The 115,343-nt window shown below is 58.8% G+C and carries 77 protein-coding genes, 4 tRNA genes, 2 pseudogenes and 1 riboswitch (1 of these 84 running past the window's edge); of the genes and pseudogenes, 25 read left to right on the plus strand and 58 right to left on the minus strand.

All coding sequences use genetic code 11. The features are described 5' to 3' along the window. The 14 genes from AC3B5A_RS05875 to AC3B5A_RS05940 form a co-directional block, all read right to left on the minus strand. A partial coding sequence (locus AC3B5A_RS05875; protein WP_489799602.1) for an aspartate-semialdehyde dehydrogenase occupies positions 1-601 on the minus strand: 601 nt, incomplete at its 3' end. Between the two features lie 134 nt (positions 602-735). Beyond that, on the minus strand, positions 736-1,278 hold the full coding sequence (locus AC3B5A_RS05880; protein ID WP_489799843.1) for an ACT domain-containing protein: 543 nt from the start codon (positions 1,276-1,278) through the stop codon (positions 736-738). Positions 1,279-1,366: 88 nt separating this feature from the next. Then, positions 1,367-2,200 (minus strand): aspartate kinase, encoded by an 834-nt coding sequence (locus AC3B5A_RS05885; protein ID WP_489799604.1) that lies wholly within the window; start codon positions 2,198-2,200, stop codon positions 1,367-1,369. An 88-nt stretch (positions 2,201-2,288) separates the two neighbouring features. Next, positions 2,289-2,891, minus strand: coding sequence for a recombination mediator RecR (recR, locus tag AC3B5A_RS05890; RefSeq protein ID WP_489799606.1), 603 nt, complete (start codon positions 2,889-2,891; stop codon positions 2,289-2,291). A 101-nt stretch (positions 2,892-2,992) separates the two neighbouring features. Then, the gene (locus AC3B5A_RS05895; RefSeq protein WP_489799608.1) at positions 2,993-3,166 is read right to left on the minus strand and encodes a hypothetical protein; all 174 of its coding nucleotides are present in this window, start codon (positions 3,164-3,166) and stop codon (positions 2,993-2,995) included. Between the two features lie 28 nt (positions 3,167-3,194). Continuing rightward, positions 3,195-6,017, minus strand: a complete 2,823-nt coding sequence (gene dnaX, locus AC3B5A_RS05900) for a DNA polymerase III subunit gamma/tau (RefSeq protein WP_489799610.1) — start codon at positions 6,015-6,017, stop codon at positions 3,195-3,197. Positions 6,018-6,087: 70 nt separating this feature from the next. Further along, positions 6,088-6,489 carry an Rv3654c family TadE-like protein gene (locus AC3B5A_RS05905; protein ID WP_489799612.1) on the minus strand — a complete coding sequence of 134 codons (402 nt, stop codon included), beginning with the start codon at positions 6,487-6,489 and terminating at the stop codon, positions 6,088-6,090. 97 nt (positions 6,490-6,586) lie between these two features. Further along, positions 6,587-7,072, minus strand: a complete 486-nt coding sequence (locus AC3B5A_RS05910) for a DUF4244 domain-containing protein (RefSeq protein ID WP_489799614.1) — start codon at positions 7,070-7,072, stop codon at positions 6,587-6,589. A gap of 39 nt (positions 7,073-7,111) precedes the next feature. Further along, positions 7,112-7,333, minus strand: a complete 222-nt coding sequence (locus AC3B5A_RS05915; RefSeq protein WP_489799845.1) for a DUF4244 domain-containing protein — start codon at positions 7,331-7,333, stop codon at positions 7,112-7,114. Between the two features lie 291 nt (positions 7,334-7,624). After that, the gene (locus AC3B5A_RS05920; protein WP_489799616.1) at positions 7,625-8,179 is read right to left on the minus strand and encodes a type II secretion system F family protein; all 555 of its coding nucleotides are present in this window, start codon (positions 8,177-8,179) and stop codon (positions 7,625-7,627) included. A gap of 68 nt (positions 8,180-8,247) precedes the next feature. Continuing rightward, positions 8,248-8,931, minus strand: coding sequence for a type II secretion system F family protein (locus AC3B5A_RS05925; protein ID WP_489799618.1), 684 nt, complete (start codon positions 8,929-8,931; stop codon positions 8,248-8,250). Between the two features lie 64 nt (positions 8,932-8,995). Next, positions 8,996-9,994, minus strand: a complete 999-nt coding sequence (locus AC3B5A_RS05930) for a TadA family conjugal transfer-associated ATPase (protein ID WP_489799619.1) — start codon at positions 9,992-9,994, stop codon at positions 8,996-8,998. Then, positions 9,991-11,103 (minus strand): P-loop NTPase, encoded by a 1,113-nt coding sequence (locus AC3B5A_RS05935; RefSeq protein ID WP_489799621.1) that lies wholly within the window; start codon positions 11,101-11,103, stop codon positions 9,991-9,993. Before AC3B5A_RS05935 ends, AC3B5A_RS05930 begins: the two co-directional genes overlap by 4 nt. Positions 11,104-11,268: 165 nt before the next feature. Beyond that, entirely contained in the window at positions 11,269-13,497 is a 2,229-nt protein-coding gene (locus tag AC3B5A_RS05940) for a glycosyltransferase (protein WP_489799622.1), read from the minus strand. Between the two features lie 134 nt (positions 13,498-13,631). Here AC3B5A_RS05940 and AC3B5A_RS05945 point away from each other — a divergent pair, with 134 nt between their 5' ends. Next, entirely contained in the window at positions 13,632-15,926 is a 2,295-nt protein-coding gene (locus AC3B5A_RS05945) for a glycosyltransferase (protein WP_489799624.1), read from the plus strand. 344 nt (positions 15,927-16,270) lie between these two features. Here the strand turns inward: AC3B5A_RS05945 and AC3B5A_RS05950 are convergent, their stop codons facing one another. The 3 genes from AC3B5A_RS05950 to AC3B5A_RS05960 all read right to left on the minus strand — a co-directional run bounded on the left by AC3B5A_RS05950 (position 16,271) and on the right by AC3B5A_RS05960 (position 18,610). Then, positions 16,271-17,719 (minus strand): ATP-binding protein, encoded by a 1,449-nt coding sequence (locus AC3B5A_RS05950; RefSeq protein WP_489799626.1) that lies wholly within the window; start codon positions 17,717-17,719, stop codon positions 16,271-16,273. A gap of 686 nt (positions 17,720-18,405) precedes the next feature. After that, positions 18,406-18,478, minus strand: a tRNA-Ala gene (locus tag AC3B5A_RS05955). Positions 18,479-18,536: 58 nt separating this feature from the next. Next, positions 18,537-18,610 (minus strand) — tRNA-Ile (locus AC3B5A_RS05960). 397 nt (positions 18,611-19,007) lie between these two features. Between AC3B5A_RS05960 and AC3B5A_RS05965 the strand changes: the two genes are divergently transcribed. Next, positions 19,008-19,739 (plus strand): M48 family metallopeptidase, encoded by a 732-nt coding sequence (locus AC3B5A_RS05965; RefSeq protein ID WP_489799628.1) that lies wholly within the window; start codon positions 19,008-19,010, stop codon positions 19,737-19,739. A gap of 18 nt (positions 19,740-19,757) precedes the next feature. Here AC3B5A_RS05965 and AC3B5A_RS05970 read toward each other — a convergent pair whose 3' ends face one another. Together AC3B5A_RS05970 and AC3B5A_RS05975 are read right to left on the minus strand one after the other, a co-directional pair. Further along, complete coding sequence (locus AC3B5A_RS05970; RefSeq protein ID WP_489799630.1) at positions 19,758-28,787, minus strand: hypothetical protein; 9,030 nt, start codon at positions 28,785-28,787, stop codon at positions 19,758-19,760. A 762-nt stretch (positions 28,788-29,549) separates the two neighbouring features. Further along, the gene (locus AC3B5A_RS05975; protein WP_489760650.1) at positions 29,550-29,831 is read right to left on the minus strand and encodes a calponin homology domain-containing protein; all 282 of its coding nucleotides are present in this window, start codon (positions 29,829-29,831) and stop codon (positions 29,550-29,552) included. 569 nt (positions 29,832-30,400) lie between these two features. On the opposite strand from AC3B5A_RS05975, the gene AC3B5A_RS05980 reads away from it, so the two are divergent. Continuing rightward, positions 30,401-30,571 (plus strand): hypothetical protein, encoded by a 171-nt coding sequence (locus AC3B5A_RS05980; protein ID WP_489799632.1) that lies wholly within the window; start codon positions 30,401-30,403, stop codon positions 30,569-30,571. A gap of 225 nt (positions 30,572-30,796) precedes the next feature. Here AC3B5A_RS05980 and pknB read toward each other — a convergent pair whose 3' ends face one another. From pknB to AC3B5A_RS06015, 7 genes and pseudogenes are all read right to left on the minus strand, one after another. After that, on the minus strand, positions 30,797-32,932 hold the full coding sequence (pknB, locus tag AC3B5A_RS05985; RefSeq protein WP_489799634.1) for a Stk1 family PASTA domain-containing Ser/Thr kinase: 2,136 nt from the start codon (positions 32,930-32,932) through the stop codon (positions 30,797-30,799). Positions 32,933-33,381: 449 nt separating this feature from the next. Then, positions 33,382-34,275, minus strand: a pseudogene (locus AC3B5A_RS05990) (serine/threonine-protein kinase); the annotation flags it as partial. Continuing rightward, on the minus strand, positions 34,272-35,738 hold the full coding sequence (locus AC3B5A_RS05995; RefSeq protein ID WP_489799636.1) for a penicillin-binding transpeptidase domain-containing protein: 1,467 nt from the start codon (positions 35,736-35,738) through the stop codon (positions 34,272-34,274). The gene AC3B5A_RS05995 and the pseudogene AC3B5A_RS05990, both read right to left, overlap by 4 nt. Next, complete coding sequence (locus AC3B5A_RS06000) at positions 35,735-37,345, minus strand: FtsW/RodA/SpoVE family cell cycle protein (protein ID WP_489799638.1); 1,611 nt, start codon at positions 37,343-37,345, stop codon at positions 35,735-35,737. Before AC3B5A_RS06000 ends, AC3B5A_RS05995 begins: the two co-directional genes overlap by 4 nt. A 1,490-nt stretch (positions 37,346-38,835) precedes the next feature. Further along, positions 38,836-39,969: pseudogene (locus tag AC3B5A_RS06005) on the minus strand (PP2C family protein-serine/threonine phosphatase); the annotation flags it as partial. Positions 39,970-39,971: 2 nt separating this feature from the next. Beyond that, a complete protein-coding gene (locus AC3B5A_RS06010; protein ID WP_489799640.1) occupies positions 39,972-40,532 on the minus strand; it encodes an FHA domain-containing protein FhaB/FipA in 561 nt (186 codons plus the stop codon). A 21-nt stretch (positions 40,533-40,553) separates the two neighbouring features. Further along, entirely contained in the window at positions 40,554-41,255 is a 702-nt protein-coding gene (locus AC3B5A_RS06015; protein WP_489799642.1) for an FHA domain-containing protein, read from the minus strand. Positions 41,256-41,452: 197 nt separating this feature from the next. Between AC3B5A_RS06015 and AC3B5A_RS06020 the strand changes: the two genes are divergently transcribed. Together AC3B5A_RS06020 and AC3B5A_RS06025 are read left to right on the plus strand one after the other, a co-directional pair. Beyond that, a complete protein-coding gene (locus tag AC3B5A_RS06020; RefSeq protein WP_489799644.1) occupies positions 41,453-43,957 on the plus strand; it encodes a prolyl oligopeptidase family serine peptidase in 2,505 nt (834 codons plus the stop codon). Positions 43,958-44,104: 147 nt separating this feature from the next. Continuing rightward, positions 44,105-46,678 (plus strand): CAP domain-containing protein, encoded by a 2,574-nt coding sequence (locus tag AC3B5A_RS06025; protein WP_489799646.1) that lies wholly within the window; start codon positions 44,105-44,107, stop codon positions 46,676-46,678. Between the two features lie 91 nt (positions 46,679-46,769). On the opposite strand, the gene AC3B5A_RS06030 is transcribed toward AC3B5A_RS06025, so the two are convergent. From AC3B5A_RS06030 to AC3B5A_RS06040, 3 genes are all read right to left on the minus strand, one after another. Then, entirely contained in the window at positions 46,770-47,252 is a 483-nt protein-coding gene (locus tag AC3B5A_RS06030; protein ID WP_489799847.1) for a Dps family protein, read from the minus strand. A gap of 227 nt (positions 47,253-47,479) precedes the next feature. After that, positions 47,480-48,832 carry a hemolysin family protein gene (locus tag AC3B5A_RS06035; RefSeq protein WP_489760496.1) on the minus strand — a complete coding sequence of 451 codons (1,353 nt, stop codon included), beginning with the start codon at positions 48,830-48,832 and terminating at the stop codon, positions 47,480-47,482. 157 nt (positions 48,833-48,989) lie between these two features. Next, positions 48,990-49,706, minus strand: a complete 717-nt coding sequence (locus AC3B5A_RS06040) for a carbonic anhydrase (protein ID WP_489799648.1) — start codon at positions 49,704-49,706, stop codon at positions 48,990-48,992. 352 nt (positions 49,707-50,058) lie between these two features. Between AC3B5A_RS06040 and AC3B5A_RS06045 the strand changes: the two genes are divergently transcribed. The 6 genes from AC3B5A_RS06045 (at position 50,059) to AC3B5A_RS06070 (ending at position 56,661) form a co-directional block, all read left to right on the plus strand. Next, positions 50,059-50,622 (plus strand): redoxin domain-containing protein, encoded by a 564-nt coding sequence (locus tag AC3B5A_RS06045; protein WP_489760498.1) that lies wholly within the window; start codon positions 50,059-50,061, stop codon positions 50,620-50,622. A gap of 401 nt (positions 50,623-51,023) precedes the next feature. Continuing rightward, positions 51,024-52,940, plus strand: coding sequence for an FAD-dependent oxidoreductase (locus AC3B5A_RS06050; RefSeq protein WP_489799650.1), 1,917 nt, complete (start codon positions 51,024-51,026; stop codon positions 52,938-52,940). Between the two features lie 236 nt (positions 52,941-53,176). Continuing rightward, positions 53,177-53,238: riboswitch (guanidine-III (ykkC-III) riboswitch) on the plus strand. A 10-nt stretch (positions 53,239-53,248) separates the two neighbouring features. Beyond that, positions 53,249-53,566 carry a DMT family transporter gene (locus tag AC3B5A_RS06055; protein ID WP_489760500.1) on the plus strand — a complete coding sequence of 106 codons (318 nt, stop codon included), beginning with the start codon at positions 53,249-53,251 and terminating at the stop codon, positions 53,564-53,566. Positions 53,567-53,583: 17 nt separating this feature from the next. Further along, positions 53,584-54,162, plus strand: a complete 579-nt coding sequence (locus AC3B5A_RS06060) for a GNAT family N-acetyltransferase (RefSeq protein ID WP_489799652.1) — start codon at positions 53,584-53,586, stop codon at positions 54,160-54,162. 207 nt (positions 54,163-54,369) lie between these two features. Further along, positions 54,370-55,344 carry an alpha/beta hydrolase gene (locus AC3B5A_RS06065; protein WP_489799654.1) on the plus strand — a complete coding sequence of 325 codons (975 nt, stop codon included), beginning with the start codon at positions 54,370-54,372 and terminating at the stop codon, positions 55,342-55,344. A 147-nt stretch (positions 55,345-55,491) separates the two neighbouring features. Then, the gene (locus AC3B5A_RS06070) at positions 55,492-56,661 is read left to right on the plus strand and encodes an ATP-binding protein (protein WP_489799656.1); all 1,170 of its coding nucleotides are present in this window, start codon (positions 55,492-55,494) and stop codon (positions 56,659-56,661) included. Between the two features lie 335 nt (positions 56,662-56,996). On the opposite strand, the gene gdhA is transcribed toward AC3B5A_RS06070, so the two are convergent. The 3 genes from gdhA to AC3B5A_RS06085 all read right to left on the minus strand — a co-directional run bounded on the left by gdhA (position 56,997) and on the right by AC3B5A_RS06085 (position 60,573). Next, complete coding sequence (gene gdhA / locus AC3B5A_RS06075) at positions 56,997-58,343, minus strand: NADP-specific glutamate dehydrogenase (protein ID WP_489799657.1); 1,347 nt, start codon at positions 58,341-58,343, stop codon at positions 56,997-56,999. Positions 58,344-58,511: 168 nt separating this feature from the next. Then, on the minus strand, positions 58,512-59,663 hold the full coding sequence (locus AC3B5A_RS06080; RefSeq protein ID WP_489799659.1) for a virulence RhuM family protein: 1,152 nt from the start codon (positions 59,661-59,663) through the stop codon (positions 58,512-58,514). Positions 59,664-60,135: 472 nt separating this feature from the next. After that, on the minus strand, positions 60,136-60,573 hold the full coding sequence (locus AC3B5A_RS06085; RefSeq protein WP_489799849.1) for a very short patch repair endonuclease: 438 nt from the start codon (positions 60,571-60,573) through the stop codon (positions 60,136-60,138). Between the two features lie 310 nt (positions 60,574-60,883). Between AC3B5A_RS06085 and AC3B5A_RS06090 the strand changes: the two genes are divergently transcribed. Together AC3B5A_RS06090 and AC3B5A_RS06095 are read left to right on the plus strand one after the other, a co-directional pair. After that, a complete protein-coding gene (locus AC3B5A_RS06090; RefSeq protein WP_489799661.1) occupies positions 60,884-61,666 on the plus strand; it encodes a GrpB family protein in 783 nt (260 codons plus the stop codon). A 147-nt stretch (positions 61,667-61,813) separates the two neighbouring features. Then, entirely contained in the window at positions 61,814-62,644 is an 831-nt protein-coding gene (locus AC3B5A_RS06095; protein WP_489799663.1) for a SinI family restriction endonuclease, read from the plus strand. A gap of 23 nt (positions 62,645-62,667) precedes the next feature. On the opposite strand, the gene AC3B5A_RS06100 is transcribed toward AC3B5A_RS06095, so the two are convergent. The 8 genes from AC3B5A_RS06100 to AC3B5A_RS06135 form a co-directional block, all read right to left on the minus strand. Then, the gene (locus tag AC3B5A_RS06100; RefSeq protein ID WP_489799665.1) at positions 62,668-64,053 is read right to left on the minus strand and encodes a DNA cytosine methyltransferase; all 1,386 of its coding nucleotides are present in this window, start codon (positions 64,051-64,053) and stop codon (positions 62,668-62,670) included. A 730-nt stretch (positions 64,054-64,783) separates the two neighbouring features. Then, on the minus strand, positions 64,784-65,839 hold the full coding sequence (locus tag AC3B5A_RS06105) for a zinc-binding dehydrogenase (RefSeq protein ID WP_489799667.1): 1,056 nt from the start codon (positions 65,837-65,839) through the stop codon (positions 64,784-64,786). A gap of 255 nt (positions 65,840-66,094) precedes the next feature. Then, the gene (locus AC3B5A_RS06110) at positions 66,095-67,105 is read right to left on the minus strand and encodes an SIS domain-containing protein (protein ID WP_489799669.1); all 1,011 of its coding nucleotides are present in this window, start codon (positions 67,103-67,105) and stop codon (positions 66,095-66,097) included. A gap of 73 nt (positions 67,106-67,178) precedes the next feature. Beyond that, entirely contained in the window at positions 67,179-67,595 is a 417-nt protein-coding gene (locus AC3B5A_RS06115; protein WP_489799671.1) for a hypothetical protein, read from the minus strand. A gap of 75 nt (positions 67,596-67,670) precedes the next feature. Further along, on the minus strand, positions 67,671-68,564 hold the full coding sequence (locus AC3B5A_RS06120; protein WP_489799673.1) for a PfkB family carbohydrate kinase: 894 nt from the start codon (positions 68,562-68,564) through the stop codon (positions 67,671-67,673). A gap of 10 nt (positions 68,565-68,574) precedes the next feature. Continuing rightward, the gene (locus AC3B5A_RS06125) at positions 68,575-69,885 is read right to left on the minus strand and encodes an anaerobic C4-dicarboxylate transporter family protein (protein ID WP_489799675.1); all 1,311 of its coding nucleotides are present in this window, start codon (positions 69,883-69,885) and stop codon (positions 68,575-68,577) included. A gap of 357 nt (positions 69,886-70,242) precedes the next feature. Beyond that, positions 70,243-70,956, minus strand: a complete 714-nt coding sequence (locus AC3B5A_RS06130) for a GntR family transcriptional regulator (RefSeq protein ID WP_489799676.1) — start codon at positions 70,954-70,956, stop codon at positions 70,243-70,245. Between the two features lie 335 nt (positions 70,957-71,291). Then, on the minus strand, positions 71,292-74,120 hold the full coding sequence (locus tag AC3B5A_RS06135) for a phosphoenolpyruvate carboxylase (protein WP_489799851.1): 2,829 nt from the start codon (positions 74,118-74,120) through the stop codon (positions 71,292-71,294). A gap of 583 nt (positions 74,121-74,703) precedes the next feature. On the opposite strand from AC3B5A_RS06135, the gene AC3B5A_RS06140 reads away from it, so the two are divergent. Next, positions 74,704-76,575 (plus strand): threonine/serine exporter family protein, encoded by a 1,872-nt coding sequence (locus AC3B5A_RS06140; RefSeq protein ID WP_489799853.1) that lies wholly within the window; start codon positions 74,704-74,706, stop codon positions 76,573-76,575. Between the two features lie 485 nt (positions 76,576-77,060). On the opposite strand, the gene AC3B5A_RS06145 is transcribed toward AC3B5A_RS06140, so the two are convergent. Continuing rightward, positions 77,061-77,255, minus strand: a complete 195-nt coding sequence (locus AC3B5A_RS06145) for a hypothetical protein (protein ID WP_489799678.1) — start codon at positions 77,253-77,255, stop codon at positions 77,061-77,063. A gap of 267 nt (positions 77,256-77,522) precedes the next feature. On the opposite strand from AC3B5A_RS06145, the gene AC3B5A_RS06150 reads away from it, so the two are divergent. From AC3B5A_RS06150 to AC3B5A_RS06185, 8 genes are all read left to right on the plus strand, one after another. Then, positions 77,523-78,122: a DUF624 domain-containing protein gene (locus AC3B5A_RS06150; RefSeq protein ID WP_489799855.1), complete on the plus strand. Its 600-nt coding sequence runs from the start codon at positions 77,523-77,525 to the stop codon at positions 78,120-78,122. A gap of 11 nt (positions 78,123-78,133) precedes the next feature. After that, complete coding sequence (locus AC3B5A_RS06155) at positions 78,134-79,411, plus strand: LacI family DNA-binding transcriptional regulator (protein WP_489799680.1); 1,278 nt, start codon at positions 78,134-78,136, stop codon at positions 79,409-79,411. Between the two features lie 165 nt (positions 79,412-79,576). Further along, a complete protein-coding gene (locus tag AC3B5A_RS06160; RefSeq protein WP_489760513.1) occupies positions 79,577-80,980 on the plus strand; it encodes a GH32 C-terminal domain-containing protein in 1,404 nt (467 codons plus the stop codon). Positions 80,981-81,094: 114 nt separating this feature from the next. Next, on the plus strand, positions 81,095-82,414 hold the full coding sequence (locus tag AC3B5A_RS06165; protein ID WP_489760514.1) for an ABC transporter substrate-binding protein: 1,320 nt from the start codon (positions 81,095-81,097) through the stop codon (positions 82,412-82,414). A gap of 50 nt (positions 82,415-82,464) precedes the next feature. After that, positions 82,465-83,319, plus strand: a complete 855-nt coding sequence (locus tag AC3B5A_RS06170; protein WP_489760516.1) for a carbohydrate ABC transporter permease — start codon at positions 82,465-82,467, stop codon at positions 83,317-83,319. After that, positions 83,316-84,152: a carbohydrate ABC transporter permease gene (locus AC3B5A_RS06175; protein ID WP_489799682.1), complete on the plus strand. Its 837-nt coding sequence runs from the start codon at positions 83,316-83,318 to the stop codon at positions 84,150-84,152. The genes AC3B5A_RS06170 and AC3B5A_RS06175 overlap by 4 nt, the downstream gene beginning before the upstream one ends. A gap of 1,370 nt (positions 84,153-85,522) precedes the next feature. After that, positions 85,523-86,650, plus strand: coding sequence for an ABC transporter ATP-binding protein (locus tag AC3B5A_RS06180; RefSeq protein WP_489799684.1), 1,128 nt, complete (start codon positions 85,523-85,525; stop codon positions 86,648-86,650). 357 nt (positions 86,651-87,007) lie between these two features. Continuing rightward, a complete protein-coding gene (locus AC3B5A_RS06185) occupies positions 87,008-88,465 on the plus strand; it encodes a DUF4032 domain-containing protein (RefSeq protein WP_489799686.1) in 1,458 nt (485 codons plus the stop codon). A 168-nt stretch (positions 88,466-88,633) separates the two neighbouring features. On the opposite strand, the gene rlmB is transcribed toward AC3B5A_RS06185, so the two are convergent. Together rlmB and dcd are read right to left on the minus strand one after the other, a co-directional pair. Further along, a complete protein-coding gene (gene rlmB, locus AC3B5A_RS06190; protein WP_489760489.1) occupies positions 88,634-89,626 on the minus strand; it encodes a 23S rRNA (guanosine(2251)-2'-O)-methyltransferase RlmB in 993 nt (330 codons plus the stop codon). A gap of 267 nt (positions 89,627-89,893) precedes the next feature. Then, positions 89,894-90,475: a dCTP deaminase gene (gene dcd, locus AC3B5A_RS06195; protein WP_489799688.1), complete on the minus strand. Its 582-nt coding sequence runs from the start codon at positions 90,473-90,475 to the stop codon at positions 89,894-89,896. A 431-nt stretch (positions 90,476-90,906) separates the two neighbouring features. Here dcd and AC3B5A_RS06200 point away from each other — a divergent pair. Together AC3B5A_RS06200 and AC3B5A_RS06205 are read left to right on the plus strand one after the other, a co-directional pair. Continuing rightward, positions 90,907-90,980: transfer RNA gene (locus tag AC3B5A_RS06200), tRNA-Gly, on the plus strand. Between the two features lie 188 nt (positions 90,981-91,168). Further along, positions 91,169-91,804: a GNAT family N-acetyltransferase gene (locus AC3B5A_RS06205; RefSeq protein WP_489799690.1), complete on the plus strand. Its 636-nt coding sequence runs from the start codon at positions 91,169-91,171 to the stop codon at positions 91,802-91,804. Positions 91,805-92,063: 259 nt separating this feature from the next. Here the strand turns inward: AC3B5A_RS06205 and AC3B5A_RS06210 are convergent, their stop codons facing one another. The 7 genes from AC3B5A_RS06210 to AC3B5A_RS06240 all read right to left on the minus strand — a co-directional run bounded on the left by AC3B5A_RS06210 (position 92,064) and on the right by AC3B5A_RS06240 (position 103,544). Continuing rightward, positions 92,064-92,477 carry a sterol carrier family protein gene (locus tag AC3B5A_RS06210; protein ID WP_489799692.1) on the minus strand — a complete coding sequence of 138 codons (414 nt, stop codon included), beginning with the start codon at positions 92,475-92,477 and terminating at the stop codon, positions 92,064-92,066. 308 nt (positions 92,478-92,785) lie between these two features. Beyond that, complete coding sequence (locus tag AC3B5A_RS06215; RefSeq protein WP_489799694.1) at positions 92,786-92,992, minus strand: hypothetical protein; 207 nt, start codon at positions 92,990-92,992, stop codon at positions 92,786-92,788. 139 nt (positions 92,993-93,131) lie between these two features. Continuing rightward, the gene (locus tag AC3B5A_RS06220; protein ID WP_489799696.1) at positions 93,132-94,751 is read right to left on the minus strand and encodes a D-alanine--D-alanine ligase family protein; all 1,620 of its coding nucleotides are present in this window, start codon (positions 94,749-94,751) and stop codon (positions 93,132-93,134) included. 83 nt (positions 94,752-94,834) lie between these two features. Continuing rightward, positions 94,835-96,115, minus strand: a complete 1,281-nt coding sequence (locus AC3B5A_RS06225; protein WP_489799697.1) for an aminotransferase-like domain-containing protein — start codon at positions 96,113-96,115, stop codon at positions 94,835-94,837. A gap of 42 nt (positions 96,116-96,157) precedes the next feature. Continuing rightward, a complete protein-coding gene (locus AC3B5A_RS06230; RefSeq protein ID WP_489799699.1) occupies positions 96,158-100,534 on the minus strand; it encodes a lipid II flippase MurJ in 4,377 nt (1,458 codons plus the stop codon). Next, complete coding sequence (locus tag AC3B5A_RS06235) at positions 100,531-102,828, minus strand: DUF6049 family protein (RefSeq protein ID WP_489799700.1); 2,298 nt, start codon at positions 102,826-102,828, stop codon at positions 100,531-100,533. The genes AC3B5A_RS06230 and AC3B5A_RS06235 overlap by 4 nt, the downstream gene beginning before the upstream one ends. Continuing rightward, positions 102,825-103,544, minus strand: coding sequence for an NUDIX hydrolase (locus tag AC3B5A_RS06240; protein WP_489799702.1), 720 nt, complete (start codon positions 103,542-103,544; stop codon positions 102,825-102,827). Before AC3B5A_RS06240 ends, AC3B5A_RS06235 begins: the two co-directional genes overlap by 4 nt. Positions 103,545-103,652: 108 nt before the next feature. Between AC3B5A_RS06240 and AC3B5A_RS06245 the strand changes: the two genes are divergently transcribed. Next, positions 103,653-105,068, plus strand: a complete 1,416-nt coding sequence (locus AC3B5A_RS06245) for a CCA tRNA nucleotidyltransferase (protein ID WP_489799704.1) — start codon at positions 103,653-103,655, stop codon at positions 105,066-105,068. A gap of 119 nt (positions 105,069-105,187) precedes the next feature. Here AC3B5A_RS06245 and AC3B5A_RS06250 read toward each other — a convergent pair whose 3' ends face one another. The 8 genes from AC3B5A_RS06250 to AC3B5A_RS06285 form a co-directional block, all read right to left on the minus strand. Beyond that, on the minus strand, positions 105,188-105,877 hold the full coding sequence (locus AC3B5A_RS06250; RefSeq protein WP_489799706.1) for a LytR C-terminal domain-containing protein: 690 nt from the start codon (positions 105,875-105,877) through the stop codon (positions 105,188-105,190). Between the two features lie 93 nt (positions 105,878-105,970). Next, positions 105,971-107,023 (minus strand): 16S rRNA (adenine(1518)-N(6)/adenine(1519)-N(6))-dimethyltransferase RsmA, encoded by a 1,053-nt coding sequence (gene rsmA / locus AC3B5A_RS06255; RefSeq protein WP_489799708.1) that lies wholly within the window; start codon positions 107,021-107,023, stop codon positions 105,971-105,973. Between the two features lie 104 nt (positions 107,024-107,127). Next, positions 107,128-108,618, minus strand: a complete 1,491-nt coding sequence (locus AC3B5A_RS06260) for a resuscitation-promoting factor (RefSeq protein WP_489799710.1) — start codon at positions 108,616-108,618, stop codon at positions 107,128-107,130. A gap of 681 nt (positions 108,619-109,299) precedes the next feature. Beyond that, positions 109,300-109,373 (minus strand) — tRNA-Thr (locus tag AC3B5A_RS06265). Between the two features lie 314 nt (positions 109,374-109,687). After that, positions 109,688-110,674, minus strand: coding sequence for a DsbA family protein (locus tag AC3B5A_RS06270; protein ID WP_489799712.1), 987 nt, complete (start codon positions 110,672-110,674; stop codon positions 109,688-109,690). Between the two features lie 180 nt (positions 110,675-110,854). Next, positions 110,855-113,155: a serine/threonine-protein kinase gene (locus tag AC3B5A_RS06275; RefSeq protein WP_489799714.1), complete on the minus strand. Its 2,301-nt coding sequence runs from the start codon at positions 113,153-113,155 to the stop codon at positions 110,855-110,857. A gap of 74 nt (positions 113,156-113,229) precedes the next feature. Continuing rightward, positions 113,230-114,507 carry an ABC transporter ATP-binding protein gene (locus AC3B5A_RS06280; RefSeq protein WP_489799857.1) on the minus strand — a complete coding sequence of 426 codons (1,278 nt, stop codon included), beginning with the start codon at positions 114,505-114,507 and terminating at the stop codon, positions 113,230-113,232. Between the two features lie 74 nt (positions 114,508-114,581). Further along, a protein-coding gene (locus AC3B5A_RS06285) for an ABC transporter permease (RefSeq protein WP_489799859.1) crosses the window boundary here: on the minus strand, positions 114,582-115,343 show its 3' portion. 30 nt of this gene lie beyond the right edge of the window; the window shows 762 of its 792 coding nt (coding positions 31-792); the start codon falls outside the window, past its right edge; its stop codon occupies positions 114,582-114,584.

Consider the following 115,343-nt stretch of genomic DNA (forward strand, 5'->3'; position numbering starts at 1 on the left):
CGGGGAAGTTGATGGCAGAACCGTCGAACACCAGCTGATCGGCACCTTGGTCAATCGCGGTACGTGCCTCGTTCATCAGCTGCTCAACTCCGGAACGACCCGCGCCAGAAACAGCTTGATAGGAGCTGACGATAAGCCGCTTCAGGCCAAACTTGTCAGCGAGAGGCTTGAGCACAGGGATGCAAGCCATGGTGGTGCAGTTCGGGTTGGCGACGATGCGCTTGGGGATGGTATCGAGGTCTTCCGGATTCGCTTCCGCCACCACCAGCGGCACGTCGGGATCCATACGCCACTGCGAGGAGTTATCGACCACGAACGCTCCGGCCTGGGCGAACTTGGGCGCCCACACCTTCGAAGTACCGCCGCCAGCCGAGAAAATGGCGATGTCAATGCCGCTCAAGTCAGCGGTCGCCACGTCCTCCACCGTAATGTCGTGCCCCTGCCAGTTCAACACGCTACCTGCCGAATGGGCGGAGGCCAGGAATCGCAGGTTGCGTACGGGGAATGAACGCTCCGCCAGCACTCGGCGCATCACCATGCCCACTTGACCAGTGGCGCCCAATACCGCCACATCAACGCCATGTTCGTTTATCTGAGCCATAGTAGCCCTTTCTCGGGTTGGCTGACACCTGGGAATGTAGATCCTGCGTCAGCCGTTGTGTCTTCCTAGCAATCATCGGGGTGGCTCAGCAATGCACCGAGCCTGTTCAGTTATCCTGGCTCTTGACTCGTCGCTCAGCGCCCGGTACCGCCGTATACGGTGGCTTCCACCTGTTCGGCGTCCAGACCGTAGGCTGTATGCAACGCGCGCACCGCGTCGTCCAGTTGAACCAAAGGCACCAGTGCCGCGATACGAATCTCGGACGTGGAAATCATGAGCACATTGATGTTCTGCTCACTCAGCGCGGTAAAGAACTTGGCCGCAATGCCGGAATGGGTCTTCATGCCCACGCCCACTACGGCCACCTTACCGACCTCCGTATTAACGTCGCAAGACTGATAGCCGAGCTTCTCCTCGTTGCGTTCCAGGGCTTCCTTGGCCAAGGCGGTGGAAGCTTCCGGCAGAGTGAACGAGATATCGGCAGTGCCCGTGGACGCACCGGCCTGCACGATCATGTCCACGTTCACACCTGTGGTGGCGAGGCACTCAAAAACGCGCGCCACCATGCCGGGCTCATCGTGCACGCCGCGCACGGTGATGAGGGATTCACTGCGGTCATGGGCTACGCCGGAGATGACGGGAGCCTCCTGGCCGAGGTCGGGGAACAGGTCGCCCATGGACTCGCAGGCCGCACCGGAAGCTGCGTCAGTGCCGTTTGCACCGGTGCTGTTTGTGTCAGTGCTGTTTGCGTTGGTCTCGCTCATATTATTCGGCCTTTCCTTGTGTGCGTGCCACCTCATCGGCGGGCACAGCATGTTGACGATGCGGCGGCTGCTCGCCCACGTTCGGCAGACTCCTCGCATCCATACCTTCGGGCACCACCAACGTGCCGGGGCGACTCGAGAAGGAACTGCGCACATGCAGCGGCATGCCAAAACGCTGCGCATACTCCACACAACGCAACGCCAGCACCTTCGAACCACACGACGCCATTTCCAAAATCTCGTCGTAGCTGATAACGGGGATGTGGCGCGCTGTGGGAACAATGCGCGGGTCGGCGGTAAAGATACCGTCCACATCGGTGTAGATTTCGCACACTTGGGCACCCAATGCCACGGCGAGCGCCGCTGCGGAGGTGTCTGAACCACCTCGACCAAGCGTGGTGTAGTCGCCTTCGGTGTTGATGCCTTGGAAACCGGCCACAATGGCGACACTGCCCGAATGGAGGGCGCGGCTCACTCGTTCGGGGTTGACCGCTTTGATGTGTGCGGCTCCGAACTGCGCGTCGGTCATGAACCCGGCTTGAGATCCGGTAAACGAATAGGCGCGCTCGCCGGCAGACTGGATGGCTATGGCGAGCAAGCTCATGGAGATGCGCTCGCCTGCGGTCATCAGCATGTCCATCTCTCTTGCCGAGGGATTGGAGTCGATGCTGTGGGCTTGGTCAATGAGGTCGTCGGTAGTGTCTCCCATGGCGGAAACGACTACTGCCACATCATTGCCGGCGCGCCGGGTCTGCACGATGCGCTTGGCAACACGCTTGATGGACTCGACATCCGCTACGGACGATCCACCGTACTTCTGCACGATTAGAGCCACGACCCACCCCTTTCTCTCTTGTGGAACACCGCCATTATAGGGATGTCACACCGACCATCCGCCCTGTTCTTCACGATGTGGGACGCGCTCAGGCTTCTTGACGTCCGGCGAGCGCTCGTCCCAGGGTGATTTCGTCGGCATATTCGAGGTCGCTGCCTACGGGCAGACCGCTTGCCAGGCGTGTAACTTTCAAGTCCAGCGGGGACAGCAGCCGGCTGAGATAGGTGACGGTGGCTTCGCCTTCGATGTTGGGGTCTAGTGCCAGAATCACTTCTTTGACTTCGTCGGTTTTGAGCCGTTCGAGCAGGCCTGCGATGGCGAGGTCACTGGGGCCGATGTTCGCCATGGGGTTGATGGCACCGCCCAGTACGTGGTATACGCCGCGGTATTCACGGGTACGTTCGATGCTCATCACGTCTTTGGGCTCTTCCACAGTGCAGATCACCGAGTGGTCTCTTCTAGGGTCGGCACAGATGGGGCAAGGGCTGGTTTCGCATACGTTGCCGCAAATATCGCAGAACCTTACTTTTTCCTTGACTTCCCTGATGGCGTCTGCCAGGCCTTCAGCTTCCTCATTGCTGGCGGAAAGCAGGTAGAAGGCGATGCGTTGGGCGCCTTTGGGGCCGATGCCGGGAAGCTGTGCGAAAGCGTCGATGAGACGTTGGATGGCTCCGTCATATGCCATTGCCATGGTGTTCTCCTCTCCTTGCGGTGTGCGATGTTCGGCGGTGCAGCGTGTGCGACGTACGGTGTGTGCGACGTACGCGGTACGCCTGTGCTGCACGCGGTAGGTTAGCGGCACATGCCGTGCAAGTCATGCAGGTTGTACCAGTCATACCGGTCGTACATGCCGTGCAGGTCATACAGGTTGTACCAGTCATACCGGTCGTACATGCCGTGCAGGTCATACAGGTTGTACCAGTCATACCGGTCGTACAGGTTGTGCAGGTCATACAAATTGTACAAACTGTTTTGAGTTATGTAGGTATCGGCACTATTGGTCGTCGGGATGATGACTGATTGCCTTGACGTTCTTCGGGTTTTTGGGGTCCGTTGCCGCGAACTCCTCAACCTTTTTGACTTCGAACAACTGTTTCAAATCATCCACGCTCATGGCGTTTGCGGCACCAAGTGACTGGTCGTCGAGCGAATAATCATCATCTTCCGCCGCTACTTGGGGCGCTGAACGAATGTCGGTATCCTGTCGCTGCCTGAACCGATCGAAATCGGGTCGCGGCAAGTCCGGACGGTCTTGTGGAGATGGTCGATCTGTGTCAGCCGAACGTGTATCCGACGACTCGCTCGACGCACCGGCACTCGATGAGACTGTGCTCGATGAGGCTGTGGAAGATGCCTGGGAAGCCGAGCCGTCTGCTTCCGCATTACCGTCTTCGGGCACCGCCCATGGGTCCACCCCGTCACCGACATCCGGAACAGACACATGCTTGTGTTGTACGGCATTGTCGGCCTGCGGCGCGCTCTCACTTGGCAACTGGCTAGCGGGCGAAACCGAGGCATCGGAACCTGAAGCGGATTCAGTCCGATCGGTGCCGGCAGTCGCCATCGGGTGCTGCCACGGGTCGTAATCCGGGTCATCGAGCACAGTGTCGGGCCTCATGGAGGCTTGATCTGACACGTCTTGAGACAGCGATGAAGGTTCGCCTGCATTCACACCGGCAGCCCACGGATCAGTATCCTTATCGGCATTTACCGACAAAGGATCATCATGCTGTGAGTTGTCTTCCGGCGCAGCGGTCCGTGTTCGGTGAGCGGAATCGTCGGCGTCCGGTTGAGCGTCCTCACCGGCTTTCTTCCGGGTTTTGGGTTGCGAACCTTCATGTCCAGATGCCAGCGCGGCACCGGCGTCAGGCAGCCCCACCTTGGCAAGAGCTATCTTGCGCTTGACCTGTGCCAATTCTTCGGGCTTCATGCGTTTAGTGGACACCACTTGTTCACCATTCGCAGCCACCCCTGTGGGAGCGATCATCACACCCGGCCCGAACACCACACGTACCGTTTCAAGCACCACGTGAGAGGCTTTCTGACCGTTGTTGTCAGCATCGGAGGCGAGCGCCAGTGCGAACGCGTGCTGGCTCAATGCCGAGTCGAAAGTCATGGCCAGGCGGGAACGTCCAGCCTGATTGGTTTCCAGCACCACTTCGGGCACTTTGTCACGCGACACATACTCGCCCACACCTTCGGGCAGTGCTTTGAGCACCATATCCCATTTCTCGTCCGGCGAGGCTGACGTATCGACTTGTCCGACATGCTCGAGTACTGCTTTTTGCACTGCGGACAGTGTCGGCGTTTCGGTCTTGGTTGTCTCGTCAGATGCCGTCTCACCACTGGCATCATTGGGCACATTGCCAGCAACATTCTGCTTCGCGCCATTATCTGGCGTTGTGGCAGCATTATGCTCCTTTGCAGGGTCAGCTGTGGAAGCCGCAGGAGTGTTAGCCGAGTGCGTAGCGTCAGCTTGCCCTTGGGTTTGGGCTGGCTGTGAGCTGGGGACACCAGCTTGGTTCGGCTGCCTGTTGCGGGCTCCAGCGAAACCGCTTCGCACCGCCCCGCCAGCGTTACCGTTGCCGGACGAGCCGACGAAGTTCGACCTCCCATTGCCGGCAGATGCGCTTGCATTGGCAAAACCGCCTGCTACAGGTGCCGCACCAGCCGCAGCATTGCCACTGGCAGGTGCCGAGACCTCCGCAAAGCCGTTCTCCCGGCCGGCAAGCAAACGTGCAGCCAACAGTTCTAAGCGCATGCGTGGCGAGGTGGCACCCACCATGTCGGCAAGCGCCGAATCGATGATCTCCGCCATCGCCGAAAGCGACGACAATCCCAATGCCTTCGCCTGGCGATTCAAACCATCCAAGTCTTGTTCTGCATCGTCACCGAGCACAGATGCCGCACCGGCACCTCCCAGTGTCAGCACGAGCATGTCTCGCACTCGGGAAAGCAGGTCTTCAACGAATCGTCGCGGTTCAAACCCGCCGACCACAACATTCTGTATAACCCCGTACAGACTCTCGCCGTCCCCTTCAACCACGGCATCAATGGCTTCGCCAATAAGCTCATCCGGCGTGAAGCCAAGCAGCGCCACAGCGGCATCATAGGCAATACGGCCATCCTCGGCACCTACCATCAGCTGGTCGAGCACGGAAAGGGTGTCTCGCACCGAACCGCCACCGGCGCGCATCGCCAGTTTTAGCACACCTGGTTCGGGTTCAATATGCTCCTCGACACACACATGCTCCAAGAAGGGGCCCATCACCTCTTGCGGCACCAGCCTGAAGGGGTAGTGGTGGGTACGCGAACGGATGGTTCCTATCACCTTGTCCGGCTCGGTTGTGGCAAAGATGAACATGACATGTTCCGGCGGCTCTTCCACAATTTTGAGCAATGCGTTGAAGCCCTGCGAGGTGACCATGTGCGCCTCGTCGAGGATGAAAATCTTGTACCGGTCTCGCGCCGGCGCGAACGCCGCACGCTCACGCAGTTCACGGGCATCTTCTACACCGTTATGGCTCGCCGCGTCGATTTCCACCACATCGATTGACCCGGGTCCGCCTGTGGCGAGATCTTTGCAGCTGGCACACTCACCGCAGGGATGGGATGTGGGACCTTGCTCGCAGTTGATGCAGCGCGCCAAGATGCGAGCCGAACTGGTCTTGCCGCAACCCCTGGGGCCGGAGAACAGATAGGCGTGGGTCAGCCTGCCGTTATCCAATGCCTTCGAGAGGGGTATCGTAACCTGATCCTGACCGATGACTCCGTCAAAAGTGTCAGGACGATATCGCCGATAGAGTGCAAGTGCCATACCTACTAACCTACCTTTACCTCGCTATCTTCACCAACTCGCTCACCACCGCACGCGCACGGCGAAAGCGTTAAGAATCACAGTCCACAGGCCCTGCGCGAGAGGTGGCCGAAACACGTGCCACCACAGGCACACCGGTTTCCATGTACACGCAGACACGCACATCCCCCTCCCTCTCATCCACTGTGCACGAGACGAGCGTACCCGCGTTGGCGCTGACCTGCCGCTGCGCGATGCCGCACACATCATGGTGACCTGCTCGAAATGCTTGTGCCGCAGCGATCGCGCCTTGATCAGCGGCACTACGCGCCCGAGCCATGGAGAGCAGTATTCTGGCTCCAGCCGCTAAGGCGATGAGCAGCACTGCAGCCATCAGCACGAGCACTACACCGTTCACCGTGCCAGCCCCCTCGTCACGCTTGGTCAATGAAGACGTGAGGCGTTGGCATATATTGCTGTGATGAACTGCCATAACTTTGCCTTTCCCACATATATCTGCTGTATCTCGCGCTACGCATGCCTACGTTGACTCGGCTTGACCCGGCAATACCACAGCATTGGCTCAGTCATCACTGCTCTGCTCCGGAAGCTTTGCCTTGTACCACTGTGGGCAGCACATGCATGGGATCCGGTACCACCGGGCAACTGACGATTGCGGTCACTTGCCCGGCACTACGCTGCAATGAGACGTCCGCTTCTGTTCCAGCTGCGCGTTTGGCGGCATCACGCGCTTTGCCATCATCTTGGGCGATGATGGCGGTGCGCACTGCAGCAGCCGCAGCATCTTGACAGTTCAAAGAAACCGTGGATGCACGCGTCAGCATGAGCAGCAGCACCGCCATTACCACAACGGCGGGCAATATCACTGCATATTCAGCCGTAACGGCGCCTTCATCCGCCCGCCGGAATTGGGCAAGCAAGGTTGGGTGTTTGTGCAGCCATGATCGAACGTTCGCGGACGTGCCACACGCATTCATCGTGTTTGAGGCTTTAACCGCACGATTGATATACCGCCAAAGTCTTGTTCCCGACTTCCACATGCGCTGCGCTACCATTGCACGCCCCTTATCTTTCCATCCACGCCACGAACTGGCTCAAACCACGCCGAGCGCTTTCTTCACGATTTCCTCAAGCAGCCCTTTTACCATGCCAGATTTCAACAGTGCCACCAGCAACGCACCAAAACCTGTGGCCGCCACGAGCACTATCGCATATTCAGCAGTTGCAGCACCTTCGTCATGTTGTGAGATGGCGGTGCGCATCTTCATATCAAGCGTGCACATGTTGCGTTTTATACGTTCGCTCAGTGCCGCCATATGCCCTGTTGCCTGCTGTACCAGTGCGTTGCCGCCGGAAATTACCTCTATAGCTTGAGTAGTCATGATGGTCTCCTTCAGTGTTCAGTTCAGTATCGTTTCCTTTGATTCTTATGTATCGCCTGTTCTGTGACGATGATTCCAGTGTGCCTTGCCGCGCACGGTTTGCAGATCGTTTTGAAGTAATGTGGTCGAATGGTCGGGGTTATCCACATTTGAGGCGTGTTGCGCTATTACATTGCTCAGTTATGCACATAGTTATCCACGTTTCGCCGATGAGACGCTCTCTCCTCACACGGTGAACGACGCAATCGAGGGAATAACACCAATAAGTATGAATGCAGGAAGAAAGCACAATCCCGTAGGCATCAACAGTTTGACCGATAGTTCAGCAGCGGCCCGCTCGATGTGATGACGGCGGCTTGCATCCATCTGCTCCACAGCACTCTCCAAACGACCAATAGGAGACGCCCCATGCACCCACGCGTCTTCCAATGCGTCACGCAGCACTGCCACATCCTTACCGGCAGCAACAACCTCCGAGTCGCCTTGCCTTGCGGCAACCCATGCATCACGCCAATTCAACCCTTGCAACAACGCTGTGGAGACGCTGCGCAACGATGCGCCAAAGGCTCCACCTGCCAGCGTTCCGACCACAGCCAGCGAGCGCGGAATCGAAACTCCCGAACTCAACGCAACCGACATCATACGCAACACCACCGTGAGCGAAGGAGCAGACCGTTTTACCTGCGCTCTCACTAGGCGTACAGTTGTGAGCTTTGGCCTTGCCCGCCACAACGCCCACAAGAAACCGGCAGCCAAAGCCGCCCATACCGTACTGTTCATCGTTCCCTTCTTCCTCGCATGAGCAATATTGTGTACGCAATGTCTGCTCAACCACTGAATTATCAGCGTCACTCCATAGCGTCGGCAACGCCCGACATCAGCGAGCGCATCCACAGCAATCCACCCGCATAAGCCAATAAGCCGAACACCAGGCACACTCTTCCGGCGGCAGCACCAAGCAGGAACGGCACTGGATTGGTTCCCAGAAACTGGCCAAGCAGCAGCGTACCCACTGGTAGCGCAGTAAGCAGTTTTACCGTAGATTTGGGCACGGCGAAGGCATTGCTCACTTGATCATCAAACAATCTCATACGCCGATACGAGTCCGCTACCGCATCGAGACAATGCGAAGCTTCACATCCCAAGCTTTCGCTAAACAGGCAAGCCATATGGAGTTCTGCAGCCATCTGACTTACTTGCTGCTCCGTCTCACCTGGACCGGCACGGTCATGCAGCATGCCGCGCAGTCGGGAAACATTGGGCAGCACTGGCGTAGAGCTGATACGATGCTCTCCGTCAAATCCAGTGAACGCACTGGTAAGCGCCCCTCCGGAACGCACATGGCCACGAACCGCATCGATGACTGAAAGTATACCTGCCGAGTCCGTTGGCCGGCCGCGCTTCACACGCCACACACCTGTTCCCATCCTTGCACGACGCGCTCGCAACCTCATTGCCAGTGGCACTCCCCCGGCAAAGCGCAACACCACTGCGGCAAAACAGCACCATGCCGCCCAAGCCGCACTATTCATCGCCCACCCCTCTCCAGCCGAGTTCGCACATTCCAGCAAACTCCACTCATCCCCGCCCTGTACATCATCGGCTCCCCTCCTCGATTGCCCATCGGCGGGCAAATTGATCCCATTTTGAGCCGGCCGAAGCCCGACCGTCCCCATTCCACTGCGCCACGACTCGCCCATACAACCTGTCACCTTCGGCCTGCAGCACGCCAATCTGCGCGATACGCCGTTGCCCGAATACACGTTCCATATGCAATATCACGTCGAACGCATCGGCTGCCAGCACGGTGAGCGCCCGCCGATCCAAACCTGCCAGCAAACCCAATGCAAGCAAACGCGAGGGCACCCTGACCACACTGTCCGCGTGCACGGTAACCATGCCGCCATGATGCCCCGAGTTGAAGGCACGCAACAGATCCGCGATCTCTTCGCCTCGGCATTCCCCAAGCACCACACGGTCTGGCCTCATGCGCAGCGTGGCCTTGACCAGTTCCGACAATCCCACAGCTCCCTTCCCCTCCACGTTGGCCTCGCGCGACACCAGCGACACATAATTGCCGCGCCCCACATCTCCCAGCTCACGCACTTCCTCCACGCTCACCAAACGCTCGCTCGAATCGCACTGCCTCAACATCGCTTTGAGCAGAGTCGTTTTCCCTGTGCCGGTACCACCCGAGATGAGCACGGTGGCATGGCGGGCCACCAGTCCTTTAAGCACGGGAAACCATTGAGGCGGAAACATGCCTCGCAACCCCAGGTTGCTCAGTCTTGGCACGGTGCGGCTGGGAAAACGGATGGACAGAGTAGCGCCCTGCGGCACCAGTGGAGCGATAACAGCGTGCACCCTCACCCCACGCTCATCGGCAATCGGACAAGCATCATCGAGTCTGCGCCCCAGTTGAGCGCACAGCTGCGTGGCATATTCGCGCACCGTCTGCGGCGAACGGAAGGGGATCGGAGGCTGATACTCGCGCATTCCGTCGCCACTGTCCACCCACACGCGCCCATCACAGGTAACGGCGATGTCGGTGACCTCCTCACGCTGGGCCAGCTGCTCCAATGGACCAAACATCATGGTTCATCACCTGCCCTCAACTGTTCCTCCACACAGTCCGCCAGTTGCCGCATGGCAGTCTTGGCACCTTTGGGAACACTTTGCAGCCCCAGCCCCTCTAGCAAGTCTCCGGTACTTTTGACATCTGGCCTGACCGGACCGACTACCTCCCGTTCCAAAAATTCCGAGGCATCCAAGCAGGAGACCACACCCCGACCACGCAATGTGCCACGCGGTTCAACGCCCAGCACAGCCAGAGCCGGCAACCGCTCCCCGTCCGCATCCTTGGCATCGGGCCATGAACCCGAGCCAGACTCTCGCGCTGCCGAAAGGCCGAGCAGGATACGCGCCCGGTTAGCTCCCAGCACCGAAAGTTCCGTCACCACCACACGTGGCGAACGCGCCAGCTCTGGAATGTCCGCCTCCAGCAACCCCGTGCCAGCATCCACAATCACCACGTCCACAGTGCGCGACAAGGCCTGCAATACGGCTTGCACGTTCCACCATTCGGGCGCTTCACCCTCCCACGGGCTGAACGACAGCACTGCGATGCCTTCCCATTGCGGGAGCTGACGCACCAGCACTGAACCGGAAACCTGCCCCAGAGGAAGATCTATGCCACCGAAACGCAAGCCTTCGTCATTTTCCAGCCCAAGCAGCACGTCGAGACCGCCTTTGCGGAAATCGGCATCCACCAGTGCACATCGTCTGCCACGTCTGCTCATCTCCAACGCAAGCATGGCGCAAGAGGTGCTCAGACCAACCCCTCCACTGGCACTTTCCATCACCACCACGTTGCGCAGGCACCCAGTGTCACTCGATGCAAGAGGCTTGGCTCCCACACTTGGCCGACTTCTCTGGTAAGGTTTCGCGCGCGCTCGAGGCTGTATTTCCCCGCGCTGCGGCTGGAAACTCGGAGCCGCGCGCGCTAAAGGCTCCGACCCCAGATACTGCGTCCCTTCATCTTCATCAGAAAAGGAATGCTGCGACACCGCCGCAGGCAGGGGATGCGGCCCGGCCTGTGGGCGTGGCGGCAAAGCACCCGTCTCATCGGTCTGCTCGTGCACCTTCCGCGCGTAGGAACGGCGAGGCGTGTATGGCTGTTGCTGTGTGTGTTGTTCAATGTTCATGCCCTCTATTGAACGGCATATCGAGCAGTTGGAACAGCAAAAACAATGAATGTGGACGAATGGTCGGGGTTATCCACATTTGAGGCGTGTCGCGGGGCAACACCGACCCGCGAACAGCCTTAAACGTACGCAAACACCTGCAGTCCCGCCAGTATCACAGAGATTTTACCGCGCCGGCGCCTCCTGCAAATCCTGCGGCTCCTGCGATTCTTTCGGCTCCTGCGCGTCGAAAATCCGCTCCCACACCTGCACCCCGGCCATGTCCGCGGCACGATACTGCGCGGAAAGCGTCTCCCAACGTTCCATAAGCGCCTTTGCCAGACGCACGCCGTCCTTCATCTGCCTACGGAACAAATCACTGTCGCGCTTCACCCAAGCCACAGAATTGCCGTCGGGAGAGGTCACCACAGCCGAATCCACGCCGGTATATGACTGCCACACCGTACGCTCGGCCGGTATTGCCACGTCGGGACGCACAGCACGCACACCGCTGCGCTTGCTGGCCAAAGCCTCACCGAGCGCCGCCACACGAGACAGTCCTGCAGCAGCATGCCCGGCAACCTGCACCCCGTCACCGAGCTCTCGCGCAGGTTCAGGGAAATCAGCGGCATCCGCATGCAAATCAGTGTCGGCAAAACCCTGACGAGCCTGCCGCACCTCGTCCAACTTGCCCGGCATGGACGAGACGACATATTGAGGTCCGCGCAGCACATCCTGCAAGGCCATGTGCCGCAGTTTCACCCCAGAATAGATGAACTTCAACCCCAGTTCGGCATCGCCGTACACCATGTCGTACGCAAAGCGCGGGTTGGGCTTGGGAGAATGCAGCAGCGCGCAAATCCACCGGTTGCGCTGAGTGAAATACTCCTCCCACGTGCGCCCGGGGTCCTTGTCATGCCAAGCCTGATGCCAGACAGCCACCCCCGGCAGACTCACCGTGGGGAACCCGTGCTCGCGAGCGCGCAACGCATATTCCATGTCGTCGAACTTGATGAACACCGGCAGCGACAGCCCGATCTCGCGCATCACCTGCACGGGAATGAGGCACATCCACCACCCGTTGAAATCAGCGCCGGCACGGGCATGGAGCGAGGGAGTGTCGCGCAGCGGGAACGCAGCGAAATCATGGTTGTAGCTGCGGCCACGGCTCGGTTTCATCCAGTAGCGCGAAGGGTCGAGGCGCTCACCCTGCGTGTAGAGCACCGTACGGTTGTCAAGGTGGAACATGCCACCACCCACGATGGTCGGCTTGCGCGTGTAGTCCGCAAATTGCAGGGCGCGCAGTATGGATTCCGGCTCGCTGATGGCATCGTCGTCGAGCAGCAGCGTGTAGGCGCTGGAACCGGCCTTGAGCGTCTCGAACATACCGCGAGAGAAGCCTGCCGAACCACCCATGTTGCTCTGCCGGATGTAGGTGAGCTTGTTCCCCAGTTCACCAGCCAGCGGCTCGAAACCGGGCTGCGCTTCCACCAAGTCGGTGCCTTGGTCGACGCAATATATGGTGTCGAGTCGCTGCAACAGTTCAGGCTCGCTGCGCATGGCTTCAAGCTGGTTCATGCAGTAGGTCGGCCGGTTGAACGTAGTGATGGCGATAGACAGGGTGGAGGGCTTGGGTGCGGTGCGCTCCGCCTCGGGCACACTCCAGGCGGCATCGGCGACGGTGAGCACGGAACCGCGGCCGGCTTTGGCATCGAACCAGAAGTAGCCGCCGTCGATGAGGTTCGTCATCGGCAGTATGACTTCAATATCGCGGTACTCGCCGTCTAAGTCGTGTGCCTTGGACCTATCAGTGGCGCTTGGGGATCCCTGAGAAGACCGAGCGGCACTATTCGCGGCAGCCACAGCAGCAGCTTCAGTGTCGACTCTCTCCTCGCGACGGGCAGCACCGCTGGCATGCCTGCCAACTGCACCCCCCTCCAAACCGGAGCCGCAGACGAGTTTCTCCACCGGAGAGAACAGGCCTCGACCGGTCGATTTGAACAGTGTGATTTCCCCGTTGCCCTTGACCCGCGCCGAGAAGCGGACGCTGGTTACCTGAGTCCAGTGCTTCCAATAGGAGGCTGGGAATGCATTGAAATACGTGCACAGCGAGATGTGCGCTCCGGGGGCGAGCGTGAGCGATGTGCGTGAGTTAATGGTGACCTGCTCGTCAACAGGCCGTTGGCCGGTCTCGGCCGCCGACCCGGTGACCCCTTGCGCCACCAAGCGAGAGAAGTCGTCTTGGCCCATATTCGTAAAGTCGAGCCGCTGCATCTTCAACCGCGGGTCGATGGCCGTCTCGGACAGCTTCGGCCGAGTCCACTGCGCGGCATAGAGCGGCAGTGTGGCATCCTGATCGCGCACCGGGTAGACGACGCGGCTGGCAACGGTCCAAGCGTTACGAGAAATAGTCATAGTGTCAGTATATCCACAGGGCAGAGCGGAACGAAACATCGCAGGACAGAGCGAAGCCAAGACAGACAATCACACCGGCAGCCGCAGAGCTCGATCCCAGACGAGCGTACTGAAGCACCGGTATACTGATGTGCATGGCTGAAACGGCGAATACAGACGCAAATGCACCCCTGCGCGGCGAGGGGACGTGGAACACGGTGAGTCGAGTGGTGTTCCCGGGCGACGACGCCGACACCATCATGCCGCTCTATGCTCTGCGCTGGACGCGACCCACCTCCGGCGCCGAACTGTTCGACAGCGTTGAAGCGTTGCACAGTGCCGGTCTTGCCGGGATGAATCGAACCGAATTGGGTGAGCTGGCACGCAATCTGCCTGCGGGTAACGCCAGCAGTAACGACGACGCTACGCTGGGTGGGGCGCTCGCCGAACGCACACGCACCGCCGTCACGCTTGCCCCTGGCGCACATGTCTCGTTCTGCACGTATTTCAACGCTTTTCCCGCTTCGTACTGGCAGCGTTGGACGGACGCGCGCACGGTACGATTTACGGCTCAGGTTTTGGGTGAGGGCAGTGTGACGCTGTTCCGCTCCACCGCGCGCGGGTTGGCCGAGCAGGTGCAGCAGGTTCGCGTGGGCGGATCTGACCATGTTTCTGACAATAATCTTGAACTTCATCAAGCACCGCACCCCCCGCAAACCGCACGCATCAGCGTGGACATTCCGCTGAGCGGCATGCTGGACGGCGGCTACTTATGGTTCGACGCCGCCGCGCAATCCAGCCACCGTTTGGAAATACGAGACGCGGCGTGGCAGGTTCCAGCAGCACAACAGGCTCCCACAGCACACAACCACACCGCAACGGGCCGTGTCTCCATAGCCATCACCACATTCAATCGTCCCTCATACTGCCTGCGCCAGTTGCAAACCATCGCCGCCGAGCCGGCGTTGCGCGAGCGCCTCGACACCATCTACTGCGTCGACCAAGGCACCGATTTGGTGTCCGACCAGCCCGGATTCACCGATGTTGAGCACGAACTGGGCACCCAACTCACCTATCTGCAGCAGCGTAATATCGGCGGTTCTGGAGGGTTTGCACGCGGCATGCTTGAATCGGTCGAGGCCGGCAGCAGCGATTACACGATTCTGCTGGACGACGACGCGATTACCGAGCCCGAGTCGCTACTGCGCGCAGCCCGGTTTGAGGATTATGCAAGGCGCCCCGTGCTGGTGGGCGGCGGCATGTTCCATCTCGACAACCGCACCATGCTGCACGTGCAAGGCGAACGGTTCGACCGCTCCTCCGTACAGGCCGCCCCTCCTGCGGGCGCCGCATACAATCACGATTTCGCGCGCTCCGCACTGCGCGACTCTCCAAGCCTGCACCGCCGTTTTGACTGCGATTACAACGGATGGTGGATGTGCCTCATCCCCAATTCGGTGATTGCCGAGATCGGTTTGCCCATGCCGTTGTTCATCAAGTATGACGACGTGGAATATGGCCTGCGCGCCAAAGAGCACGGGTACCCCACAGTCGGACTGCCCGGCGTGGCCGTCTGGCATCAAGGCTGGCACGACAAGGACGTATCGCGCACGTGGGAGGAGTATTTCACGCAGCGTAACCGTTGGATTTGCGCGCTGATGCACTTCCCGGCGGCAGGCGCGCGCACCACGTTCCGGCTAGTGTACGAGGACGCTCATTTGGGCGTCAAGCTGCTGTACTCAGGCATGAAGCTGTACCATATGGCGCTGCGCGACGTGATGCGCGGGCCGGAGTACATTGTGCAGACGCTGCCCACCAAGCTCGCCGAGGTGCGCGAGGCCAGGCAAGGATTTGCGGATTCTACCGTGCATCGGGTCGATGAGATTGGTGCCGGCGGCAGTGCACAGGCCGGTGGCGCACAGACTGGTGCTGCACAGGTCGATTCCAGCAGCAACAGCGATATCACCTCCGCAATCACACAGAATGCCGTCAGCACACAGCACGTCGCCGGCACCGCCAGCAGCACAGCGCGCCACGGCAGCAACTCCAATTCTGCCGTCCCGGCGGCTGCCTCCAGGTTCGCAGCAAACCAGCCTCCCATGGCTCGCAGCACATTCCGGAAGAACGCCGCCAAAGCCGTGGTGCAGGCCGTGCTGGCCGGGGCAAAGCAGGATGGTAGGCGCGACCGCGAACCCCAAGTGGAGATGGCGGCAAAGGATGCAGTCTGGCCCTCGTTCTCGTCCGTCAGTTCTGCGCTGGTCACCACCAACGATGGCGACGGCGCGGTGTGGATGCGGCGCGACAGTGCACTGTACCGTCGCAATCTGCGCGAAGGTCTGCGCATGGCTCGCACTCTTACAAACCATTGGGATGAACTGGCACAACGCTACCGTTCCAGCAATATCTGGAGTTTCGAAACGTGGCACGGCATCTTCGGCGAAATACGGTAGCCGCTTGGGCGCGGCCGGCTAGGTGCACAGACGACAGGTGACCAGTCGCAACTAGGCGTCTGCTCAACTAAACGCACGGCCGGGTAGGTGACCAGTCGAGCGCACAGTCGCCCAGACCAACACGTGGTGTCATTGGTCGCAGAACAGCAAACTTCTTCCCATCAGCGTCTCATCTACTTCTCTTTTGCCTGTAAAAGCAAAAAAGAAGCAAATGGCAGGCAAAAGAGATTTCGTTGCAATTCCAACGATTCCCCACATAGCGAGACCCGAAATCACACTACCAAGCAAATGGCGTACAAAAGAACGTCGAAAGGAATCACAAACTCCTCAAACACGAACTTGCCTCACGCCCATATCGGCACATAACGCGCGTAACGACGCCCGGCATCAGGGTCAGCAAGCTTGATAACATTACGTTCCAAACACTCCTTAATAACACGCGAAACCTGAGATGACGCGCTTGCCGGCAACCCAAAACGTTTACGCAACGAACCATTAGTCATAGGCTGTCGCTGGACATACTGCACACACGCATGCCAATACGCCGCGTCCACTCTCTGCTGCGGCGTAAGATTTTTGAACTCGGTTTTCTGCAATAAAATAACACGCACATTGTCGCCCGGTTCTTCAACTTCGGGCGCTGGCATAAGCGCCTGTTCACAAGAAAGTACCACCTTGTCCCAGCCAGAACCAGCTTCCTCACACAGCCCTAAACGGCGAGCCAGCGCCGCCAACCGTTCATTACGCGAGTGTGGCGGATCATTAATCAGGCGCGAAAGATCCACAAGAGAACGCCCCGGGTTAGTAAATTCGATACGCCCTTCGAAAATATTGATGATGGGCCCAGTACCCGTGATGGAAAAATCCTGGTGAATGAGCATGTTGGCACATAGCTCACGGACAGCGAGCGGCGGAAAAGTGCATACCGTCCGGCGAACAGCACCTTCGATACGCTCCTCTTGCGGTAGCAGCGCCTCGATATAGCCCAGCATCTCATCCAACTGAGCATAGCCTCCAGTGAATGTCTTGCTGCGTGAGAGCGAGATTGGAGATGCACCCTCGTATTTGATGACACGTAGCGCCTTACGAGAAACCGTAGGAAAATCATCCAAGTCATTGGCAAACATAAGCGCACCCAGATTGGTGATAGCGTAGGTGCCGTCGTCGTTGGACACCACGATTTGCTCACGTTCGAAGTTATGTAACATCTGCGCGGTTGAAGCGTCGTCAGGAAGCCCAAAACCTCGCTTGTAACTCGTTACGTTCAGCCGCCGCATCACCGTCTCAGCACTCAACCCCACAGCCGCATATTGCAACTCAAAGACTTCTGCGCGCGTGCGGCGCCAGAGTTCTTCCTCACGTTTGGAGCCATGTTTGAGTTCCTGCGTGGATGTGCCAGTGCGGACATACGCCAGACCACGCCACAGCACAGGACGGTACTGCGCAGGCCAAATGCGCAGCACAACCACAGCAGCCCCGTCAATTTCGGTACGGTCGAAGGTGAAATTGGCGTTGTCAGAAAGATGCTGTCGCAGCCATAGTTCCAACTCCTGATTGCCGTAGAACGTGGCTTTCGGATCAAAGTTCGTACCAACGATGGCGTGTGAAGCATCGTCAATTCCCCAGATTTTGTAAGCATGCGCATGGGCCAGAAGCGCAGCAGAGTTGGCAAGGGCAGAGATGTCTCTGCCGATGCGATCGGGGTCGGTATTGCTGCGTTTGAACTCTAGGCATTCACTTTCAGTGCTGTTCGCAGCAAGGGCGCGCACTAAATTTTCGAGATTGTCCTGCATGAGTTCACCCCGTTTCTGTTGGTGGACACGCTTGTCTTGCACCGCTTGGTTCCGCTAGTCGCAATACACAAGCTCCACCCATCATACCTTCTTTTGATTATAAAAGCAAAAGAGAAGCAAATGGCAGGCAAAAGAGATTTCCGTTGCAATTCCAACGATTCTGCACATCTAGAAGACCAAAATCACGCTACCAAGCAAATGGCGTGCAAAAGAAACAAAGTAGAGCGCATGCGCCACATTTAGTTCCTATAGCCCTTTAGCCCTATAGCCCCAATTCAGATTAAATATATGGTGTGTCGTTTGTTGACTCCTCATTACAGTTCCGCTAGACTCATTACTAAATGCACGAGGGTTGATCTGCTTAAGAAATTGAGCATGATCCCCACGAGAGGAGCGCTTGCAGATTCTGTAAGCGCTCTTTTCATACCGCCGCGAGATGAGAAGGTTCAATGCAAGTCAAGGATAAAACTTGGGTTATGTAGCAAAACGTGGGCTTTATGAGGTGTCTTTACCCTTGCGTGAGTGGGTGTGAGGGAGTGAACTTAAGGGTTAAGTAGCAAAACCATTAATCACACCAGGCGCTTTTACTCCCACAAGATCAAACACCTGACATAAAGCCCACGTCTGCTTCATAAGACAAAAATAAACCCAAGAACCGCTATTTTCCGCTGTTCTTGGGTAATCTGTGGAGCTAGCCGGGTTCGAACCGGCGACCCTCTGCTTGCAAAGCAGATGCGCTACCAGCTGCGCCATAGCCCCGTTGTGCACTGTTCCAAGGCGTACTCACCAATGTCATGAGCTGAACTTGGAACTTGCGTGGGCCCGGAAGGACTTGAACCTTCGACCTCATCCTTATCAGGGATGCGCTCTAACCAGCTGAGCTACGGGCCCAATCGCACGAAAACGTACAAGAGAACAGTGTAGCAGCCAGCAGCGAAGAGTCAACCAGTGCGTGTTGTCGCGTGTCGCGGCCATATGACGGGCAGTACCGCGCCGCAGCAATACCCACGCATTGGCCCGATCAGCCGATGCTATTCCCGCGCACCCATCTCGGCAGCATGAAGAAAGCACACCCCCAGTCCCACATCCTGCGTATATCTGCATAGCTGCGACAGAACCCGCGCATTGACTTAGCAACGCATGGCACGTCACCAGACAGGATTGCAGTTGCCACGCACCAGAACAGCAGTACCAGCGCACGTTAGCGCACCACGGCACCTTGACGGGCGTTCCACCAACGCAATCGCATTTCACCATCCAAGTCACCAACGCGCGAGACAATACCGTTATGCACCGGAACTCAGCCCATGTTCAGCAAGCCGCCCGCACCACACGCACAACGCATGCCGCACGCACCGCGCGCGTGATATCGCGCTCAACGCTCATTGTGGATGGACTGAACGTACAGGTGACCCGCAAGACCATGAAAAGTATGGTACTGCGCGTACGCCCGCTGCCCAACAGCACAGAGCAAGCACCCATACCAGCGCAGCACAGCAGCGCAGAGCACAGCATCAACAACGAGATGCACTTTCAAATCGAGGTGAGCGCCCCGGCTCGAGCAAGCGACGAAGCCATCATCTCGTTCGTTCGCTCCCGCAAGCCGTGGATCGAACGACAGCTGGAGCGTTTGCGCGAGACGAGCGAACAGCCATCATCCAACGCTGCCTCGCCGAATTTTGAGTGGACCGACGAACGTCTGACGCAAGCGCGAGCAAATCTCACGGCACAACTACCCGACCTGCTGCGACGATGGGAACCGGTGGTAGGCCGCGCGCCCTCGCATATAACCTTGCGACTGATGCGTTCGCGTTGGGGATCTTGCACCCCTGCCACGGGCCGTATTCGGCTCAGCCTGCAGCTGGGGCTGATGGATCCGAAATTCCTGGAATATGTGCTGGTGCACGAGCTGACGCACCTATGGGAGCGCGGCCACGGAGAGGCATTCCAGCACCGCATGGACTCCTATCTACCGAACTGGCGCAAGCTGCGCGCCGAACTCAACCGCGAGGGGCGATAGGGGCTAACCCAGCCGCCCCTACGCGCCCAGCCGGCGCTTGTACCAGTTCAGACCCAACGCCATGCCACCGAACGCCAGCGCAATCGCCAGGCCGATCAGCGCGCCCTTGCCGCCGGACATGGGCAGCGCAGCCACACCGAGAAGAGGGTCGGCGTCGTAGGTGTAGGTGAAGGCGTACGCGGGCTGTGGTCGTTGGGCGGAGGTGCCGCCCAACGAAATGGAGTCCACGCTCACTTGTACCGTACCGGTCTGCGTGCTGGCAGGCACGTCCACCGTCCACACCTGTTTGCTCATATCCCACTCGATTTCGGCGGCTTGCTGAGTGCCGTCCGCCGTGGTGAACGTCGTCTTGTCCGAAACGTTGTAGAACCTGGGCGCACTGGCGATTGGCGTGGCGCTTGTGGTGTCCGCAGCAGACCCGAGACTGTCGTTGCCCAAGGCACCGGAGTCTCTGCTGCCCCACACCCACAGGTTGTCCTGCACGTCGCGCGCATACGAGGAGCTGCCGCCTTCGTCGATGTCCGCGACGGTCAACGGGGTGCCGTCCTCGAACTTGATTTCGTTGGGCCAAGAGACCGAAGCCGCCGCGCTGCTGCCCAAACCAAGCTGGCCCTGGCTGTTGTCGCCCCAGGCCCACACGTGGCCGGCTGAGTCGAGCGCCAGGGTGGAGCCGTAGCGGGAGCTGACTTTGGTGAAGGTACCGGCCTGTACGAACTTGGGCGCGTATTGGTCGACGTCGGTGCCGTCGCCAAGCCCTCCGGCCATGTTCGCATCGTAGGCCGCTCGGGTCGGGCTGTTGACCGTACCGGAGTTGCGGCCCCACGCCCACACGTTGCCGGAGGAGTCGATGGCGAAGGCGGAGTGATGCCCGGCGCTCACCTGCGTGAACTTCACACCGGTGGGAAGCGTGGCGTTCACCATCACCGGCACGTTGCTGGAGGCGGCGGAGCCAGCCCCCGTGCCCAGCTGGCCGTGGCCGTTGCTGCCCCAGGTGTAGACGTTGCCATCGTCGCCGAGCGCCATGGCAAAGTTGGCTCCGGCACTGACCTGCGTGAACTTCACCCCGGCGGGGAGCGTCACTGCCACCGGCTGGTTGCTGGAGACGGTGGTGCCGTTGCCGAGCGTGCCCGAACCGCCTTCTGGCGAGCCTGCTTGGTTGCTGTTGTTGCCCCACGCGTAGGTCAGGCCGTCGTCGCCGATGGCTAGGACGAACGTGTTGTTGCTGTCCGCGTCGGTCGACATGCTCACCTGCGTGAAGTGGGCGCCGCTGGCTGGCGCGGGCACAACGGTGGGCGTTTGGAGGTGGGTGCCGGTCTGCCCGGTGCCGAGCCATGCATCCGTCCCCACGCGCGAGTTCTCGCCCCACGTGTAGGTGTTGCCGTCCGAGCCTATGGCCACGGCGCTGGATCGCCCGGCGCTGATCTGCGTGAACTTCACCCCGTCCGGGTTGATCTTGCCGCTTGGCGAACCGGCGCCGGCCACCTTGTCGGTGCCTAGCTGTTGGTCGTTGTTGTTGCCCCACGAGTAGGTGTCACCGTTGGTGGCTTGGGCGAACGCGAAGTGGTCGTTGCCGGCGTTCACGCTCAGCACCTTGGAGCTCAACGGCATGGTGATATCCATGGTTTTGCCGCCGGCGAGCGGCCCATGGGTCGCGTTCACCGAGTAAGCACCGTAGTGCGCCTCGAGAGCGATGTTCTTGGTCACCGCAGTGGTGAACGTGTACGGTGTGGAAGCTCCACTTTCGTACCACCCGGTAAACGCTTGCTGCCCGGTGGGCGGCGCGGGGTCGGCCGGCCAGGTGGCCTTGTCGCCCTTGCTCACCGATTGGTTCGGCGGAGCTGCGCTAGTGCTGTCCTTCACGTCGAAGCTCACGGTATACACGGGGTTTACCGGATCGTACGTGTATTGGAACCGGTAGTCAGGCTGCGCGTTGTTGCCGCCCAAGACGATATCGCCTATGTTCACGCTCACTGGCCCCGCTGCAGCACCGGCCGGTACAATCGCTCTCCAGACCTGTTTCTCGGTGTCCCATATCTCGCCCTCGGAAAGGTGCTGGGCATCGCCAAAGCTCATGCTTCCCTGAGGCAGGGTGTAGAACGACGGTGAGATTATCTTCGGCGTATCGTAGAGGGCCGGATCACCCACGGCAGTGGAGAATGCGCGTCCGTATTCCTCGTATCCCCAGCCCCAAGCCTTGCCCTTTCCATCCACGGCGTACGAAGCGAACCGGGCTGCGCTGACCGAGGTTGCGGTCAAAGCGGACCCGTCTGCAAGCTTGACCTGCGTGGGCGTGGTGACCGAAGTTCCCACACTGTGGCCCAAGCCGAGCTGATTCTTGCTGTTGTAGCCCCACGACCAGATATGACCGGCCGAGTCAAGCGCCAACGTGGAACCGAAGCTCGAACTCACTTGGGTGATGGGACCGTTAATGTTCACCTTGACCGGGCTGCGCTGATCGGTGGCGGTGCCGTCGCCGAGCATGCCCGTTGCGTCGATGTCATCTCTGTGAGACTCATTGCCGTCTACGTCGTACTTGATGGTGCCTGAGTTGCGGCCCCACGCCCATAGGTTACCAGCCGAGTCAATGGCGAAGGCAGACTGGTAGCCAGCACTGACCTGCTTGAACGTCGTAGCGCCGGTATCGACCATCACCGGCACATTGCTGTAAGCCACGGTGGTGCCGTAGCCGAGCTGTCCGTTGCCGTTGCTGCCCCAGGTGTAGATATGGCCATCATCACCCAACGCCATAGCGAAATTGCCACCAGCGCTCACCTGCGTGAACTTCACCCCTGCAGGAATACTCACCTTCACTGCAGTAGCGCTGTTGGCGATTGTGCCGTTGCCCAGCGTGCCAACGCCGCCGGCCTCGTCGGCAGCCGCGGCCTGATTGTTGTTGTTTCCCCAAGCATAGGTATTGCCGTCCGAACCGATAGCCAAGACGAACTCGTTCGCCAAGGCCCACGGCTTAGCCGCGCTTATCTGTGTGAAGGTAACTCCGGCGGGCTTCACAACCTTAGTGGCCGTTTTGACGTACGTTTCATTACTGCCGACGTTGAGCAATGGTAGCGACCCTTGCCAGCTGTTGATGCCCCAAGCATAGGCGTTGCCGTCCGAACCGATAGCCACCGCACCTCTGCCCAATGTCGAGATTTGCGTGAACTTCACCCCATCGGGGTTGATTTTGCCCTGAGGGTACTCTCCACCAGCTGTATTGCCCGTGCCAAGGTCATAGTGGCCATTCGCGCCCCAACCGTAAGTGTCGCCATTGGCGGCTTGTCCGAAGGCGAACGAGTCGCGTCCGCCTTCCACCTTCATCAGCTTGCTGCTCAACGGCATGGTGATGCTCACGGTGTTGCCGCCGGTCACCGGGCCGCGCTTCGGAGACACCTCGTAGGAGCCGTACTTGGCCTGGAGTTTGACGTTGCCGGTCACCGGCTTGTCGAACATGTAGGGCGTGGAGCTGCTGGCCTCGTACCAGCCGGTAAACGCCTGCTGACCGGAGGGCGGAGTGGGGTCGTCGGCCGGCCACTGCGCCAGTTTGCCCTTGGTCACCGATTGGCTAGGCGGGGCTGCGCTGGTGCTGCCGGCCACGTCGAAACTCACGGTGTACACCGGGTCAACCGGGTCATAGGTGTAGGTGAACGTGTAATTGGGCTGGTAATGAATGGTGGCTATCGCAATATATTGCATCTCCACAGTCACCGGGCCGGGCCCTGCGGAAGCGGCGCTCGGCACACGCAGCGTCCACAACTGAGCATCCGCGTCCCACGCACTGCTTGAGGCCGTCCGCTGCTTGGTGCCGAAGTATATGGTATTGGCATCAATACGATAGAAAGGCTGGGAGCAGAGCACCGGCGTGGGCTGTGTGGCACCGCCCTTGTCTTTGGTGGACGTTGTGCCGAGCTGCTGGAACTCCCGGTCGCCCCAACCCCACAAATTGTTCTGCGAATCCAGCGCGTAGGAGAAGAAACCGCTTGACTCGACCCGGGTGGCGGTCAGTTCCCTGCCGTCAAGGAACTTGACCTGCGTGGGCGTGCCCACGGCCTGAGGGGAACTATAGGTCAGGCCCAGCTGGTTGCGGCCGTTGGCACCCCAAGCCCACACGTGGCCAGACTTGTCGAGCGCGAAGGTGGAACCGTACTTGGAACTCACCTGGGCAATGGGCACGTTCAGCTTCACCTTGACCGGCTTGCTCTGGTCAACGGTGGTGCCGTCGCCCAGAGCACCGGTCATATTCGCGTCTCCCGAATGCAGATAATTGTAGGCCACTGTGCCGGAGTTGCGGCCCCAAGCCCACACGGCACCAGTCGAGTCGATGGCAAAAGCGGAATTGTGCCCCGCCTCGATGTCATTGAACGTGACGCCGGGAGCGTCCACCATCACCGGCACGTTGCTGTACGCCGCGGTGCTGCCGTTGCCCAGCTGCCCGTTGGTGTTGGTGCCCCACGTGTAGACATGGCCGTCGTTGCCGAGCGCCATGGCGAAGTTGGCTCCGGCGGAGAGCTTCGTGAACTTCACTCCCGCCGGCTGCTGCACCTTCACTGCGGTGGCGCTGTTGGCGATCGTGCCGTCACCCAGCGTGCCCACGCCACCTTCGTCGCTGCTGGCGGCAGTGCCACCCTGATTGTTGTTATTGCCCCAGGCGTATGTCTGCCCGTCGTCTCCCAACGCCAGCACGAACACGTTCTGCCCCCAGCGCGGGTTGGCCATGCTCACCTGCGTGAACTTCACCCCAGCGGGCGCGACCACCTTGGTGGGGCTGGCCACGTTGTTGGCGGTGCTGCCAACATTGAGAATGGGCACGGTATTGGCCGTGGTTGGCTGATTGAACCCCCACGCGTAGGCGTTGCCGTCCGAGCCCAAGGCGATGGCCGCATATGATTCGCTGCTGATCTGCGTGAACTTCACCCCGTCAGGGTTGATTTTTCCTTGCAGACCGTTCGAGCTGTTTTTCCCGTCACCGTACTGGTATCCGTCACCACTGCCCCACACATACGTGTCGCCGTTCGTGGCCTGGGCGTAGGTGACGTTGTGCGTATTCGCACTCACGCTCGTAATCTTGGAGCTCAGCGGCATGGTGATGCTCATGGTGTTGCCGCCGGTCACCGGGCCGTGGGTCGGGTCGACCGTGTAGGTGCCGTAGTGGGCTTTGAGCTGGATGTTGCCGGTGACGGGCTTGTCGAACGAATAGAGCGTGTTGGAACCGTCCAAGTACCAGCCGGTGAATATCTGCTTGCCGGCGGGCGGAGCCGGGTCGGCGGGCCACTGCGCCTTGTCGCCCTTGAGCACGGTCTGGTCGGCGGGCGCTGCGCTGGAACTGCCGGCCACGTCGAAGCTCACCGTGAAGGAGAGCGGCGCTGCGATATAGGTGTAGTCGAACGTCACCGGGGTTTGGGTGGCGCCGTTGGCGATCTTCCAGTCGATGGTGACGGTGGTCACGCCAACCGCACCTGCCGGCGTGGTGACGTTCCAGTTGCCGCTGCCCCGGTCCCAGTCGAGCTTCGTGCCTGGTTTGGCCGAAGATCCCGTACCGAAGGAGATACCGGTTACGTTGATCAGAGGCGGGTAGACTGCACTGGGCATCATGGTATCGCCCTTGCCGGCTCCCACACCGCGCTGACTGTGGCTGTCAGCCCCCCAGGAATAGAGGAATTTCCCAGACGAACCCAACGAACTTGCCAGCGCGAACGCAGTGCCGTTGCTGACGGTAACGCTCGAAGGAGAGAACGGCACCATTTGGTTCGCGTTCCCACCGCTGGGAACTTGAACCGGCGTGGGTGTAAGTGTCTGGGTCGTGTTGCTCAGACCGAGCTGACCGGAAGCGTTGGCACCCGTGGCATAGACGGAGGATGCATGGAAGAGGGTGGACCCTTGGCTGCTGCTGATGAACGTGATGCGCTTACCCGACTGAACCGAAACCGGAGTCGGCTGATCCACGGCCGTCCCTGTGCCCAACGTGCCGTCTTGGCTGAAGCTGATGCCAGCGGACGAGACCGTGCCGGAGTTTGCTCCCCAGACATAAGCACCACTGTTGGGAGAGGGAGTAAAACCACTGTTGTAGCCTGCGAAAACGCTCGTGAACTTCAGATTTGCGGGCGTGCTCACTTTCACGGGTACGCTGCTGGAGACGGTGGTGCCGTTGCCCAGCTGGCCGCGTGTGTTCGTACCCCAGGCGTAGACGTTGCTGTCGTTGCCCAAGGCGAGCGCAAAGTTGCCGCCGGCGCTAAGCTGGGTGAGCCGCACGCCTTGCGGCAGCTGCACTTGCACCGGGGTGGCGCTGGAGACGGTGGTGCCGTTGCCCAGCGTGCCCACCCCGCCTTCTTCGCCTGGGGCTGCGGCCTGGTTGTTGTTATTGCCCCACGCATAGGTGTTGCCGTCGTCGCCCAGCGCCAAGGTGAATGAGTTGGCAGGGTTGAGGCTTTGCGATTGGGACACTTGGGTGAACTTCACACCCGCAGGCATCTTTACCGCAGTAGGCACGGTGAGTACGGAATCGGTGGTGCCTGTGCCTAGCCAAGGGGTCTTGCCAGCCGCCGCGTTCGCGCCCCACGCATAGGCCTTGCCGTCCGTGCCGAGTGCGGTGACGCTGCTGGTGCCGGCGCTGAGCTGGGTGAACTTCACACCCGCAGGGGTGGCCACCTTCACCGGTTTGTCTTGGTCGGCGGCGCTCACTGACGAGCCCGCACCCAGCTGCCCGGAGTCGTTGCGCCCCCAAGCGTACGTGTCTCCGTTGGCGGCCCGTGCCACGGTGAACCCGTTGCCGGCGGAGACTTCGAAGAACTTTGAGTCCAAGGGGGTCTTCACGGTTACGGTGGTGCCGCCATGCTCCGAGCCGTATGTTGGGCTGATGGAGAACGGCGCATAGCGGGCCGTCAACGTGGTGGTGGCGTTGATGGGCTGGTCGAAATCATAGGGAACGAAGGAGTTTGGAGCACTCGACCATCCCAGGAACACCTGATCGGCGCTGGGCGGGACGGGGTCGATCCCCGGCCGTATGGCGTGCTCGCCCTGCGCCACAGTCTCGTCTGCAGGTGCGCCGCTGCCTTTGCCAGCATCGAAGTGCACCTGGTAGGTGGGCGAAAGCGTGTATTTGAAAGATTCCTTGTAGCCAAAACTGGGCTGGCTGCGGCCGTCAACCTTGTACGAGAACGAGATCGGCTGCGTGTCGTAACCCAGAGAGATGTTGGTGACCTTGTACGGAGTGGTGTAGCCCACCCAACTATCGGTTCCAGCGTCGTAGGTGAAGCTGTTCACCACGGCACCAGCACTGGTGAGCACGCGGTTGCCTTGTATGGTGATGGGGACGAGCCTGTATTTACCTGGGCGGGAAATACCGTCGTGGATATCCTGCGTGCTGTTGTATTGCTTACCGTAATACAAGTCGCCGGCCTTGCTGACAGCCAGATTGCGGCCAATCGAGGCGAATGTGGTGCCTCCGGGAATGCTCACTTTGCTGGCCGTCAGCTTGATCGCAGGCGCGGTTTGCCCTGCCGGCGGTGTGGGAGCCTCTTCCAAAGCCTCATCGTAAGCACCCCACGTGTAGATGCCGCCTTGGTCGTCGAGCGCCCACAGGGACGCACCAACATAATACCCGTCACTGATCGAGATGTCGGTGATCACGGTGCCGGCGGGGATTGAGGGCCGCACCGACGTGGTCTCGCTAGAAACGGTGCTGCCATCTCCAAGGAATCTGCCGGAATTTGGCCCCCAGTTATATACCTGTCCGTTTGTGGTGAGGACCATGAACATTCTCACTGCGCTACCGTAGGCGAAGTACCTCGTGATGGCTTTCGCGACGGGGCCGGCGCCCGCCGGCATGGCAACCTTGGTCATGTTGAAATCGGGCACGGTTGAGGCAGGAAGCGAAGCGTCGTATACCCACGTATATACATTACCGTTCACATCCACCGCGATGGCAGAACCATCGTGCGCATCAAAACTCTTGAGCTTGGGGTCGCCGGGAGCCACCGAAATCTTGGTGGGCACGTTGGCATACCCGCCCACGTTGCCGTAGCCCAAAGCATTTTTCTGTCCCCACCCCCACAAGTTGCCGTCGGTATCGATGGCGAAGCTGGCATTGGCGGCCACGTCGATGGAGGCGATGGTCACTCCTGCCGGGAACGTGGGATTGACGGGTTTGAGGATGTAGCTGCCGTAGACGGGAATGTCAGCGGACGGTTTATTGCTCATGTCGGTGCCGTTGCCGAGCTCGCCGTGACTGTAGTCCCCCCACATCAACACCTTGCCAGTGGCGTCAAGCACCATACGCGTCGTGTTTTCTCCCGCTATGTCTTTCACCTTGGCATGGTTGGGAAGGTCAACGCACGAGGGCATACTGTTGTTGCCATTCGTGTACACACCATCTCCAGGCAATTTACCCCATGTGTACAGCGTGCCGTCCTCACTGACGGCCATCCCATCTGTCTTGCCTTTCTGCATTGCCCGAACTTTGGTGAACTTCGTGGACTTGGGAATGTGGACGGAGACGCGGGTGCCGCCCAAGTCCGGGCCGGTGGTGGGGTCGACGGTGAGCGCGCAGTCAGCGTTCATCTCTTGGGGCTGCACCCCCCCCCGGCCTTTTTGAGCGGTGTCGGTTTGCGCCTGTGCTTGCGAGATGAGCGTCTGGCTGCCAGGAATGGTCTGGGTGCTGGTCGGTGCCGCTCCCAAGGCTGGGTCGAGCGCGTCGGCCACGCCTTGCGAGGGGTTGATGTTCAGCACTACGGTGCACGCGGCGAGAGCGACGGCCGCCAGCACGGTGCGCAGCTGCACGGATTGTGGAATCTGGCTCAGCGTCAGTTGCGCTGCGGCCATGTCAGTCTTGTGGCGGGCGCCGGTGCCTGTGGTTGAGATGTGCTCTGAGTTGTGCCGTTTGCCATATGGCTCCGTAGAGAAGTTGGTACCGGCGCCAGCCACGGATGCCGCACTGGGAGCAGTGTTGGACGATGCCGTAGCCGAGTCGCCTGCAGGCGTAGCGTCACGCCGCGCGGTAGTGTGACGACCCATCCCGCGTCCGGTTAACGCGTTCCAGAAGTTCCGTATACCCTGCATACCGTTGTGTGTAGCCCGCATTGTAGTACTGCTCCTCCGCCTCGGGTCGCCGCGCTCGGCACTGTCCAAAATATATTCAGGTTATCAACGGGTGTTAGAACGGGAATATCCACGATTTTAGGCAAAAATGCGCCATTTGCACAGCATCGGAATCAAATGTGCGGAAGGTACAAAAACATGCCGAAGCCCAGTCAGATTGTGACCACAGTCACTAGTTTTATTTATACAAGAGTCTCATACATGCTGAATAAAAATATCCCATATTGTGACGAGAGTCACACTACAAAATATGCATATACCCGCCCTCCGGTATAGCGCACACCGACATTGCCACCTCACCACATATGCTGCACACACCCCACCGTCGCTTCCGCACCACTCACCCCTCACCGCACCCCACGCTCACCGTCGCTTCCGCAACACCACCGCCACAGCACAACACACCCATCGCACCTACCCCTCACCGCTTGCACCACACACGCCCACCAGTGTTTCCGCAACACCATCCGCCCCTGCACTACCCTTGCCGTTCACAGCAGACGCCCATCGCAATCGCCCCGCTTTCATCGCACCACCACCCCTCACCACACCACCCTTCATCGCCCTCTTCCACGGTGACGCGAATACCGGCATTGCCACAGATATCGACATTGACACAAATATCGACAGAAAACGGGCTATTTCTGTCGATATTTGCGCCAATGTCCAAAAATGCGTCAACTGAGCGCGGGAGCGGCCGCACCAGTCATCCGCGCAACCGAACTACTTCCCTGCGACCGCTTGAGCCAGCGCCTGCCGAGTCCAATCGCTCACACTCATGTGCTGTTTCCCAGCGCTATCTTTAATCAGCGTCCACAACGCATCGCTCACACGAATTGTATGAGGTTTGAGGTGCTCGGTTTGCACTTCCCACGCACGCCCGCTGAATGGCGTTATCGTTGCACCCGGGAAGCCCTCATCTGCTTCCTGCGACCAACGATCAATCATCTCTTCAGTAACAACTGCGCCATTGTCTGCAATGAATACGGTATCATTGTTCTTCATTTCAGTTCCTTCCTCGACGTATCTCAGTAGCAAATCCACGAGTCAAGTAATTCGCATGTATTACCAGTACCGACCCGTCAGCGCCTCGTACAAACACAAGTTCGACAGCACGTCCTTGCAAATCAAAACCGATAGTTGCCCACCGTTGCGGCTCACTCTCTCTATCTCTGCGGCGAATTGTCGCTCCCGATGAGCCAGTCTCGAATGCTGAGCGTATCTGCTCGGAAGTAAGGCCATGCTCGAAGGCATGCGCATGAATAATAATCCGCATACATAGAAGAATACCATAGCGCATACGTTACGCCAAATCAACATCTTCCTCATTGCCTATCCTCAGTTACACCAAATATTCACTGCCCGTAGCTGGCAAACATTCCAATTCATCCGCGCAAATATCAGGCCAAACCACCCATCGCAGAGCAACCCTTATCATCACTCCGAACCCGCTAAATCATTGGCTTTCGTAGCCCTATGTCAGTGATTATGGAAGTTCCTATGTCAGTGATTTGGAAAGTTCTATGTCATGATTATGGAGATCTCTAAGTCAGTGATTTGAAAACTACTATGTCATGATTATGGTAGTTCCTACATCAGTGATTTGGAAAACGCTAGCTCAACTCGGTGAGGAGCTGGGGATACCGGCAGAGCAGCGGGCGGTGGTGTACCGTGGCGAAGGCGGCATTGCCACGAATGCATTCCGCGTGCTGCAGGCCAAAGACTATCTGCATTTCTCAGCATAACCGGAGAGTTTCTGCGCGCGGCGCGAATGCCGGCAAGGTGATGCACGCGCCACTCTTGCCGCAAATGCCGACATTGACACAAATATCGACAGAAAACGGGCTATTTCTGTCGATATTTGCGCCAATGTCCAAAAATGCGTCAGCTGAGCGCGGGAACAGGCGCACCTGCAGCGTCCAACCGCCCACGCAGCTGCCGCCGGCGCCCGGCTTGGGACCGGCCCGGCCTTACTGCGCCGCTCCGGTGCCCGGCTTGGCGCCGTTGGTACCGGTCGAGCCGTTGGTGCCGCCCGTGCCGGAACCACCGGTGCCACCAGACCCTTGCCCGTTACCGGAACCGCTGCCATTGCTGCCGGATCCGTTCTGCCCGCCGGTCGTACCTGAGGACTGCGCCGGCCTAGTGGTGAGCGTGACCGTGCTGCCCTTGGCCGCGTTGCCGCCGCTGGGAGACATGCCCGTCACCACGTCGTTCTCGCTGGTGGCGTTCGACGCGCTGACTTGGAAGCCGAGCGAAGTGAGCGTGCGCTTGGCATCCCCCAGCTTCTGGTCGACCACATTCGGCACCGAGCTCATCTGCGAGGGATCCTGCCCCTTGGAGATGAAGATGGTGACGGTGGAATGCTGATCCACGTCCGCACCGGCCTGCGGATTGACGCGCGAGACCTGCCCGTCGGGCACGGTGGCCGAATATTCCTGCTGCACGCTGGCGTTGAGCCCCAGCTTCTGGATGGCTTGCGTGGCCTGGTCGGTGCCCTGCCCCACCACGTCCGGCACCTTCACCTTGCCGGAGGAGACATACAGTGTGAGGATGGATCCGCGCGACTGGCTGCTGCCGGCCTTGGGGTCGGTGCGCGTCACCATGCCCTGAGCCACATCGGCGCTGTCCTCCTCTTGTGCGGTAGACGTGACGCGGAAGCCTGCCTTGGTGAGCTTCTGCCGCGCCTCCTCCTGCGATTTGCCCTTCACATTGGGTACGGTGGTCGCCTCGGGGCCGGTGGAGAACCAGACCTTCACCTTCGAACCCTTCTCGGCCTTCTGCCCGCCGTCAGGCGTTTGGTGCGTGAACGTGCCCTTGGGCTCGCTCGAATCCGCGTCGTGCATCACTTCCATCTTCAGCCCGACGCTTTCCAGCTGTTCGCGGGCTCGATCCTCGGTGGTGGTGGAGCTGAACGTGGGCACGGTGACCATTTCGACTTTTTTGTTGTTCAGCGCGAAGAGCACGCCGACAGCGGCCAGTATGACCACCAACGCACCGATGATGGAACCGATGATGATCTTCTTTTTCTTCTTGCGCTTGGCATCGTTGGCCTGCTCAGTGCGCGATTTCACCGCCGTCTGCACGCCGGCTGCCTCGCCCTCGTAGCCCAACGGGCTGAACGGCTGGGTGGCGGTCGTCTCCACCGGGCTCAACGCCTCGGTGGCGGCCGTCTGCTCGGCCTGCTTGCGCGCCTTCATGTTCGACAGGTCAGTGAGCGGGTTGAAGGCCGCCGCCACCGGCACGCCGCCGTTCATGAAAGTGAGGATGTCGTCGCGGAATTCGGCTGCCGTGCTGTAGCGGTTCTGCCTGTCCTTGGCCATGGCCTTGGCCACGATCTGATCCCACATCACCGGCAGGCCGGGCACGATGCTGCTGGGCGTCTGCGCCACCTCGGAGACATGCTGGTAGGCGATGGAGACCGCCGAATCGCCCATGAACGGCGCCCGTCCGGTCAGCATTTCGTAGAGCACGCAACCGGCGGAATACAGGTCGGAACGCATGTCAACGGTTTCGCCGCGCGCCTGCTCCGGGGAGAGGTACTGCGCGGTGCCCACCACACCCTGCGACTGGGTCATGGTGGCGGCCGAATCGTCGAGCGCGCGGGCGATGCCGAAGTCCATCACCTTGACAATGCCCTGCTCGGAAATCATGATGTTGCCGGGCTTGATGTCTCGATGGATGATGCCCATGCGGTGCGAATAATCCAACGCACTGAGCACCCCGAGCATGACCTGTTCAGCATCTCGCTGACTCAACGGGCCGTTGGCCTTGATGATGTCGCGCAGGGTCTGCCCCTTGACATACTCCATCACCAGGTAGGGCACACGTTCGGTGATGCCGCCCTCGCCGACGATGGTCTCCTCGCCGGAATCGTAGATGTTGACGATGTTCGCGTTGTTCATCTGCGCCACGGAGTGCGCCTCACGGCGGAAGCGACGCAGGAAGATCTCATCGTTGGCCAGGTCGGAGCGCATGATCTTGACGGCCACGACGCGGCCGAGACGTGTGTCTTGGGCGATGCGGACTTCCGCCATTCCGCCCCTGCCGATAAGCTCTCCGAGTTCGTAGCGGCCGTTTTCCAACGACGTAGGCATACTCACGCTCATAGTTGCTCCTTCCAAAATTCGCTGGGTTCATGTGTTGTGCCGTCGGCCAGAGGGTGCTCGGCGTGCGGATGTTCGTCCACAGAGTCCTCCATCAGCGGATGCTCGGTACGCGGCGGCTGGCTCGGCGGCATAGGCTGCGGGTCCGGCGGGTCCGGGTCGGGCGGAACGCTCGGCGGTTGCGCGTGTTGGGCCGGTTGGCCGCGGTGCACGCTGAAATGCTGGGATTGTGCGGACACGCTACGCACCAGTTCGGTAGACATGACCCGTAGCTCGGTGCTGGCGGTGGGCACGTTCTGCACCGTGTGCGCCCCGGACGTCGGCACCACGGGCGCGACCGCGCTCAGCGGCAACGCAACACCGCCGGGGCGCTGCGCCGGAGGCGGGGTGAGGGATGCCGCAGTCTGCCCGTCCGAGCGATGACCAAACCGTTTCGGCTTGGCACCGGCCGCACTGGAGATGCGCCTGGGCAACCTGCCCGAACGCGGCACGATGAGCGTGTCTTCGGCTTCGGTGCGCTGGTCGAGCAGTCGCCGTTCGATGCGTGCCAAGGTATGCGAGACCACGAGTGCGTCCTTGGGCCTGTCGAGCGGATCCTTCTCCAGCATCGACATGACGAACTGTCGCAACTGCAGATCGACCGTCTCGGGCAGCGGAGGCACCTTGTCGTTGACGTGCGCCGCGGCGATCTCGACGGGAGTGGCGCCGGTGAACGGCCGGTGGCCGCACAGCCCCTCGTACGCCACCACGCCAAGCGAATAGATGTCGGACTGGGGCGTGGCCTGCTTGCCTTGCGCCTGCTCGGGGGAGATGTATTGCGCGGTGCCCACCACCATGCCGTCCTGGGTGATCTGCGCCTGGTTGGTGGAGGTGGATACGCCGAAATCGGTGATTTTCACCTCACCGTCATCCGAGACCATGATGTTGGCCGGCTTCACGTCGCGGTGAATCACACCGTGCGAATGTGCCACGAACAGGCCGCGGGAGGTCTGGATGAGAATGGGCAGCAGTTCGGTGGGGTCCATGGCTCCCTTGGCGCGGAACCAGTCGGCCAGCGAGTCACTCGGCACGTACTCCATCACAATGAAACCGATACCGTCATGCTCGTAATACTCAAACAGAGCAGCGATGTTGGGATGCGCCAAATCGGCGGAATTACGGGCTTCCATGCGCAGCCTGCGCAATTTGGCCACCGAGTCCTTGATATCGGCGCGCAACGCCTTGACCGCCACATCACGGTGGAGCTGGATGTCATAGCCTTGCCACACCTCACCCATGCCGCCCTGCGCGAGCCTGCGGTCGAGGCGGTATCTGCCGTGTACCAGCTGTCCTTCTACGAGTCTCATTGTTTCAGCGCCTCCTGCAGGAGGGACTTCATGACCGGGCCTGCAGCGGTGGCACCGAACGTGTCCACGTTGTGCACTACCACGGCCACGGCCACCTTCGGGTCGTCCGCCGGGGCGAAGCCCATCACCCAACCGTCGATGCTGGAATTGTTCTCGCCGATCTGCGCGGTGCCGGTTTTGGCGGCCACCTTGACACCGGGAATGCCCAAGCTCGGATCCTCCTTGTTGACCACGGACTGCATCATGGAATTCAGCTTTTGCGAAGCGTCACGGCTCATCACCACGTCCTTGGGCAGGGCATGGGTCTGCGAGATGACGGACAGGTCGCTCGAACGCACCCGATCGACCAGCGTGGGGCGCATCAGCACACCGTTGTTGGCGATGGCTGCGGCAATCATCGCATTCTGCAACGGGGTGATCTGCACGTCGCCCTGCCCGATGGAAGCCAACGCGAGCCGGTCAGGAGCGGGGCTCTGCGGGAACTTCGACGCCACGGCCTGCATGGGCAACCCGGTTGACGACGAGCCGTCCACGGCAATAGAGGAATCGAAACCGAACTTCTGAGCTTCCTTGGCCACGGCGTCCGCCCCCAGCGACAACCCCAGCTGTGCAAAGGCAGTGTTGGAGGAGTACGTAAGCGCATCTTCGAATGAAATCTGACCGTTCACGCCGTTGGCCCGCGACTCCACATTGGTGAGCTGCGTGGAAGTGTTCGGCAGAGTGAAGCTCGCACCGGCGGGAATCATGGTGTCTGGCTGGTATTTGCCAGTGGCCAGCGCCGCAGCCGCAACCACGGTCTTGAACGTGGATCCCGGCGGGTACAACTGCGAGGTGGCACGGTTGAGCATCGGGTTGGCAGGGTCGGAAGTGATCTGACTATAGGCGAGGTTGGCCTGTTTGCTGTCGTGGGTGGCGAGCTGGCCGGGGTCGTAGCTTGGGGTGCTGGCCATCGCCAGAATGCGACCGGTTTTCACCTCGATCGCCACTGCGGCACCATCCTTGCCGCTCAACCCGTCGTAGGCAGCCTTCTGCATCTGCGGGTCGATGGATGTCTCAATGGAGGCACCCTTGTTTTCGGTGCCGTTGAACAGGGTCTTGAACTGTTGCCAGAACAGTTGGTTCGATTCGCCAGTCAGCAGTTTGCCGCGAGAGGCCTCGATGCCGCGGTCGGCGGTCTGCTCGATGGAGAAGAAGCCGGTGATAGGGGCATACAGCTGGCCGGAGGTATAGGAACGCTGGTATTCGAACGGGTCGTTGACTGGGTCGGACTTGGCCATCACCGTGCCGTCCGAGGCCAGAATCGAGCCGCGCGGGGCTCCGAGCTCACGGTACAGGCCGCGCAGGTTACGAGGATCCTGATTGAGCTTGTTGGAACCGATGGCAGTGATCATGGTGCTGGAGAATCCTAAGACAACAAACAGCACGAGCACGGCGGTGAAGAGTTGGCGCAGGTATTTGTTCATTTCACGCCTCCTCTGGAGATAACCTCAGTCTCGTAGCCGGTAGCGGCCGCATTCGCGCCGGTTGTACCGCTCACGGGCGAGTCCGCCCCAGACGCGGCGGCGGAGACAACAGCCCTGTCGATGGCCTGCGTCGACATCTGCGAGGTCGGCGGAAGCGGAGCGGGAGCCGGATGTGCGGCAGGCGGGGACGCCGGACGGCCGGACTTCGGTTTGCTGTGTCCCTGACCGTTCTCCCGGCTTTTCTGCACATCCCGGTTGTGCAGCGCCACCATGGCCTCCACCTGCATGGTGTCAGACAATTCGCCTTCTGGCTCAGGCTTGTTGGCCGCGTTCGATATGACCATCAGCAGGGCCACCAGCACAAAGTTCGCCACCAGTGATGAACCGCCCGCAGCCATAAACGGCATGGTCAGACCGGTCATGGGGATCACCAAAGTGATACCCCCCACCACGGTGAACACCTGGAACGCCATGGTGAACGCCAGGCCGGAAGCCAGCAATTTGCCGAATCCGTCCTTGATTTTCATCGCCGTCACAAAGCCCGACGCCACAATGATCAAGTACAACACCAAAATGGCCAGCAAGCCCGCCAGTCCCAGCTCTTCGCCAAGGGAAGCGTAGATGAAGTCGGAGTTAGCCAACGGCGTGATGGCCGGATGCCCTTGGCCGATGCCGGTACCGGAAAGACCACCCGAAGCCATACCGAACAGGCCGGTGACCAGCTGATAGGAGCTACCGTAGGCGCGCGAATAGATCTTGGGATCGAAGGGGTGCAGCCACCCGTCGATGCGATAGCCCACATGCGCGAACATCTTGGAGGCGAACACGGCAGCCACAGCGAACGCCACACCGCCTATGATCAGCCAGCTGCCACGACCTGTAGAGATATACAGCATGGAGACGAACAGCGCGAAGAACATGAGCGACGTACCCAAATCACGCTGCACCACCAGCACACCGATAGCCACCACCCACACGATGATGATGGGGCCGAGATCCTTGATGCGCGGCATCTGCAAGCCGAGAATCTTGCGGCCACCGACCGCCAACCGGTCACGGTGGTCAAACAGATACGCGGCGAAGAAGAACGCGAGGAACAGTTTGGCGAACTCACCCGGCTGCAGCGTATGACTGCCGAAACCAATCCAGATGCGGGCACCGCCAATTTCCTTGCCCAGCCCTGGAATCATGGGGGACAGCAGCAACAACAGACCGACCACCATGCTCACATAGGAGAACCGGCGCAATATGCGATAATCGCGCAGCGCCACCACGAACACGCACGTAAGCGCCAAGGCGATACACACCCAAATAAGCTGCTGGTACGCCACACTGGTGTGGTTCGAAGCGTCAATACGCGCAATCATCATGGTGCCGATGGCGGTGAGCAGCACCACGCACGGCAGAATCTCCTGGCTGGCCCACGGCTGGAACTTGACCATCAACGCCCACAACAGCACGAACATGGCCGCCACCGCCACCAGCATGACGACGTATTTGCTCGGCACTGTGCCACTGGTGCGTTCGAACATCTGGAAGAAGACGATGGCACTGATGGCAAACGAGAGCAGCAGGAGGAACAGTTGGCGCAGACGCGTGGCGATCATCGGGCGGCGCTCCCGTCCGGCGTTGCCGCATTCGGGTCGTCGGGAGCCGGCTTGGACGTGTCGTCCTGCCCCTCGCTGGAACCATGCGCGGAACGTTCGGCAGACTCCTTGTCTTTGCTGGCTTTCAGCGCCTTGATCTCCTTTTTGATGAGCGCAACGTGCTCGTGCGCGCCGTCAAGAGAATCTACGGCTATGCCCTCGCCAATCTGATCATTCCAGGACTGCGGCAAATCCTTCACCTTGATGTCGGTGGTTTCCACCTCATGAGACAGCCCGGCACCGAACAAATTGGTATTCACACCCTGGTAAATCGCCACCTTGCCGTTCGCTTCACCCAGGAAGTACTTCGTTTGGCTCCAGTGGTAGGCTCCGGCGGCACCGAACAGCACCGCAACCAGCAGTACTGCGGCCGCAATGGCAGCATACATGCGCGCGCGACTCTTACGCTTGCGCACAATCTGCTTGGCGTGATGCTGCTTCCGGCGGATGGCCATGGCCACATCAGGATCGTTGGGATCGGCGGTAATACGACCGTCGCGCTTCTTCACCACCGGTATCTCGCTCGTGTCGAGATCCACCTTCTCGCCGATCTCTTCGCGCACGGCCGAGGGCTGCGCCACGTGGAGCTTGGGAGCTTCCTCAAGCTCGGGAGCCGTCGGTATGGGTGCCGTGGAAACGTCGGCAACATGCGCCGCATGGGCGCCCCTGCCTTTACCTTGACGAGCCGAACGGTTGCGGGTTGCATGATTGGGCGTGGAGTCGGAGGCGCGGGAAAGCCCTGCACCGGGGGCCGGAGGCTCGTTGCTGCCTGCGATGGCCTCCACGAAATCTGCGTGTGCAGGAGCCGGAGGCATCATATCGCCGTCGGCAGCAGTGATCTCATCGTCCAACGACGTGCGTTCGTCGGCCAGAGCCGGCACCGGTGTGGCAGCCTGCGCACTTGCAGCAGCAGGTTGGATGGCAGGCGGCATCGGCTCAAGGACGGCAGCATCATGCCCGGAAAACTCTGCGCCAGAAGCGCCGTCGCGGTTGAACTGTGCTGAATCAGGAACGTTCGGTTCAACCGGTACGGGTGCGGCAGCGGAATCGGATTCAGGCTCAATGGCGGCCGGGAGGGGGACTGCAGGCACCGGAACACCGGTCGCGCCGCCCGCAAAGCCATCGCCGGCGCCAGCGGATTCCTGCTGCCGGTGCCCTTCATTGCGATGCTGCACCTCAAAATCTTGCGTATGCGCCGCTGCCTGGTCGCTCTGTGCATGACTGTTCTGCGCGTGTACCGACTCAGATGCTCCCTCAGCCGCCGCCGGAATCTCACCCGAATCCGCAGCAGAAGAACGCCCTGCAGCATGGGCTCCATGGCTTGCGCCGGCATTGGCGGCATCCTCGTTGGAAGGCGATCCTGTGGGTTGCACGGTGATACGTGGCATGGTGGCCGTGATGGGATCTTCGATCTCCGGCAGGGCCGCGTGCTGCGCGTGCGTGCGGTGCGTCAGTTCAGCGGCTCGTTGGGCGGGAGAGCCCTTGCCTAAACGCAACGCTGGGGTACTGGCCACCGGAGCCTTGACGATGTCGGCAATGGCCTCAAGGTTCGAGCTGGCGGCACCACCGACCAACGGGGTTTGGCGCGGCGGCTCAACTGGTTCCCCGGCACCTGCCATGGCCGCCTCATCGACCGTGGAAAGCGCCGAAACCGGCAGGGCGTCACCAATCACGGCAGTGACGTTGTCGGTGCTGCCGGCCTTGAGCGACATGGCCACCAAACGCTGCGCGCACTCCTCGGGCGCCGCGATGGCATCCATCACCTCTTCGATGGTGGAATCCTCCAGCACGCCGCACAGGCCGTCTGAACACAGCAGCCAACGGTCGCCCGGCCGCGCTTCGAAAATACCAACGTCGGGGCGCGGATCGATGTCGAAATCACCCAGCACACGCATCACCACGTTGCGCTGCGGGTGATTGCGCGCCTCTGCCTCGGTGATGCGGCCGGTGTCGATGAGATGCTGCACGTAACTATGATCGTGCGTCATGCGGCGCAGTTTGCCGTCGCGCAGCATGTATGCGCGCGAATCGCCGATGTGGGCGCACACCCAATGCCCGGAGACCAGCGCCACCGCAGTGACCGTGGTGCCCATGCCGGCCAGGCTACGCTCGCGCTTTGCTTTGCCGACGATGGCGTCGTGCGCGGCCAATACCGAGGTATCCATCATCGAGGCGACGGCTTCGACGCTGCTGCCGGCATCGCTCTGCTCAATGTGAGCCAGGGAGCGGATAGCGATGGTGGAGGCGGTGTCTCCGCCTGCGTGGCCACCCATACCGTCGCAGACCGAAACCAGTCGGGAGCCAGCGAACGCGGAATCCTGATTGTTGCTGCGCACCGTGCCCACATCGGAGACGGCGGTGGAACGCAACGCCAGCGGTTCTTCGGCGTCAGCGGCGGGCTGCGCAGGTTCGGCGGGGGCAGGTTCGGGGTCGCTCTCGACCGCGTTCAGTTCGACGGTCGGCGGGTAATGCGCGTCGCCGGGCGCGCCTGCGGAAGTATGAATGTCGGCAATGTCAGCAATATCAGCATCGCCGTCGGCGTAGGCGTCAACGCCGGAATGTTGAGGAATCGAGGTGTCAGTCATAGTCACCTCAGCTCAAAGGTCGTGGCGCCGATGCGCACCGGAATGCCTGACTTCAGCACGACCGGAGCGGTGATGCGCCGCTGGTTGACCACCGTGCCGTTGGTGGAGCCCAAGTCCTCGATGGCCCACGCGCCGGTGACCGGATCCGAATAGACGCGTGCGTGCTGTGAGGAGGCGAACTCGTCGTCAAGCACCACGGTGTTGGAGGCCGAACGGCCAAGTGTGATGGTCGATCCGGTCAGCGGCACCGACGTGCCCGCCAACGGCCCGTCGATGACGGTGAGCAGCGTGGGCGTCTTGTTGGAGGTGCGGTTGGCGAATCGGGATCTGAAACCGCCAACCTCGCTGGAGGTACGCACGGACGCCACCGGTGAGTTGAGCGCGGCCGGGGCAGGAGCTGCGGCAGCCTTACGCGCACGGCGGTCGCTTCTGCGGTGCGCCAAAGACTTGCGGGGACTGAACGTCTCCACATCTTGGCGCAACGAGCGCATTGCGAGCCATACGAAAACCCACAGTAGGGCGAGAAACCCGTACTTGAGGATGGCGAATGTCAGTTCGGTCATACGTTTCGGCTTCTGCTCCAGCTACTCCGTGTCCTGCGAAGAGGCCCAATAGAGAATGCGGGTGCGGCCAATGGTGATGGTGTTACCGTCCAGCAGTGTGGCCGCCGGCACCTGGTGCCCCTCCACATACGTGCCGTTGGTGGAGCCCAAATCGCGAGCCACCACGCCGCCGGGGGTGATATCGATCTCCAAATGGTTGCGCGAGATGCCGGGATCGTCAATCACAATGTCACAGCCCGAACCGCGACCGAGCACCGTCTTGGGCTTGGTGAGCAGGTACTGGCTGCCGCTGATCTCCAGCATGGGGCTGTCCTCGGACTGGTCGTCCGTGGTGACGGGCACCGCGTTGCCCTGCACCGACTCCGAGGAGAGGTTGAAGTTACCGGCGCTCAGGCTCATGTCTTCTTCGAAAATCACCACGACCGGGCCAACGAACGCGTAATGTTGGCTCTTGGCGTACTGGGTGAGATTGTCGGCGAGTTCGTCCGCCAACGTCTCACTACCCCACTGCTCGATACGGTCGAAATCAGGGGTGCTGAGCTTGAAACGGTACTCGTTGGGCGCCACGGTGCGGTCGCGGCCCACAGGCATGGCCTCCGCATCAATCTCACGCTCGAGCGCGCTGGAGAGGTCAACTGGCTGTAGGTCTTTCGAACCAAACTTCGAAAAGACACCGTTGACTGCACCTTCGACACTCTTCTCAAAACGGTCGAGAACGCCCATAGTGACTCCTTTCTTCTTGACCCCATCTTACGCGATGCTACAAACCGAACAAAACGAGAGGCCGGCGCAATGCCGCTCAAGCACGGGAACGTGCCCTGCGCCACACACCCCGGAACGGCGCGGCGCACGGCACGAAACGCCCTCAAAGTTCAGTCGCCCACACTCAAGTTCACCGCATGCTCCGTATACTGAGCCTCATGAGCAACAAGACACAGCAGAACCAGCCTCGGACCGATGAGAGGGACGCCATCGCGCAGTTCCCCCGGCGCAACGCGCGTACCTCACGTTTCCGCGCCGGAGCCCCGCACGGCGCTCAGGTGGTCGGCAACGGGCAGCGCATGCTGTTCCTGCGCTCAGGCGGACCGGAGGATCTGGTCTCCTCGCTGTGGATGAATACCATCTCGCCGCTCACCGGGCAGTCACACGAGACCTTGCTTGCAGACCCGAAAAGCCTGCTTGACGGCAGCGGCGCCGAGAACATTCCCGACGAAGAGCGGGCTAGACGCGAGCGCGCACGCGAAGGAGGGCAGGGCATCGTCGCATATTCGGTGGATGCCGCAGGAACGCGCGCGGTGTTCACGCTGGGGTCACGGCTGTTCATGACCCAGCTGCCCGGAGGAGATACGGATGGGGACGCTACTGGGGATGCCGAAGCGACCACTGGCAACAGCATCGAAGCGACAGTAGCGTTGAGTGGGACTCCCAATGACAAGGAAGGCGACGTTGCAGTCGCGCCGGTCGAAGCCACGCGGGAACTGGCCGCGGCAACGCTGAGTGAGACGCAGTGGCAGCCTGTGCTCAACCCGCGCATCTCGCCGGATGGGGCGCACGTGCTCTACACCACCGGGTCACGGCTGGTAATGGTGGATATTGACGATGAGCACCACAGCGCCGCCACCGGTGAGACGGACAGTCCCGATCACCACGATCACCACGATCACCACGATCACCACGGTGAGCATAGCTACACAGCCTCCTACACCGAAGGCGACGCCGTGCACACGGTGTGGAGCCTGGGCGAAAGCGATTCCGGAGATGACGCCGACCCCACGCAGCGCATCGGACTGGCGGAATTCGTGGCCGGCGAGGAGATGGATCGGTACGACGGCTTCTGGTGGGCGCCGGACTCGCGCTCCGTACTATTCGAAATGTTCGACAGCAGCAACGAACCCATGTGGTACCTGAGCGACCCGGCCAACCCGCAACGCCCGGCCCAAGGCCGCCGTTATGCGCGCGCACTCACCACCAACGCCTCGGTGCGCATGGTGCTGGCCCACCTCGATTTCGACAGTGAGAACCGATATTGCGGCATGGACGTGCAGAACGTGATGTGGGACCGCGAGGCCTACGAATACGTGGCCGCCGTCAACTGGAGTGAGGGGCACGACCCGATCATGCTGGTGCAGAACCGCCGGCAGAACCACGACCAGGTGCTCAGCATCGACGCCTCGGGCATGACCGAAGTGCTGGAGGAGCACGAGAACCCGCAATGGCTCGACCTGGTCGCTGGTACGCCGGCACGCACCCCGTCCGGCCGCCTGGTATGCGCCATGAACGACATGGACACCGACACCAACCGGCTCACCTTGGACGGGCGCGCGTTCACACCGGTGGGATGGCAGGTGCGCGAGGTGCTGGATGTCAACGAGGAGAACGTGCTCGCGGTGGTGCAGCGGGACGCTCGCGACTATGCTGTGGTAACCATCAGCTACGACGGCACACTCACGGAAGTCACCCACACCCCCGGAGTGTGGCGCGCCAGTCGAGCGGGCAGCGGCATCGCAGTGTTCGGCAATGACATGGACAGCCCGCAGGCAACCCTGATACACACCAGCACTCTTCTCGGCAGTTCCTCACCCCTGCACAACGTTGCCGCCGCAAGTAAGAACGTCGCCGTCATCACCAATCACAGCGCAGATCCAGGCTTCACGCCAAACGTCAGCTTTGCCAGACTCGGCGCGCACCAGCTGCACACCGCCATCGTGCGGCCGAGCGCCGGGAGCCGATGGGCAGGCTCAGCCACACTGCCTGTGCTCATGAAACCCTACGGTGGCCCCGGATTCCAGCAAGTGACCTACTCCCAAGCCGCATACTTCGACGCGCAGTGGTGGGCTGACCAGGGCTTCCTCGTGGTCATCGCGGACGGACGCGGCACCACCGGGCGCGGACCGCTGTGGGACCGCGCCATCTTCGAAAACATGAAAGCCGTCACCCTCGCTGACCAGATCGAAGCAGTGCAGGCGCTGCCGCGAGTCGCACCCGAAGCCGACCTGGAGCATGTGGCGATGATCGGATGGTCGTACGGAGGATTCCTCTCGGCACTGGCCGTGCTCGAGGCTCCAGACGTTTTCCACGCGGCCTGTGCCGGGGCTCCTCCCACCGATTGGACGCTCTACGATACGCATTACACCGAGCGGTACTTGGGACTCAACCCAGCGGTATACGAACGCAACTCGATCGTGGCGGATGCTCCGGGGCTGCGCCGTCCGCTCATGCTCATCCACGGGTTTGCCGACGACAACGTGACCATCGCCCACTCGCTGCGGCTCTCGCAGGCGCTCATGGCCGCGGGAAAGCCGCACACCTTCCTGCCGCTGACCGGCATCACCCATATGACCAACGACGAGACGGTGGCGGAGAACCTGCTGACTCTGCAGCGCGATTTCCTCGTTGACGCCTTGGGGCTGGAGGGCCGGATGTAAGCTTTTGCCGGCTTGGGGTCGAGCGCGGTGCTTTCGTGGTAGGGTGTAGCTAGTAGGCATATAGTCACTTACCGAACGGTAAGGTAATGTGATGTCTGTCACACATCGTAAACTAGGCGAGCCCATTCCCTAGAGATTGAGAAGACTATGGCCATTACCACCAATGCGACCATCGCCGCCACTGTAGCAGCCGCGCTCACCGCCCCGGCCACCGCAGCAGTTGACGCCACCACGCTCGCTCACGCAGCAGACGAGATCCCCCAAGGCAGCATCACCCAAAACATGAAGCGCTCCAAGCTGGAGGAAGCCCAAGCAGCAGCAGACAAGGCCGCCAAAGAACTCGCCGACTCTCAGACCGCGCTTGACGGAGCCACCGCCAACAAAACCGCTGCGGGAAAGCGGTTTGATGAGGCCAGCAAGCAGCTCGCCACCGCCAAAGACAAGGTGACCACCGAACAAAGCAACGTAGCTGACGCACAAGATAAGGTAGCCAGCGCACAAGCCGACGTAGAAGACGCGCAAAACGAACAAGACAACGCCAATGCCGCACTGGCAGCCGTTCCGTCCAAAGAACAGGCGCAAAAGAACGTTGACGACGCCACTGACGCCAAGCAGGATGCCAACACCAAATTCGAAGCCGCCAAGAGCACCCGGAATGCGGCAAAAACCGCAGCTGACACCGCAGACAGCGACTTCGCCAACGCCAAGACCCAACGTGACGGCGCCAAAAACGACGTGGCCGCCGCCACCAAAAAAGTCAACGACCTCTCCGGCGTTCCCGACACCACTGAAGGCGCACGAACCGCACTGGCCAAGGCACAACAAGCCTCTGCCGCCGCCCGCAGCGACCTGACCGCCAAGCAGGCGGAAGCCGAGAACAAAAAGGCGGCCATCGCCACCGCGCAGGCAGCAGTTGATTCAGCCAAAGCCGCACAAGCCACAGCCGACCAAAACGCCGCCGATAAGAAGGCCTATGCAGACAGTGTGCCGGAGTTGCGCAACCAAGGTGCCAAAGCGTTCTTTGAAAGCCGCGGGTCCACCGCAGCCATGAAAGTGCTCGACATCGGTGAAGCCGACGGCATCATTACGTACGGGGATCCCAAGTCAGCGGTTTCCCTCGAAAACATGAAACGAGCGTTGCCGTTTATGAAGGAATGCAACGATCTGCGCATCAAGGATGGACTGCCCCCCCTACGGGTCAGCGACGACCTGATGGCAGTGGCAGAAGTGCAGACGCAGTGGGCATCCCGCACCCCCGGAGGCCAGCACAAACTGCAATGGAATACCGCGGAGAATCTGGGCTGGGGATACTCCCGCACAGATCCGTTCACGGCATGGTACGACACCGAAAAAGAGTACTTCGAGAACAATGACTGCAAGCCAAACGGGACAAAGGCGTGCGGGCATTATTACAACATCATCGATACGACATACTATTACACCGGCTTTGCCATATCTACAAGCCCCAACGGGGGAGGATCGATTACCCACGGGCAGGAATTCGCCCCAGATGCCGAAGTGATGGAGCGGCCGGGATACGTCCCGCCCGCAAACAACACAGGCACAGCCAGCACTAGGCAAGCTGGCTTCCCGAACACCAAAGAAGAGGACTACGACACCTATGTCGCGTCCTTCAACGCGTACGTAAACAAACTCGATTCAGCGGACGCCGTGGCACAGCAGGCACAAGCAGCGGCACAGAGCGCAGCCGATGCGGTCACTCAGGCCCAGACAGCCTATAACCAGGTAGTTGCCGCAGCCGATGCAGCCCAGACCGCGGTGACCGATGCGCAGGCCAAGGTGACGCAAACCAACAACGCCGAGGCCTCAGCACAGGCGGCGTACAACACTGCGCTGGCTTCAGCCACACAGCAGGCTCGCGAGTTGGCGGCGGCCAAGGACGCCCTGACCGAAAAGCAAGACGCGCTCACCCTCGCCGAGAAAAACGCGGCCAATACCCAAAGCGCTGCAGAGATAGCCCGGCAGACGCTCGCTAGTGCCGAAACTGCGCTTACCGCAGCGCAGAAGGCACTGGATACGGCGACGAAAAATCTCACCACCATGCAGAACATCGCCACGAATCTGCCTACGGTGCTCGCCGAGGCACAGAAGCGCGTGGAACAAGCCGGCGTCAGCCTAGGTACCATGCAGAAGCAGCTGGATGCCACACAGCAGGATCTGACTGCAGCCCAGGCAACTTTGACCAGCGCCGAGCAGAAGGTGACAGACGCCGAAAAGGCCGTAGCCGAAGCGCAGGCAGACGTTGACAACGCTGCCGCCGCGCTTACCGCAGCACAGGGTGCTTTCAACGCAGCAAAGAAAGCCAACGATACGGCGCAAATGCAGCTCGCCGTAGAGCAGGCAGCCGCAAATTCCGGGACCGAGTCCGGAGACGGTTCTGGTTCTGGGTCGAATTCTGGTTCCGGAGCCGGGTCGGGTTCTGGTTCAGATCCTTCACAAAAGCCCGGCGGCTCAAACGTAGAAACAGCGGCCAACAAGCCGAAACCTAGCGATTCCAAGCAAAATGATCCTGCTCAGAACAGCGCAGCAAACACTACTAAGCCGAGTGACCCAGCAGACCCGAAAGCGGCTCCCCAAGCCGCCGATCCGCAGCTAGCCGAGACCGGAACCGCACTGCCCGTAGCACTGTTGGCAGCGGCAGCACTTGCAGGTGCGGGTGCCGTGCTCATCAAAGCAGCTCAAGGCAAGAAGCGCTTCTAAAACTGCAAGGGGGCAGCGGCGACGCCAACGCGATAACCGCTGCCCCCTTGCAGCCCACAGATCAGCCACACAGGCCAACCCCTCGGACCAACTACTTGATGAGGTGGCTGTTCATGAACCAGTTGAAGTGCTCCAGCTCCTGCACGTGGTCCTGAATGATGTTCGAGCTGATGATGTCGAGCTCGTCCAGTTCCTTGATGGCCTCGCGCTCAGCCACAATGAACTCAGCATAATAGTCGATGAGCGCCTTGAGGTAGTCCTGGGTGTTCTGGCGCCCCTTGAGCTCAAACGGCGTCCAATCGCGCTGCGAGAGGATGAAATCGGGACCACCCTCGGCGCTGCCGCCCAAAGTAGCGATGCGTTCGGCGGTCTCGTCGGACATGTTGCGCACCGAATCCACCTCGGGGTCAATCATCTCGTGCACACCGATAAACTCAGGGCCGGCCACGTTCCAGTGAGCGTGCTTGAGTACCAGTGCGGACTCCTCCTCGTGCGCCAGGCACTTGAGCAGCACCTTGACGGTCTTGTCGGATGTGGCCTCGTCCAAGCCGGGATTCAAAAACTTATCTACCATGATGGTTCCTTTCGTGAAGTCATTCATATACCACTCCTTAGTCTAGTGTCTTGCCAAAGAGAATGAAAGACAGCACCATTCTTAGCCGTGAGCCCAATCACAATGTCCGCCCAACAAACCGACAGTTGTGTGCTATACACACGACAGTTACCACCGCCCCTGATGCCGTGTTCCCGCGCGCCCAGTGCAGATACCCCGCAGCCGCCGGCACTGCGGCGGCACCAAATCTACGCCGTTGCCCTACCCTCAGCAGACTCCTCACCAGCGTCAGCACCAGTTCCGTCATCGCCGCTTTTGCGTACTTCGAGCGTCTCGATGCGCCGACCGTCCACCTGCGTCACCGTCATGTCGTAGCCGTCGTCGGAATGCAGCACATCGCCCTGTTCACCCATCTTTCCGGTACGCGCCAAGAAGTACCCGGCCACCGTCTCGTACGGGCCGTCCTCCAGTTCAATGCCGGTCAGATCGGCAAAGTCCTCAATGGTCATGCCGCCCTCAATCGTGGCCACACCATTGACGAACACCGGCTCGCCCTGCGTGCGCTCCCCGCCCGGCTCATCGGGCAGATCGTACTCGTCGCGAATATCCCCCACCAATTCCTCGGTCATGTCTTCCAACGTCACAATGCCGTCGGTACCGCCATACTCGTCAATCACCACAGCAAGATGCACTCCGCTCTTGCGCAGCAGCTCCAGGCTCGGCAGCAACTTGGACGTGCCGGGTAGAGAGATGCCGGGGCGCACCACGTCAGCCACCGTGCGCGCCTTCGGGTCGCGAATATCGAGCAGGTCACGCACGTGCACAAAGCCGAGCACATCGTCGAAATCCTTGCCGGTGACCGGGTACCGCGAGTATGGCATTTCGCGCACATAAGCCGCCGCATCGGCAAGCGTTTGCGCCCCATCAAGGAAAATCACGTCGGCGCGGGGGCGCATCACTTCGGCCACAATAGTGCCGGATGCGTCGAACACATCGTCAAGAATCGTTCTCTCGTCAGGGCTGAGCCGAGAATTGGAATCCACCAACACGCGCAGCTCGTCGTCGCTCACCTCGCTGGCAGTCTCGTTCGGATCAAAGCCCAAGAGCCTCACCAAACCGTTCGTACACTTGGCGATGGCCCAGATAATAGGGCGGCACACTTTGGCAAACACGTCGATGGCCGGCACCACCGCGCGGGCGATCTGCTCGGTGCGCTGCATGGCGATGCGTTTGGGAACCATCTCGGAGATGACAATGGAGAAGAAGGAGATAACAAGCGTGAGCACAATGGTGGTCAGGGGGGCCGCCACACGAGCCGGCACACCCCAGCTTTCCACCACGGGCACCACAAACGGCGAGATCGACGATTCCCCGAACGAGGCGGACAGGAAGCCGGAAAGCGTCACACCGATTTGCACAGTGGACAGGAATGTGTTGGGGTCGCGGGCGATTTTCGCCACCCTGGCTCCTCGTGCGTCCTGCGCCTCCATCTGGTCGAGCTGGGAGCCACGCAAGCTCACCAAAGCCAGCTCGGTGCCGGAGAACACCGACCCAAGCACCAGAAAGACGAAAATCAGCAGTATGTTAAGCCAAAGCGACATGTCTCCAGTCTATCGGCGCATACGGATGGCGGAAGCAAAGAATCGACGGTATGCCAGTATGGAAACTTCCACGGACGTAAGCCGGGCTGCCGGAAGGTGTTCCGAGCAGCTGCCGCCAGCCATGCGGATTGCACACTATGGGAGCCTTGCCACGCTCCTAGAACGAGAGAACCTCAACCTTGCCTGACGTGAGCAGATACCGAGCCCCGACGATGGCGACACGCCCTGCTCCCAAAGCCTGTGCTATTACTACCGAACCGTCGACCAATTCCTCGATGGTACGCGCAATATGAACACGCTCGAAGTCATCCGTACTCTCTAGGTCGGCCTCGCGCGCCTGCTGCACAGAGGCCCCAACGGAACGCACTACGATGGACTGCGACTGGGCAATAAGCTCACTCAGCCGCTCGTAACGTTCCTCGACATCGCATTCCGGCCCCAACGGCACTTCCAGCTCGTCCAGAGATTCAACGGCTGAGGCCACGGCTCCGCAGTGTTCGTGGCCGAGCACCACGATGAGGCGCACGCCCAAGTGTTCCACAGCATACTCAAGTGAGGCTACGACTGCCGTGTCAAGCATCTGGCCGGCGGTACGCACGGTGAATATGTCGCCGAAGCCTTGATCGAAGATCAGCTCGGGAACTTCACGTGAATCAGAGCAGCAGAGCACCGCCGCTTGTGGATGCTGCCCCGCTGCCAAGGCCTCTCGCGTCTGCGCATCTTGGTGAGGGTGAGTGGACGCTCCGGACGCGAAGCGCGCGTTACCTTCCAGCAGGCGGTTCCAGACGGCGTTGGCAGCTGGCTCTTTGGCGGCTGATTCGCTGGCGGCTGATTCGTTGCCGTTACTGTGTTCTGCCACATCGATGCCAGTCATGCTGTCCCTCCGCTCTGAAGCTGCGACTCCACTATCTCTATGAGCACTATATCGCTTTGCGTTGTCTTGAAACCGAAAACCTGGGTGCGCAAACGACCTCATAAAAGCGCTTACTGCTATCAGCCGTTGCGGCGTTACCAGCGTTACGGCGTTACCATCATTACGGCGTTCCTGCCGCAAATTCGTTCCTGCTCTGCTAATTTGTTCACATCGTTAAAGTGTGAGCAGCGATACACCTTTCACCTCTAACTATTTATGACACTTCGCGATAGCATGGATGAGGGTCGCGCTACGGCTATGCAGCGGCACAAATACGAATCTGTGTATGTAAACGAAAGACAAGGAAAACGCTATGACAATGCTCCAGCACGAGGTGACGGACTTCACGGCCAACATCTACCAGAACAATGAGTTCAGCAAGCTCACCAAAGAAGACCTGCTCGGCCACTGGTCACTCATCTTCTTCTACCCCAACGATTTCAGCTTCGTGTGCCCCACCGAGCTCGAGGATCTCGCGGATCACTACGAGGAGTTCAAGGCAGCAGGCTGCGAGATCTACGGCGTCTCCCACGACACCGAGTTCGTGCACAAGGCGTGGCACGAGGCCAACGACAAGATTGCAAAGATTCAGTTCCCGATGGTGGCCGACCCCACCAACCGCCTCTCACGCGACCTCGACAGCTACGATGAGGAGAACGGCCAGGCCGAGCGCGGCGACTTCATCATCAGCCCCGAGGGCAAGGTCGTAGCCTACGAGGTCATCTCCTCCAACGTGGGCCGCAACGCAGAAGAAATCCTGCGCCGCGTGCAGGCCAGCCAGTTCGTGTACGAGCACGGCGATGAAGTCTGCCCCGCAAAGTGGACCCCGGGCGACGAAACCATCGAGCCGAGCCTGGACCTCGTCGGCCAGCTCTGATCTGCTCAATCTCATCTCACCACTCTGATCTGATTGCTTTGATTCGGACTGATCTCGTCTGATTACCTTGATCTCATCACTCTGGTCACTCTGGTTTCAGCGGCTTGTGATCGAAATGTACCCATTTTGTTGCCCAAGAGAGGGAATCGGGTACATTTCGATTACAAAAGTGCCATTTCCTGGCCGAAATGTACCCCAATCCGAGTCCGGAAGCACTGTTTAGGTACGTTTCGGCCATTACGGCTCGGAAACCGAGACTCAGGAACAGAACTAAGCCGGGGTTAAGGGTTGGATCAGCACGTTGAGCCAGTTAGTCGGCACGGTCGATGAACCGACACCTAGATTGGTCACTCTGCCGACACACGTGCGGCTAGGCAATCGCAAGAAGAAGTTAGGACAACATGAAGCAGCAAGACGATTTATATGATGTGGTGGTCATCGGCGGAGGGCCTGCGGGGCTTACTGCCGGGCTCTACCTGGCCCGCGCCCGATACCGCGTGCTCATTCTTGAGAAAGAGGACTTCGGCGGGCAGATCACCATCACTTCCGAAGTGGTGAACTACCCGGGCGTAGCCTCCACTGATGGCAAGGCGCTCACGGAGACCATGCGCCAGCAGGCTGAGGATTTCGGCGCCGAATTCAAGGCCGCCGAAGCTTCCGGGCTTGAGGTGGACGGCGACATCAAAACCGTGCACACCGACCGCGGCGACATCCGCGCTTTCGGAGTGCTCATCGCCACCGGTGCCAACCCGCGCAAGCTCGGATTCCAAGGCGAAGCGGAGTTTGCCGGCCGAGGCATCTCATACTGCGCCACCTGCGACGGCGAGTTCTTCAACGGTATGGAAGTGCTGGTGGTTGGCGGCGGTTTCTCCGCGGCCGAAGAGTCGGTGTTCCTCACCAAATACGCGTCGAAAGTGACGATTCTGGTGCGCGGCGACGACTTTACCTGCGACGCTTCGGTGAGCGAAGAAGCCAAACGCAATCCCAAGATCGAGATTCACTACAATACCGAGCTCAAGGCTGTTGCTGCCGGCCAGGGCGGACTGTCCGAGGCCACGATTGTGGACCGCAAAACCGGTACGGAATCGGTGTGGAAACCTGCGGAAGGCGGCCCGTTCGGCGTGTTCGTGTTCGCTGGGTATGTGCCGCAGACCGACATGCTCAAGGGCATCGTGGAACTGGATGAGCACGGATATGTGGTGACGTACGAATATTTGCAGACTTCGGTGCCGGGCGTGTATGCGGCCGGCGACTTGCGCGAGAAGAACCTGCGACAGGTGGTCACCGCTGTTTCCGATGGCGCTGTGGCCGCGGTGGAGCTGGAACGGTACGCCAAAGATATGAGTGAAAAGACCGGTTTGATGCCCCCTCGCCCAACCACGTCCGCGTATGAGCAGCGGGAAGCGGATAAAGCCGCCGCATCGGCCAGTGCCGCTGCAGGTGCGTCGGTTTCGGGCGCTGCCAGCGCATCTTCCGCGACCACCTCATCCACCTCCTCGGCTGCATCCGACCGGTCTTCTCAGACTGCTCGATCCGGCAAAGCGTCAGGATTCTTCAACGATGCCATCGTCAAGCAGCTGAATATGGTCTTCGGCAAGATGAGCGAACCGCTGGTGCTGCAGTTGGAACTTGACGGCACCCCGCTCTCGCGCGAGCTGGAAGGATTCATCGGTGAGCTGGTCGAGCTAAGCGGCGGAAAGCTGAGCAGCGTAGTCTCGGACGGCATTGCGGATAACGGCACTGAAACCACTGGCACCGCTGGCGACTCTCACGTTGCCGCGAACGCTCATGCTGCATCGCAGGACGCAACCGGCAAAGCCGTCTATGACCCAGCTGAGTCCATGCCCACAGCTCGCCCGTGCGTGCGCATGTGCAAGGTCGGCGCGAACGGCGAACCGGTACCCACCGGTCTGGCGTTCCACGGTGTGCCCAGCGGTCACGAGTTCAACTCGTTCGTGCTCGGCCTCTATAACGCCGCCGGCCCCGGCCAAGGTGTCGATACCGACAGCGCCGCGCGCATCAGTGCCATCAGCAGTGGCGACGCAGAACGTACGGAAATCATGGTCCTGGTCTCGCTGACCTGCACCATGTGCCCCACCACCGTGCTCTCCGCCCAGCGCATCGCTGCCGGCAATGAGAAGGTCACTGCCGAAGCATACGACATCTCGCACTACCCGGATTTGCAAAGCCAGTACAACGCCATGAGTGTGCCGTGCATCGTTGTCAACAAGACCGATGCCGCAGGCAACACCAGCCAGAAAGTGGAGTTCGGCAAGAAAACCGTGCCCCAGATGCTCGATCTCATCGAGCAGGCGTAGGCGATGGGCAAGCTCAGCTCTGCATCATTTCGTTCCGTGAGTACTTTGTGAGGAATTTTCGAGAATAGCATTTCAGGAATCGTTGGAAATCCGCCATTCTCTGTTTTGGTTGCTCTAGAGATTCTTCCAAAAGTGCCCACGGAACGAAAATCAGGCCAGATAGGGCTTGCTCAAATGAGGGGGTGTGCTTGCCGGACTTTTTATTCCCGGCAAGCACACCTCCTGCTATGCTCAACGGTAAGGCCCGAGCGGGTCTCCGGACGATGCCAAGTACCCGGTGCGCGACAAGACTTGCCAAGGGGAACGCTATGGTTTCGTGGGTTGTGTTGGTCATGTCGGGGATGTGCGAGGCAGTGTGGGCCACTGCGCTGGGGAAATCTGAAGGCCTCACCAAACTGCTGCCGAGTATCGTGTTCGTGGTGGGAATCCTGGCTAGTATGGGCGGTCTGGCGTATGCCATGCGCACGATTCCGACCAGCACAGCATACGCGGTTTGGACTGGCATCGGTGCCGCATTAACCACCGCTTACGCCATGATTACGCGCGCAGAACCGGTCTCACTGGCCCGCATCATCCTAATTGCCATCCTGGTGGCCTGCGTGGTCGGGCTGAACACGGTGCACTAACCCCGGAGGATATCAACATGAACACTACGGCCGCAAACAGCACAACCCACACACCGAACGGCACCACGTACCGTCTATGCACCACCGACGATACTGATCTGCTCTGCCGCATGGGCGCCAGCACCTTCCGTGACACTTTCGCCGTGTGCACAGCAGACGACGATATGGAACGCTATCTTGCCGAGGATTTCAACCACGACCGAATCGCATCAGAACTGCGACGCGCCGACTCGACCTTCTACTTGGCGAGCGTCGATGATCAGCCGGCCGGATATCTGAAAATCAATGTGGGAGAGGCGCAAACCGAGCCGATGGGCAGCGAGTTCCTGGAAGTGCAACGCTTGTACGTTCTCCCGGAATTCAAACGGCACGGCATGGGGTCCGAGTTCATTCGCATCGCGTTTCGTAACGCTGAAGAGCGAGGCCTGCACCAGGTCTGGCTGGGCGTGTGGGAAGGTAACAAGCCGGCGCAAGCGCTCTACTCCCGCATGGGTTTCAGCTTCTTTTCCAGTCATACGTTCCAGGTCGGTTCGGACCCACAGACCGACCTGATAATGAAAACCGACTTGAACACGAACCACGCTTGGCGGCAGTAAGGATCGACCCCTGCCACCAGCGAACCGAACCGCTTCTGCCAACACCGCTAGCCCGCCTATGAACACCCCCTACGTGTTCCAGTCAAGACACGTTCTGATCAATACGCATTCCAGCCAACGTGCATTCCGATTAATACGCATTCCGCGCAAAAGAGACAGCCGATACCCGCACGCACCGGACGCGATACTATAGCAGCGGAGGGGCCTATGGAGCATGTTCACGCACACCGGCGCAGACGCGGCGCCGCCCTAGTGAAGATTGCCGTCAGCATTGCAATCGGCCTAGTCATCGCTCTAATACTCGGCCCAGTAGTGTGGCCTGCCAGCGTGGGGCGCGACGGGCAGACCAGCACCGCGCAAACTCAGACGAACTCAGACGGCGCAGGCAGCAACGGCGGCGAACACCCCGGCGCCACTGATTCCAACGACCGGTCTACCAGCATTCCCACGCTCTACTTGCACGGCTACCACGGCGGGCATGTCAGCACCGACAGCATGATCGCCTACGCGCAAGAGCACGACGACGCCACGAAAGTGCTCACCGCCACCGTCTCCTCGGCAGGAGAGGTGAGCCTTGCCGGCGACTGGCGCAGCGATGCCAAACGACCGCTCATCCAAGTGCTGTTCGACGACAATACCAACACCGATTACGCCGCCACCAGCGAATGGGTGCACAACGTCGTTACCGCGCTGCAGCAGCAATACCACATTACGCAGTACAACACCGTGGCGCACTCGATGGGCAATCTCGTAGCAATGTACTACCAAGTGCAATATGGGCAAGACCCAAGCCTGCCGAAGTTGCGGCGGCAGGTCAATCTCGCCGGTAACTTCGACGGGATCATCGGAGCTGACGATGCGCCCAACATGAACCAGATTCGCGCCGACGGCTCCCCCAGCTACCAAAACCAGCATTTCCGCTACCTACTCACCCACCGAGCAGGCTACCCCAGCGGCGTGCACGTGCTCAACATGTACGGCAACCTGGACGACGGCACCAACTGTGACAACAATATTTCGGTGGCCTCGGCGCGCTCGCTCGGCTACATTCTGCGCGGCGAAACCGCAAGCTACCGCGAGGTCGAGGTGCACGGCGCGATGGCCCAACACAGCAAGCTGCACGAGAATCCCAAAGTCACCGCGCAAATCGACGATTTTCTGTGGGGCAGCACCGAAAAGTAACGAAACGCGCCGCGCAATTGGCAGCGTGATACCTTGGCGGCCTGCCTACTGATGAATTATCGGAGCACCTACTGATGAATTTGCAGGACTGCTACTGATGAATTATTATAGATTCTACTGATGAATTTTCATAGAAGGGAGACCGCAATGATTTCGCGTACCTTGGCAAGCCAATTCTCCGATATGCTTTCATGGTTTCCCGTCCTTTCGCTCACCGGCCCGAGGCAAAGCGGCAAGTCCACACTGCTACGCGCCGCGCTCCCTGACTTCGAATATTTCAATCTTGAAGATAGAGCGACGCGAACCAGCGCGCTCGAAGATCCAGTCGGTTTTTTGCGTTTGCGCAGCGACCACCTCATTATCGACGAAGCACAATACGCCCCCGAATTATTTTCCCAGATCCAAGTCGAGGCTGACGCGCGGGCGACAATGGGACAATACGTGATTTCCGGTTCGCAGAATTTCCTGATGCTCAAAAACGTCAAGCAGTCTTTGGCGGGGCGTGTGGGCATGTTACGCCTGCTGCCGCTTTCGTTCAACGAGGCGCAGGAAGCCAGGCCCGAGCTCACCGTTGACGATTTCATGTTCCGCGGCGGATACCCTCACCTGTACGACAGCAGCATGCCGGCGAACATTTTCTATCGCAACTACCTCGATACCTACGTTAGGCGCGACGTCACTGAATACCTAGATGTGCGCAACGGCGGCGAATTCACCCGCTTTGTCGGCTTGTGCGCCCAGAGTGCGGGGAACTTGCTGAATCTGAGCTCGCTGGCTCGTGACACAGGCATCACTTTTAATACCGCCAAGCAATGGCTCTCGATTCTCGAAAGCAGTTTCATTGTGTTCCTCCTGCAGCCCTACCATTCCAACGCGCGGGCACGCTTGACGAAGACACCGAAGCTGTACTTTTACGATACAGGCCTGCTGAACTTCCTACTCGGAATTTACTCAATCCAAGACTTACGTAGCAACCCTAAGCTCGGCGATATCTTCGAAAATCTTATTATCGCTGAAACTATGAAACGCTATAAAAATGCGAATGCGGACGACAAGCTGTATTTCTATCGCGACACCAAACAAGCGGAGATTGATTTGGTTGACATCTCCGATCGTCGTGCTCCGGAACTGATTGAAATCAAATCGGGTTTAACGCCAAGGCCGGATGCATTCAGACACCTAGCAAACGTTGGCACAGAGATGGACATTCCCCAAGATCGCAGAACCGTAGTGTACCGAGGAAGCGAAGAGTTCAGCACAAAGAACGGCCGTTTCTTGCCGGCCAGCGAGTATTTACGCAACGGGCTGGGGCGGTAGGTCCGTTCGCCGTGTATCGCGAATGGAAACCGCAGCAGAACGACACGAGTGCAAGGACATACACACCGAGCTGTGGCTAAGCCGTCTGACTGAGTTCTGCGAGTAAAGCGCTGGTCCAGTTGCACAACTGTGTCTTTGTTCTGACTCTGAGTCATGATAGCGATGGAAGTAGCGACGCCGCCGTGGTCAACATTGAGGAAGTAGTTGTAGGAATTCTGCAGTCGTTGACGACTCTTATCATCTTAGGATATACGCATGGCGAGCAAACAATCGTAGACGTTTACCATGCGGGCGGGCATAGCATGCCTCTGCCATGTCCGCCCGCACTGCCCGCGCTACAGCACACCTTGAGCCACCATCGCGTCGGCAACTTTGATAAAGCCGGCCGCGTTGGCACCGAGCATAAGATCTCCCTCGTTGCCATACTCCTTGGCCGCCTCGAGCGATTTGGACACGATACCTTCCATGATTTCCTTGAGACGCGCGTCGGTTTCCTCAAACGTCCACGAAAGTCGGTACGAATTCTGGCTCATCTCCAAGCCTGAAACCGCCACACCACCGGCATTCGCAGCCTTTGCGGGGCCGAACAGCACACCTGCCTTGCGGTAGACCGCAATGGCTTCCACCGTGGAGGGCATGTTCGCTCCCTCGCATACCGCCTGGCAGCCGCCAGCCACGAGCGCCTGCGCGGCCGCCTCATCAATCTCATTCTGCGTGGCACACGGCAAAGCGATGTCGCACGGAACGCTCCACACGCCGGCCGCGCCTTCGTGGTATTCGGCGCCCGGCACACGCTCGGCATACTCCTTGATCCGGCCACGATGCCCCAGTTTGATGTCCTTCACCACGTCGAGGTTGATGCCGGCCGGATCGTAGACATACCCGTTGGAATCAGAGGCCGTAACGACCTTCGCACCAAGCTCCTGCGCCTTTTCGGTCGCGAACACAGCCACATTGCCGGAACCGGAAACAACGACGGTCTTGCCTTGGAACGAGTCACCTTTCAGCACGCGCAACGCTTCGGCCGTGTAGTAGCACAGGCCGTAACCGGTGGCCTCGGTGCGCGCCAGCGAGCCGCCAAACTCCAAGCCCTTGCCGGTCAGCACGCCGGAATATTCGTCGCGGATCCGCTTGTACTGGCCGAACAGATATCCAATTTCACGGCCACCGACGTTGATGTCTCCCGCGGGAATATCGGTGAACTGGCCGATATGACGGCTCAACTCCGTCATGAACGCTTGACAGAAGCGCATCACCTCGCCGTCGGAACGGCCGCGCGGGTCAAAATCAGAGCCACCCTTGCCTCCGCCCATCGGCAAGCCGGTGAGCGAATTCTTCAGAATCTGCTCGAAGCCCAGGAACTTGACCACGGACTCGGTAACCGTGGGGTGGAAGCGAAGGCCGCCCTTATATGGACCGATGGCGGAGTTGAACTGGACTCGATAGCCGCGGTTGACCTGCACCCGGCCCTCATCATCCATCCAAGCCACACGGAACTTGACGAGTCGTTCAGGTTCAACCAAGCGCTCCAGAATACCGTTCCGCTCATACTCCGGGTGCGCTGCCACCACCGGCTCAAGGCTTTCGAAGACCTCACGCACGGCCTGCAGGAATTCAGGCTGGTCGCCATCGCGGCACTCAACCTGCGCGTAGACCTTATTTAGATATTCATGAGTGAACATGTATTCTCCTGTACGTTTTGGCAAGTATTGACAGAACACAACCTGTACACCCGATGTACTGCCACAACGGGCGACGAATTCAGTCTATACGAGGCGTGCGGGAGAGAACGGTGGCGTCCCTACAGTTGGACATTGTCCGTAACGAGCCAACCGTCATCATCACTGTTGCTACAGTTGCTCCACGCGTTCAGCGAATTTGTCGAAGTCAGAACGTTGAGTTTTCTCAAACTCAGCAAATTCCGCGAGCGCCTTACTGTCCGCTTGTTTCTTGCTTACTTTGCCGCGGCCGGGCAACGACGAACTGCCGGTAAGCGCGATGTACTGGTCGCACAGCACCGCACAATCAGACATCGTCGTAATCGTGTGGTTGCGCACCCGCAGCTCCGCAGCGTCAAGGAAGCCCGAAACCAGCTGGTTGAGGTGGCTGATTTCCTCTTGCGAAAGGTAGTTTTTGGCTACTGTTACGTCGCGCGAGTGCACGCGGCCTTCCGGCGAGCCCTTCCAACTAATCAACCCCATGTGCGGCTTACCTGCATCGGCGCGAGCGCGGATAATTTCGGCCGCCGTATGCCCGCTGACGGCGTAGTGGAAGCGGTTCTGTACGCTGGCGAAGAAGTCGCGCGCCGTGGGTGATTTCGGGTCATAGTCCACGCTGATATCTTGGAACAGGTCGGTGATTTTTTGGTAGAAGCGACGCTCGGATGCACGAATGTCGCGGATGCGATCGAGCAGCTCGTCGAAATAATCTTCGCCGAACGGCCGTCCGTTCTTCAGCATGGCGTCGTCGAGCACGAAACCTTTGATCACGAATTCCTTGAGCGTGGCCGTAGCCCACTGACGAAAGTGTGTGGCCTGCTTGCTGTTCACACGATAGCCGACGGCGATAATGGCATCGAGGTTGTAGAAGGAAATATCCCGCACAACCCTTCTGCCACCTTCGTTTTGAACTTGTTCAGAAATTGTACAAGTTGCGTCACGTTCAAGCTCACCCTCGTCATACACATTACGCAAATGCCGCGTAATTGTCTGCGGCGTCACCCCAAACAGCTCCGCCATCCCGCTTTGCGGCATCCAGAATGTCTCGTCTTGGTACCGTACCTGCACTGGCACATCCCGTCCGTCTTGCTTGTATAGCACAATCTCGGCCTGTGCTCCCTGCATGTCACTGTTGCCGCCCTCCGCGCCAGTGCTGCGCTTACTGTTATCAGCCACCTTAATCGCCTCCCATAATACTTTTGCACGTATCGATTCACCCGTCATACACATTCTAAAATGCTGCCTGCGCAAGCTTGGGCGGACATGTAAGTTTGCAGAATCCACTTCATTATGCTGCAACCGCAGACCGCAATCACATAGCGAAGCGATCCGATGGAACCGTTCGTGATATCTCCCGAAAGTGAATGAATTCAACCTCATATTTGAAACTCAAAACCGCATGCTTCCAAGGAAGAAACCTTCTGCCGCACAAAGCGCGCTCTCCACGAGCACGGCGACATGATGACGTGTCCAAGTATCCTACCGCCCTCACACAGGCATGATGAAACGACGCGCAAGTATTGCGGAGCACAAAGCACAGGCAGGAGAACGATGAAAAGTGCAATGACAGCGCAGGAAGCCAGCGAGCGCGGTGTGCAAACACTAACGAGCACAAGTGAACGTAAACGAACATCATCGAAACCCCGGAAAGCAACGAGAGGCGGCGCAGACGCCCCTGTCTCGTTGGAATACAGCAGCCACTCCCGTGCTGGACGCACATGGATACGCCCCGCTTGCTCCCCGTGACACCTATGCATCATCCACCTGCACCCCGCCCCACAATCTCCTCATACAAGCGCTCAAGGCGTTCTGCACGCTTAAGTTTGGTCAGTTCGCACTCCCATACGGTGATGACTCGCCAGCCGGCGGCTTCCAGTTCGGCGCGTTGGCGCACATCGCGCTCCCTGTTGCGCAAAAGCTTGACCGTCCAGAACTCAACGTTGGACTTGGGCATGGAGAACTTCTCACACCCCTCGTGCATATGCCAGAAGCAGCCATTGACGAACACCATCGCACGCCACTTGGGCAGCACCACGTCCGGGTGGCCCGGGTAGCGTTTGTCGTTCTTACGGAAGCGCAGCCCACGGGAGAAGAGGTAACTGCGCACCAGGACCTCAATGGAAGTGTCCTTGCCGCGGATACGCGACATGGTGTAGCTGCGCGTGCCGCGGGGGTATTTGGAGAAATCAGACACGGAGCCGCTAGTCGCCGCGGAGGCAGGAAGGGAAGTACCGGGAACAGCAGACGAGGCAGAAGACCGAACACCCGACTCGGCTAGGAAAGCGTTCGTACTCACTTCTGCATGCTCTCCCATTTCTGCCATGAACCTATTCCATGTCGAAGCCGCGACATTGCTTATTGCGCCGTATTACTAGCGCAGAGGAGATTTAAAGCAGCGATTTCGCCCGAGAATCCACCCCACTTGTGCTATGCGAATGATGCGCAACTCAGCCCAGCGGTAACGACCGAACCCGGCTAGGGACTCACCGAACTATGCTGAAACCATGACCGCAATCAGCCCGATATATGATTCACATATGTGCCGACAGGCCATAACGACGTTCGACGACACCGAAGCTCCTGACGACCGTTCGCCGTTCGTCAGCGGGCGCGAACGAGAGCTCACAGTGCGTATTGAGTCATATAATCCGCAGTGGCCAACTGTGTACCAGCAGCTAGAAAACGTCGTGCGCCAAGCATTGGGATGGAAGGCATTGTCCATCGAACACGTGGGATCCACGGCAGTACCACTGCTAGCAGCAAAACCTATCATTGACATTGATTTGACGGTTGCCAATGCCAATGACGAGAAAGCCTACCTGCAACCGTTGGAACGAGCGGGGTTCTCTCTGGAGATTCGTGAGCCTTGGTGGTATGAGCACCGCATGCTGAGTTCAGCTGCTCCAGATTGCCACCTGCATGTGTGGAGCGTCGGGTCTCCCGAGGCGGCGCGCCATCTTATATTCCGCAATTGGCTGCGCGGCAATGCGTCTGATAGGTTGCTCTATGAGCACGCCAAAACCGATGCGGCACAGGCCATGCGCGGCAATCTCGGACTGGTTTCGCAGTACAATGAACGCAAGCAGGCAACCATCCGAACCATATACGGCCGCGCATTTGCGGCGATGAGGTTGTCTGCCACGATCCCTCAATCGAGAATTCAGACGATACATGTTAACGGTTCGCAGCATTCGGAGACAACAGGCAACTACCTCTACAGGAACCAGCATGCAACCTCCTTGACAATTGTCAGACCAACAGACGCTGCCATTGAGCACGAACAGTGATCAACTCCAGAAGTTATGCGATCTCAGCCACCCAGTCAGATAATGGGAACATGCACGATTCTGTGCAGATCTTAATTCAGCTCAGTTCAACGCAGTTGTGATGCATCACACTATACTGTTATCATGCAAGCGAGGAGGAGAAATTCTATGCCAAGAAACGCCAAAAAGAATGAGGTATCAACAAAGCTAGAAGAGTCTCTTGCGTGGTGCAATTCAAATCACGATGACGCTCAAGAAAGATTTGACACGGTAGCAGACTCAGTAATTGAAGATACCGATCGAAACCGAGAGATGAAGGCCCTTTATCCAGTACTACTACAGCACAAGTTGAAAGGCTATCTTCCGAGCATTCCCATGCCAGAAAGCTCTCTTGCTTTAAGCTATGCAGAATTTCTCGATGAATTTTTCAGGAAGTGGTGCACAAAATATCGAACCGCTTGGCTCCAACTTCCCTCCGAGCGCATCGCTTCTCCAAAGGAAAGCGCTACCGACCAAGCTCTCATTAAGATGGTTGAAACTCGCGCAAAAGACGAAGCGAGTGCTATTGAGTGGGCTACCATACATAATCTGTTTATGAAAGCAGAAATTGTCGGAGGCAACCTACTAGAGGAGTACATATACAGAAAAGTCTGCGACTATGATTGGATTTGGTGTCGCGGAGAAGTACTCACTGCCGTCGACTTCTGCAGTATGTCGTCAGACGAACCGCAGTTTATACAAATAAAAAATAAATCGAACACTGAAAATTCATCAAGCGCAGGGTTCAGGATCGATCATCATGCAGATAAATGGTACAGGATGAATGCCAAACGCACAAACGGAGTAATTGTCACGCATTGGCCCAAGCTTATTGAAGTCATTCAGAAAGGCACAAGCAAACCAGTTCCTGCTGATTTGCTGACCGAAGAGGACTATTTAGAGTTTGTACGATCCGCAGCAGAGCGCAATCCTGCGCTCATAACCGAACAGGAGTTATAGCAGACTGTAAACAGCTACTACTGCTAGCAACCACTTGCTTGCGCATCTTCAACATGCCACGTCAACTCACTGGTGTTTTTATACCTCGAGTAAGGAAAACCTTCTAGCTCCGCTTGCGGTTCTTCCTGCATGTCTGCAACTATTGCTTTCCCTATTGCTTCACCCAAGCGAATTGGAACGGCATTCCCAATCTGTCTATACATGCTTGTGATGTTGCCCACAATCTTCCATTCCTCAGGAAAACCTTGGATTGCCTTATACTCTTCCACGCTCAGCGGTCGATCTTCGGTGGGATGGCATAAATCTGTCGCAGGCATAGTTGGCGACGTTACCAATGTCGGAGAAGGCTTACTCTTGCTTAAGCGTCGATAGAACCCCGTTTTCCCGCCTCCGAGCGCATACGCTTTCCCCATGGCCTCTGGCTGAACACTTTTAGGCAACGAAGTCCAATTTTGTCCTTCCTGAAGCATTTTAAAATATCGCAGTCTTTTCTCTGGGAATTGAACATAATGCTGACTATCAGCAGGAATATCAGATACCACGTCATTGAACGTGCGCCATGCCGGTAGCTTCCAACAGGGATCATAAGCATTTGTTGGCTGAAGCCAGTGTACCCTTTTGCCTTCTCGCTTTGCAATAATTACTACGCGCTCGCGAATTTGTGCCGCACCGTAATTTGCAGCATTGTAAAGGTTGAAACTCACCGTATATCCCATTCGCTCGATACGCTCAAGAACAACAGCCATAGCTCCACCTTTTACAGGTCGACCACCATCTTTTATTGGATACGCTGTAGACAATAATCCACGCACATTCTCAATAACCAGATAGCGCGGTCTTATTCTCGCTGCAAGATCGAGATACGCGAGAAAAACATTGCCTCTTGCATCATTGAAGGCCCGCCTTGCCCCCGCAGTACTAAATGACTGGCACGGCGGCCCGCCAAACATCACATCGACGGTAGCATTCGCAGGCAACCCCGCTGCCGAAAGTACCTGTTGTGCAGTTAGTAGAGACACATCTCCCAACAACCCAGCTTCAGGCCTATTCGCATTGATAGTCATTCGACATTCACGATTATTTTCGACATAAAGAAGACTCTTAATACCGCTCTTTTCCATCCCAAGATCCAGGCCTCCGGCACCCGAAAAGAACGAAAGTCCCGTAATCGCCGGAATCGAAGCTTCCGCTCTGCCATGGTCATTCGGAGCAACCGTAAGATTTGATGACTTTAAATACTCATCTAACGCGGTTCGCTGCACGATTTTACGATTTCCACAATTTTGATAAGGAAGAAGTCCTTTATTCAATAGCTGCGTAACAGCAGAACGCGAAGACCCTAAAAGTGTGGAAACTTCAGAAACCGTGAGCAGCGGAGATATGGCGTTCTTGGTATTAGCAGTTGTCATAGTTTCATCCTACACCATAGGGACTACAAAAAAATCATATATGATGCACAAGTAGTCCCTAGAGCAATGACACTTTGCCTATTACGTAATCACGTTTACACATGAATATCTCACAAATAAAATGTGCAAGCATAATCCGCCATTAGTTCCAGCAGCACACGCACGTCCAGCCCAGTAAACGAAAGAAATACCCCACGTCCGTTCAGCCGTTTGCACTACTACACCAAATAGCCGGGCATGTAATTTATCAGAATCACCCACACCTCTCTCATTGTCTTCAACAAGTTGCTATACAGACTGCATCCCTAACCGAAAACGTCCGTCTCGCCCCTCCCGCAACACAGCCATCAGAAATGTTCGATAAACCTGACACTTGACAAGTGTCAGGTTTATCGAACATTTCTATGCATGCAAGCAACGCAATCAGTCGAACAGGAAGCGGTTCACCGACCGCGACTCTCGTGCACCCACACCAGGCTCCCACACCGCAACAAGGCAAGCTTAGACAACACAAAGTTACACAAGCGATACCGCATTTCCAGCAAACCACATGCATCCACGCTCAGCACGATGGATCCAGCGAACAGTTAGACACCCGTTGAACCCATTGGAATTGCATATTGCACAGACTAGAACGATGAGATTGTTGCTCTTCGCAGCTTGTCCGAGTCAGCAGACTCAGACAAGTCAAATCGCCATGCTAAATCAGTCTACTCAACCACCACTCACCTCAGTCGAAGAACACGACCGGCTTGATAGTGTCCTTGTCATGCTCGCGAATCAGTCGCACGGCTTCCTCGATCTGGTCCATGCCATGCAGGACCGGAGTCACGATGAGCTCGGGCCGGTAGCGCTTCTGCTCGATCAAGCTCATGATGCGCTCGCCACGCACGCGACCTGCCTCAGCCTTGACGGTGCGCAGGGTCTTGTCGGTGCCACCGTAGCCGATGGTGGCCATAGGGATGCTGGTTTCGGTGTCGGCCATGAAGCCGCCAACGCTGACCACAGTGCCGCCGTAGCGCACCATTTCCAGCGCCTTGCCGATATTCGAGGCGTTACCGCCGGCAATCAGCACGCGGTCGACCGGACCACCGTTAAGATCAAGCACAGCCTTGACGATGTCCCCATCGTGATAGTCGATGAAGTCCGTGGCACCCATCTTGCGAGCGACCTCAACGGTCTTGGGGCGCGAGCCGATGCCGATAATGCGTGCCGCACCTCGTATCGCCGTCGCCGCAACACCGGTCAATCCCAGCGCTCCGATGCCGATGACCGCCACTGTGTCACCGAAGTCAACGTTCATCGCCTCAACGCCGGCAAACGCGGTCATTCCCATGTCGGAAACCGTGACGGCCTGCTCCCAGGTGACCGAATCCGGAATGTGGGAGAGCGTGGTGTCCGCATCCTTGACACCGGTCACCTCGGCGAAAACGCCGTGCTCGTTCGGGTCGTCGCTGTAGAAATAGCTGGTGTCATTGATCTTGGCATCACCCATCTGTGCTTCCAAGCTGCGATAATCGGCGCGGATGGCGGGCACCATGACCCTGTCTCCAGGCTTGAAATCCTTGACTTTCGGGCCGACTTTGTCAACGATGCCGACAGCTTCGTGGCCCACGGCACGATCCTTCAGGTTCGGGAACGCCATGGTTTCCATCATGTGCACGTCGGTGATGCAGGCGGCGACGGCAACCGTTTTAATGGTCGCACCATACTCGCCCGGCTCCGGCGGCACCAAGCCGTCGCGCCATTCCATCTTCCCTTTTCCAGCTAAAACATAGCCTTTCATAGATCCTCCCTGATCTTCACTGTTCCAATGCACGCCACTTGTGCATCAGAACACACAGACTATCACAATTCCCGTGTTCACGCGGGGAATGAGCACAACATCACATAGATGACTATTGGGCATGTGCTCCCCAAGAACCCATGCCCAATAGCATCATCGTGTCGGCATCACACAGGCATCACACCAGCGTCGCACTGGCAGCAAACCGCAGCACCGGCTCCAGCACCAACACCAACACCGGCACCAATCACACTATCAATATTGCACTTTCCACATGTAACGACGCGTCGTCAGCGGATGCTCCGTAGCATCGGCGAGCGCATGGTTGTAAATGGGGTACACATTGTTGAACAGCGAATGGTTGAAATAGTCCACTACAGACGCGTCGATGGTGGACAGGCCAAGTTCCTTGGCGTCGAGCACTTCAATACGCTTGCCGTACTGCTGAATGAACCCGAGCGCACGCTGATCCACGTCACGGGTTGACCCCTCAGACACTTGCACGACGAAGGGAACGTTCGCATCAGTCACTTCAAAGGGACCATGGAAGAACTCACCGGAGTGCAGCGCCGACGACTGTTTCCATTGCATTTCCATGAAAATGCAGATGCTTTCCATGTAGGCAGCACCGTACGAGGCACCGGATCCCATCGTGTAGATGAAGTCATCATCCTTGTATTCCTGGGCAAAATCGAGCGCGCGCTGTGCCACATGCTTACGTGCCTTGCGAATGATGCCGGTCATCTTGTCTGCGGATTGCATGAACTGTTCGTAATGCTCATACCCGCCAGTTTGGTTGAGTAATTCAACGGCAACGTAGAGAGCGCACATGGTTTTCTCGCCGGAATAGTCGATGTCTCCGGCAAGATGGTCGGGGCTGGCGTCGAACTCGTAGTGAACGATGTAGTCGCCGTATTGGATGATTTCCGATTCTTTCAACCAAGTCAGCAGGATGACCGTAGCGCCTCGCTCTTTGCCCAATGCCGCGGCGGCGATTGTTTCCGGGGTGTTGCCTTTATGGCAAGCCAGGACGATTACCGAGTTCTTGCCGAAATCTTTAGGCGTGCTGTGGATGAACTCGCCGCTGTTGAACCAGCCTGTCTTGATGGAGCCATTTTCTTGTTCGGTGAATATGCTCGCTGGGTACAAGGCTCCAAGGGAACCGCCGCAACCGACGAAGTACAGCTGTTGTACACCCCCGTTCTTTGCCTTTTTTTCAAGAATCTCCGCGACGAGACCTGTGATCTGTTCGGCTTGCTGTGACATACTGTTATATCCTTTCATGTAAGTCATATATCATTTTAGATACAAAGCAATACAAATGAGCATTGCCCATATTTCACGCGAAAATATTTCTCGCTTTACCTTGGATTTCAGCAATCTGGCGCTCTGTCAAATCCACATATTCGCTGTTTTCCGCAGTACAGCCCACATCCTGCACAATCATCATTTTCGTACTGCGTTCCAAGATGGTAAAGAACCAGCTGCCAACAGGAACGGTGTACAACGTACCCGGCTTGAGCTTCGTAACCCGCAACTCGAGTTCCTCATTACGCTCTTGCGCGGTAATCAGCGCGGCCTTACCCGAGATAAGAATGAACTGCTCATCGGTCTGATGATGCTGTTCCAAATGACGCAACCCGTCAATATCATTATCGGGCGTCCAATTCTTAATCGAAACAACCCACTTGTCGTTACGATATCCGCATTCAATGCCCATGCCATCGTAGCTATGTTCAACCGGTGACAATGCCATAGTAAACTCCTTAATTTTCAGCACATTCGGTTAGTTCAGTAAATTCAGCACGCTCAGCACATCCGGTGCCTCGCGTCAGGATTGCAGCTCAAGCACACGCCCCGAGATGGGTACTCCGTGCCCGAATGCTCCCTCAAGGCAGCACATGCGCGATGAGAACTGAGCACCCTGCCTCATGGCTCTTGCCAAGACAGTATGAGGGTTGCTCAAGTTACCCAGTGCGACACCGCGAGGGACCTGCTGCAGCAGTTTCGTAAAGAACGCGGCACTGTAGGCATCGCCGGCCCCCATTGCATCAACGACATCGTCGTTCAGGCAGGCTTCCTGATACATCAGATCACCCTGATACATCAGCCAGGAACCCTGCTCGCCAATCGTGCCCAACACAATGTCGGCGCCATAATCAGCGGCTTTGCTCATCTCACGAACCCGCTCAGCGTCACTGAGATGCGCACAGGAAAGCACCGCGATGGCAATGTGTGGGCAAACTTGCGCTAGGTATTCATCGGTCCAACGATTCGAAAAATCGAAAGCAATCGGCACACCGGTAGACTCAAGGCAATCAAGATCCCGCTCGATATAGGCGTTCAGATTTGAGCAAATCAGGTCGAACGTGCGAATATACGACAAATCAGCATCGGCGAAATCAAACCGATGATCTTTGGCAACACCGCCTTTATTCGACCCCAGGAACACCCGATCCGTCCCGTTAAGCGTGACGCAGGCGAACCCGTTCTCACCACAGAAGTGACGAGAGTGTGAATCATCAATATGGAACTCATCGAGGGCACACTGCACGCAGCGGGCCACATCGTCGTCGCCAAACTTGCCCAAGTAGGCGCTTTGCGCACCATTTTCACTGGCATAAACGCAGATGTTCACGCACTGCCCGCCCGGGTACATTTTGTGCCGAGACAAGTATTTGTCACACACATTGTCACCTATCGCGATAATTCTGGGATTTTCCATGTCGCTCCTCTCAGAAGACCAAGTAGCCCAAGCCCGCAGAGACCAGCACCGAGACGATGGTGCACACCAGCCCTGGGCGCATGTAGCTGTGATTGAGGATGAACTTGCCGATTTTCGTGGTACCGGCAGTATCGAAGGCGATGCCGGCAACAGACTGGCTGGCGTCGGGAATGAAGTAGTTCGACGAGCAGGCGACCCACCCAGCGACGATGATATACGCAGGAAGGTGCAGCGCAATGGCGATGGGCACCATGATGAGCGTGGTCGAGGCCTGACTCGTGGTGATCGCGCCCACGATGAAGACCGCTAGGATGTACACCCACGGATATTTGTTCGTCAGCGCAGACATGTTCGAGGAGATGAAGTCGGATTGTGCCGAGATGAAGGTGTTCACCAGCCAGCACAGACCGGCCGCCAGAATAATCGCAAACGTACCCGTTTTCAGCAACGGAGCATCGAGAATCTTATTGGAGTCGATGCCGCTGACCAGAACGATGATGGCGGCCACGACATACATCACCATCTGAATGACCGAAGTCATCTCCAGCGGCTTCTTGTCGAACACCGGTCGCAGTTGCGGGAAAACACCGAAAACGGTGATGACTACCATGCCGACCAGGAAGATGGCAACCGACAATTTTGCCTTCTTGCCGACAGCCTGCTCCTCGCGCACTTCCTGCTGCTTCTGCTCGATCAGCCCCTCACGCACGCGCCGCTGATATTCTGGATCATCTTCAAGTTCCTTGCCCTTGCGGTACACGGAAAGCCCGGCCGCCACAGAGCCCAGCAACGTTGCCGGGACGCATACCAACATGACCGTGCCCATATTGACGCTGGGGAACGTTGACATATAGCCGATGAGCGCGACTGTCGCAGCTGTGATAGGACTTGCGGTTATGGCTTGCTGCGAAGCGATGATACTGGCGGAAATCGGGCGTTCGGGGCGGATTTTATTACCGATGGAGATTTCGTCGATGACCGGCAACAACGAGTAGATGATATGGCCCGTTCCGGTGCAGAACGTGAAAACATAGGAGACGATCGGTGCCAGAAGCGTAACGCTGCGCGGGTGTTTGCGCAGAATCTTTTCGGCCAACCGCACCATGAAGTCCAAGCCTCCGGTGCTTTGCATGGCACAAGCCGCTGTGATGACGGCCAGCATGATAAGAATTACCGTCATAGGAGGGTCGGATGGCGCCTCGCGGAAGACGAAGGTGAAAATCACCATGCCGATTCCACCGGCCATTGCCAGGAACGTACCTCCTTTCCGGGTTCCCCAGATGATGATAATCATCAAGGTAATGAATTCAATCCAGAACATATTGAACTCCTTCGTCAGCAGTGCTGCGGCGCACTGAATCGTATTGCCGTACACATCAACGCGCACGGGAACCAACTACTTTGTCAGTTCTTATTGCATTAGATACAATATAATACAAATGAGGAGATGTCAAATACCTTTGTGCACACACCGCCCATTATCAACAGCACCGATGCACGTCATTCACGTGCCACGACACATACAAAACACTGGCTTCCGCCGGGCACGTCAGGCTTCTCTACAACCTGCATCTACGCCTAGAATTCTCCCAAAAACCGCGCACTCCACCCTCTTCGCCGCACTCCACACGACGATAAACGCCCCGCAATGAGAACCGCAACTATCCCGGCACATTACCTATACATACAATGTGAACCGTTCCGGATTACAAATCTGATGCGTCAAATGGCGGAATTCCCCATCACCAGACTCTGCAATACTGTCAATACACAGCAGCGGATGCTTCACCGGAACACCTAAATACTTGGATTCTTTATAGTTCGCACGCGCAATATCAATGGTCTTTGACGACGACGTCATCTGTATGCCATGCTTAGCCAAAATGCTATACAGCGACACATTATTGAGGTCCTCATCCATCAGAAAGAAGAAACTATCAGGGAAATACGCAGTTTCCACCATAACCGGCGAATCATCGGCATATCGCAACCGTTCCAATACCAAGACATGCTGACGCCCAGACCCTAAGGCAAGACGCTCCTTCTGCTCATCATTGGCTTCCACCAGATCGATACGCAACAGTTTGGCGCCAGGACGACACCCCTGTATATGACACATTTCGGAAAAACTCATCACACTTGACAACGAACGAGTAATTTTCCGCTCTGCAACGAACGTCCCCTTACCCGTACGCCGTTCAAGAATACCGCTATCCGCCAAAGGTTTGAGCGCTTTGCGGACCGTGACCCGGGACACCCCGAATCGTTCACACAACTGTTCTTCGGTAGGCAGCTTCATACCGGCTTTGTATTCTCCACTAGCAATAAGCCGTTCAATTGTATTTTCCAGTTGTTTGTATAGCGGTGTTGCAGAGTCTTCTTGTATCGCCATTATTCCCCTTGTTATGTGTCCTACCCATGATAATACAAAGTCGCTGCAACGTATTGACACATACCCCGACTCTGCCTCAAAAGGTACATACAAGACCTGGATACGGTACTGCACAATCGCAGAGAACTCAGCTATCTCACAAAATAGCCAGCAGGCCATTGCCTACATACGCAAGACTTCTTGCCCTTAAAATTCCACAACAGTTAGTCAGATGTATGAAAATATAACCAGTTGACACAATACTAAATAAAACGCGAACTCCTATAGAAGCAGATAAATGACCGCTTCTATAGGAGTTTCACTAGTTAGCAACATGCGAAAACCGTTCGCTCACCTCATCCAGTGTTCTGCAGGCCGGCGGCGACTCCGGAGACGGTGCAGAGGATTAGGTAGACGAAGCCGCTGCGCTGCTGGTCCTGGCTAAGCTCGGCGTTCGCCATCTTCGGAGCGGAGGCGGATTCTCCGCTCGTCCCGGGCTTACCAGCCGCGACCGCCACGCCAGACTTACCGGCGGCACCCTTGGCGCCCTGCGCCCCAGCCACTGCTCCGCCATCCTGTGCGGCCTGCACCGCGCGCAGGCTCTTGAGCGCGAGCACCTGCGTGACCGAGAGCACGTCCACATACGGCGAGCGGATGCGAATGGCTTGCCCGAGCACATGACGGTGCTGCAGCGGCCATTCGTCGCCGACGATGGCGAGCACCCACTTGCGGGTCAGCGCCATCTCGCCGAGCACCTTTTCGTTGAGGTCCGGCCGGTCGCCGAGCGCCAGATACATGCGTGCGATGCGGTCGTCGGTCTTTGCCAGCGACATCTCGATGTTGTCGATGAACGTGGAGAACACCGGCCAGTCGCGATACGCGGCCTGCAGCGTCTCCAAATCCCCAAAGCTCTCGCACGCCGTACCAAGCCCGTACCATGCGGCCAGGTTGATGCGCGCCTGCGCCCAGGAGAACACCCACGGAATGGTGCGCAAATCATCGAGCGACTTGGCACCCAGGCCGCGCTTTGCCGGACGCGACCCAATCGGCAGTAGGCCAATCTCGGTCAGTGGCGTAACAGTAGAGAACCACGGGGTGAAGTCCGACGTGCGCAGCAAGTCGAGGAACCGCTCATGGGCCGCCTTGTCCAACGCGCCAGCCATACCCCAGTATTTCTCAGTCATCTCGGTGTTGGTCTTCTCCATGCTCGGTGCGCTCTGCAGCAGCGTCGCCGCGGCCACGGACTCGACGTGACGCACCGCCAGCACCGGGTTGCCGTAGCGAGCAAAGATGCTTTCACCCTGTTCGGTAAGCTTGAACCGGCAGTTCACGGAGCCGGCCGGCTGCGCAAGCACCGCCCGGTTCGCCGGCCCGCCACCACGACCGACCGCACCACCACGCCCATGGAAGAGCGTCAGATCAATATCATGAGAGGCAGCCCATTCGGCGATGCGCCGCTGCGCGTCATGCAAAGCCAGCGTGGCCGTCGTCGGTCCGGCGTCCTTGGAGGAGTCGGAATAGCCGAGCATCACTTCCATCTTGCCTCCGGTGGCCTTCAGCCGCGCCTTCACCTCGGGAATCTTGATGATCTCTTCGAGCGTATCCACCGAATGTTCGAGGTCTTCAAGCTGTTCGAACAGCGGAATGACGTCGATGACAGGCACATCAGCGGGATCGGCGAACGCCATGCGATTCAGCTCGAACACGTCACGCACATTGCCGGCGGACTTGGTGAACGAGATGATATAACGCCGCGCGGCCTTGGCTCCGCTGCGTTTCTGGATGGCTCCCAGCGCTCGGAACGTGTCGAGCACCTCGTGGGTCATGGGCTGCAGCGCCCCGCGCTCACCGTTCAACCCGTGCTCGCGGATGTCCTCCAGTGCGCGGGAATGCACGACGGAATGCTGGCGGAACTCCATCTCCACGAGGTGGAACCCGAAGGTCTGCGCCTGCCATATCACCTGCTGTAGTAGTCCGTACGCCGCCCTCGCAGCACCGGCAGCCACCAGAGAGCGCTGCACCACCAGCAAATCCTCGATATAGTCGTCGCACGAAGCGTACATAAGGTCGGCATTGCGCGCGATGGTCTCGTGCAACCGGTCAGCGATAACCAGCATAACCGCGCGGTGCAACTCCTGGGTGGAGATGAGCATCGCCTTGTCGGTCAGGGTTTCACTCATTTCCTTCTGCCGGTTCCACAGGCCGATCAGCTCGGCGCTGGCAGGGGTGGTGTCGGCTTCCATGGTCAGGTTGGTGCCGGCGGTGCGGGTGGCACGTTCCAGCGCGGCGATGGCATGGTCGCTGAACTTGCGCGCCACGGCACGGCTGACTTTGGCCGTCACGTTCGGATTGCCGTCGCGGTCGGAACCGATCCATGAGCCGGGGTGGAAGAACGCCGGGCACTGCGGCGCCTCAAACCCGGCTTTGTCGCCCAACAGCCAGTCGTCGAAACGGCGGTAGACCTGCGGTATGGTGTCAAAAAGCGTATTGTCAAAGATGTCGAGAATGGTATCGGCCTCTTCCACCGGCGTCGGTTTCTTCAGCTCGATGGGCGAGGTGCGGAACAGGGCGTCGATTTCGTTGTACAACCGGCGATAGTTTTCACGCTTGTCAGCGCCGCCGAGCAGTTTCCCAGCACTCAGCAAGTCAGCGATACGACGGATTTTACCCTCCACCGCCTTGCGCCGCGCCTCGGTGGGGTGCGCGGTGAAGACGGGGTGAAACTCCAGCTTTCCCAGCAGTTCGCGCGCTTTGGCAGGCCCCATTTCTCCAATAAGCTGGTGGTAGGCACCGGTTAGCTCGTTCACCGGGTCGATGGCCGCGTCCTCGCTCACCGCCGCTTCACGCTCGTGCAGCACGGAGACGCGGTGGTTCTCCTCGCACAGATTGGCCAGGTGGAAGTAGGTGGTGAAGGCCCGGGCCAGCAGTTGCGCGTCATGCACGTTCAGCGCGTTGATGGTCTCGACGGCGAGCGCATGGTTCTTGTCCTGCTCTTTGACGGCCGCCGGGTCGGAGGCGTACTGCTTGGCGCTGGCCTTGTTGGCATAGTCGAGCACGGTGTCAAACAGGGAGCGCAGGTCGCCGTCGTACTCTCCCAGCACGTCGCGCAGAATCTTCAGGCACAATGCCATGTCGGCGTCCAACGAGGCCGGCAACTCCCGCTCTTCCGGAACCTTGATACCCACGCCCGAGGTGAGCGGCGACGCACTGTTCGGCTGGCCGGGCTGCGCCGGCTCTCGCCGTCCATCCTTCCTGCCCTGCCTATCATGATGCGTACTGGTTGATTCATGTGCTCGTGTCATCAGACACCTCCTTGGCCCAGCACCGGGTTGCTCGGTCAGCAGGCCTCTGCGGCTCCTCCGCAGTTGTGGTGCCTGCCGTTGCGAACCCAAAGCCCGGTCGGCTGGTTGGTTGCAGTGCCCACTTTATGCGACGAAACAGGAGTATGCGCGAAAATGTCCGAATTTATCCACAACGTGGTCATAGATATCGGCGATAGCGCGATGGCAGCCATATATGAAGCGCAAGCCGGACCAAACCTGGAATCCGATGCACGCCCAGCGCGTACAATATTTAGCGCACCACGCATCGTTCACATTATCGAACTAACAGCAGGGATGAATGCAGCACGGCAAAGCGAAGGCAAGGGCATTGTCAGAGAACGAAGAGAACAGCACAAACAATTTAGTCGACAGAGAACTCGACGACAATCTGAACGGGGGCGAGGCGGCGGTGAGCCGTTACCACACGCATTCCGTGCCGCTGGACATGGACGACATCGAGCGCGACTGGGACACCCCGGTGGCTGAAGCCAGCTTGGCAGCCAAAGCCAGCGTCATCCTGCGCGTGGGCACACTCGACCTGGGCTCGGGCACCGGCAGCTTCCGCGTGCGCGAGATGATGCACCGCATCGCCTATCCGCTGGGAGTGCACGTACGCGCCGACGTGGGTCTGACCGACGTCGAAGCCTCGTTCACCGACGGGCACGAGCGCCTCACCGAGGTAATCGACCTGCCTACTACCGGTGTCAACACGGAACGCATCTGGCTGTTGGAACATTACGCCGACTGGTTCAACGTGAACCTCGGCAAAACCGCCATCTATCATGTACGTCCGGCTATATCCGAGGAGCTCGTGGAGCGCTTGGGCACTCCGGAAGCCAAACGTTCCGCCATGCGCGCCGTGCAGCAGGCGCACCGTGCCCGCGAACGCGCCGAGAAGGTGCGGGCCAAAAGCGCTGTGCGTGCAAAACGACGCGGTTTCAAACCGCCGAAGGGCCAATACGCTGAACATTTTGACCACGTTGATGGTGCATATACCACCGAGTATGCCGGCACTTCAAACCATGCCGACCAGTTCGACCATGCCGATCATTCCAACCAAACTGCCGGAACTGGCGACCACGCCAACATCGGCGACACCACCGGCCGCATCGACGTCAGCACCGACACCGCAACGCGCCAATCATCTAACCATACTGTCGCCCATATTATCGATGTTTCACGTGAAACATCGAGTCCGCACAACGCCGCACCTCAAGCCGTCAAGCGATCTGCAGCGCAGCAGTCTGGGCCGCAGCAGGCCGGAGCGCAGCAATCCGCGCAAGAGCAACCGCAATCCCAAACCCAAACCGCTCGCACCAGCGGCACCAACGGCATCACCGTCCGACAGGCGCACGAACGGTTGAGCCTCATCGAACATCGCAAGCCACTGTATGCCCCGTGGTTCTCCGGCCTCGCCTCGGCCATCGCCTGTGCAGCCTTCGTATTCTTGCTCGGCGGTGGCCTATACGACATGATCGGCGCATTCGTGGGCGCCGGCATCGGCCAGTGGCTGCGCCGACGCATGTTCGCCCGCCACCTTAATCAGTTCTTTGTCACCTTCGCGGCAGTGGCGGCAGCAGCCTTGGCTTGCATCGGCACGCTGCGCTTCATCGGCCTGTTCGACCCGGCTGCCCTGCGCCACGACACCGCGTATATTGGCGCCATGTTGTTCGTCATCCCCGGTTTCCCGCTGATTACCGGCGGTCTCGATATTGCCAAAATCAACTTCCCATCGGGCTTGCAACGGCTGTTTTACGCGCTCTCCATCATCGTCATGGCCACATTGGCAGGCTGGATGGTGGCCACAGTGGTCCATCTCAACCCGCAGGGTTTCGAACCGATGAACCTGAACCCGTGGATCAACGGTTGCCTGCGGTTTGTGGCGGCGTTCTGCGGTGTATGGGGGTTTTCGGTACTGTTCAATTCACCGCAGCGCATGGCTCTCGTTGCTGCGACCATCGGCGCCGTCACCGACACATTGCGCCTGACCATCACTGATTTCGGGGTGCCGCCCGAAGCGGCCGCGTTCCTGAGCGCTCTGCTCGCCGGCCTGCTGGCTTCGGCCTGGCGTTCTGCGGTGCGTCACGGTTTCCTGCCACCGCACTTGGGCTACCCACGGATCTGCCTGACGGTTCCGGCAATCGTCATCATGGTGCCGGGCATGTACATGTACCGTGCCATGTTCTACCTCGGCCAGTTTGATACGCTTGACGCGCTGAATTGGGCGTTCCGCGCGTTCATGGTCATTCTGTGTCTGCCCATCGGCTTGGCCATGGCCCGCGTGCTTACCGATCGCACTTGGCGTTACGACCTGTGAGCAGCAGCTGCGACAAACAGCAGCAATGCGAAGGATTCGCCGCAGCACTGAGCCGCACAGCACGGCAGCACGCACAACACGTAGCAGCAGGCCGCGCACCGAATATCACGCAGCACAGCACCGCACACCACGCAGCGCGGCAGCAGGCAGCACGCCACACAACCGCACAGCACACAACACTCAGCAACGGAAATGCTGCATCAACCTCGCTCTGCGCAACAAAACCGTCACTGAATACGCGGGAACGACGGAAATGCTGCGTTACCCCGATCCTACGCGCCAGAACCGTCACTCACCCCGATTCAACGACGGTTCCGTTGCATACACCGCACCCAACGCAACAAAACCGACGCTAAGTACGTGGCAGCGACGGAAACGTTACGTCAGCTCAACGCCACGCAACAGAACCGACGCTCACCCCACCTCAACGACGGTTCCGTTGCATACCCCGTGCCCAACGCGTCAAAACCGACACTTACTTCGACTCAGCGACGGTTCTGTTGCGCTTGTTTACCGTCAGAACCGTACCACCGCCAGTCAAGCGTGATGCCAGTGCACGATTCGTTGACGATAAATGCGTCAACGGCACCTTGGTCGAACAGATGGACAACGACCGTGTAAAGCGATGCGCGCGCCACATCATAGTCGTCGACCGTGTAGGCACGATGGACTGCGTCCATGCAAAACGATGTTGCCTCAGCACCGCAACAATGCAAACACCAATTCGGCAGGCTGAACTTCGCCCACGCAGAGTATGCTAAACCGGCAAGTGATGGCGACGCACGGTAATGTTGGGCGGAGATGCTGTAGCGCTTAACCCCAACCGTCCCAACCGTCCCAACCGTCCCAACCGTCCCAACCGTCCCAACCGTCCCAACCGTCCCAACCGTCCCAACCGTCCCAACCACCACCGAACGCACGCCACCGACCAAAGGAGCAACAAGGCAATGAGCTGGATGTCACCCGATTCTAAATTCATGCAGGGCGTCGCGAACTTGACCGACGCCATATGGGTCAACATCCTGATGCTGCTCACCTCCATTCCCGTCGTCACCATAGGCGCCGCGCTGGCAGCCGGCCACGATGCCAACCGTCGCGCCTTGGCAGGTCAGGGGCATGTTACCGCGAATTATTTCCGCGCGTTCAAAGAGAATTTCGCCAAATCCACCGCACTGTGGGCGGTATACGGCATCGTTGGCGCCGCTCTGGTGTGCACATGGATATTGTTACAGATTACGCCGCTGCTCATCCCGAAAATCGCGTTCACCCTGCTGTGGATTGTCGGCTTTGAGTGGACATGGGCTCTGCAAGCCCGGTTCTCCAATTCCGTCTGGGGCACATTCAAAAACGGGCTGATTTTCGGGGTCTCCTATTTCGGCACCACATTGGCGCTGGTTGCCATCGATGCCGTGTTCGCAGCCTTGGCGCTGGCCTGCTGGTTCTACCTTCCGCAAGGCCTGTTCCTGCTGCTGGTTTTGGGCTACGGCACCCTCATCATGCTCCATATCCCGCTGCTGGAACGTACATTTGAGCAGTACACCAAGTAACATCACAACGTATGGGAAGAGTGACATTGCAGGACGTGGCCACGGCGGCCGGCGTCTCCACGGCGACGGCGTCGTGGGCCATCAACAACAACCGCAATGCGCGCATTCCGCAAGCCACCCGCGAGCGAGTACAGCAAGTGGCGCTGAAACTGGGCTACCATCCGAACGCTTTGGCGAAGGGTTTGGCGCGCGGCTCGTCGTCGTTGATCGGTTTTATCAGCGACGGGGTGGCAACGTCCCCGTTCGCAGGCCAGGTGATCCGCGGTGCGCAGGACGAGGCTTGGCGCAACGGCAAGATTCTGCTCATCGTTGACACTAGCGGCAAACGTTCCATTGAACGTTCCGCTTTCGATTTCATGATGGAACATCAGGTGGAAGGCATCATCTACTCGTCATGGGTTCACCAGGCCATCACGCCACCGGCCGAGCTGCACGCGGAACGCGACGTGCTGGTCAACTGTTTCGATGAGGGGCACCGCTTCCGTTCCGTGGTGCCCGACGAGCGCCAAGGCGGGTACAGCGCCACGCATCTGCTCATCGAACAAGGCCACCGCAACATTGCGTTTCTCAATGATCCCAAGCCTTCCCCAGCTTCGACAGGACGTTTGCTGGGGTACAAGCAGGCGCTGGAGGAGGCCGGTATTGCCTTCGACGAGTCTCTGGTCATCGCCGCAGCGTCGAATCAAGAAGGCGGATATGGTGCTGCCGACGCGCTGCTGAACGCCGGCGTTTCTGCCGCATTCTGCCATAACGACCGTCTCGCCATGGGCTTGTATGACGCGTTGCACGAACGCCAAGTCAGCGTTCCTGAAGACATTTCGCTTGTCGGATTCGACAACCAGCAGGTCATCGCCGCGCATTTGCACCCGAGCCTGACCACCATCGGCCTGCCACAGTACGAGCTGGGAGTGCTGGGCGTGCGTACGCTGCTTACCATGCACGGCGCCGACGCCGATGTCAACTCAGGTACCGGCTCTGACGACGAGGCCGCAGCAATCAGCAACAGCACCTCCGGCAACGCTGATTCGAACGTGCCTGGCACCGCTGGCACCGCCAGCACCAGCACCAGCACCAGCAAGAATTTAGATCTATCAATTCCAGCTGGCTCATCTTCAGCTGCCACGGGCAGTACCAATGTCAGTTCCGGCAACTCGGTGCCGTCCGCTGCTTCCCCTGCCGACTCATTCACCCTCCAAGACCACCGCTCAACCCCAGCATTCACCACACTCGGCAACGCGCAGCTTGTGGAATGCCCTGTGGTGGAGCGGGCCTCCGTGCGTCAGATTTGACAGCCGCGATAAGCGTGCTATTATCTGAAACTATCAACTGAGCTTAAGCGATTAACCTCAGTTGTGACAATGATTGTCCAGTACACAAGTCTGCCTGTCGGAGCCTTCCCGCACCGTCATGCACGACTTCGCCGCAGCCAATGCCGGTTGCGGAGAAAGGTATCAATGAAGCTGTATTATCAATTCCCCGGCACTTGGTTCGGCGACTGCATGCCCTTTGGCAAAGGGGACGATTTCTTCCTCTTCCATCAGCGCGACAACCGTAACCCCGTACCGTTCGGAGAGCCGTTCAGCTGGTCACTGGCCACCACGAAGGACTTCGTGCACTATGAGGATTACGGCACCGCCATCCCTCGCGGCGGCGACGACGAACAAGACCAGTTCATCTACGCCGGCTCCGTTTTCGAGGCCGAGGGGCAATATCACGCGTTCTACACCGGCTACAACCGCGATTACGAGGGGCAGGGCAAGCCCTCCCAGGTACTCATGCACGCCGTAAGCGACGACTTGTACCACTGGGAGAAAACCCAAGACGCACTTACCTTCACGCCCCAGCCCGGCTACGATCCGGACGACTGGCGCGACCCATGGGTAATCCGCGACGACGAACACGACCAATACCTGCTTATCCTCGGCGCCCGTCTGCAAGGCCCCAAGAGCCTGCAAACCGGCCGCACCGTCAAGTTCACCTCGAAGGACCTCACCAACTGGACGTTCGAAGGCGACTTCTGGGCACCAGGCCTGTTCACCATGCATGAGATGCCGGATCTGTTCAAGATGGGCGACTGGTGGTACCACATCGTCACCGAATACAGCGACGGCCACAAGATGGTGTACCGCATGGCAAAAAGCTTGGAAGGCCCGTGGATCGCACCTGACGATGACGCATTCGACGGCAGTGCCTACTACGCCGGCCGCACGTTTGAGCTCAACGGCAAGCGCGTGCTGTTCGGCTGGGTAGGCACCAAAGAGGGGAACGACGACGCCAAGAACTACGAGTGGGGCGGAGCGTTCGTGCCGCATGAGGTCTACCAGCGCGAAGACGGCACGCTGGGCTGCCGCCCGGTGGATACGTTGTGGGACGCGTTCAATGAACGTCAGCCGATTGCCGACGTGACCATCGAAAGCCCGCACGCCCGCCAGGAGCAAATCCTGTTCCAGAACACCGGCGACCTGTATGCCTTCGAAGCCGACGTAAAATTCAGCGCGGGCACACGCTCGTTCGGCCTGCGCCTGCGCAAGAACGAAGAGGACGGCCGTTCCTACCAGTTCAAGTTCCCCGTGGCCGAAAACCGTTACCTGTTCGAAGGCAGCCCCAACTGGCCTTGGTTCACCAATATGAACATCGGCACCGAACGACCGCTCGCCCTCGAAGCAGGACGCACTTACCATATGCGGCTGGTAGCGGACGATTCCATCGCCACCCTGTACGTCGACGGCGTGGCACTTAACGTGCGCATGTACCAGCACACGGGAGATGCGCTGGCCGCCTTCGTCACCGACGGCACAGTCGAACTTTCCAACATTTCCATCGCCCAAGGCCTAAAGGAGGACTCCAGCGACCAGTAACCGAGCGCTACTGGCATACCGTGGCCGGGCTCGACAGGGCAGTCGGCCTGGCCCACGAAAACCACAATGTTTCACGTGAAACAACATGATGAAGTTGCCAAAGGAGGCATACGAATGAACAAGACAATGAAGGCAGTCGCCCTGGTTTCGGCAGCGGCACTCAGCGTTTGCGGGCTAAGCGCCTGCGGCAGCTCGAGTTCAAGCTCAGACAGTGACGGACACGTCTACTTCCTGAGCGGGAAACCCGAACAGCAAGACGAATTCAAGCAGCTCGCCAAAAACTTTACCGACAAAACCGGTATTCCCGTAGACATCTCCGTGGCCTCGTCCGGTTCGGGAGAGCAGACCCTCAAGAGCGAGCTGGCAAAGTCCCAGGCACCCACCCTCTTCGAAGTCGACAACAATGACTTCGCCAACTGGACCGACTATTACGCCGACATGTCGAAGACCTCAATGTACAAGGACCTGCAAAAGCCCGAATACGCCCTGAAAGACGGCGATACCGTGGGAGCGGTGCCCTACTGCATGGAAAGGTACGGCATCGTCTACAACAAGGCACTACTCAGCAAGTACTTCGACGCCGACTGGTCCACGGTAAAGTCCATCGACCAGCTCACCAACTTCGATGCACTCAAGACCGTCGCCGACGAAATCCAGAAGCATAAGAGCGATCTCGGCGTCAAAGGCGCGTTCTCCTCGGCCGGCTTCGACTCCAGCTCATCCGGCCGCTACGGCGACCAGATGGCGCACATCCCGGTGTACTACGAGTACAAAGACCAGAACACCACCACCGAGCCCGCCACGGTGAGCGGCAAATACCTGCCCGAGATGAAGCAGCTCTTCGACCTGTACGTCAACGACTCCACCGTTCCCGCCTCCCGGCTCTCCGGCGCCACACAGGACGATTCGAACTCCGAATTCGCCCTCGGTGACGCAGTGTTCATCCAGAACGGATCTTGGGCCTACGCACAGCTCAAGGGCCAAAAGGTGGAAGACAAAGACATGGGCGTGCTGCCGATCTACATGGGCATCCCCGGCGAGGAAAACAACGGACTGACCGTCAGCTTCAAGTATCTTGCCATGAACAAGAAGTCGTCCGAAGCCGATCAGAAGGCGACCGAAAAGTTCCTCGACTACATCCTCAACGATGATTCCGCACGCAAGATCGTCACCAACGACATGGGCTTCGAAACCCCGTTCAAGTCGTACGCCGAAGCCGGTTTCAAGACCAAGAACCCCATTCACCGCGCCAACGACGCCTATGCCAAGGCAGGCAAGAACGACGTGGTCATCTACCCCCTTCCCAGCCAACAGTGGGTGCAGGACCTCTCCGGCGCTCTGCTCGAGTACGCACAAGGCACAGGCAAGTGGGACAAGGTGAAGACCGCCTTCGTCGACAACTGGGCCACGGAATACAAGGCCTCGCAGAAGTAGGATGGCAACCCGCGCAATCGCGCGGGTTCCTCATAGGAGGAAGCAACAACATGATATCTATGGCCGGCAAGTCAATTCGCCGCTGGTGGGCACTCTTTGCCCTACCAACGGTGGCAGCCTTCACCATCGGCTTCGTAGTGCCCTTCATCATGGGCCTCTACCTGAGCCTGACCAAGTTCAGCACGGTGACAGACGCCAAGTTCGTAGGACTGAAAAACTACAAAACAGCGCTCGCTGATCCGGAGTTCTGGCATTCGCTGTGGTACACGGTAGCGTTCACCGTGGTGACGGTAATCATCGTCAACGTGGTAGCGTTCGCCATTGCCTACATGCTCACCAAAGCCATCAAAGGCGCGAACATCTTCCGTTCGGTGTTCTTCATGCCCAACCTGATCGGCGGCATCATCCTAGGCTACGTCTGGCTGCTGCTGCTCAACGGGGTTCTGGCACACTGGGGAAGATCAATCACCTACTCCAGTACGTACGGTTTCTGGGGCATGGTGATGTTGTACTGCTGGCAGCAAATCGGCTACATGATGATCATCTATATCGCCGGCCTTCAATCACTGCCAAGCGACGTGATCGAAGCGGCTTCGGTGGACGGCGCCAGCGGACGGCAGACCCTGTTCCACGTCACTCTGCCGCTCATGATGCCATCCATCACCGTGTGCACGTTCCTGACGATGACGAACGGATTCAAAGTGTTCGACCAGAATCTCGCGCTTACCAATGGCGCTCCCTCGAACACCTCCGAGATGATCACCCTCAACATCTACCGCACGTTCTACGGGCGCGTCGGTTTTGAAGGCGTGGGCCAAGCCAAGGCGGTCATCTTCTTCGTCATCGTTGCCGTGGTGGCACTTATTCAGAACAAGCTGACGACATCCAAGGAGGTGGCGGCATGAACCGTAATGTCAAGCATCCGGCACTATGGACCGCACTGTTTGCAGCGGTCTCGCTGATTTGGATTTTCCCGATCATCCTGGTGGTCATCAACTCGTTCAAAAAGCGCTCATACATCTCGCAGAACGCGTTCTCCATCCCCACCGGCGAGGCTTTCGCCGGGCTTGAGAACTACCAGCGCGGCATCGACCAAACCAATCTGATTGCCAGTTTTGGCTGGACGTTGGTCGTGACGGTCGGCTCCGTGCTGCTCATCCTGGTGTGCACCTCCATGTGTGCATGGTGGATCGTGCGCGTCAACAACTGGGCCGCCAAGCTGCTGTACACGCTGTTCCTGTTCAACATGATCGTGCCATTCCAGATGGTGATGTTTACCCTTTCCAAGATGGCCGACCTCCTCGGGTTCAACACCCCGTGGGGTTTGTGGATCATCTACCTGGGCTTCGGCGCGGGCTTGGCGGTGTTCATTTTCACCGGCACGATTAAAGGTATTCCGCAGGAGTTGGAGGAGTCCGCAATGATTGACGGCGCGAGCGTGCCGCGGATTTTCTTCGGCATCATCGTGCCGATCATGAAGCCGACCATTATCACCGTCGCCATTTTGGAGACGATGTGGATATGGAATGACTTCCTCCTGCCCTACCTGACGCTGGACATGCGCAAATACAAGACCATGTCCATTGCCATCCAGTATCTCAAGGGCGGCTACGGTTCGGTAGATATGGGCGCAATGATGGGCTGCCTGGTGCTGGCCATCATTCCTATCGTGGTGTTCTACCTGTTCTGTCAGAAGTACATCATCAAAGGCGTGCTCGCCGGAGCTGTGAAAGGCTAAGCCGGGCGCCGCGTTGAGCAGCGGCACTCCCAGTGACGGAAACGTCGCAACGCCATCAGCCGCAGCAGAACCGTCGCTCACCACACTCGCTTAGCGACGGTTCTGTTGCGCATCCGCCCCTCACTCTCCGCGATGGTTGCACCGCACACCGGTACCCATGCAACGTTTCCGTCACTCACTCACACTCAGCGACGGAAACGCTACGCACACCGCACCCCAAACCACCAAACCGTCCCTGACACAACCTCAGCGTCGGTTGTGTCGCACTTACTGATATCCACGCAACATTCCCGTCACTCACACACTCCCAGCGACGGAAACGTTGCGCCTCACGCCCCCAAGCCACCAAACCGTCCCTGATGCGGACTCAACGTCGGTTGTGCTGCGAAAAGTTGTGTATGCGCAACACAACCGGCGCTGGCTAGTGCTGAACCAACAACCAACCAACAACCAACAACCAACAACCAACAACCAACAACCAACAACCAACATTCTCACACTCAGCGACGGTTGTGACGCGCACGCAGCATCCCAAGTAGCTGAACCGTCGCTTACATAGACTCAGCGTCGGTTCAGCTACTTTAGCCAGACCCAACGCAACAAAGCCGACGCCCCACAACACCGCAACGACGGTTACGTCGCGTACGCTGCATCCCAAGCCACCAAACCGCCACTCACCCCGACTCAGCGACGATTCCGCTGCGTACGTTGCACGCAACGCAACAGAACCGACGCTCACGTTCAATGAGCGACGGTTCTGACGTGCAACAGTCAGGCTGCCCATCTCACAAAACCACATATGCCACCCTTATGGAAATTGCTCATTCGAACCCACGTCTACACCGGCGCGAGATACCAACGCAATGCGAGCGCGGAGTTGATATCGTCTTCGGAAAACGGCGTCTGCAACCGTGCGCACAATCTACCAACTCACCAACCACTCGCCCCAGCCACTCGACCCTAGCCACTCGGTCCGCACTGAACTTCTACTGCACTATTGATCACCGCCGCAAATATCGACACAAGCCACCCGTTTTCTGTCGGTATACGCGTCAATGTCCAAAAATGCGTCAACCCTGTCACCCAACACAACTCGCCATCCAACCACCACCGCCCCAACACCATTTCAGGTCAGCAACTGGAATCACACACAAGGCAACCAACGCGATTCCCGACCAAAATTCGGAAAACGTCGCCGCACCCCGTCAAAGCCGTGTATACTAGAACACTAACGGCTCGCCGGAGAGACCTTCGCGCGGGCTGCGTAACAAACACTGGAGTTTCAGAGCCGAAGTTGGCACCAAAGCACCAGTAAAAAGAACCCTTCACAACGGATCGTTCGGCACGTACCTGCCGATGAAAGGAACATCATGGCAAAAGTCACTTTTGACAACGTCACACGTATCTACCCGGGCAATTCGGAGCCCTCGGTAGACAACCTCAACCTCGACATCAAAGACGGTGAATTCCTCGTGCTCGTCGGCCCTTCCGGCTGCGGCAAGTCCACCACCCTACGCATGCTCGCCGGCCTCGAAGAGGTCAACAAGGGCAAGATTTTCATCGGCGACAGGGACGTCACCACCGTTCAGCCCAAGGACCGCGACATCGCCATGGTCTTCCAGAACTACGCACTCTACCCCCACATGACCGTGGCCGACAACATGGGCTTCGCGCTCAAGATTGCCGGCACACCCAAGGACGAGATCCGCAAGCGCGTGGAAGAGGCGGCGAAGGTGCTCGACCTCACCGAGTTCCTCGACCGCAAGCCCAAGGCACTCTCCGGCGGCCAGCGCCAGCGCGTTGCTATGGGCCGCGCCATCGTGCGTAAGCCGAAGGTCTTCCTCATGGATGAGCCGCTCTCCAACTTGGACGCGAAGCTGCGTGTGCAGACCCGTACCCAGATCGCAGCCCTGCAGCGCCAGCTCGGCGTCACCACCCTGTACGTCACCCACGACCAGACCGAAGCGCTGACCATGGGCGACCGCATTGCCGTCATCAAGCTCGGCATCCTCCAGCAGGTAGGCGCGCCGACCGAGCTGTATGATCGCCCGGCGAACGTGTTCGTGGCCGGCTTCATCGGCTCGCCTTCCATGAACATCAACACCCACCCGGTGGTGGACGGTAAGGCCAAGATTGGCAGCGATGCCGTGGATCTGCCTGCCGACGCGGTAAACAAGCTGACGGCCGAGGACAACGGTCAGATCGTGGTTGGCTTCCGTCCCGAAGACGCCGATTTGGCTGACGCCGACGACACGAACGCCTTCTCCCTCAACGTGGTCAACGTAGAGGATTTGGGGTCTGACGGATACATCTACGGCAACATCGTCACCGACGGTTCCGCCGCCGAAGCCACAGCCACCATGAGCGACCAGAACAAGCTCACTACCATCCGCGTGAACCCGCGCAAGCTGCCGAAGGTCGGAGAGACGGTCAAGATCAAGATCGATCCGACCAAGATGCATCTCTTCTCGCCGGCCTCTGAGCTCCGCCTCAACTAGGATGCCAAGGTCAGTAACTGACCGGTTCGCATTCAGTTAGCGTGCAATTGTAGAAGTCCCGCACAGCCCAACCGCTTGCGGGACTTCTGCGCGTTACGGCAGAAGAGGTGTCAGCCGATGCCCGCCGCTATACGCACAGCCCTGGGTACGCGCGGCACTGTACACGCGCACGGCACTGAGTACAGCGGTGTGCACACATACCGCCATGCATACGTACAGCGGTACCGCATACACGCCCCCATTGCATACGTACAGCACCGCATACACACCACCTCTAAATACACACCACCGCACACGACCCAACCAAAACCACCGACCCATCCGCGCAGCATCGCGCGTTGCCGCTACATTGGAGGTATGAAATTGACCGGATCTGAGCAGATGGACCCTCGCGTAATCAAAGCGACGTCCGTAAATGTGGACGCCAACAGCGAGACCATGGCCGAGCCGCGCGCGCTCAACATCACTGCCGCAAGCTCAAATCCGAAAATGTTCACCTTGCCGTGGGAACTGCCGCTGGCGCAATGGCCCGAAGACCTGCTCGCCAACCTGCCACGAGGCATTTCCCGGCACGTGGTGCGATTCGTGCATGTGGGTGACGAAATCTACGCGATGAAAGAGATCACCAGCCGTATGGCTGCCAAAGAGTATGAGCTGCTACGCAGGTTGCAAAAGCTTGATCTGCCCACCGTCCGCCCCATCGCCGTAGTCACGGGGCGCCACACCAAAGATGGCGAACCGCTGGAATCCATGCTCGTCACCAAACAGTTGAAATTCTCCCTCCCCTACCGTGCCTTGTTTGCTCGAAACCTACGCGCCGGAACTGCAGAACGTCTTATCGACGCTCTCGCCGTGCTCATGGTACGTCTGCATTTGGCAGGCTTCTACTGGGGCGACGTCTCCCTTTCCAATGTGCTGTTTCTGCGCGATGCCGACGCATTCTCCGCCTTCTTGGTAGATGCCGAGACCGGAGCCCTCCACACCTCACTGTCCCTAGGCCAGCGCAGCTACGACATGGACCTGGCGCGCACTAATATCATCGGCGAACTCATGGATCTCAGCTCGGGCAAACTGCTACCCGACAATGTGGACGAAGTGGAGGTGGGCAACCGACTCATCGAACGCTACGATTCGCTGTGGGCCGCACTCACCGATGAAGAAGACTTCGGACCCGACGAGATGTGGAAAATCGAAAAGCGCGTCAACAAACTCAATGATTTGGGCTTTGACGTGGACGAGTTGGAAGTCAAAACCGCGCCAGACGGCAACCGTGTGCTGGTGCGACCGCGCGTGGTCGATGCCGGCTACGCGTCGCGCAAGCTGCTGCGGCTCACCGGGTTGGACGTGCAGGAGAATCAGGCACGCCGTCTGCTCAACGATTTGGATGCCTACCGCGCCTCCACATGGCGAGATGGCGAAGAGCTGGAAATCGTGGCCACCGACTGGATGCGCGAAGTGTTCGAGCCTACTGTGCGCATGATTCCAGCGCAATACCGTTCACAGATTGAGCCTGCGCAATTTTTCCACGAAGTACTTGAGAATCGTTGGAAAATGGCAGAAAAAGCGGGGCACGACGTGCCGACTGCACTGGCTGCGGATGATTACATCAAGCATGCGCTGCCGCAGTACGGTTTGGATTCAGAAGCATTGGCTGAAATCAACGCCGATGCCGACTCAGGCGTCATCGACGAGCGCTCGATCTACGGCGATTCTGCGGACTTTGGCGGTGCCGACGGAGCCGGGAGCACTGGCGACTTCAACGCCGATGATTCCGACGATGAATATGACCAAGACGCCTCAGTCTGGGCGCAATAAACCCTGAGAGCCGACCAAATTCATTCAGTAGGGACGTTTTCGCGAAAATGCGAAAACTGAATATTCAAAACGGCGATTTTCCAACGATTCTTTATTCCGCAAATCGTCTCAATACCGAAAAACATCCCTATTGAATGAAGATTGCACAGCGGCCTCACCACACACCAATCAGGCCGCGTCGCCGGCTTTCTGCCGCGCACGGGAGACGGCATAGAGGCTGATGCCTGCCGCCACCGAAGCATTGAGCGACTCCACATTGCTGCTGATCGGAATGCCTGCAATCGAATCGCAAGCGTCACGCACCAGACGGCTCAAGCCTTTGCCTTCCGAACCGAGCACCACCACCAGTGGGTCAGTCTCGAACCCGGACTCTCCCACCACGGCACTGCCACCACCGTCAAGTCCGACCGCGTAATATCCGCGCTCCTTAAGGGCCTCGATGGCCTTGGTAAGATTCACCACGCGCGCCACCGGCAAATGCGCGGCAGCGCCGGCTGAAACCTTCCACGCAGCAGCCGTGACAGAAGCCGAACGACGCTCCGGCAGAATCACACCGTTGGCACCAAACGCCGCCGCCGAGCGGATGACCGCGCCGAGATTCTGCGGGTCGGTCACACCGTCAAGCGCGATGAACAGCGGACGTGCAGTCATGCGAGCAGCCACAGAGCTCGCCTCTTCCATGGCGTGCGACTTTTTCTCAGCGCGATCGACCAGGTCACGCAGCGAGGAGTACTGGTAAGGCTGCACCTTCAGAATCACACCCTGATGCGTCTTGGAGTGGGCGATGCGGTCCATTTCGAGCCGGTCAGCCTCCAGCAGGTTAAGGCCTTGCTGCCCTGCCAAACGCACGATGTCGCGCGTACGGTCGTCGTGCTCAATGCGTGCGGCGATGTACAGCTGCGAACTCGGCACACCAACGCGCAGCGCCTCAAGTACCGAGTTGCGGCCGAATACCAAGTCGTCGGAGTCCGAAGCGTACTTGGTGGCACGACGGCGCGCAGCGAGACGCGGATCGGAGAATTCCCGCTTCTCATTGCGCTTCTTGGCTTTATATGCCTTGTGGTACGTACGATCCTCGGCGCGGGGCGTGGGGCCCTTGCCCTTCAATGCATTGCGATGTTTCCCGCCCGAACCTTTAGTCGGGCCCTTCTTATTAGCCATGCTCCCATTGTCCCAGCACCCCGCGGCAACGCTTATGCCGCAGGCGGTTCACACTCGACGCAGCGAATATGAAGTATGACAGTTGTACTGTTGCTGCATTGCAATCAGGTAAACTGTACCGTACCGCGTCCGTTTATTCGTGGACGCCTGAATTATGCTAATCCTGCAACGGGAACCATGCTGCACACGGTGTGCCGTCTCAACTGCTCGATGCCACTAAAGTGACGCACAGCCCCGACGCACAGCCCGCGTGCGTGTCCTCCCAATTCAGTCCTCGATATGCGCGCGATAGAAGTGCTCGTAGGAGCGCGAAGGCGTAGGGCCGCGCTGACCCTGGTAGTGCGAACCCGTGCTGGACGACCCATAGGGATGCTCAGAGGGCGAACTCATCTCGAAGAAGCACATTTGCCCGATCTTCATGCCCGGCCACAGCTTTACCGGCAACGTGCTCACGTTCGACAGCTCAAGGGTGATGTGCCCCTCGAACCCCGGGTCGATGAACCCGGCAGTGGAATGGGTGAGAATACCGAGGCGCCCCAGCGAACTCTTGCCTTCCAGACGCGCCGCCATGGTGGGATCGAGCTTGATGTACTCCCATGTGGAGCCGAGCGCGAACTCGCCGGGGTGCAGGATCCACGGCTCGTCCGGGCCAACCTCGAACTGCTCGGTGAGCGCGCCCTGGTTTTCTGCCGGATCCACGTAAGTGTAGGCGTGGTTGTTGAACAGGCGGAAATAGCGGTCAAGGCGAACATCGATGGACGCCGGCTGCACCATGGAAGGATCCCACGGCTCGAGCGAGATGTGGCCGTCGGCTTGAGCGGCGAGAATGTCACGATCGGAAAGCAGCATGAATCCAGTCTCCTTGGGTCGCGCCGGCGCTCGGACTGACGGCCGGCATAGTCTGATTCCAGTCTAGCCGCTGCCACAGGCAAGGCGGGGCAGGTACACGCCAAATTCCGTTTCACAGACAATTCTCAGGTAATTCCAGCTTTCCTCGGAGCTTGAGGTAGTTATATAAGAGTTGTCAGCAACAACTGGCCGGGCACAGTCCCAGATAATTGAATCCTTTCTTCTTTTCTCTTCTCCATACCCCGGTGCCAAGCCCACCGGGGTTTGTTGTATCTGAAGCGAGCGGGGAGTTCGCTCCGCTCGATGCCGGTGCCCTGGTCTGCGCATTCCAGCTTAAGTAAGGTCATGCAGCCCAGCAGCGACACGGCCACGCACATTGTTATGTAAGCGAAACTGTGGTATGGTGAAGCCCGTATGCGCTTGCGCTACACGCGGATGTAGTTCATCGGTAGAATGGAAGCTTCCCAAGCTTCAGAGGCGGGTTCGACTCCCGTCATCCGCTCCATTACGACTTCGTCAAATGTTATGCTACCTTCACCAGCTGGTTCCATATGCTGGACTTCGATTTACTCCCCTTATGCGAGGGCATATACCATGCTGCTAACCGGCATGTGCTGCGGTCAGGGTTGCACTGCGCAATCCGGCTAGGCATCCCATACATCCGGTTATCACTACAACAGGGAAGGACACGACATGATTACCACGCAACGCCTCGTATTGAGACCTTGGAACACCCATGATGACACCGAAGCCCAGTCCCTGTTCCATTACGCCAACGACCCCGAGGTTGGGCCGCGCGCGGGATGGCCAGCACACGGCAGCGTGCAGGAAAGCCGCGATACCATCACCAATGTGCTCAGCGACGACGGTACTTTCGCCATCGTGCTGCGCAACGACACTGACAATGCCACTACCGCTGGCGACAGCAACGATACCGGCACCGTCAGCAGCCCGATTGGCAGCATCAGCCTCAAGCCCATGGAAGACGACATCATCGCCACGATCAACAGTGACGATGCGTTGCGCGCGCAGTATGGGAATGACCTGCTCGGTGCGCGAGCCATCGGATATTGGATCGGCAAACCCTTCTGGGGACAAGGCTTGACGTCTGAAGCTCTGACCGCACTGTTGGACTACGCGTTCAACGACTTGCAGGTACCGGCCGTTTGGGGGCAACATTACGACAGTAATATCGGCTCGCGCCGTGTGATGGAGCACTGCGGCATGCACACCGTGTGCAGTGGCATCGACTGCGATTACCCACTGATCGGCAAACGCTACCCGTCAACCATCCAAATGATTACACGCCGCGAATGGCAGGCGCGCTAACCAGCGAATCTCGAGACCTATCCCCCATTGCCCAATTCATTGGCGCGATGGGGCTTACTTATGGCCTCATATTGGGGTTCGCTCATTCCGTGAGTACTTTTTCGAGAGGTGCGGCATAACCGTCAGTTGAAAACCGCGGTATTCCGCCATTTTTATTTTTGGTTTACCCGCATGCGCTCGAAAAGTACTCGCGGAATGGACATGACGGGAGCGCAAGCAACGCAAGCAACGCAAGCCTTACTCGCAGCCAAATAGGTGGTTAATCAAGCGGCAGTAGGGCGGAGAGGTCGTCGCGCTCCCCTACTGCGGTAATGCGGCCGGCTTCTTTCTCCTCGGCCCACTGGGTCAGACCGCAAGCCAAGCGCAGCCAAACATCCGGTTCCAGCTCAATAACATCCGGAGGGGTGAGGTTGTGAGGATCCGAGGCCGGACCGTCGAGAATCTTGACGGCGCTCCATGGGGCCACGCGCACTTCCACCCCAGGACCGGGAGCCTTGTTTTCCAGTAAATAAAGCGAGTAACGCACTGCCATAGCCCAAGTGGGGCGCGGCAAATCGGGCGAGAACGCGAGCCTTGCCTCCAGCGATTCGCTGCGATGGGGTTCGGCGGCAGATCGCCACTGGTCGAACGCACGCATGCCCTTGGAAATATCTTGCTCTCGAATTGCAGCCATGCGCCCATTATAAGCTGGACGTGCCGCCGGACTATGATACACGGACCATGCGCAACGGACGCGTGGACAGCGGCGGGCGCAACAGCAGACACACTCCACGTCACCGAATCGAGATTATAAACAGCAGACACACAATCTGGTTGATGTCTCCGATTATGAATCAGTACCACCACAACCGCCGCAATACACCGCTACAACGGTATGTATAACGAAAAACGGCTGCCCCAAACACCACACGGTGCTCAGAACAGCCGCAATAAGGTTCCCTGCTGCCTCAGCTCAACAGCGCGGCAGCGGGGAACAAACAATCAGGCCAAGCCTGGCGTGGTCGGAATCTCTCCGGTTTCCTTGTCAAGACCCAAATCGACGGGCGAGGAACTGTTCTCCCAAGGCTCCTCCCACGGATCGTAATCCGGATTCTGCTGCTTACGCACATACATGGCGACGACTACAGCGAGCAGACCTCCGAAGAGCAGCGCAAAGAACTTCCAACCGTTCGAAGACTTTTTCTCCATGACGGCTCCTTTCTGATTACTGTTGACTCGCCCTTTCAAGCCAACTCTAGTATCTATCATAGCTGATGGAATGTGAAAAGTCTGTGAGTATGGACAAAATCTGAACAGCAGCGCCACACATCCACACTACGCTGATGCTCTAGGCACGGTGCTCGTTCAGCACGGACTCCACCAGGTAGGAGTAGAGGTCGCCCAAATTGTAGCCAGCCGCCACAGCAGCTTGCGGCAGCTGCGAAGTAGACGTCATACCCGGCGCCACATTGGCCTCGAGGAACTGCGGCACACCTTGCTCATCCACAATGAAATCAGTGCGGGAGATATCACGCAAACCCAACGTTTCATGTGCTTTTTTGGCTGCTGTCTGCGCTGCTTTCAGCGTCTCCTGCGGCAAACGGGCCGGCACATAGAAATCTGTGGGGCCAGGGACGATACGAGCCTCATAATCGTACCTTCCCTCCGGCGTGGACACCTCCAGTGGCGGCAGCACCAGAGACTCGCCACCGATGTCGAGAATCGACACTGAAATCTCCGTACCGGCCACAGCCTGCTCAACCAGCGCCACATCGCCATATGCAAAGCAGTCCACCATAGCCTGCGGGAGCTGCGCGGCATCATCCACACGCGTGCACCCCAAGGCCGAACCGCCCATGGTGGGTTTGACAAACAGCGGCAATTGCAGCGACTTGACCAGCAAGTCCACAACTCTGCCGGCGCCAAGCTCACGGAACATGGCCTCGGGCAGCGTGACCGAATGCGGTGTGGACAGGCCGCCGAGCTTGCGCACCATGTTCTTGGCAATGGGCTTGCTCCACGCGGTGCGAGACGCCTTGGGGCGCGAGCCGATATAAGGCAGTCCCTCCATCTCGAGGATGTCACGAATCGAGCCGTCCTCACCGATGGCACCGTGCAGCAGCGGCCAGACAATGTCGGGGCGAGTTGCCGGATCGGCAAGGTAGTTCAGCAGATCGCCGTCCATGTCGTGGAAGGCAACGTTCCAGCCGGATTCCTCCAAGAACCCGCCGACACGATGACCGGACGCAATGGAGACATCGCGCTCATGGCTGAAACCGCCACATATCACCAGCACGGTGGTGGAGGACCGGTCAACGCCGAGACCTGCTCCAGAGAGCTTTGGCAGCGCTGAATCATCGTTGCTGCGCGCGTGCTCACCTCGATGTTCTGGGAAGAGAATCGGCACGAAGTCGACATCACGATCCTGCTCACCAGACATGTCACGCATATCGGAGAGCAGCCCGGCAGCGGCATCAGTATCGCCGGCAGCGGCATCACCAGCAGCATCAACAGATACAGGACTGGCGAAATCTTTCGCTGCCGTAGCCGCGACAGCGGCGCCGTCAATCATAGGGACCGAGAGGGAAGCCACACCACCGGCGGAAGGGGCAAAGTCAGAGCTGTCCGACCGGTCAGTCATGAAAGAGTAGCCGGTAGTGGCTGCAGCATTCGCAGATGTACCAGAATCATCGGCAGCATCGTCAGCGGCATCGCCATGAATGGCCTCAGCCCACTCATTGTGTACCAAATCGGCACTATCATCTGCGGAAACCTCTGCTGCCGAATCCTCCGGCAAGCCAAAATCAATCGTGCCGTTGGACTCGTCGGAACCCGATGCGGCACCCGCAGCATCAACCGAGTTGAACAGTGAGGTGAGTATCTCATACGAGTTCTGCTCGTCTGCTTCAGCACCGTCGCTCGTCTGCTTGTCCGGCAGCCATGAATCACTCTGCAATGAATCGTCCATCGTATACCCTGCTTTCGTATTGTGCCGAATGTGCTGGTTATGCAGCTTGGGGTGAGTTGCAACCGTAGTGCGTGGCGCGCCGTTCAGCCGCGTGGCCCTGACGTGCCGAAAAGCTCCGCGGTCTCACGCTCGGCTTCCATCACCCCGGATAGGCGGCGAATCCCCTCGCGAATCTCAGTGGGTGTGGGGTAGCAGAATGAGAGACGCATATGATGCGTGCCTTCACCGTGCAGATAGAAGCCCGTACCGGCCACATACGCGACTTTCGCCGTGGTGGCGCGCGGCAGCATGGCCTTTGAGTTGAGTTCGTCGGGAATCTTAAGCCATATGTAGAACCCGCCCTTGGGCTTGTTCCACGAACAGTACGGCAGATATTCCTTCAACGCCGTGTCCATCGCATCGCAACGTTCCTTGTACATACCCCGGTAGTCGCTGATCTGCGCCTTCCAGTCGAAATTGTCAAGGTAGGTGGTGATGGTCATCTGGCTCATATTCGGTGGGCACAGGATGCTCGCCTCATTGGCGAGCACAAGCTTCTTGCGAATTCCCGGAGGCGCCACAATCCATGCGATGCGCATGCCCGGAGCGATGATTTTGGAGAAGCTGGACAGGTACACCACGTTCTCGCTGTCCATGGAGCGCAGAGCAGGATAGGTCTGGCCGTCGAAACCGAGCAGGCCGTAAGGGTTATCCTCCACAACGAGCACATGATATTTACGGGCGATCTCAAGAATGCGCGGACGGCGTTCCACGCTGAGCGTGACACCGGCAGGGTTGTGGAAGTTAGGCACGGTGTACAGGAACTTCACCTTTTTGCCGGCAGCCTGCTGATCCAGGATGGTCTGTTCGAACGACTCGGGAATCAACCCGTCCTCGTCGGTGGCGGCATTGGCCACTTCCACTTGGAACGAGCGGAACACACCAAGTGCCCCCACGTAGTTCGGGGCTTCGGAAATCACCACATCTCCCGGGTCGCACATGATACGCGTAACCAAGTCGATGGCATTCTGCGATCCGTTGGAAATCACCACATCGTCGGCCTGCACGTCGGTGATACCCTCAAGCTCCATGATCTGCAGCACGTCTTCACGCAGATGCGGATCGCCCTGCGCCGAGCCGTACTGCCACGCCTGATCGCCCTTGTCGCGCAACATTTTGGCCAGCAAATCGGAAAGCTCATCGAACGGCATGCGTTTCAAGTAGGGCATGCCGCCGGCAAGCGAGACCACATCAGGCCGGGATGCCACGGAGAAGAGCGCCCGAATCTCGGAGGCCTGCATGGACTGAGCCCTCGAGGCATAGGAATCGTACCAAGGGTCGTTCCTGATGACCTTCGGAGTGGGTGTGCTTGCGTCATTCACCATGCGTTCCAAGCCTTTCCTCAAGCGTATGTTCACAGCGATGCATTAGAAGAACTGCACTTTGACGATGTACAGATGGTTCTCGGGCAACGAGTTGGTGGGCACCCAGAGCATGAAGTCCTGAGAGGTGACCTTCTTGTCAAGTTTCACTTCCGTAGTACCGGAGGCGTCGAAGCTGAACTGTGCCACCTGCTGACCGGTTGTCGGATCATGGGTGGTGTTGGCGAGCAGCTGGGCGTTGCCGCCCGAAGTACGGATGGTAATCACAAACTTCGAGACTTCCTGCGGCTGGCTCAAGTGCATGTAGTAGCCATAGCCGTCCTGCCCGTCGGGACGGGTGAGGAACGTCTGAGTGTCCACGTCAAACGGCGTGGTGTTCTCCGGCTTAGCCTCTTCCTGCGCTTTGGGCTTCTTCTTGTCCTCGCTCTTGGGCTTATCATCCTCGGTGTTGCCGCTGAACGGCACCTGGTTGACGTGCATGTTCGGCCACGGGTCGGGAGAGGAGTCGCCGATGCCGCCCTTGCCTAGCAGGTTGAAGACCGCGAATCCGGCAGCCGCAAGCACGACCACAATCACTGCCACGATGGCGATGACTTTGGTGGTCACCTTGCCGAACAGCGGAGTATCTGCGATATCAGCACTGCCCTTGGTCTGGGAGGCCGGCGTGAAGCTGGGAGGCAGTATCTCGCCGCCCGCAGCCTTGGCGGCCTGTTGTTCGGCGCGCAGGGCACGAGCGGACTCGTTCCCTGGCTCTATGGGCATGCCGTTGGGGCCAAAGACGGGGATGCGGCCAGTGGCTTCGAAGGAGAGACCACCGGTGTCTTCGCCGACTGCACCAGCGCGCGAGGCGTGCGTATTGAAGTCGAATTGTGTGGTGGACTGGTTGTTCTGCTGCACCACTTCGAAGTCGGGGAACAGCGAATCGTCCGCATACGCGTCGATTGGCCTGAAGGCCTGCGCCATCTCGGCTGCGGCGATGTCATGAAAATCCATACCTGCGCCGGTGTCTTCGCCGTAAGACTGGCCGGTTTGCGGCGGCGCCGGAGCGGCAGCGGGCTGGACGGCCTGCTGACCGCGCTTCCAGAACCGACGAGACGACTGCTTGGCCGGAGCAGAGGTCACAGGAGCGGAGGACTCTGGATCGGAGGGCGCAGAGTGGTTGGAGGGCACAGAGTAGTTGGAAGGCACAGAGTAGTTCGCTTGCGCCGCCGGCATGGGGGGCATGGCCGCTGTGCTGGCAGCCGCCGAAACGGGCTGCGCCTGGCCTTGCGGCTGGATGGAAGCGGGCATCGAGCGCTGCGCAGATTGCGCGCCGGACTGGGCGGCAGACCGCCGAGCCGCACGCGCTGCTTGACGAGCTGCCTGCTGAGCCACAGCATCACTTTGCGCTGTACTCCGGGCATTGGCAGGTGCACCCGCGGCGCTGCCGTTGCCGACTACTGTACGCGATGAGGTTGCTGCACCATCCGCTGTACGAGCAGCCTGATCTGTGTGCCCTGTCGCGGCACCATGCGTCGATTGCTGCGCCAAACCTGCGGCCACTCCCGCAGCTCCAGCCGCACCAGCAGAAACCGCAGAGACAGCAGCGGACTGGGATGCATCTGCGGAACCCGTAAGTTCACCCGGCAGCGCAATCACATTGTTCTTGCCCACGGCGCGGAGCTTAATCATGGCGATGGTGGACGGAGCCTGACTCTTGGGACGGCTCAAATCCTGCTCGCCAAGTTCTGCCACAGGCGTCCAGTCGCCCAGCAGCGCCATCAGTTCGGAGATCGAAACCATGGAGATGGTGGGAGATTTGCCGTCCTTGTCGGCGATGCCCGAAGCATTGGATTTCGCTTCGGCGTACTGCACCGTCAGGCCACGCCGGCAGATAACCTGAAATTCTTCAGGAACATCTGGATCAAACCTACTGAAATCAAAGGTTTCCACATTTGCAGTGGTCCGCCCGGTGAGTATGGCATACAGCAACGCCGAGGTCTGATAGATGGCGATGCGTTCCGCATCCATCTCCGGCGCCTGCACAAAGTCGGAGAACAGCGCACTGACCGGAGCATCGGCAATCTTCACACCATCACTGGTGACGCGCACCATGTCCGAACTCAACGTATGCAGGTTCAGGCCGTCAGAAAGCAGCTGATGCAGACCGTTTGCCACCTCACCCACAATCGAGCGAATGGCTTCCATGCTCAACGTGCGCCCGCTGTCGGGCTTCATATAGTCGCTCAGCGCCTCACCCTCGTCAAGATGGGTGACCAGCACCGGCACACTGCCAACGTGTTGCATCTGGCTGACTTGCGTGAACATGCTGCTGCGCGAGAGGGCAAGCGAGGATGCCACCGCCTCGGTGTGGGCGATGGACTGCTTGTCGGTGATGACGAACATCTGGCGCTCACCGCCAAGCACCTGATCCTTGACATGCCAAGCCTCAATGCCGGGAGCTGAGCGCAGCTGAGCCACCAACGTGTATCGGCCGATGGCAACGTCTCCTGGCTGAGGTTTCATAATATTTCTAGCTCCATGGCGCACATGAACAACTGACTGTCTTTTTCTTTCACCCATTCTAACCGCAGGAGTGACCGGGGCGGGTGCCGGAGGCTCCGGAACGGAAGGGCGGGGGGAACTGTACAGGATTCTTGGCTCCTGCAAACGCGGACTCATCACCACCCGGTACGATTCGCTGTCGTCGGGAATGGCGTGTTGGGCCACGTGAGGACGCTTGCCGTTGGGCTGACCGAGCACCGCGTTGATGATGACATCGCCGGAACGATCGCGGACACGTGTGATTACATCGGTGGCAACGGTGACCAGCTCACGGGTTTTGAGCACCCACAGCGTGCCGAGGTAGAGCACCACGACAAGCACCGCAAGCACCGCGCATATGGCCACGGCCTGTATCCAGTTCATCCGGCCCGAATGCGCCTCCAAATGAGCACCGAACAGTGCGTAGACGGCATGCTGGAGGAGCAGACCGCCGACCATGGCCACTGCCATGGCGATGATGCCTTTGGCGAACGTGCCGGTCAGACGCCGACCGTCGAGGTTGTTATCGAACCGTTTTCGCAGCATACCCACCAAAACCGGGAACGGCAGAAGGTAACTCACCGATATGGTGGCGCCAAGCAGGGCAGCCCAGTTGTCGGGGCGAATGAGCACGATACCGGCCATCAGAAGCACCACTTGCAGACCGGCTTGCAACACCACAAACAGGAAGGGATGGAAACCGTCCTCGAAAGCATAGAAGGTACGCTGAATGATGAGGTACGTGGACGACAGCGGCAGGCTAAACGCCAGCGTGATGAGCGGGCCAGACATGAGCAGCGCCTCTTTCACGCTCACCGATGGCAGCAGTGCCAGCATGATGGGCACCGGCATCACCACGAATACCGCAGTGAAGAAGCACATCAGCAGCCATACGTTACGCAGCGATTGGCTCAGGTCGGCGCGTGCGGAGCCCAGGTCGCGGTCGGCGATGGACTGGGCGATGCGCGGGAAAATGGCGGTGGCCACCGATACCGCAATAAGCGAGTATGGCAGGATATAAATCGTGTAGGCGTTCTGGTAGCTGGCGTTGCCGGCAACCTCGTACAGGCTGGTGTGCAGCTGTTCGTGGGCCTTGAGCGGAGCCGAGGTGGTGACGCGGGTGTTGATGATGTTGGCGATCTGGTCCACGATCACGATGCCGATGCTCCATGCGGCCACCGATCCCATCTGGCGCAGGCCGATGCCGTGCAGGCCGAACTTGGGGCGGAACCGGAAACCTATCTTGAACAGCGGCAGGAACAGGACGAGCGCTTGGAAGGCCACACCGAGCGTCCACGCGCCGGCGGTGAGCGCCACCTTGTCTCCCGTCCAAAAGCTGAGCGGCTGCTTGTCTGACTTGCCGAACAGCACAATGAAGGCGGTGAAACCTATGCAGCTGATGACGTTGGCTCCCACAGAACTCCACGCATACGTGCCGAAATGATCCTTAGCGGCCAGAATCTGGCCGAGCACGGTGTACAGCCCGTAGAAGAAGACCTGCGGTACGCACCATAAGGTGAAAGAAGTGGACAACGCCAGCATGTCGGCGCCGCCGTCCACATAAACGCGAGTAAGCCAGGGGGCAGCGAGCCCCACTATGACCGTAACCGCCAGCAGCAGGGTCATAGCAAAGGTGATGAGCTTGTTGAGCTTCTCCTCGGCATCATCCGCTTTGAGCGTGCGCACGATCTGCGGGACAAGCACCGCGTTGAAGATGCCGCCGGAGACAAGGGTGAAGATGACCTGAGGAATCTGGGAGCCGGCCTGGTAGGCATTGGCGGCCAAACCGGTGGTGCCGACTGCTGCGGCAAGCAGAATGGTGCGAATCTGGCCAGTGACACGCGACGCAGCGGTGCCAGCAGCCATGATCATGGAATTACGGCCTACGGAAGAACTCATTCGTCGGGATCCTTCTTGCGGTGGAACTGGCGCCACAGGCCCAACGCGCCCATGGCCAGCGCGGCCACCACAAACAGTTTTCCGGTCACGTCGCTGATGCGCAGCGTGCTGGTGATGTCTGTGGATTGAGGTGCGGAGAATGTGGTACCGTCGCGGTCTCGTAGGGATAGGTGGGCAGTGGCAGAGCCGGATGTGGAGACACGGATCGCGAACGTGGTTTGCGTCTCGCCGCGTGCCGGAACGGATACCTCTTCGAAGCGCGACGTCACGATTTCCATGGAGTCGGTGAGCGACGAGACTTCGACACGTACCGGATAGGGATGATTGTTGCTCACGGTAACCGGCATTTTGGCGGATTCACTCACCACGGTGACCGGTTCGGACGGGGTGATGGAAACCCCTCCCAAAAGCTGCTGAGACAAGGATTGGGCCTTCTGCACCGTCTGGTTGCCAAGCGAAGTGTCTCCGGTACCGCTCAAGGCATACAGCGCCAGTCGGTCGTGCAAGGCAGTGATGCTTTCCACCCACTCCGTACCGCTCTGCGATCGTTTCGCCGCGCTGCCGGCATCCCGCCGAGCCAAGGACTGCGGTCCGTCCTGTTCGGAGGACTGCTTGTCCTTGCCGGTGGTGCCGTCGCCGTCTCTCGTGGCTTTAGCTGCATGCGCGGTGTCCAGCACCGATGAGCCGAACCGCAGAATATCTTGCCTGCTGCGCGACAGTGCAGTCAGGTTGTTGCGCAACGCCTGGTCCGTTTTTTGGCTCACACCCGATTCTTGGGGCAGCAGGCGTGTGGCCGCAGCACCGGAACGATAGGGCTCTGCCGAGTTGAGCGACTCCAGATTGGAGAGCGACAGCCAGGATGCCTGTTCGATGGACTGCATAAGCGCTTCGGCTTCGTCACTGGGTTCAGCGGGAGAAAGGCAGATGAGCAGGTTGCGCGAGGCGTACGGCTGCTCCATCTGGTAGAAGGCGCTTTGCGCCATGAACCGTGAGACACGACCGGCGCTGCTATTTTCGGCTGTGGCACCGGCATCGGTCGGTTGCCCTTGCGCCAGCTGCGTAAGTTCCTTTTGCGCGGCCAGCACCGTGACATCGCCGGCATCGGTCGGCACTTCGTATTTGTCGGTATGCACGGTCGAATCACTTTGACTGTTGAGCCCGAATGGGGCAATGACCGTGGAATACCCTTGTCTCTTGGCCTGGGTCAACGCTTCTTGCGTCCAGTTGCCTCTGCCTTGCCACGCATAGGCGGTAGGCGCGGACACCAAATTCCCGGAAGCTTCATGATACTGGCTCACGCTGGTTTCCGCGCTCCACGAACCGTCGGTGACGCCGGCTCCGGAATAGCTTCCCGGGTCATTGTGCGCGGCGTACGCAGTGATGTCGAAGTTGCCTGGCTGCATAACACCGTCGGTTTTCTGAGTGGTGCCTGAAGCCTTGGCATAGGCGGGATCGGTGACCACCTGCAGACCAGGATGGCGCGCGGTGAGCTGCTTGGGGTCAAGCTTGGTGCTGGTACCGCTGGCTTTCGCCTCGCTCGCGGCACGTCGGTCATTGCTGACATTGCTTGGCGTGACGATGGAATCCGAATTCTGACCTTTGGTCATCAACGTATTCAGTTTGTCGCTTTCAAGATCCCACCCGTCCGCAGTGAGCGGCAGCACCACGGTGACTTGCATCGCCGGGGTGGCGCTCTCCTGCAGTCCATCTCGCGAGCGGGTCAGGAACGTATGCAACGTGGCGGTCGAGGGTTTCCTGCTGCCCGGTGCCGCAGCGTCTCCAGCGTTGTACTCAATAAGCACTGGTTTGGGACCCCAGGAAGCAAAGGCCTTGAGTGTCTTCTGATCGCGGTTTGCGTCCACGCTCACCGTTGCTTTGCCTTTGGGCGCCAGGGCCGGCACGTCGACGCTGCCGAGTTCGTCGGGGGTGGGGATATGCGTGGCGCTTTGCGACCAATCCTGGAAATCCGAGCGGGAAACGAACGTGTAGGCCACGCTGGTGGATATGCTCAACCGACCCGCCGGCAGCTCTTTATCCGTACTATTACGCACGGTGATCGTGGAGTGGTAGCCCGATGTATCGCTGACCACCGGGGTGGCTTGCACCACGGAAAGCGCCGCTTTGGGCTTCTCCGCCACACTGGTCACCTCACCTTGAGTGTTCTCCTGCGCTGCTGCCGGCGTCGGGTTGGCCGCGCCCACAGTCAGGCACAGCGCGGCTACGCCTGCCGCACAAGCGAGAGCAAGCCGTTTGAGATGTGCACGCATACGAGGCACATGGGAGTGAGATGTCACGCTTCTGCCTGCCTGTTCAGTTTGCGGGCGTACAGCCACACGATTTTGCGTTCATTAGGGTAGCTCAGCACTTGGTCTAGCGTGTCGAAATCCACCCATACCGCATCTTCGGCCTCCCTGTCCGGGTCTCCCTCCACACTCAGCTCGCCTCCTACTTGGCGCAAGGCAAAATGGTGCACCAGCTTGTGCACGCGCTGTTCGGTGCCGGTAAACCAATAGTCAGTGGTGGCGATGGAATCGATAACCTCACCCTGGATGCCGGTTTCCTCTCGAATTTCGCGCACTGCCGTCTGCCTGGGGGTCTCCCCTTTTTCTATATGACCTTTGGGCAGGCACCATTCCAAGTGCCCGCTGCGCGAATGCCGGGCAATGATGGCGACGCGCCCTTGATCGTCGAATACCAGACCTCCGGCGGAATATTCACGCACAGCCGGAAGCTCCTGCGCGTCGAGCGAAGCGAAGGTGGCGGGAGTGTCGTCGGAACGTTTATGCGGCATCACCGCTGGGGTCGGCGTGCCATCCGACTCGTCCCCCTGCCCTGCGGCATCCGCCACGCCGGCGTGCAACCGCTCAGGCCGTGACTGTGAAGTGTATCGCAGTATATCTGCCTGTACGCCTCCTGTCGAACCGGCCGTTTCCCCAGCATTCCCGGCTTTTTGGGCGCGTTGACCCGAAGTCCTGGCCGCCATGCGCGCCAAATCCGCGGGTGTAATCATGCTTACCACTCTACTCAACCCGATGTGCAGATGGGGTGAAGGTATGCTGGTAGGCACGTGAATGTGTTGTGCCGGGCGCGAAGCGCGGAGAAAAGAAAGGTGCCCTCAGTGGATTTTGCAGTGTGGCCGGAGGCTATGGAATTGGGGCGCATGTTTGAGGCCCAGGGTTTTGAACTGGCGTTGGCGGGCGGTCCTGTACGCGATTTGCTGCTGCACCGTCCCAGCCATGACCTCGACTTCTGCACGTCGGCACGTCCCGACCAGTTCGAGCCGATTCTCAAGCGTTTCGGCCACGACGGCTTTTGGGACATGGGCCGTAAGTTCGGCACGCTCGGAGCCATGCGACGCAGAGAGGACGGCACCGAAATCAAAGTGGAGGTGACCACCTACCGCTCCGACCAGTACGATCCCGAGTCCCGCAAGCCCGAGGTGAGCTATGGCGATAGCCTCGAAGGCGACCTGTCCCGCCGCGATTTCACGGTGAACGCCATGGCACTGCGGGTGCCCGACCTTGAGTTCATCGACCCATTCGGCGGTGCCAACGACTTGGCGCGTGGCGTGTTGCGCACCCCGGTCGACCCTCGTCAATCCTTCGACGACGACCCGTTGCGCATGATGCGCGCCGTGCGGTTCGTCGCCCAGCTGGGCTTCCGCATCGAGCCAGACACTGCCGAAGCCATCACCGATATGACCGATCGTATCTCCATCGTTTCTGCTGAGCGCGTGCGCGACGAGCTCATCAAACTGCTGCTCTCCGAACGCCCGCATGAGGGCGTGGAAGCGCTTGTGGACTCCGGTCTGGCAGACATTGTGCTGCCTGAAATTCCTGCACTGCAGCTGGAAATTGATGAGCACCACCGCCACAAGGACGTCTTCGGCCACACATTGATGGTGCTCGACCGCGCCATTGCCTTGGAAACCGGGCCGGACGGCCCTGTACCCGCACCCGACTTGACATTGCGCCTGGCCGCTCTGCTGCATGACATCGGCAAGCCTGCCACCCGCCGTTTTGAAGCACGCGGCAAGGTGAGCTTCCATCACCACGATGTGGTGGGAGCCAAAATGGTGCGCAAACGCATGAAGGCGCTGCGCTTCGACCACCATCTCATCGCCGATGTCAGCGAGCTGGTCAACCTGCACCTGCGCTTCCACGGCTACGTGGACGAGCCGTGGACGGACTCAGCAGTACGCCGCTACGTCAAGGATGCCGGTCCCCTGTACGAGCGTCTCAACCGTCTTACCAGAGCCGATGCGACCACGCAGAACCAGCGCAAGGCGCTTATGTTCTCCTCGGCGATGGATGAGATGGAAGATCGTGTGCGTGAACTGAAAAAGCAGGAGGATTTTGACGCAATCCGCCCTGATATCAACGGCAACGAAATCATTGAGATTCTGGGCATTGAGCCGGGGCCACTCGTAGGCCGTGCGTACAAGCATATGCTTGATTTCCGCCTTGACCATGGCCCGGCGAGCCGTGACGAGGCTGTGGCCGAGCTTAAACGCTGGGCGGCAGAGCAAGACTAAGGCACGAGCGGCAGGTTGGCACGTCAGCGTGGATATGCCGGCCTTGATGGCCATGTTGCCGAAGGTGACGGGCCATCGTTAACGCGGCAGCCTGGCGAGCCGAATCGACTCGACGACTATCAACTATTGTCGCTGGGATTGTCGTCTCTGGGCGACGAAACGATTGGATCGTGCACCAAAGCCTTGGGAAGCTTGGACTTATCGACCTTGTCCAGCGGCGTGCAGCCCTCCAAATTGGTGATTGAGGCTCCGGCCGCAGGAACGCTCTTCGTCTCCACCAAATCGTTGAACGTGGCCCCGATGACCACATCCACCAAATCGTCCGTTCGGTCGTCCATCACCATCTTGGCATCGGAGAAGTTGGCGTTGAGCGTGTAGGCGTCGGCGATGGCATTCACACCGTAGTAGATGGTGGTGCGCTTAACGTTGGTATCTTCAAAGTTAGAGATTGAAACCACTGAAAAATGACGGTTTTCCAGCGCCTCACCCACAGCTTTTGCAAAGCCGGTCGACGAGGTACCGTTAAGCACCCTTACCGACACCTCTGAATTGGCCATGTACACGGCTCGATCCTTGGTTTTGTGGTCGGCGTTCTTTTCCGCTGGGGCGCACACCGAAGGGGAACCGAAATTCACTGGGCCGCCGTCCTCGGCGTTATCTTTCGGCTCACCGCCGAGAACATGGAAAAACACCAGCAACGAAATGACGAACAGCACCACCATCGCCGCCACGACGATGGTAAACACCTTGTTTTGCCGTTCACGCACGTAGCGCTTGCGGGCCTCACGTTCGTCCCCCATGTGCGGCATATCTGCTCACGTCCTGTCATTACTCAGCGCGCTATCGGTGCGCATTATCGTGACTCTCATTTTAGCGTCTATACGTGACGCTGCAGGCAAGCCTTATTGTGCTGCGGCCGCAGCCAGCGTCGTGAACTCCTCAATGGTGAGCGTCTCCCCCCGGCGTGTGGGGTCGATGCCGGCCTGCGCGAAATCCTCGTCACTGACCAAACCCTTAAGTGCGGCATGTAAGGTTTTGCGCCTCTGGCTAAACGCCGCATCGATCAATCGGAACACTGTTTCACGGCCGTCCAGCGCCGTCTGGCTTGTCCGTGCTTTGCGCGTGAACAGCACCAGCGCCGAATCGACGTTGGGCGCAGGCCAGAACACGTTGCGCCCCACCACGCCTACGCGCTCAGCATGCCCATACCATGCCAGTTTTACGCTCGGGGATCCATATATCTTCGACCCGGGCTTGGCGGCAAGGCGGTCAGCCACTTCCTTCTGCACCATGACAAGGAAGCGGTCCAAGTTGGCGAACCGTTCAAGAGCCGTGAGCAGGATGGGAGTGGCCACGTTGTACGGCAGATTCGAAACGAGCGTAAAGGATGGCAAGCGCTCCGGGCTGATCTGCGGCAGGGTTTGCGGACTCATGTCCAGCGCATTCATGTTGACGACGGCAAGGCGCGAGGAAGCCTCGGGCATGAACTCTGCCACCGTTTCGGGCAGCCGCGCGGCCAGTGGCGGATCTATCTCCACAGCTGTCACGTGCGCTCCGGTTTCCAAGAGCGCCAAGGTGAGCGAACCAAGGCCGGGCCCTACTTCTACAACGTTGGTGTCAGCTCTCACGCCTGCCTCGCGGACGATGCGACGCACGGTACCTGGGTCTATGACGAAGTTCTGCCCAAGCTTCTTGGTTGGGCTGATGCCGGCTTCAGCAGCGATACGTCTGATATCTGCGGCGCCAAGCAGCCGTCCGGAAGTAGGCGTTTCATCCTCTGCTGGTTGCGCGTGGAGAGCAGATGCCGATACGTTTCCCCCAGCGTGTGCAGATGCATTGGACGGAGACACAGCCCAGTCGGGTGAGCCGAGAGCAGCAGTATTCGTGCCATCGGCTTCAACGCGGGTACTACTCGACACGAAACTGTCGGCGCGGTCGGTATCAGGTTTGCTCATGCTCTAAACCTACAACTGCGCGCGAACCAATGCGGCGCGCGGCGCACGCTCTCATGGTTAGCAACGCACAAAACCCTCTGCGGGACACCACTACACCCGTACGATCAGTACCAGTTGTATTGTCTCCAGTGGTTCAGAGCGGCGGATGGTGAACCGTATCGACCTTTGATGTAGTTCAATCCCCAATTAATCTGGATGGCGGCGTCGTCTTTCCAGTTGGCGCCATAATCACCCATCTGCTTGCCCGGCAATGCCTGCGGTATGCCGTACGCACCACTCTTTGGATTTCCCGCATTCCAACGCCAACCGGACTCTTTGTTCCACAAGGTGACCAAGTCGGTGTACTCCTGCCCGGTCCATCCGTACGCCGCGGCAGCACCCTGCGCATACACCTGAGCTTCATGGGCGGAAGCATGCCACAAACCGCTCGGTGTCGGCTCAGGAGCCGGCTCCGGTTTGGGGGCAGGAGCTGGTTCCGGCTTCGGCTGAGGCGCAGGAGCAGGCTGAGGGGCAGGGGTTGGAGCCGGCTGTGTGCTGGAACCGTTACCGTTTGCATTTGGCTTGGAATTCTGGTTTCCGGAATCGTTCGGCTTGGGGTTATCTTTGCCTTTGTCGCTCTCTTTGCCCTTATCGGTGTTGCCTTTACCAGCGTCCTGATCGGTCTTATCGGTGTCTTTGCCGCCGTTGCCTGGCTTGGCACCGTGAGCGTCACCGGAATCTGCGCCATCCGGACTTGCGGCAGGAGCCGCAGGGCCCACTGCAATGATTTCATCCATGGCGGCCGTGGTGACGGTCTCAGACTTGAGTGCCTTGCCCTCGGCCTGACCGTCCACGTAAGTGACGTCGTACACCTGCTCTTTGGTGCCGGTCTGCCCCACTTGCCGCACCTGCTGTTCCCCAGGCTGCAACGAGGCATCTACTACAGTGTGGGATGCGAAGGGGATGGAAATCATCTGAGTCTCATCGCCATGAGTGACTCGCTGGACGCGTAGGATAGTATTGCCACCGTCCTCTTCCACACTGATGCGGTCGTCCTTGCCCAGAGCAATGTTCTTTGAATCGAGAATCGAAGCGGCAGACAGCTTGCCATCCGGAGCGATGGAGGTGTTGCCGTCTGCAATGACCGTGACCGGGCCTTCTTTGTTGATAACAAGCCCGCCGGTGAGCTGATTGTAGACATTGCTGATGTTCACCGTCACCTTGGCGGCGTCCTGCTCACTGGATTTGAAAAAGCTGAGCAGCTGGCTGGCCGAGGTTGCGGAAGTCCAGAACGGCACCTCCTGCCCGTCAATGGTAATGGTGGCTTGGTAGGCGCTGTTCATGCTCACTACGGAATGGTTCTGCAACGCACCGCCCGTAGTGGACTTGACCACGTCGTGAGTCTTGGTTGTGATGCCCTGCTCTTGCAGAAGCCGATCCACGCTCTGCGTATACGTGGTGACCGTACGCGTCTCACCGTTGACCGTCAACGCCACGGTCTTGCGCGCCGAAACCATAAAGGCCACCACGCACACCAGCGCCACAGCAGCAACGCACACCATAATGCGTATGCGCCGCATAGTTACAAACCGCTGTGGTGTCCATCGACGTGCCATAAGCTGCCCTCCAACTGGCACCGCGCCCGCATATTGCCTACTTCCAAGACCTGTTGGCCTTGCATTTCGCGACTTTCCGTTCCCTTGAAGTCGCCTTCTCTTGTCTCACATCATACCTGTTTGCACAGGACGAACATGCCGAATATCACTCTGTGCAAAATCCTTGGATATGCTTAAACCCCTGATATATCCACCCAATGCGCATATTATGTAATTCATCTCACAGTCCCAACACTCCTATTCTCCATCCTTTACTTACCCCTTGCGCGTTCAGTAGGGACTTTCTGCCGACTAACGAGTGACCAGTGCAGCACCAGCAATAGTGAAACGTTCAGTAGGGACGTTTTCGGCCAACTGAACAAGATTCCTATTGTAAAACACTGCAATTCCGCCGTTCTTGTTATTCCGTTACAGTGGAAATACCCCAAAACGTCCCTGCTGAACGAAATCGGATGCGCATGGTGTGCAACAGGGAGCATGGCATGGCAATACGGAGGTGGTGACGCGGAGAAGAAAAAGGGGCGGAAGCGAAGGGGATACTTCCGCCCCTGGGCGGAACAGGTATGATTCCGCCTTGTGCAGAAGCCCGAGTTGGTAAGGCCTCTGCGCACTTACTCGAGGAAAGAATGTTCGCTGGCCAGTCCACCAACTTTGTATGCCTGGCTACGTTGCCTTCTGGTGAGCCTCCTGTCGGGATCGAACCGACGACCTGCCGCTTACAAGGCGGCTGCTCTGGCCATCTGAGCTAAGGAGGCGTTTCCTAACGTATGCGAGCAGCCGAGGAATCTGTTTGCAAAAACGACCCCTCACACCTCGCGCAAACGCAAAGATACTTCACATTATAACGCATGAAACCCGAACTTCACATTTTCTCCGTGCGTGTCGCACTGAACCAGCATGCAGCGCATACCAATCAAACAACGGCCGCAGTACCCGTCCGCCCATACACCATCTCTACGCTGCAGCATCACAGACACGTTCTAACATGCACGAGGCGCACCGCAGACCCATAAGCTGCGACGCGCCTCACACTGCCGAAGCCGGCAAATCACTCACCGTCATGCCATTATCAGACCAGAGCGTTCGGCTTGCCCTTGGCGCCGATGCTGGGCATCTGGCCAGCTTGGCCGACCTGGTTCTGCGCTAGTCCGAGAGATTGCAGAATGGCAGCTTGCTGTGTCAACTGCTGGCTGGCAATCTGATCGGAGTCAAGCCGGGTACCGTTGATGGTGACGGTAGGCGTGCTCATACCACCCTTGAGCTGACCGGACGTGTGCCACAGCTCGGGGCGCTTGACCGTGTATTTGTAGGCGGCATTGATCCAGTCGTTGTACTCACCGCCGAACGCCTTATCTGCCACGTTCTTCGGCACTCCGGCCTTCAGAGCTTGCTCTTTGATCTGATCGTTGCTCGTGGGCTTGTATCCGGAGCCCTCTTGCGGCTGGAAATCCTTGCTGTAGAGGTTGTCGATGAAGCCGAGCAGATGATCGGGGTTCGGGTCGTGCGAGGCAACGTAGCTGATGGCTCCAGCAGCACGCGTGGAGTAGTGATCCGTGGAGTTGGGATCTTCAAAATTCATAGGATAATAAGCCAAGTTCACCTGACCTGCATCCAGCATTTGTTTGAGCATGGGCCCCACCTGCTGATGCAATGCGCCACACCCGGGGCACAACGGATCCATATAAATCTCTACGGTAGGCGCACCGGGCGCTTTCTTGTCGAACCCGTCACGGGAGAAGAGGAAACCGCCCTGCTTGTTAGCGCCCTTGGGCGTGACCTTTACCTCCTGCAGCTGCGCATACGTCTGCTCGGCGGTAACGGACTTCTCCTTACGGCTTTTGTATATGTTGGTTCCCACAATGCTGGCAATCACTGCAATAACCAGCACGATGACCGCCACAACCACCACACCGACCGTGGTTTGCTGGCGGCGCTCCTTGGCCTCCTGCTCAGCCAGCGCCTGCGCTTCCGCCTCTTCGCGTGCGCGCCTGGCAGCACGCGTCTTCTGCTTGGTCTGCTGTGCCGCATTCCGGTTTGGTTTGCCTTGCTGTGCCATGTGTTCCCTTCGGTCTGCGTGACGATGAACCGCATACGCCGTGCTGTACGACTGTCTATGGATTCATCCTAGTGCATAGGTGCACATTTCTCCGCCACCGGCACAGAAAACCAGACAGACAAACTACAGACCACCCGCAGGTCAACCAGACGAACCAGACAAACCAGCCAGCTCTGCTGCTCATACGAACGCAGCGCTGTGTTGGGCAGCGGCACCAGAAGATGCATGCCCATCGTTCCCGGCGCGGCGCGTGAGCAGGCGACGCATGTAACCGGCTCCCAGGCGCAACTTGTCTGACTTTGGGCCGAACGCAACCGCGCACCATGCCAAAGCGGCACATCCCGCCAAAAGCAGCGTGCTGGGGGAGAGGGACGGACTGTATGCGTACGGCAACGCAAGATTCCAGCTGCCGATTGCCAATTCATATTCGCCAGTCGGCAGACCGAAGAGCAGACTGGCTGCCGCCGGTATCACAGCGGCAATCAACCAGGCCAGCAGCGCCCCAGGCACGCTGAGCGCAAGCCCTTTGAGCACGTGCCACGGCAAGGATGCGATGCGTTTGGCGGAATCGGTTTTTTTACGCGCGCCACCTCGTTTGTATTCGCGCCGAATCTGCGCATCCTCACTCAGGCCCAACGTAACAAACAGCCATATGAATGCAGCCATCGCCACATATGCGGCTTGGGGAAGGAATGCCGCCAATGCGGCAAGCGCCAAGGCAAGCAGCCATATTGGCAGCCGCGAGCGCTTGGTGAGCACAGCCCGGCGCGAACGCGCGAATGCCTCGGCGTCCATCTCCAGCTGCTCGGGACTAGGAGCCGGAGGCTGGGCGGCGTACGGCGAGTATGGCTGCGCAGCATATTGTTGGGCAGGATACGTCGGTTCTGGCTCAAGCGCTGGGCCAAGCGTTGGCTCAAGCTGTGGCTCAATGGACGCAGGCTGCGCATATACCGGCGGCTCTGGGGTGCCGTATGGCGGAGCCGGGGTGCCGTACGACGGTGCCGCGTATTGCTGCTGAACCGGCGGTGCCACTGCCTGTTGCAGCACGGTAGTGCTGTTGGAGAACGCACGCGGATCTGCTGCAGGAGCATGCGGCATAACACGGGTGGCAGCCGGCATCAGCGCTGTGGACTCACCAGATTCCGGCACCATCGCCGATGCCGCAGGAGACGGGCTGGGTGGGGGAGCGGGCAGCGCCATGGTCGCGGCAGCTCCATCACCGAGGCAGACCGTGGGTGGCGTTTGCGCGAAACGGTCAGCATGCGCCACTTTCGGCACCACAACGGTCGGTGCGCTGGCAGGTGCCGGAGGTGCGGCGAACGCAGGCATGGTGCCGTCGTCCTCGGCGCTCCACAGCTTGCGCAGGTTTTTGGTATCGCTGGGTTCCGGCGATGGGGATTGGGTTGCGGATGAAGCGCTCTGCACCCCATGCAGCGGCACCACACCGGTGGGCATTCCCGTGGTTCGAGACAAGTCGGCGAGACGATCCAACGCTGAACCTGGTGGTGCCCCAGGCACAGCACCGTCAAAAGGGAGGTCCGCCCCAATCCCCGCCAACGGATTCATGGAATCGGAGATAATCGCGTTCAACAGCTCCTCAGGGCTGCAACGCTTTGACGGGTCGGGGCTCAGAGCCTTGCGGAAGGCTGCGAGCGTGTGGGGCGGCAGTCCGGCCAGGTTGGCGTTGCCGGCAGCCTCACGTTCCAGCACCGCCATCATCGGTTTGACGCCGAACACCGGCTGCCCGGTGGCCGCAAAGGCCAGCACGGAGGCCAAAGACCACCAATCCGTTGCCTCGCACGACTCTGCACCGTCAATGATTTCGGGGGCAATGAATCCAGGGGTACCCATCACCAATCCGGTGCGGGTGACGTGGCTTTCACCCTCGGCCATGGCTATGCCAAAATCCACCAGTACCGGCCCAGTAGCGGAAACCATCACGTTGGTGGGTTTGATATCTCGGTGCACGATGCCTTGCGCATGCACCGCATGCACTGCGTCGATGAGCTTGCGCGCCAGACGTTCCAAATCCACGCCTTCGTACTTGCCGTTCGCCGCCACATCGTCGCGTAAGTTGCGCCCTTCGATGAGTTCGGTAACAATGAACGCCAGCGAATCATCGAGTTCCATATCCACAATCGAGCACACGCCAGGGTGACGCACCCTCTGCAGGGACATGGCCTCGCGGCGCAACCGCTCGCGGGCGGTGACGTGGGGATTGCGGCTGCTCGAATTCCCTGAGCTGGTGCCATCGCCCCCATCGCCTAGAGAGCCGGGACCGAATTCATCGTCTTCGGCACCTTCTACGCCAGTCTCGTCGTCGTTAAGCGATTCGCGCAGAATTTTCATGGCATAAATCTGACCGCCATCGTCGTGCACGCGCCACACGGATCCCATCGCGCCGCCACCGACACGCGAGACCAGCGTATAGCCGCCCACAATCTGGCCGGACTCCAAGTCCAGCGCATTCAAATCGCTCATATCACCATCTTAGAGCCGGCGCTAAACGCAGGGTGCCGGAAGCCCAAGTGCTCCGGCACACCAACACTTATGCACTACCACCGAGTCGGCACATCCAGCACAGTAACCATATCTGGGTCAAGCACTTCAAACTTCAGCGCTGTATTGTTGAGCAACGCATAGTCGCTGCGCCTATCTGAACGCACCACAAAGTTACAGGCATTGTCGTCCACTGCCACTCCCACAGCGTCGGTAGTATCTGGATTTTCACCATCTACACGCAGAGAAGTAACCAGACGGAACTCACCGTCATTGAACAGATTCAGCGGAATGGCGAACCGTACCTTCTGGCGGCCATGTTTCGTCATCTTCAGCACGCGAGCGCCAGAATCGTACGTCACGCCGCCTCGGTGAATATCATGCAGTGCGATGGCCAAGTAGAAATCTCCTGGCTCGTCATACTGATATTCGACCTCAAACTCGAATGGTTCGCTGCCATCCACCACTTGTGGCGAGATCGCAGTGGTACGCAATACCGGGCAGCGTTCGTTGAGACCATTGGCGTAGCCTTCACTGGTTTCCTCGGCTTTTTCAGCACCGATCTTCTCGGCTTTGAGGTTGGCCAGCGTGTACTGCTTTGCCACGGCATCCGGGTCACCAATAGCTTCGACCTCGCCGTCGGCGATCATCATGGCGCGCGTGCAGTACTTCTGTACCGATCCCATGTCGTGCGTCACTAAAATCACCGTTTTAGTGGGATCTTTCTTGATTTCCGTGAAGAAGTCGTCACATTTGCGTTGGAATGCCTCATCGCCCACCGCCAGCACCTCGTCAAGCACCAAGATGTCACCTTGGGCCTTGATAGCCACAGAGAAGGCAAGCCTGACCTGCATGCCGCTGGAGTAGTTTTTGAGCTTCTGATCCATAAACTCTTCAAGCTCGGCAAATTCCACAATGTCGTCATACATTGCTGCGACTTCATCGGATGAGAAACCCAGCAAAGCACCGTTCAAATACACATTTTCACGGCCCGTCAGCTCAGGATTGAAGCCTACTCCGAGTTCGATGAACGGCACCAGCTTGCCGGTGAAGTCAATGGAGCCGGTTTCCGGGTAATAAATCTGCGAAATCAGTTTCAGCAGCGTTGACTTGCCTCCGCCGTTGCGACCCACAATACCGAAGAATTCACCTTGATGGACATCAAACGTGACATCCTTGAGCACGGGAAGCTGACGATAACCTTTAATGCCTCGCGTCCAGTTAATGAAAGCCTGCTTGATGCCCGTGGCTTGCTCAGTCGGCAGTTTGAAGGACTTGGAGACGTGGTTAACATCGAGTACCACGGGTGCCGACGAATAGTCGCGCTGCACCATGGCATCCCGCTCTTCAAGCAGGTCTTGCACACCCAGCCCGTTCTGATCGTTATTGCCGGTCACATTCTCACTCATCACATCACCTCAGCAAACTTGCGGCTGTTGCGCCGGAATACGTATATGCCCAACCAAAGCAGCACTACGGTGAGCACCACAGGAATGAGCTGAATGCCTACGTTGGAGTACTGGTTCCAGATTGTAGGCTGCGTCTGCGGGGCAACGAGGTTGTGGCGAATATCTTGGATGGACTGAGCAATCGGATTCAACAACTCCATGCGTGCCAGTTTGGCCAAGGTGCCGCCGCGGTTGGTCACGTAGCTGAGCGGGTACACAATGGGCATGGCATAGAAGATAACCTGCTGCAGCACTTCCCAGATATGTGCCACGTCGCGGAAATACACGTACATGGTAGACATGAGCAATGTGAGAGCCAAGGTGATGGCATACAGCTCGATAATGTTCAATGGAAGCAGAATCACACGCCAAGTGAAATGTACACGCGTAATCAGCGCAAACACAAGCACCACCACCAGATTGATGGCATAACTAATCATGGCACCCATGGTGGCGGAGACCACAACGATGTAATTGGGGAAATGGATTTTGCGCAACAAGTCGCCCCGATCCACCACCGAGCGCAAACCCACCGTAGTGGATTCCGTGACAAACTGCCACGAGCTGATGCCCAGCAACAGCACGACCGGATAGGTGGAGGTGCCGTCTGACATGCGCAGGAACTTGCCAAACACCACATACATTACGCAAAACAGCATCAGAGGCTTCAGCACCGACCACGCCACGCCGAGAAATGAACCTTGGTAGCGCAGCTTGAAGTC

The organism is Bifidobacterium sp. ESL1133, from assembly GCF_058107325.1.

Bases quoted from the DNA above. Each gene is read 5' to 3' on its own strand.
- AC3B5A_RS05880 (WP_489799843.1), bottom strand. From the start codon at position 1,278: ATGGGCGACCTGTTCCCCGACCTCGGCCAGGAGGCTCCCGTCATCTCC.
- recR (WP_489799606.1), bottom strand. From the start codon at position 2,891: ATGGCAATGGCATATGACGGAGCCATCCAACGTCTCATCGACGCTTTC.
- dnaX (WP_489799610.1), bottom strand. From the start codon at position 6,017: ATGGCACTTGCACTCTATCGGCGATATCGTCCTGACACTTTTGACGGA.
- AC3B5A_RS05905 (WP_489799612.1), bottom strand. From the start codon at position 6,489: ATGGCAGTTCATCACAGCAATATATGCCAACGCCTCACGTCTTCATTG.
- AC3B5A_RS05910 (WP_489799614.1), bottom strand. From the start codon at position 7,072: ATGGTAGCGCAGCGCATGTGGAAGTCGGGAACAAGACTTTGGCGGTAT.
- AC3B5A_RS05915 (WP_489799845.1), bottom strand. From the start codon at position 7,333: ATGGCGGCACTGAGCGAACGTATAAAACGCAACATGTGCACGCTTGAT.
- AC3B5A_RS05920 (WP_489799616.1), bottom strand. From the start codon at position 8,179: ATGAACAGTACGGTATGGGCGGCTTTGGCTGCCGGTTTCTTGTGGGCG.
- AC3B5A_RS05925 (WP_489799618.1), bottom strand. From the start codon at position 8,931: ATGAATAGTGCGGCTTGGGCGGCATGGTGCTGTTTTGCCGCAGTGGTG.
- AC3B5A_RS05930 (WP_489799619.1), bottom strand. From the start codon at position 9,994: ATGATGTTTGGTCCATTGGAGCAGCTGGCCCAGCGTGAGGAGGTCACC.
- AC3B5A_RS05935 (WP_489799621.1), bottom strand. From the start codon at position 11,103: ATGAACATTGAACAACACACACAGCAACAGCCATACACGCCTCGCCGT.
- AC3B5A_RS05940 (WP_489799622.1), bottom strand. From the start codon at position 13,497: ATGACTATTTCTCGTAACGCTTGGACCGTTGCCAGCCGCGTCGTCTAC.
- AC3B5A_RS05945 (WP_489799624.1), top strand. From the start codon at position 13,632: ATGGCTGAAACGGCGAATACAGACGCAAATGCACCCCTGCGCGGCGAG.
- AC3B5A_RS05950 (WP_489799626.1), bottom strand. From the start codon at position 17,719: ATGCAGGACAATCTCGAAAATTTAGTGCGCGCCCTTGCTGCGAACAGC.
- AC3B5A_RS05965 (WP_489799628.1), top strand. From the start codon at position 19,008: ATGCACCGGAACTCAGCCCATGTTCAGCAAGCCGCCCGCACCACACGC.
- AC3B5A_RS05970 (WP_489799630.1), bottom strand. From the start codon at position 28,787: ATGCAGGGTATACGGAACTTCTGGAACGCGTTAACCGGACGCGGGATG.
- AC3B5A_RS05975 (WP_489760650.1), bottom strand. From the start codon at position 29,831: ATGAAGAACAATGATACCGTATTCATTGCAGACAATGGCGCAGTTGTT.
- AC3B5A_RS05980 (WP_489799632.1), top strand. From the start codon at position 30,401: ATGATTATGGTAGTTCCTACATCAGTGATTTGGAAAACGCTAGCTCAA.
- pknB (WP_489799634.1), bottom strand. From the start codon at position 32,932: ATGAGCGTGAGTATGCCTACGTCGTTGGAAAACGGCCGCTACGAACTC.
- AC3B5A_RS05995 (WP_489799636.1), bottom strand. From the start codon at position 35,738: ATGAACAAATACCTGCGCCAACTCTTCACCGCCGTGCTCGTGCTGTTT.
- AC3B5A_RS06000 (WP_489799638.1), bottom strand. From the start codon at position 37,345: ATGATCGCCACGCGTCTGCGCCAACTGTTCCTCCTGCTGCTCTCGTTT.
- AC3B5A_RS06010 (WP_489799640.1), bottom strand. From the start codon at position 40,532: ATGACCGAACTGACATTCGCCATCCTCAAGTACGGGTTTCTCGCCCTA.
- AC3B5A_RS06015 (WP_489799642.1), bottom strand. From the start codon at position 41,255: ATGGGCGTTCTCGACCGTTTTGAGAAGAGTGTCGAAGGTGCAGTCAAC.
- AC3B5A_RS06020 (WP_489799644.1), top strand. From the start codon at position 41,453: ATGAGCAACAAGACACAGCAGAACCAGCCTCGGACCGATGAGAGGGAC.
- AC3B5A_RS06025 (WP_489799646.1), top strand. From the start codon at position 44,105: ATGGCCATTACCACCAATGCGACCATCGCCGCCACTGTAGCAGCCGCG.
- AC3B5A_RS06030 (WP_489799847.1), bottom strand. From the start codon at position 47,252: ATGGTAGATAAGTTTTTGAATCCCGGCTTGGACGAGGCCACATCCGAC.
- AC3B5A_RS06035 (WP_489760496.1), bottom strand. From the start codon at position 48,832: ATGTCGCTTTGGCTTAACATACTGCTGATTTTCGTCTTTCTGGTGCTT.
- AC3B5A_RS06040 (WP_489799648.1), bottom strand. From the start codon at position 49,706: ATGACTGGCATCGATGTGGCAGAACACAGTAACGGCAACGAATCAGCC.
- AC3B5A_RS06045 (WP_489760498.1), top strand. From the start codon at position 50,059: ATGACAATGCTCCAGCACGAGGTGACGGACTTCACGGCCAACATCTAC.
- AC3B5A_RS06050 (WP_489799650.1), top strand. From the start codon at position 51,024: ATGAAGCAGCAAGACGATTTATATGATGTGGTGGTCATCGGCGGAGGG.
- AC3B5A_RS06055 (WP_489760500.1), top strand. From the start codon at position 53,249: ATGGTTTCGTGGGTTGTGTTGGTCATGTCGGGGATGTGCGAGGCAGTG.
- AC3B5A_RS06060 (WP_489799652.1), top strand. From the start codon at position 53,584: ATGAACACTACGGCCGCAAACAGCACAACCCACACACCGAACGGCACC.
- AC3B5A_RS06065 (WP_489799654.1), top strand. From the start codon at position 54,370: ATGGAGCATGTTCACGCACACCGGCGCAGACGCGGCGCCGCCCTAGTG.
- AC3B5A_RS06070 (WP_489799656.1), top strand. From the start codon at position 55,492: ATGATTTCGCGTACCTTGGCAAGCCAATTCTCCGATATGCTTTCATGG.
- gdhA (WP_489799657.1), bottom strand. From the start codon at position 58,343: ATGTTCACTCATGAATATCTAAATAAGGTCTACGCGCAGGTTGAGTGC.
- AC3B5A_RS06090 (WP_489799661.1), top strand. From the start codon at position 60,884: ATGACCGCAATCAGCCCGATATATGATTCACATATGTGCCGACAGGCC.
- AC3B5A_RS06095 (WP_489799663.1), top strand. From the start codon at position 61,814: ATGCCAAGAAACGCCAAAAAGAATGAGGTATCAACAAAGCTAGAAGAG.
- AC3B5A_RS06100 (WP_489799665.1), bottom strand. From the start codon at position 64,053: ATGACAACTGCTAATACCAAGAACGCCATATCTCCGCTGCTCACGGTT.
- AC3B5A_RS06105 (WP_489799667.1), bottom strand. From the start codon at position 65,839: ATGAAAGGCTATGTTTTAGCTGGAAAAGGGAAGATGGAATGGCGCGAC.
- AC3B5A_RS06110 (WP_489799669.1), bottom strand. From the start codon at position 67,105: ATGTCACAGCAAGCCGAACAGATCACAGGTCTCGTCGCGGAGATTCTT.
- AC3B5A_RS06115 (WP_489799671.1), bottom strand. From the start codon at position 67,595: ATGGCATTGTCACCGGTTGAACATAGCTACGATGGCATGGGCATTGAA.
- AC3B5A_RS06120 (WP_489799673.1), bottom strand. From the start codon at position 68,564: ATGGAAAATCCCAGAATTATCGCGATAGGTGACAATGTGTGTGACAAA.
- AC3B5A_RS06125 (WP_489799675.1), bottom strand. From the start codon at position 69,885: ATGTTCTGGATTGAATTCATTACCTTGATGATTATCATCATCTGGGGA.
- AC3B5A_RS06130 (WP_489799676.1), bottom strand. From the start codon at position 70,956: ATGGCGATACAAGAAGACTCTGCAACACCGCTATACAAACAACTGGAA.
- AC3B5A_RS06140 (WP_489799853.1), top strand. From the start codon at position 74,704: ATGGACGACATCGAGCGCGACTGGGACACCCCGGTGGCTGAAGCCAGC.
- AC3B5A_RS06145 (WP_489799678.1), bottom strand. From the start codon at position 77,255: ATGGACGCAGTCCATCGTGCCTACACGGTCGACGACTATGATGTGGCG.
- AC3B5A_RS06150 (WP_489799855.1), top strand. From the start codon at position 77,523: ATGAGCTGGATGTCACCCGATTCTAAATTCATGCAGGGCGTCGCGAAC.
- AC3B5A_RS06155 (WP_489799680.1), top strand. From the start codon at position 78,134: ATGGGAAGAGTGACATTGCAGGACGTGGCCACGGCGGCCGGCGTCTCC.
- AC3B5A_RS06160 (WP_489760513.1), top strand. From the start codon at position 79,577: ATGAAGCTGTATTATCAATTCCCCGGCACTTGGTTCGGCGACTGCATG.
- AC3B5A_RS06165 (WP_489760514.1), top strand. From the start codon at position 81,095: ATGAACAAGACAATGAAGGCAGTCGCCCTGGTTTCGGCAGCGGCACTC.
- AC3B5A_RS06170 (WP_489760516.1), top strand. From the start codon at position 82,465: ATGATATCTATGGCCGGCAAGTCAATTCGCCGCTGGTGGGCACTCTTT.
- AC3B5A_RS06175 (WP_489799682.1), top strand. From the start codon at position 83,316: ATGAACCGTAATGTCAAGCATCCGGCACTATGGACCGCACTGTTTGCA.
- AC3B5A_RS06180 (WP_489799684.1), top strand. From the start codon at position 85,523: ATGGCAAAAGTCACTTTTGACAACGTCACACGTATCTACCCGGGCAAT.
- AC3B5A_RS06185 (WP_489799686.1), top strand. From the start codon at position 87,008: ATGAAATTGACCGGATCTGAGCAGATGGACCCTCGCGTAATCAAAGCG.
- rlmB (WP_489760489.1), bottom strand. From the start codon at position 89,626: ATGGCTAATAAGAAGGGCCCGACTAAAGGTTCGGGCGGGAAACATCGC.
- dcd (WP_489799688.1), bottom strand. From the start codon at position 90,475: ATGCTGCTTTCCGATCGTGACATTCTCGCCGCTCAAGCCGACGGCCAC.
- AC3B5A_RS06205 (WP_489799690.1), top strand. From the start codon at position 91,169: ATGATTACCACGCAACGCCTCGTATTGAGACCTTGGAACACCCATGAT.
- AC3B5A_RS06210 (WP_489799692.1), bottom strand. From the start codon at position 92,477: ATGGCTGCAATTCGAGAGCAAGATATTTCCAAGGGCATGCGTGCGTTC.
- AC3B5A_RS06215 (WP_489799694.1), bottom strand. From the start codon at position 92,992: ATGGAGAAAAAGTCTTCGAACGGTTGGAAGTTCTTTGCGCTGCTCTTC.
- AC3B5A_RS06220 (WP_489799696.1), bottom strand. From the start codon at position 94,751: ATGGACGATTCATTGCAGAGTGATTCATGGCTGCCGGACAAGCAGACG.
- AC3B5A_RS06225 (WP_489799697.1), bottom strand. From the start codon at position 96,115: ATGGTGAATGACGCAAGCACACCCACTCCGAAGGTCATCAGGAACGAC.
- AC3B5A_RS06230 (WP_489799699.1), bottom strand. From the start codon at position 100,534: ATGAGTTCTTCCGTAGGCCGTAATTCCATGATCATGGCTGCTGGCACC.
- AC3B5A_RS06240 (WP_489799702.1), bottom strand. From the start codon at position 103,544: ATGATTACACCCGCGGATTTGGCGCGCATGGCGGCCAGGACTTCGGGT.
- AC3B5A_RS06250 (WP_489799706.1), bottom strand. From the start codon at position 105,877: ATGCCGCACATGGGGGACGAACGTGAGGCCCGCAAGCGCTACGTGCGT.
- rsmA (WP_489799708.1), bottom strand. From the start codon at position 107,023: ATGAGCAAACCTGATACCGACCGCGCCGACAGTTTCGTGTCGAGTAGT.
- AC3B5A_RS06260 (WP_489799710.1), bottom strand. From the start codon at position 108,618: ATGGCACGTCGATGGACACCACAGCGGTTTGTAACTATGCGGCGCATA.
- AC3B5A_RS06270 (WP_489799712.1), bottom strand. From the start codon at position 110,674: ATGGCACAGCAAGGCAAACCAAACCGGAATGCGGCACAGCAGACCAAG.
- AC3B5A_RS06275 (WP_489799714.1), bottom strand. From the start codon at position 113,155: ATGAGCGATTTGAATGCGCTGGACTTGGAGTCCGGCCAGATTGTGGGC.
- AC3B5A_RS06280 (WP_489799857.1), bottom strand. From the start codon at position 114,507: ATGGTGCAGCGCGACTATTCGTCGGCACCCGTGGTACTCGATGTTAAC.